This is a genomic window from Paenibacillus turicensis, assembly GCF_017873435.1.
Classification (GTDB): Bacteria; Bacillota; Bacilli; order Paenibacillales; family Paenibacillaceae; genus Fontibacillus; species Fontibacillus turicensis.
In genome coordinates, this window is the sequence record NZ_JAGGKG010000006.1 from 57,672 (window position 1) to 173,014 (window position 115,343).

At 40.1% G+C, this 115,343-nt stretch carries 94 protein-coding genes, 2 tRNA genes, 1 riboswitch and 1 other annotated feature (2 of these 98 cut by a window edge); of the genes, 18 read left to right on the forward strand and 78 right to left on the reverse strand.

Annotated elements, in window-relative coordinates; genetic code table 11:
- The 37 genes from J2Z32_RS07905 to J2Z32_RS08085 all read right to left on the reverse strand — a co-directional run.
- On the reverse strand, nt 1-586 hold the 5' portion of the coding sequence (locus J2Z32_RS07905; RefSeq protein ID WP_210088631.1) for a tyrosine-type recombinase/integrase. The gene continues 323 nt to the left of window position 1, outside the view; the window shows 586 of its 909 coding nt (coding positions 1-586); its start codon is at nt 584-586; the stop codon falls past the left edge of the window.
- 526 nt (nt 587-1,112) lie between these two features.
- Nucleotides 1,113-1,319, reverse strand: a complete 207-nt coding sequence (locus J2Z32_RS07910; protein WP_210088632.1) for a hypothetical protein — start codon at nt 1,317-1,319, stop codon at nt 1,113-1,115.
- 311 nt (nt 1,320-1,630) lie between these two features.
- The gene (locus J2Z32_RS07915; protein WP_210088633.1) at nt 1,631-2,041 is read right to left on the reverse strand and encodes a hypothetical protein; all 411 of its coding nucleotides are present in this window, start codon (nt 2,039-2,041) and stop codon (nt 1,631-1,633) included.
- Between the two features lie 725 nt (nt 2,042-2,766).
- Nucleotides 2,767-2,931 (reverse strand): hypothetical protein, encoded by a 165-nt coding sequence (locus J2Z32_RS07920; RefSeq protein ID WP_210088634.1) that lies wholly within the window; start codon nt 2,929-2,931, stop codon nt 2,767-2,769.
- A gap of 111 nt (nt 2,932-3,042) precedes the next feature.
- Complete coding sequence (locus J2Z32_RS07925; protein ID WP_210088635.1) at nt 3,043-4,455, reverse strand: HIRAN domain-containing protein; 1,413 nt, start codon at nt 4,453-4,455, stop codon at nt 3,043-3,045.
- A 60-nt stretch (nt 4,456-4,515) separates the two neighbouring features.
- Nucleotides 4,516-5,142 carry a GNAT family N-acetyltransferase gene (locus tag J2Z32_RS07930; RefSeq protein ID WP_210088636.1) on the reverse strand — a complete coding sequence of 209 codons (627 nt, stop codon included), beginning with the start codon at nt 5,140-5,142 and terminating at the stop codon, nt 4,516-4,518.
- 372 nt (nt 5,143-5,514) lie between these two features.
- Nucleotides 5,515-6,441, reverse strand: coding sequence for a hypothetical protein (locus tag J2Z32_RS07935; RefSeq protein ID WP_127505915.1), 927 nt, complete (start codon nt 6,439-6,441; stop codon nt 5,515-5,517).
- 271 nt (nt 6,442-6,712) lie between these two features.
- Nucleotides 6,713-10,894, reverse strand: coding sequence for an InlB B-repeat-containing protein (locus J2Z32_RS22640; RefSeq protein ID WP_210088637.1), 4,182 nt, complete (start codon nt 10,892-10,894; stop codon nt 6,713-6,715).
- A 244-nt stretch (nt 10,895-11,138) separates the two neighbouring features.
- Complete coding sequence (locus J2Z32_RS07945) at nt 11,139-12,485, reverse strand: stalk domain-containing protein (RefSeq protein WP_210088638.1); 1,347 nt, start codon at nt 12,483-12,485, stop codon at nt 11,139-11,141.
- Nucleotides 12,486-12,666: 181 nt separating this feature from the next.
- Nucleotides 12,667-12,939, reverse strand: a complete 273-nt coding sequence (locus tag J2Z32_RS07950) for a hypothetical protein (RefSeq protein ID WP_120463222.1) — start codon at nt 12,937-12,939, stop codon at nt 12,667-12,669.
- A gap of 4 nt (nt 12,940-12,943) precedes the next feature.
- Nucleotides 12,944-13,456, reverse strand: a complete 513-nt coding sequence (locus J2Z32_RS07955) for a gamma-glutamylcyclotransferase family protein (RefSeq protein ID WP_120463223.1) — start codon at nt 13,454-13,456, stop codon at nt 12,944-12,946.
- Between the two features lie 110 nt (nt 13,457-13,566).
- Complete coding sequence (locus tag J2Z32_RS07960) at nt 13,567-14,538, reverse strand: amidoligase family protein (protein WP_127505906.1); 972 nt, start codon at nt 14,536-14,538, stop codon at nt 13,567-13,569.
- 200 nt (nt 14,539-14,738) lie between these two features.
- Complete coding sequence (locus J2Z32_RS07965; RefSeq protein WP_210088639.1) at nt 14,739-14,915, reverse strand: hypothetical protein; 177 nt, start codon at nt 14,913-14,915, stop codon at nt 14,739-14,741.
- A 386-nt stretch (nt 14,916-15,301) separates the two neighbouring features.
- On the reverse strand, nt 15,302-20,467 hold the full coding sequence (locus J2Z32_RS07970; RefSeq protein WP_210088640.1) for a flavodoxin family protein: 5,166 nt from the start codon (nt 20,465-20,467) through the stop codon (nt 15,302-15,304).
- Between the two features lie 30 nt (nt 20,468-20,497).
- Nucleotides 20,498-20,719: a hypothetical protein gene (locus tag J2Z32_RS07975; RefSeq protein ID WP_144878149.1), complete on the reverse strand. Its 222-nt coding sequence runs from the start codon at nt 20,717-20,719 to the stop codon at nt 20,498-20,500.
- A gap of 234 nt (nt 20,720-20,953) precedes the next feature.
- Nucleotides 20,954-21,964, reverse strand: a complete 1,011-nt coding sequence (locus J2Z32_RS07980; RefSeq protein ID WP_210088641.1) for a hypothetical protein — start codon at nt 21,962-21,964, stop codon at nt 20,954-20,956.
- Nucleotides 21,965-21,966: 2 nt separating this feature from the next.
- A complete protein-coding gene (locus tag J2Z32_RS07985) occupies nt 21,967-23,631 on the reverse strand; it encodes a GLUG motif-containing protein (protein ID WP_127505898.1) in 1,665 nt (554 codons plus the stop codon).
- 20 nt (nt 23,632-23,651) lie between these two features.
- Entirely contained in the window at nt 23,652-24,242 is a 591-nt protein-coding gene (locus tag J2Z32_RS07990; protein WP_127505896.1) for a hypothetical protein, read from the reverse strand.
- Between the two features lie 78 nt (nt 24,243-24,320).
- Complete coding sequence (locus J2Z32_RS07995) at nt 24,321-24,929, reverse strand: hypothetical protein (protein ID WP_210088642.1); 609 nt, start codon at nt 24,927-24,929, stop codon at nt 24,321-24,323.
- 1,304 nt (nt 24,930-26,233) lie between these two features.
- Nucleotides 26,234-26,923: a hypothetical protein gene (locus tag J2Z32_RS08000; protein WP_127505892.1), complete on the reverse strand. Its 690-nt coding sequence runs from the start codon at nt 26,921-26,923 to the stop codon at nt 26,234-26,236.
- A 4-nt stretch (nt 26,924-26,927) separates the two neighbouring features.
- On the reverse strand, nt 26,928-27,758 hold the full coding sequence (locus tag J2Z32_RS08005; RefSeq protein WP_127505890.1) for a hypothetical protein: 831 nt from the start codon (nt 27,756-27,758) through the stop codon (nt 26,928-26,930).
- A complete protein-coding gene (locus J2Z32_RS08010) occupies nt 27,755-28,180 on the reverse strand; it encodes a hypothetical protein (protein ID WP_210088643.1) in 426 nt (141 codons plus the stop codon). Before J2Z32_RS08010 ends, J2Z32_RS08005 begins: the two co-directional genes overlap by 4 nt.
- Before the next feature lie 1,120 nt (nt 28,181-29,300).
- Nucleotides 29,301-30,029, reverse strand: coding sequence for an HNH endonuclease family protein (locus J2Z32_RS08015; RefSeq protein ID WP_210088644.1), 729 nt, complete (start codon nt 30,027-30,029; stop codon nt 29,301-29,303).
- 34 nt (nt 30,030-30,063) lie between these two features.
- Nucleotides 30,064-30,714, reverse strand: a complete 651-nt coding sequence (locus J2Z32_RS08020) for a hypothetical protein (protein WP_210088645.1) — start codon at nt 30,712-30,714, stop codon at nt 30,064-30,066.
- Nucleotides 30,715-30,751: 37 nt separating this feature from the next.
- Nucleotides 30,752-31,276 (reverse strand): recombinase family protein, encoded by a 525-nt coding sequence (locus J2Z32_RS08025; RefSeq protein WP_210088646.1) that lies wholly within the window; start codon nt 31,274-31,276, stop codon nt 30,752-30,754.
- A 15-nt stretch (nt 31,277-31,291) separates the two neighbouring features.
- On the reverse strand, nt 31,292-31,513 hold the full coding sequence (locus J2Z32_RS08030; protein ID WP_120463237.1) for a DUF5348 domain-containing protein: 222 nt from the start codon (nt 31,511-31,513) through the stop codon (nt 31,292-31,294).
- A 60-nt stretch (nt 31,514-31,573) separates the two neighbouring features.
- A complete protein-coding gene (locus J2Z32_RS08035) occupies nt 31,574-31,756 on the reverse strand; it encodes a hypothetical protein (RefSeq protein ID WP_120463238.1) in 183 nt (60 codons plus the stop codon).
- 863 nt (nt 31,757-32,619) lie between these two features.
- On the reverse strand, nt 32,620-33,516 hold the full coding sequence (locus tag J2Z32_RS08040) for a DNA adenine methylase (protein WP_120463239.1): 897 nt from the start codon (nt 33,514-33,516) through the stop codon (nt 32,620-32,622).
- Entirely contained in the window at nt 33,516-34,283 is a 768-nt protein-coding gene (locus tag J2Z32_RS08045; protein ID WP_210088647.1) for a hypothetical protein, read from the reverse strand. Before J2Z32_RS08045 ends, J2Z32_RS08040 begins: the two co-directional genes overlap by 1 nt.
- A 310-nt stretch (nt 34,284-34,593) precedes the next feature.
- Nucleotides 34,594-34,908 (reverse strand): hypothetical protein, encoded by a 315-nt coding sequence (locus J2Z32_RS08050; RefSeq protein ID WP_210088648.1) that lies wholly within the window; start codon nt 34,906-34,908, stop codon nt 34,594-34,596.
- A 126-nt stretch (nt 34,909-35,034) separates the two neighbouring features.
- Nucleotides 35,035-40,047: a hypothetical protein gene (locus tag J2Z32_RS08055; RefSeq protein WP_210088649.1), complete on the reverse strand. Its 5,013-nt coding sequence runs from the start codon at nt 40,045-40,047 to the stop codon at nt 35,035-35,037.
- 178 nt (nt 40,048-40,225) lie between these two features.
- Complete coding sequence (locus tag J2Z32_RS08060) at nt 40,226-41,815, reverse strand: stalk domain-containing protein (RefSeq protein ID WP_245251300.1); 1,590 nt, start codon at nt 41,813-41,815, stop codon at nt 40,226-40,228.
- 176 nt (nt 41,816-41,991) lie between these two features.
- The gene (locus tag J2Z32_RS08065; protein WP_210088651.1) at nt 41,992-45,486 is read right to left on the reverse strand and encodes a hypothetical protein; all 3,495 of its coding nucleotides are present in this window, start codon (nt 45,484-45,486) and stop codon (nt 41,992-41,994) included.
- Nucleotides 45,487-45,686: 200 nt separating this feature from the next.
- On the reverse strand, nt 45,687-46,127 hold the full coding sequence (locus J2Z32_RS08070) for a hypothetical protein (protein WP_210088652.1): 441 nt from the start codon (nt 46,125-46,127) through the stop codon (nt 45,687-45,689).
- 246 nt (nt 46,128-46,373) lie between these two features.
- Complete coding sequence (locus J2Z32_RS08075) at nt 46,374-46,784, reverse strand: hypothetical protein (RefSeq protein WP_120463246.1); 411 nt, start codon at nt 46,782-46,784, stop codon at nt 46,374-46,376.
- 323 nt (nt 46,785-47,107) lie between these two features.
- Nucleotides 47,108-47,899: a Maf family protein gene (locus tag J2Z32_RS08080; protein WP_210088653.1), complete on the reverse strand. Its 792-nt coding sequence runs from the start codon at nt 47,897-47,899 to the stop codon at nt 47,108-47,110.
- A gap of 154 nt (nt 47,900-48,053) precedes the next feature.
- The gene (locus J2Z32_RS08085; RefSeq protein WP_342453935.1) at nt 48,054-49,247 is read right to left on the reverse strand and encodes an SPOR domain-containing protein; all 1,194 of its coding nucleotides are present in this window, start codon (nt 49,245-49,247) and stop codon (nt 48,054-48,056) included.
- Between the two features lie 159 nt (nt 49,248-49,406).
- A riboswitch (TPP riboswitch) is annotated at nt 49,407-49,518 on the forward strand.
- A gap of 134 nt (nt 49,519-49,652) precedes the next feature.
- Here J2Z32_RS08085 and J2Z32_RS08090 point away from each other — a divergent pair.
- From J2Z32_RS08090 to J2Z32_RS08105, 4 genes are read left to right on the forward strand one after another with little or no spacing between them, the layout of a single operon-like run.
- The gene (locus J2Z32_RS08090; RefSeq protein WP_210088654.1) at nt 49,653-50,321 is read left to right on the forward strand and encodes a YkoF family thiamine/hydroxymethylpyrimidine-binding protein; all 669 of its coding nucleotides are present in this window, start codon (nt 49,653-49,655) and stop codon (nt 50,319-50,321) included.
- Nucleotide 50,322: 1 nt separating this feature from the next.
- Nucleotides 50,323-50,949 carry an ECF transporter S component gene (locus tag J2Z32_RS08095; protein WP_210088655.1) on the forward strand — a complete coding sequence of 209 codons (627 nt, stop codon included), beginning with the start codon at nt 50,323-50,325 and terminating at the stop codon, nt 50,947-50,949.
- A 4-nt stretch (nt 50,950-50,953) separates the two neighbouring features.
- A complete protein-coding gene (locus J2Z32_RS08100) occupies nt 50,954-52,717 on the forward strand; it encodes an ABC transporter ATP-binding protein (protein WP_425342988.1) in 1,764 nt (587 codons plus the stop codon).
- Nucleotides 52,714-53,604: an energy-coupling factor transporter transmembrane component T family protein gene (locus J2Z32_RS08105; RefSeq protein WP_245251301.1), complete on the forward strand. Its 891-nt coding sequence runs from the start codon at nt 52,714-52,716 to the stop codon at nt 53,602-53,604. Before J2Z32_RS08100 ends, J2Z32_RS08105 begins: the two co-directional genes overlap by 4 nt.
- A gap of 126 nt (nt 53,605-53,730) precedes the next feature.
- Here the strand turns inward: J2Z32_RS08105 and murC are convergent, their stop codons facing one another.
- The 20 genes from murC to J2Z32_RS08205 form a co-directional block, all read right to left on the reverse strand.
- A complete protein-coding gene (gene murC, locus J2Z32_RS08110) occupies nt 53,731-55,107 on the reverse strand; it encodes a UDP-N-acetylmuramate--L-alanine ligase (RefSeq protein WP_425342985.1) in 1,377 nt (458 codons plus the stop codon).
- Between the two features lie 6 nt (nt 55,108-55,113).
- Nucleotides 55,114-56,484, reverse strand: coding sequence for a bifunctional folylpolyglutamate synthase/dihydrofolate synthase (locus tag J2Z32_RS08115; RefSeq protein ID WP_245251302.1), 1,371 nt, complete (start codon nt 56,482-56,484; stop codon nt 55,114-55,116).
- A 117-nt stretch (nt 56,485-56,601) separates the two neighbouring features.
- Nucleotides 56,602-59,274 (reverse strand): valine--tRNA ligase, encoded by a 2,673-nt coding sequence (locus tag J2Z32_RS08120; RefSeq protein WP_210088658.1) that lies wholly within the window; start codon nt 59,272-59,274, stop codon nt 56,602-56,604.
- 97 nt (nt 59,275-59,371) lie between these two features.
- Nucleotides 59,372-59,657, reverse strand: a binding site (T-box leader).
- Between the two features lie 77 nt (nt 59,658-59,734).
- Nucleotides 59,735-61,009, reverse strand: a complete 1,275-nt coding sequence (locus J2Z32_RS08125) for a LysM peptidoglycan-binding domain-containing protein (RefSeq protein ID WP_210088659.1) — start codon at nt 61,007-61,009, stop codon at nt 59,735-59,737.
- Nucleotides 61,010-61,149: 140 nt separating this feature from the next.
- Complete coding sequence (locus J2Z32_RS08130) at nt 61,150-62,067, reverse strand: RluA family pseudouridine synthase (RefSeq protein WP_210088660.1); 918 nt, start codon at nt 62,065-62,067, stop codon at nt 61,150-61,152.
- Nucleotides 62,064-63,365 carry a glutamate-1-semialdehyde 2,1-aminomutase gene (gene hemL, locus J2Z32_RS08135; RefSeq protein WP_210088661.1) on the reverse strand — a complete coding sequence of 434 codons (1,302 nt, stop codon included), beginning with the start codon at nt 63,363-63,365 and terminating at the stop codon, nt 62,064-62,066. The genes J2Z32_RS08130 and hemL overlap by 4 nt, the downstream gene beginning before the upstream one ends.
- A gap of 250 nt (nt 63,366-63,615) precedes the next feature.
- Entirely contained in the window at nt 63,616-64,617 is a 1,002-nt protein-coding gene (gene hemB, locus J2Z32_RS08140; protein WP_210088662.1) for a porphobilinogen synthase, read from the reverse strand.
- A gap of 62 nt (nt 64,618-64,679) precedes the next feature.
- Nucleotides 64,680-65,471 (reverse strand): uroporphyrinogen-III synthase, encoded by a 792-nt coding sequence (locus tag J2Z32_RS08145; RefSeq protein ID WP_210088663.1) that lies wholly within the window; start codon nt 65,469-65,471, stop codon nt 64,680-64,682.
- Between the two features lie 5 nt (nt 65,472-65,476).
- Nucleotides 65,477-66,409 (reverse strand): hydroxymethylbilane synthase, encoded by a 933-nt coding sequence (gene hemC / locus J2Z32_RS08150; protein ID WP_210088664.1) that lies wholly within the window; start codon nt 66,407-66,409, stop codon nt 65,477-65,479.
- 107 nt (nt 66,410-66,516) lie between these two features.
- Nucleotides 66,517-67,869 (reverse strand): glutamyl-tRNA reductase, encoded by a 1,353-nt coding sequence (gene hemA / locus J2Z32_RS08155; protein ID WP_210088665.1) that lies wholly within the window; start codon nt 67,867-67,869, stop codon nt 66,517-66,519.
- 549 nt (nt 67,870-68,418) lie between these two features.
- Entirely contained in the window at nt 68,419-69,060 is a 642-nt protein-coding gene (yihA, locus tag J2Z32_RS08160) for a ribosome biogenesis GTP-binding protein YihA/YsxC (protein WP_210088666.1), read from the reverse strand.
- A gap of 131 nt (nt 69,061-69,191) precedes the next feature.
- On the reverse strand, nt 69,192-71,519 hold the full coding sequence (gene lon / locus J2Z32_RS08165) for an endopeptidase La (protein WP_210088667.1): 2,328 nt from the start codon (nt 71,517-71,519) through the stop codon (nt 69,192-69,194).
- A 110-nt stretch (nt 71,520-71,629) separates the two neighbouring features.
- The gene (gene lonB, locus J2Z32_RS08170) at nt 71,630-73,342 is read right to left on the reverse strand and encodes an ATP-dependent protease LonB (protein ID WP_210088668.1); all 1,713 of its coding nucleotides are present in this window, start codon (nt 73,340-73,342) and stop codon (nt 71,630-71,632) included.
- A gap of 497 nt (nt 73,343-73,839) precedes the next feature.
- The gene (locus J2Z32_RS08175; protein ID WP_210088669.1) at nt 73,840-74,763 is read right to left on the reverse strand and encodes a hypothetical protein; all 924 of its coding nucleotides are present in this window, start codon (nt 74,761-74,763) and stop codon (nt 73,840-73,842) included.
- Nucleotides 74,764-74,896: 133 nt separating this feature from the next.
- Nucleotides 74,897-75,733: a helix-turn-helix domain-containing protein gene (locus tag J2Z32_RS08180; RefSeq protein ID WP_210088670.1), complete on the reverse strand. Its 837-nt coding sequence runs from the start codon at nt 75,731-75,733 to the stop codon at nt 74,897-74,899.
- Between the two features lie 181 nt (nt 75,734-75,914).
- On the reverse strand, nt 75,915-77,039 hold the full coding sequence (ispG, locus tag J2Z32_RS08185; RefSeq protein WP_210088671.1) for a flavodoxin-dependent (E)-4-hydroxy-3-methylbut-2-enyl-diphosphate synthase: 1,125 nt from the start codon (nt 77,037-77,039) through the stop codon (nt 75,915-75,917).
- A gap of 96 nt (nt 77,040-77,135) precedes the next feature.
- The gene (gene clpX / locus J2Z32_RS08190; RefSeq protein ID WP_210088672.1) at nt 77,136-78,401 is read right to left on the reverse strand and encodes an ATP-dependent protease ATP-binding subunit ClpX; all 1,266 of its coding nucleotides are present in this window, start codon (nt 78,399-78,401) and stop codon (nt 77,136-77,138) included.
- A gap of 12 nt (nt 78,402-78,413) precedes the next feature.
- Nucleotides 78,414-79,004 (reverse strand): ATP-dependent Clp endopeptidase proteolytic subunit ClpP, encoded by a 591-nt coding sequence (gene clpP / locus J2Z32_RS08195; protein WP_210088673.1) that lies wholly within the window; start codon nt 79,002-79,004, stop codon nt 78,414-78,416.
- A gap of 203 nt (nt 79,005-79,207) precedes the next feature.
- Nucleotides 79,208-80,563, reverse strand: a complete 1,356-nt coding sequence (gene tig, locus J2Z32_RS08200; RefSeq protein WP_210088674.1) for a trigger factor — start codon at nt 80,561-80,563, stop codon at nt 79,208-79,210.
- A 187-nt stretch (nt 80,564-80,750) separates the two neighbouring features.
- Complete coding sequence (locus J2Z32_RS08205) at nt 80,751-81,575, reverse strand: hypothetical protein (protein ID WP_245251303.1); 825 nt, start codon at nt 81,573-81,575, stop codon at nt 80,751-80,753.
- A 323-nt stretch (nt 81,576-81,898) separates the two neighbouring features.
- Between J2Z32_RS08205 and J2Z32_RS08210 the strand changes: the two genes are divergently transcribed.
- The 6 genes from J2Z32_RS08210 to J2Z32_RS08235 all read left to right on the forward strand — a co-directional run bounded on the left by J2Z32_RS08210 (nt 81,899) and on the right by J2Z32_RS08235 (nt 85,711).
- Nucleotides 81,899-81,972: transfer RNA gene (locus J2Z32_RS08210), tRNA-Arg, on the forward strand.
- Between the two features lie 214 nt (nt 81,973-82,186).
- Nucleotides 82,187-82,537, forward strand: a complete 351-nt coding sequence (locus J2Z32_RS08215; RefSeq protein WP_210088676.1) for a VOC family protein — start codon at nt 82,187-82,189, stop codon at nt 82,535-82,537.
- A gap of 207 nt (nt 82,538-82,744) precedes the next feature.
- Nucleotides 82,745-83,431 (forward strand): hypothetical protein, encoded by a 687-nt coding sequence (locus tag J2Z32_RS08220; protein ID WP_210088677.1) that lies wholly within the window; start codon nt 82,745-82,747, stop codon nt 83,429-83,431.
- A gap of 163 nt (nt 83,432-83,594) precedes the next feature.
- Nucleotides 83,595-84,125 carry a PadR family transcriptional regulator gene (locus J2Z32_RS08225; RefSeq protein ID WP_280921116.1) on the forward strand — a complete coding sequence of 177 codons (531 nt, stop codon included), beginning with the start codon at nt 83,595-83,597 and terminating at the stop codon, nt 84,123-84,125.
- Nucleotides 84,126-84,221: 96 nt separating this feature from the next.
- Entirely contained in the window at nt 84,222-84,980 is a 759-nt protein-coding gene (locus tag J2Z32_RS08230; RefSeq protein ID WP_210088678.1) for an ABC transporter ATP-binding protein, read from the forward strand.
- A 14-nt stretch (nt 84,981-84,994) separates the two neighbouring features.
- Nucleotides 84,995-85,711: an ABC transporter permease gene (locus J2Z32_RS08235; RefSeq protein WP_210088679.1), complete on the forward strand. Its 717-nt coding sequence runs from the start codon at nt 84,995-84,997 to the stop codon at nt 85,709-85,711.
- Between the two features lie 9 nt (nt 85,712-85,720).
- On the opposite strand, the gene J2Z32_RS08240 is transcribed toward J2Z32_RS08235, so the two are convergent.
- The gene (locus J2Z32_RS08240) at nt 85,721-86,659 is read right to left on the reverse strand and encodes an L-lactate dehydrogenase (RefSeq protein ID WP_245251326.1); all 939 of its coding nucleotides are present in this window, start codon (nt 86,657-86,659) and stop codon (nt 85,721-85,723) included.
- 279 nt (nt 86,660-86,938) lie between these two features.
- Here J2Z32_RS08240 and J2Z32_RS08245 point away from each other — a divergent pair, with 279 nt between their 5' ends.
- Nucleotides 86,939-87,316, forward strand: a complete 378-nt coding sequence (locus J2Z32_RS08245) for a PilZ domain-containing protein (RefSeq protein ID WP_210088681.1) — start codon at nt 86,939-86,941, stop codon at nt 87,314-87,316.
- A 341-nt stretch (nt 87,317-87,657) separates the two neighbouring features.
- Nucleotides 87,658-89,376, forward strand: a complete 1,719-nt coding sequence (locus J2Z32_RS08250; RefSeq protein WP_210088682.1) for a proline--tRNA ligase — start codon at nt 87,658-87,660, stop codon at nt 89,374-89,376.
- A gap of 135 nt (nt 89,377-89,511) precedes the next feature.
- On the opposite strand, the gene J2Z32_RS08255 is transcribed toward J2Z32_RS08250, so the two are convergent.
- The gene (locus J2Z32_RS08255; RefSeq protein WP_210088683.1) at nt 89,512-90,402 is read right to left on the reverse strand and encodes a hypothetical protein; all 891 of its coding nucleotides are present in this window, start codon (nt 90,400-90,402) and stop codon (nt 89,512-89,514) included.
- Nucleotides 90,403-90,577: 175 nt separating this feature from the next.
- On the opposite strand from J2Z32_RS08255, the gene J2Z32_RS08260 reads away from it, so the two are divergent.
- Together J2Z32_RS08260 and J2Z32_RS08265 are read left to right on the forward strand one after the other, a co-directional pair.
- Nucleotides 90,578-90,886, forward strand: coding sequence for a LysM peptidoglycan-binding domain-containing protein (locus tag J2Z32_RS08260; protein ID WP_210088684.1), 309 nt, complete (start codon nt 90,578-90,580; stop codon nt 90,884-90,886).
- A gap of 199 nt (nt 90,887-91,085) precedes the next feature.
- On the forward strand, nt 91,086-92,780 hold the full coding sequence (locus J2Z32_RS08265) for a M3 family oligoendopeptidase (RefSeq protein ID WP_210088685.1): 1,695 nt from the start codon (nt 91,086-91,088) through the stop codon (nt 92,778-92,780).
- 91 nt (nt 92,781-92,871) lie between these two features.
- Here J2Z32_RS08265 and J2Z32_RS08270 read toward each other — a convergent pair whose 3' ends face one another.
- Nucleotides 92,872-93,327 (reverse strand): hypothetical protein, encoded by a 456-nt coding sequence (locus J2Z32_RS08270; protein WP_210088686.1) that lies wholly within the window; start codon nt 93,325-93,327, stop codon nt 92,872-92,874.
- A gap of 179 nt (nt 93,328-93,506) precedes the next feature.
- Here J2Z32_RS08270 and J2Z32_RS08275 point away from each other — a divergent pair, with 179 nt between their 5' ends.
- Nucleotides 93,507-94,607, forward strand: a complete 1,101-nt coding sequence (locus J2Z32_RS08275) for a hypothetical protein (protein WP_210088687.1) — start codon at nt 93,507-93,509, stop codon at nt 94,605-94,607.
- A gap of 232 nt (nt 94,608-94,839) precedes the next feature.
- On the opposite strand, the gene J2Z32_RS08280 is transcribed toward J2Z32_RS08275, so the two are convergent.
- Nucleotides 94,840-94,913, reverse strand: a tRNA-Arg gene (locus tag J2Z32_RS08280).
- A 233-nt stretch (nt 94,914-95,146) separates the two neighbouring features.
- Between J2Z32_RS08280 and asnB the strand changes: the two genes are divergently transcribed.
- Nucleotides 95,147-96,991 (forward strand): asparagine synthase (glutamine-hydrolyzing), encoded by a 1,845-nt coding sequence (gene asnB, locus J2Z32_RS08285; protein WP_210088688.1) that lies wholly within the window; start codon nt 95,147-95,149, stop codon nt 96,989-96,991.
- A gap of 113 nt (nt 96,992-97,104) precedes the next feature.
- On the opposite strand, the gene J2Z32_RS08290 is transcribed toward asnB, so the two are convergent.
- The 7 genes from J2Z32_RS08290 to J2Z32_RS08320 all read right to left on the reverse strand — a co-directional run bounded on the left by J2Z32_RS08290 (nt 97,105) and on the right by J2Z32_RS08320 (nt 102,723).
- A complete protein-coding gene (locus J2Z32_RS08290) occupies nt 97,105-97,725 on the reverse strand; it encodes a suppressor of fused domain protein (RefSeq protein ID WP_210088746.1) in 621 nt (206 codons plus the stop codon).
- An 85-nt stretch (nt 97,726-97,810) separates the two neighbouring features.
- Entirely contained in the window at nt 97,811-98,296 is a 486-nt protein-coding gene (ybaK, locus tag J2Z32_RS08295; RefSeq protein WP_210088689.1) for a Cys-tRNA(Pro) deacylase, read from the reverse strand.
- A gap of 153 nt (nt 98,297-98,449) precedes the next feature.
- Complete coding sequence (locus tag J2Z32_RS08300) at nt 98,450-99,115, reverse strand: XTP/dITP diphosphatase (protein WP_210088690.1); 666 nt, start codon at nt 99,113-99,115, stop codon at nt 98,450-98,452.
- Entirely contained in the window at nt 99,112-99,870 is a 759-nt protein-coding gene (gene rph, locus J2Z32_RS08305; RefSeq protein ID WP_210088691.1) for a ribonuclease PH, read from the reverse strand. The genes J2Z32_RS08300 and rph overlap by 4 nt, the downstream gene beginning before the upstream one ends.
- Before the next feature lie 152 nt (nt 99,871-100,022).
- A complete protein-coding gene (locus J2Z32_RS08310; protein ID WP_342453936.1) occupies nt 100,023-100,706 on the reverse strand; it encodes a M23 family metallopeptidase in 684 nt (227 codons plus the stop codon).
- 144 nt (nt 100,707-100,850) lie between these two features.
- Nucleotides 100,851-101,474, reverse strand: coding sequence for a TetR/AcrR family transcriptional regulator (locus tag J2Z32_RS08315; RefSeq protein ID WP_210088693.1), 624 nt, complete (start codon nt 101,472-101,474; stop codon nt 100,851-100,853).
- A gap of 193 nt (nt 101,475-101,667) precedes the next feature.
- A complete protein-coding gene (locus J2Z32_RS08320) occupies nt 101,668-102,723 on the reverse strand; it encodes a GerMN domain-containing protein (protein WP_210088694.1) in 1,056 nt (351 codons plus the stop codon).
- 147 nt (nt 102,724-102,870) lie between these two features.
- Between J2Z32_RS08320 and J2Z32_RS08325 the strand changes: the two genes are divergently transcribed.
- The gene (locus J2Z32_RS08325; protein ID WP_425342986.1) at nt 102,871-103,443 is read left to right on the forward strand and encodes a phosphatidylglycerophosphatase A family protein; all 573 of its coding nucleotides are present in this window, start codon (nt 102,871-102,873) and stop codon (nt 103,441-103,443) included.
- 224 nt (nt 103,444-103,667) lie between these two features.
- On the opposite strand, the gene J2Z32_RS08330 is transcribed toward J2Z32_RS08325, so the two are convergent.
- From J2Z32_RS08330 to J2Z32_RS08340, 3 genes are all read right to left on the reverse strand, one after another.
- Nucleotides 103,668-105,173 (reverse strand): hypothetical protein, encoded by a 1,506-nt coding sequence (locus J2Z32_RS08330; RefSeq protein WP_210088696.1) that lies wholly within the window; start codon nt 105,171-105,173, stop codon nt 103,668-103,670.
- Between the two features lie 250 nt (nt 105,174-105,423).
- The gene (locus J2Z32_RS08335; RefSeq protein WP_210088697.1) at nt 105,424-106,173 is read right to left on the reverse strand and encodes a class I SAM-dependent methyltransferase; all 750 of its coding nucleotides are present in this window, start codon (nt 106,171-106,173) and stop codon (nt 105,424-105,426) included.
- Nucleotides 106,174-106,402: 229 nt separating this feature from the next.
- Nucleotides 106,403-107,524 (reverse strand): peptidylprolyl isomerase, encoded by a 1,122-nt coding sequence (locus tag J2Z32_RS08340; RefSeq protein WP_210088698.1) that lies wholly within the window; start codon nt 107,522-107,524, stop codon nt 106,403-106,405.
- Nucleotides 107,525-107,797: 273 nt separating this feature from the next.
- Between J2Z32_RS08340 and J2Z32_RS08345 the strand changes: the two genes are divergently transcribed.
- Complete coding sequence (locus J2Z32_RS08345) at nt 107,798-109,162, forward strand: dipeptidase (protein ID WP_210088699.1); 1,365 nt, start codon at nt 107,798-107,800, stop codon at nt 109,160-109,162.
- Between the two features lie 89 nt (nt 109,163-109,251).
- Here the strand turns inward: J2Z32_RS08345 and J2Z32_RS08350 are convergent, their stop codons facing one another.
- The 7 genes from J2Z32_RS08350 to J2Z32_RS08380 form a co-directional block, all read right to left on the reverse strand.
- The gene (locus J2Z32_RS08350; protein ID WP_210088700.1) at nt 109,252-109,704 is read right to left on the reverse strand and encodes a PTS sugar transporter subunit IIA; all 453 of its coding nucleotides are present in this window, start codon (nt 109,702-109,704) and stop codon (nt 109,252-109,254) included.
- A gap of 20 nt (nt 109,705-109,724) precedes the next feature.
- Complete coding sequence (locus tag J2Z32_RS08355; protein ID WP_210088701.1) at nt 109,725-111,119, reverse strand: PTS fructose transporter subunit IIC; 1,395 nt, start codon at nt 111,117-111,119, stop codon at nt 109,725-109,727.
- A gap of 33 nt (nt 111,120-111,152) precedes the next feature.
- Nucleotides 111,153-112,097: a 1-phosphofructokinase gene (gene pfkB, locus J2Z32_RS08360; protein ID WP_210088702.1), complete on the reverse strand. Its 945-nt coding sequence runs from the start codon at nt 112,095-112,097 to the stop codon at nt 111,153-111,155.
- Nucleotides 112,098-112,111: 14 nt separating this feature from the next.
- Nucleotides 112,112-112,879 (reverse strand): DeoR/GlpR family DNA-binding transcription regulator, encoded by a 768-nt coding sequence (locus J2Z32_RS08365; protein WP_210088703.1) that lies wholly within the window; start codon nt 112,877-112,879, stop codon nt 112,112-112,114.
- A 580-nt stretch (nt 112,880-113,459) separates the two neighbouring features.
- Nucleotides 113,460-113,636 carry a hypothetical protein gene (locus tag J2Z32_RS22355; protein WP_245251305.1) on the reverse strand — a complete coding sequence of 59 codons (177 nt, stop codon included), beginning with the start codon at nt 113,634-113,636 and terminating at the stop codon, nt 113,460-113,462.
- A gap of 445 nt (nt 113,637-114,081) precedes the next feature.
- Nucleotides 114,082-114,780 (reverse strand): ABC transporter permease, encoded by a 699-nt coding sequence (locus J2Z32_RS08375; RefSeq protein WP_245251306.1) that lies wholly within the window; start codon nt 114,778-114,780, stop codon nt 114,082-114,084.
- 50 nt (nt 114,781-114,830) lie between these two features.
- On the reverse strand, nt 114,831-115,343 hold the 3' portion of the coding sequence (locus tag J2Z32_RS08380) for an ABC transporter ATP-binding protein (RefSeq protein WP_210088705.1). It continues 279 nt past the right edge of the window; 513 of the gene's 792 nt are visible here — the last part of the coding sequence; the start codon falls outside the window, past its right edge — the gene reads right to left on this strand; it ends in the stop codon at nt 114,831-114,833.

Here is a 115,343-nt window from a genome sequence, read left to right on the forward strand (position 1 = left end):
AAGGAACTTGCCGATATTTCCCGCCTTTACCGCTTCTTACGATGATTAAGCCAGATTGAAGAATAACATCGGTTATCAATAAGTCGGAAACCTCCTCGACTCGCAACCCGCAATTGACTAAGATTGCAACTACCGCTTTATATAGAGCCTTTCTTTTAGCACTGGTACGCTCCAACCTTTCTATGGCGTGGAATATTCGTTTTACTTCTTCCGGTCGGAGCCAGCGTGTCTCATTTTGCCGCGCAATCGGAATCAGTTTAATCGCACTGATCGGTTCTGATCTAAACCTAATACCCTCACTTTTCGCAAATAGAAATAACGATTTGAGCGCAGTCAAGTAATGGTTAATTGTTATAGGAGATAAGTGCTTTCCCGATCTTAGGTCGATCCTGGACTCAAGGAAGGACTTGAAATCTCGGATTACGGTTTGTGATACATCTTCAATTTCGATGACTTCGCCCCAAGAGAAATTCAACCATTGAATAAATCGCTTATAACACATACCATAACCTTTAACCGTATTTTTGGATTTTTCTTCTATTGATAGATGCTCCAGATAACGAACGACTAAGACATCGATTTTCACAGGCTTTCACCCCCTTGAAGCGTCTTATACGACGAGTTTAGAAAAGGTAATGTACGACGAATTAATAGGATTTGTAAGCCGAAACAGCAACCGATTTTTACGAACTCGTCACATAATGGGTATTGTATGACGAGTTGTGCAGTCCCCCTTTTTGCTCGGAATTATTCATACGGGCGACACATGAATGAAACCATTAGCGCGGCAGACGATTAAAAGAAGGAAATGTGTTCTTTTAAGACGATCCTGATAACTATTGGCACGACCTTGGGAACGAAGAGCGAATCGCTTCTTCTTATATAGAAGAAAGACATTCAGGAGCCATACCCCTGAAGGGAAATCCTTGGGATTAGGCGACCAAAAAGCAATAGCGTATCCGTTACTTCTATATAGTTAATCTAGATACCGATGCTGAATTTGGACTTACCCTCGACCATTCCAGCAACTATTTTTACGAGCTACAAAAAGAAAGGCAGTATAAAACTCGATGAACGAGTTCAATACTGCCTTTTTCCAACCCATATGATATTTAACACTGACTCTTTTCAAATTCCTCAATTAACTCAAGCAAAGTAAGTTCAAGATCTTCGATATCGGTTCGCTTACGTGTGCGAACCGCATGATTCACATCAGTATCCATCAATATATTTTTCTCGTTTATAATTCTTAGACACGTCTCCCGGTACGGTTCCCATCGAAGCCCGTAGAACAAAGCCACTCTTTGTTTCAAGTCCACAGCGATCATCCTTTGCATCGATTCATACAATAGAAATTGGTTGGTAATATAGCATGATTCTCTGATTATTACCAACATAAAAGCCGACAGCGCCCCAACCGCAATTTAAACGCCTTCCTTCTATTGTAATGTAATCAAAGCCGAACCTGAACGAAAACAAAAAGCGAGAAGCCTTACCCCTTATAGAATCAAACGCCGTGTAATCGATTTAATAGCGATACCACAACCACCCATACAAGTAAATCGATTTGTGAGCCTCCTAGAGGGAACTTACATTTTTTGGAAGTTAATTCTATAAGGCTACGTCGCGATCAGGAACTTTGAGCCGAGAATCCTTTCCAATTATTATGAAAGTGACTCAACGCACTTTGGATACCCCGAACCGTTTTTGCCCTATTGATATTTTCAATCGTCCTTTCACCTACAAAGACGCACATCTTATTATCGACTTCGGCTAGGGCACTTATTAATTGTTCCTCCGAAATGTTTAGCTGAGCTGCTGCAATTTTAAGGTTACGCTTGTTTGAAATATAGCTTTTTACGCAAAGCTGAAATTGACCAGACAAGCGACTTGTGAACTCATTAATCATAAAGAACGAAATAAATCTTAGAGCATTGAACTTTTCCGTAATAAGCGGTCTTAACATCGGATCAGTTCCACTTGAACTCATCAAATCCGAGTAACGAATATAATTACTCTCGAGTCTTGTTAAAAACTTCATTCCATCAGATCCTTTCTTCGGAATATTGTGGTTGAAGATCGAACCCTTAATAAAGTTATCAGAGGGCATCGACTACTTATATAAGCTTGATGTTGTGCCAACTGCCAAATTTGGATCAATGTCATGATTGAAAAACTATGCTTGATAAAACAGTCTAGGCAGAGTTACGGAAACTTCTTAACATTTTACTGAAACCCCTCATAGCTTTTTGAATATCCCAAACAGTCCTAGCCCTGTTGATATTCTCGATTGTGCTTTTACCGACACTCGTCATCATTTCTTGATCAACACTGGTTAGAACCTTCCTTAGAGTGTCTTCCGACAAGTTGAGATCGGATGCCGATTCAGGGATGCTGAATTTGTTCATTTGGAATATCTCCACGCACTGCTGATTATGAATTGTAGTGTTATCTAGGAAATCTCCGAATAGGAATATGATAATCTGTCGGAGGGCGTTATACTTCTCACTGAGGATTAGCTTCGTCCGTCGATCGATACCTTTTGAGTGCAATAATCGCTTGTAACGTTTATGGCTCCTTTCTACGCTCATAAGGAACTTCATGGTTATCACCCTTTCATGCTCTTGGATTTAGTGGATAGAATATACTGTCCTGTACATATAGACTTGATGATGAAATAACTGCAGAATCTTAAATCATCTCTTAGCATAAGAAAAAGCAGTACAGAACTCGGCATGCGAATTCTGTACTGCTTTTTCAACCACTTTACCTGCAGTTACTACACTCGATTAAGGTTAACTTTTCCTTGTAGCTTATATCGTAAATGTCTAACGCTTCTTCTTTCGAGCGGAATGGCTTCCAGCTTCCTGTCTCTTGCTGTTTCTTCCATCCAAGCTCGGTTCTTTGCTTCATTTCCATAACATAAGTCATGGTCTAGGTGAACGGTGTATGTTTTCAACGGAATATCGATATTTGCCAGGCTTTCATCGTCTCACCAGCCTTAAATTTATTTATTATTCTAACCCTACACAGACTTATTCTTCAAAGTTTTAATACCTCTGGAATGGTCATCTCGTCAGTATTTAATCTATTCACTTTTATATTGATAACTTTAGGCTCAATACTTACCACTTCACATTGATATTTAATTCCAAGATCCATTTTTTCTGCATATATACTAGCCCATTCCTTCGATAAAAAACCTAATTGCTCACCATCGCTGTTCAGAGCCTTTATAGCATTTTTATCAAAAGGATTGTTAGCATCTCTTTCAAAGATTACATTGTCTCCAACTAATAATTTCTTTATAAAAGGAATTCGTTCTTTTTGGGTGATACCTACTATAGGAAGAATGTCCGCTTTAATTGAGATCTTCGAGTAATCCCAGTTCGATACTTTATCTTTATACACCTGATTTAAAGAATGATAAATATCCGAATCGACATGTAAAAAGGTCCATTCTGTGTATTTGGCTTTTGCTGCAGTATACGCTTTTAGACTGTATGTATCCCAAAATCCCTTAACTTCTATTATTACCTTCTCGTTTGGAAGTACAAAGTCAGGTAGATAATTTGCTTTTTGTTCTTTATCAAGATCAACCTCATATCTTTCCTTTTCATATTTCCACTCGATACCTTTTTCGTTTAGTAGTCTCGCAATATTAGCTTCCCAAGTAGAACGTAATATCTCATCCAGATCTTTATAGAAAATTGGATCGTGAAACTCATGATGACCAAAACTTTCTAAAAATTCACGATTAATACCCCAATGAGTAGCGTATAACTTCTTGCCATTATTAAGACCGATGTAACTGGAATATCGCAACTTACTGATAGGATCAATAAGATTATAATTCACAACATCATGAATCACTTTAAGTGGAGTTAGAGAAATAAAGAAATTAAAAGCAGGTATATTCATTGTGCCTAATGGTGATTGAGTATCAATAATTTCAAGAATATTATCCCTAGTCCTGTAAAAATGCTCCTTCTTATCCCTTTGTGTGTGTTGTGCAACTTCGAAATACTTATCCCTCATTATGTGAACCATTATCTTCTTTTCAAGATAGTCTCGATCTACCTCATACAAAAACTCGTAAAAAACTAACCTAGCTTCTTTTCTTTTATTTGTGAAATTGATATCCTTCTCGTTTAGCAATTTGTCAACAACAAATTCATCCTTCTCCATAAAAACCAAATAATATTTTATCGCTAATGAACTCTTAATATTCTTATCGTAAAGACCATCAAAAGATATAATGTCCGGAAACATCTGAAATAAGTCGTATGAATGAGTGTAGACCCATATATCTGCCTCCGTCAATTTCGTTGCTCGCTCTTTCAGATTTTCATTCGAGTAAATATCCCAGTATTGATTACTGAGTTGATGACCATACCGCTGCCCTTCAATAGGTTCTTTCGAATTGTAATCGACTAGATGAAGTTTTGGATACATAACGTGGCTCCTTAAACTATTTTATTTGCATTTATCATTAATTTTAAATTAGTCAGTCTTTTAATCTTCCCTTGTAATTCCTAGTTCCGGGTTAACCCAAAGAATGGTACCTTTCTTATTCTCATGATCGAGTTGGCAGTCGAAACCATGTTTTCTGTAGAAATGTTCCGACCTGTCGATGTGATCCCAATCTACCGAGGAAATCCATCCGGTAATAACTTTGATTTGCATCTCATGGACAATCTTCATTAGCCCTTCCATCATGATCGAGCCGTAACCTCTGTTAACCCGTTCTCCTTCAATCTTTATATCCGCGATATCCATATGTTTGTTCTCAACATGTACGTGGACGTTCGAATCTGGAGCTTTTACCCCATCTTTGGAAATGACCTTCACCCTAAGATGAATGTTTACATCATCCATCCCGTCACCATACATTAAGCGGTAAATCATGACACTTTCCCCGAATCGGTTCTGGGCTACATGGATGACCTTATGTCCATCCTTTTCTAAATCAGTCGTGTGCCACCTGACTTCATACTCAATATCGCCCTTTTTCTTTAAGGGGAGCGGCTTGTACTCATTTTTCAACATTGGGAACGGATCGCTATCCCCAAATAAATCCTTTAGTATATTAGTAAGCTGCTCTGAGCTTTTTTCATCGAGCGGGTTATTTTTCTTCGTCATTCAATCACTCTTTTCTGCGTAGCTATTCATTGAATCTATAATAGTAAATATTCTCCACTTCCTGCTCGAACCCCTTCCTCATTTCGACTCGATTCTACATAAGGAAAAAGGTATGTGGCATTCAACTTTTACAACCATCCTGACTTTATAAAAACGTATTCTAAGCAGGCTAGTGGTATATTAATTTTCAATTCGGAATTTATAAACCACTCATATTCCTAATAAATTTCTGTTCGGAGGATATAAAACACTCAAGACAAGTTAAAACCCCAATCCACATCGTGACTGGGGTTAATGTAAAGTTCCTTCCTGGGTAGACCGGGTTGAGTGGGTTCTGTGGTCAGACTGGACTATTTAATAATGTAGAAATCATTATCCGTTTTTACCACCGAAGTTCGATGATACTTCTTTATATAAGGTTACCAATACTTTCTTAACGGCTTCGTAAGCTTGGAATATCATATCCTCTGCAGACTGTCCAGCGTCTGAGAAGTTACCTATTAAAACGTAAAAACATACTATTAATACGATACTGAAGAATCCCCATATTAGCAAATTTCCGACTGAACTAAAGAAACTCTTTATCCCATTGTGTAAAACTGTGAACAAAACTTTTACTGGGTCTTTGAAGAGTGTCCGAATCGTCCAGTCTACTGCGATACCAACTCGGTCGGCTGCAGTTTTCCTATTTACGTTTGCGTACTCTTGCTCCAGTTGTTCATCTGTAAGCGATAAGACTTCGTCATCAACTTTATCGATGTAAAGTGTACCTTGAGTCGAAGGGACTGAATTCAAATTAGACACACTGAGATTAAATTGTGTGGTATCTATTGCTTTACGAGTTTCAGCGAAAAGTTTTTCGCTCTTCTCAAGTATAATATCGAGTTCGGACTGATTAGGTTCTGGATCAGTCGATTCTGCATCAGTCGATTCATCAGAATGAATGGTTAGTCCGAATGAGGGTACCTTCTCAGATTCTGCCGCTGGAATGTCGAGCGAATCTTTCTGATGTTCGGTAGCTCCTTTTTCATCTGTTAGAGGTACAGCATCGACTTCGGCTGCTTCTACAACTGCTTCGACTAAATCAGTTTCCTCTACCGACGATGTGGTGTATGACATCGACTGGTTAAAATTGCGACTCGGATCGATACTTACCCCGATACCTGCATTGATCTCGCTATCGTCAGCGGAGAAAAATGAGAAGTGGAGGTCATCAAATGTATCAGATTGCGGAGTCTGCGTTTCTTCCTCAGTCTTGGTAAAGGTGCTTGCTCTGTTCTGTACAGCCTTCATTTTCATCACCCTTTCCTTCTTGTTGTTAATAAGATTTATCCCCTTACAGCTCATGAAATCGTTACTGGTTGAGAACGAGCAATAAAAATGTTGCTTAGATAAATTTGAAAGCCCGATTAACAGGCTAATTATCACTGCTGTGTGTTTAACGAACATAAGAACATCAATCGGAAGCTATTAACTCAAAAATTCTCGAAAACCTTCGCGCGGCGGGATCTATACCCCTGAATAGGAGAAAACACCTCGCGCTTAACGAGGTGTCTCTGCATTCTTAAACCTATTCGTCAGGAGAAAACACTATGAAGTTTTGACCTTCTGCCAACTCAACTTGCGTTACGCTATCACCATATTTAATGTACAAATCAATATCCCTGAAGCTATTTGGCTTTCGGAATACCACTTTGAATGCACTTGCAGCATAACCAGTAAAATCAATGACAGTTTCAGGCTTCGCCTTCACCCTAATCTTTTTAATCAGCAGATTAGCTCCGTTGTAAATCACCACATTCCTTCTTCTGGAATACGCCAGAAGAATTATGATTAGCGGGGGAGTCGCCACTATCGGAACGATAGGGAACTTCTTATCAGGCGCTACCGGTTCTGGTTGTTCAAAAGCTTCAATAACAAAGTCAACCCGTTGGGTACTCATTGACTCATTTAATTCGATTGACCGTTTTACTTCTTCTGCTACTTGCACCGATTCAACCGTAACCGAATCTGAGTCTCTGTAGTCTTTGTACGCAACCACGTTTATTCTCGAAATTTCTTTGTCGGTAAATGGATTCTTCAATATAACAGTATGCTTCCCAAGCTCGACATCCTCGAAGCGGTACTCGCCGTTTTCGTTGGTAAAAGCAATTCGTGGATCAGAATGAAGTTCGACTTTAAGCCCTTGCATAGGATTACCGTTCGCGTCCTTCACAACCCCATACACGACTCCAAGCGTCGCAGTCGGCACTACCTCTTTCACATACCTAAAGGTGACGGTTAATGATTCACCGTTCTCACCAATAAGCACCGTTTGCGTATCCGATCCGAGCAAGGAGTAGCCCATGATAATAGGGGCTTTGACCTCATTCAAACCTAAGTGCAAACTATCAGCTTCCTCTGTTTGGAGAAGTTCCTCAGTCTCATGATCTACAGCTTCAACGAGCAAAGTATCCATTTTCTTTTCAACCACTGGAGCAGGCACTGTGGTCACATGGCTTCCTTCTCGGTCTGGATTAAGATCCTGATCCTTTTCATTCAATTTTGTTTCAGGCTCCGGCTGTGACTCTACCTTTGGCAATTCCGTCTTGGGTGTCGGTTCAGGTTTCGGCTCTGGTTTTGGCTCAGGCTTCGGTTCCGGTTTCGGTTCCGGCTTCGGTTCTGGCTTCGGCTCGGGTGTTGGTTCTGGCTTCGGTTCTGGCTTCGGTTCTGGCTTCGGTTCCGGTTTCGGTTCTGGCTTCGGCTCAGGTGTTGGTTCTGGCTTCGGTTCTGGATTAGGGCTAGGTGTCGGTTCAGGATTTGGCTTCGGCTCTGGTTCTGGTGTCGGAATGACAACGTCTTTCTTATAGAAATAGGTCAGCTTTTCGAATGGCACGTCTGCTGTCAGCACGACATTTTTAACTGCATCTCCGATTAGCTTATATACCCCGATAAACGCATCAGCTCTATATGAATGATCACCTAACGGCAAATCCGACAGAATTACATCTTCTTTGAGTTTACTGTTCGTTTCCCAATCAACAAATTCAACCGTTATTCCACCTTTCGGTTCTGGGGATGGAACGACTGGCTCAAAATATGCTTGGACGTTCTTGTCCTTATCCATCTTAAATGAGTACGACTCTTTAACAACTTCCTGACCATCAACCACCCATCTAGTGAATTTATACCCTTGATCAGGAAGCATTGATACGGATATTTCAGTTCCTTCCTTAAACTGTCCTACTGCGCCTCGGACATCTTGGAACACATCTTTTGTATCTTCATTTACAACATTGACTGTACCTTCACCTACGACTTCAACGATCAGTTTGTATTCCTTTGGTGGTGATGCAATGGGGATGAAGTGCGCTATCGCGACAACATTGCGATCCATATACATGGTAATACCCTGATCGTCTGACTCTAGCCCATTCACGACCCATTTCTCGAACTTATATCCCGGCGAGGGATTAGCCATCAGGCTGACCGATTCAAACTCGGGAAAATTCGTAACACTGCCAGCTGCGAACGGAGTAACTGTTCCCATTCCAACTTGATTAACCGTTAGCGTATACCGTGTAGGCTGTGGTTGGTTTTGCTTGAAGTGAGCTATTGCTGTTTTGTCGCTGTCCATTTTCAAGCTTACCCCATAACCAAAGGCATCGAAGTAATCCTCGCCATCAATCACCCATTTTTCAAGTTCATATCCTGGTACTGTATTCCGAGCAGAGATGGAAACCCATTCTCCGTCATCGTATTCGTAAGTGCCAGTTGCAGGAAAGGTTGTACCTTGCCCTTCCATACCGACTGTTAACTTATGCTTCGCTAATGAAGCAGAAGATTGGTAATAGAAAACGATGACATTGTCCTTGCTTCCAAAGGTGTCGAAAGTGAGCGGATAAATGCCATGAGATACCCCTTCGCTATGAATATTAACCTCTGTAGTTCCTTTACCAACAATGTTGTATTCGCCCGCTGTATCGGTAGTGGTCAATATCCCTTCATCCGTAATTGAACTAGTCATATTATCTGGCAGTCCTACATTGGAGATCGATAACCCATTTCTTGAATTAACTAAGTGACGCTCTGTGCCGATTTTGGAAGTGAAAATATGATCTTTGTTTAAAACATACTTACCTGAATCACCAATGAGGGAATAACCTTCAAAATTCTTGGCATTGTACGTAATGGAAGCGTTCAAGTCCAAAGACTTGTCCGCTGTCGAATATTCCTCAAAAGATAGCAATTCATCTGTTCCTTTGACACGATGCTCGACTCTTAACGTGTCAGCACCTTTAACGAATCGATAATTGTATTGCGGAGTATTGGCTCGGTTGTCGCCCCTCGATAGACCGGATATTTCTAACCAATCGTTGTAGAACTGTTTACCTGCTGCCTGGTCGTCAATAAAAATATAATTGTAGTCGAACAGCAACTGAGGTTTTGCTACTTGGTCGAAAAGTTTGAACAGCTTCGATAAAGTGGGAATGTTACTATTGGTTAAGAAATTGTAACTGAAATCAACCTTATTTGCATTTAGTGTATCAAGCATGCTTACATTGTTTAGCCCCTCGATGTTGGAGAGCCGGTTATGACTGAAATCAAGAACACTGGTCGTTGTCGCCGCTGTCTGCGGCTCGATCAACCTTCTCAAATTACTCAAGCCATCAAGATTGGTTAAATTGTTATTGGACACATCCAAGTGACTTAACCTTTCAAGACCACTTAGCCCGTCAATGTTCTCCAACTGATTATTACTCAGATCAAGATAATTTACCCCGTTCAGGAAGCTCAGGGCATTCACTTCACGAAGCTGATTGCCGCTAAACTGAAATACTGCATTGTACGAGAACTTAGGGTCGCTAAGGATACTGTCTTTGAATAGCTGCAGACCCTCTAAGCTTGTGATTCCCTTGAAATCATCGGAGCCGAATGAGAAGTGTCCTTTGTTTTGATAGAACCTTTGCATCCGCATCTCAACGTCACGCTTATTGAGCGTATCGTTAATCGTCCCGTTCCAGACTGGTGTTGTCCATAGTCCCCAAGGCTCGCCCATCCAATGTGCGAAATAATTGGCCAACTCACTACTTTGGAACAGTTCGCTCACGACAACATCTTCACCTCGATGGAAACGAGACATTGCATCTTGTGATCCATAGTCTATTTCAGTAGTCCAAGGCTCATCAATGCTCAAAAAATTGATGTTTCGTTTACGAGCAAAGCTTTCTGCTGTCGAATTGTTATGACCGATAATTGTAGCTTGGTATGGGATCACAATGTCCCAATCAGACAAACCATTCTTGTCACCAATTATCGTATCAGGATTTTTAAATACAATACTTTTAATTCCATAGCTGTACGCAAACGCGTTAACCTCGACTCGCTCAACACTTTCAGGTATAACTACGCTCGTAATACTTTGATTACCCAGAAATGCTGCTCCAAAAATCCTTGAAACGGGTCGCCCTTCGATTGTCTCGGGGATGACCACATCTCCGCCTGGTCCGATATACTCTCGGATATAGGCATAAGGTTCATTCATCCATTCCGGATTTAACTCGTAAATGAAATGACTCGGGTCGGAAGCGTATACTGCATTCGTTACACTGGTTTCGCCGTAAACAGCATCCGTTACGCTCACTTCATTTCCGTAGTCGGTGTCGCTTGGTGGATCGTCAGCAAGAGCGCTCATTGGGAATAGCCCAATAAGCAGAGCGATCACCAAGAGAACTGAGATGAACCTTTTTCTTTCCTGTTTACTGTTTGCCACATCCTTCATCTCCTTACTTCTACTTGTTCTTTTTCTCTTGGTCTTATAAATTTGCTCATGATGACTATCCTGAAAATCAATCAAACTCTACAACATTTTGAAATTTTTCTAGCAACTAATTCCCCTTAATTATCCGTGGCTTCAATCGGCATAAAAAAAATGCAGTGTCCCCTAGCATAGGGAAACACTGCTCACAATAAGAAAAGAGCCAGATGCTTGATGCATCTGACCCCAATATCAGTAATTATTCAGATTTAATGATGGCAATATAATTTGATTGATCCCATTTTACATCTGCACCAATGGCTTCACTAGCAAATCTTAAAGGTACATAGGTTGATGAGTTATTGATAAACGGTGCTGTCGAAAGTGTAATCGCCTTGCCATTGACATACGCAGTCTTACTGCCAATTGTCAGCTTAACTGTAATACTTTCTCGAACAATAGTTACTTCTTGCTTGTCATTATTCCACTTTACTTCTGAGTTGAGCTTCTTGAAAACTCCACGAAGTGGGATGAAGGTGCTTCCGTTGACGATCTTCGCAGGAGGATTCAAACTTACCAAATCGCCATTAATTGTTACACCGACATTGTCCTTGTTAAAGTTACCCGTGATTGCAGAAGTTGAACCGCTCGGTGGAGGGTTAACATCTCCGCCTCCAGTTGGAGGGGTGGTTACACCGCCGTTAGAGCCACCAGTCGAGCCACTTGTTGCAGTTGTGAAAGACCAAGTTTTGTTGAGCGTTTTGCCCTCGTACTCTTCCTCGTAGAGAGGTTTATAATTCACAGACACTGTGTAGGTTTCCCCATTTTTTAACGGTTGCTTAGTATAGAAGAACCAGTACCCCGAATACCACTCGGAGAAGAAGGGAACATTGTTACCCTTACCGTCTTTAATAGTTGCATCAATAGTCTTAGTGTCTAGTACATGTGGCGGATAAAAGGAGATGACGTAACCCGATCTTTCGATACCAAATTTACTGAGTGGGTTAGGGTTTTCACCTGCACCTACAAATGTGGTCGGTACATCTTTTTGTCCGTTATACGGGTACATAGATACAGCAGTTGTATCCGACCCGCTAGACTTCGCAACCATAACAAACTTACTGCCCACATACCCAACCCCGATTTCTGATGTGTAAGGACTCAAGAAAGGAGCTCTGTGGTAAGCGGAACCAATCAAAGTATCAATCGAAGCCTTTGTTGTGGTGCCACTATACGAGATCACCTCAGACAACCCCTGTGCCAACTTTGTGTCCCCGCCTACTACCAATACGCGATCCTTTGGCTCCTTACCAGTATAACCCTTCTTACCCTCTACCTGATCATGCCCAGTTGTATTGTTGGAAGTGAGGTAATTCACATGGTTTTCAGATGCTTTGGTTAGGTACGGGTTCAACTTTACTTCACTGAGTCCTGCATCTTTACGAATTTTGTTGATATAGTCCAAAGCTTCCTTTGCTTCCTTGGAATAATCGAAGTCCGCAGAAGCAATTTGAACTGGTTTTTCAGACTGCGCCGCGAGTGCTCCTTGACCCCCTAAAATAATTGAGAATGCAAGTATTACTGCTGTTAACTTTTTCGTTTTCATATTGACCTCCGATCTACAGGATTCGTTAAACTTTAAAAGAAGGAACAGTGTATCTGTCCCTTATTCCCACTCCATTCCATTTAGAAGGCATCATCTTAATTATATAAAGAACCAGAATAATAGTCTGTTGTATATAAGTCACATCGATCCTACAATTTTCAAACTCTCGCTACTTACGTGATTAATACTCATGCGGAAGCATGAATGTATAATACTTCATCTTCCCCTCATCGCCGTATACTGCCCAAACTACTTCTGAAAATAACTTCTTGTTGTCGATAGTGAGTAAATGACCGTCATTCCCATTCGTAACTACCGTTTTCTTCCCAACAGTCTTAAAAGACAGAAACTCTTCTTTGCCATAAAAGTGCTTGATGATTAATGAAATAACCAGTTGCCAATCCCTACAGCCAATCTCTCGAACCCCATGAGTCATTACTATTTGTAGGCTCAAACACTTACCTCCTCCGTCTAGCTGTTCTATAACCTTCATAATAATCCGTGTCCCTATAATCGCTTTTAATAGCTGCAACAGAAAGGGGGCGAACATCAATGTTGTTCTGTTGGTAGCCTTCAAGAATAGTCTCATAGTATATCCGAGTAGGCGCCGATATTGGTCTTGATTCGGCATTCATGATATAAACCATCGCTCCTAGTTCAATTGGAAGATCACTTTCATTAAACACGTCATTTTTTACACTAATCGATTCTAACTTTATCTTAATGATCTCTTTTCTGTAGAGTCCAACTGAAACGCCTTCATAATGATCTAAAGCGATTTCATCCCTTTCGGAGATCATCCACAACACAACAGGTACAAATAGTCCGATATGTTTAGAGATGGTGGCTACGCGTTTAAACACTAGCTCATGATCTTCAATACACCCAATCCCGATGATATACGCATCAGGACAACGCATCTTCATTTGCTTAATGTGCATATTGCTCCCGTAAGCTACATAAGGCTTCATACTCGGTACCTCCAATATCAATAGTTAGTTGGTAAGTTTACCTTGGATTACGATTGGTTGTACAGTGTTCAATAACGGTCAGGATCGCCCAAGAATACCCCGAATGGGGCTTACTGCGCTTCGACATCTGACAAGCCCCGAGCGTCATCATTCGTTGGCGGCTCCCTCCATGCAGAATTACCTTCAAGGTACTTAAGTAGGTGATGACGCATGGTTTTGAACTCATCACCAATACCACCAAGTCTGAGAAGCCATACACGAAATGAATACTTCTCATTCCCGTTGTCAGGCACTGTTACCCGACTGGTTGCTTTCTTTTGGTTAAGGGCTTGAGCCGCGATGAGCAAACTCAACTGGATACTTGCTTTCACTTTGCCGGCATGCAAAGTTCCATTGAATAAACGGAACTCTACTGTCTTTAATCTGCCGCTTAATAACTGGTGCAAATTCAGTATCCGGTACCTGGAGTCGTTATATCGATCGTTTCGACGGAAGGGTAAAGCATTGAATCCGTGATACCAAACTTCTGCAAACTCCCCCATCGTCTTCGGCTTCTTTTTATTCAGCTTCTTTATAAACTCATCTGAAAGATCCAAGCAGTATCTGCGCCGATCCTGTCTGCAATCCAATGCCTTGGTCAGCAAAGATTGTTTTGCGTAGATAATATTACAAAGAGTTCTCAAGTTATTTGGAGAGAATCTCTCAGCTCCTACATGTACATGTAATCCGCAACTCTTGTTTACTAATGCGCCGCTTTCCTTCAATTCACGAATTAATCTCTGTAATAAAGGAATATCAGAATACCCCAAAACAGGGGATACAAGTTCACACTGATAATCATCCGATACGATTACTATTTCGGAGTTCTCTTGTCGAACCGCTTGAACTGATGCGTCCTTAACGACTCTCCATATCCGTCCGGATCGATCCTTTATTTCATAAGTATCATGACCCCATCCACCAATTTGTGTTGGTCTGCCTGTGTCGAAGAAGTCCGCAACAACATGAGCTGCCACTGAACGTTTTATCCCTGTGAATTCTAATTCAAAACCGAATGATAAACTTGTGTATTCAACATGCACTCCCTGAGCCTCCTAACCAACCACAATTAACTGGTTAGTTATGTAATTTTTCTCAGGTTTGAAGTTACTTTTTGACGCACTTTTCATAGGTTTTTCGAAAAAATGTTGAGCCTAATTTATCTAAAATCAAAAATAAAGATCACCTTAGTGAAAGGTGATCACTTTGTAAGCTATAGATTAGACCCATGCCCCCAATGCCCTTAAACGAACATCAACGGGAAATGCTGACGAATTTCTAAATCACATTGATTACAAACGATAAAGTTCTTTTCTCCTGTTCCAATAAATTTAATCTCAATCCGATTATCTACATCAGGCATCACTTTTTCAGGTAGAAAGCTGCCGCGGCAAACTCCGCATGATCCGTGTAGTTTCATGTAACACTCTACGCAAAGCGACCCAATATCATGAGTAAGGTGATTAAACAGTACTTCAGCTTCGCTAGAACAAAATGTACAACATTTCATAAGAATCATCCTCCAATTGTCATTGAACGCAAAAAACCGCAGACTACGCCCGTTAATAGGCTTGTCTGCGGTGCTTCCGCTTCCAAAGAATATTTTATTAGTTCCAATATACCCCATCCGCGCACAAAGGACAAGATATACCATTTCATCGAAATGAACGACTTAAATCAACTTTTACCTTCAAGAGCCAGAATAAAGAGTCACCTTAAGTCCCTTAGCTGGCTGTTTTTACTACTTCTCAAACAAAAAAAAAGTCGGAAACTCTTCTATTGAAAAATTTCCGACTGTTCCAATCTCTACTTCTCGGATTTCTTTTGCTGGCTTTGATCGGACTTTATATCTTTACCAACAGAATCACTTTTCTTAGTTTGCTTTCGCATCCCATCGTCTTTCCTATCAGTACTCCCTGCTCTTCGGGATGACAGATCATCAATATAATTCTCAAACTTACGATCTTTCTCATTAGGTAGTACGGCATTATTCGATTGCCCATCTCTGCCGTTCATCGAAGGGTTACTCTTTTCATTACCATCTGAATGGCTCAGGTTAAGCTGATCGTGGTTATACATAATTCCTTTTCCGAATCTCGATCTCAACCCTGAAGGCTTATTACCACCCGTCGGTCCACCATTAACTGCATTTTCACCTTTTGTATCAAGAGCGTGACTTAGAGCTCCATCAAATGTCCTGCTCATCGATGAATGCATATATTGTTTAAATGCAGTCATTGCACCTACTGCAAGCCCTACAGTTGCAAAAACAGTTGAAATCACATGCGACTTCAATGATGCGATGAGTAACTTCGCAATTTTCCAAAGGATAAAGACGTACAAAACGTCAACAGCCACCATTAATAACATGACTATCGAAGGATCGCTAACTCCGAGTGATGGCGTTCTTCCTCCAACATATCCCGTTAACCCTTCACCCATGAATAGTGAGATCACAAATGCAAACCCAATACTCGCTGCCAAGAAGATCAGAGACGGTATAAACAAATTCTTACTAATGGTTCTTGTCAGTCTCTCTGGAGGAACCAACACACTTGATAAGCAAATCGCAATGGTTAAGAACAAAAGCAACAGCAATACGAATAACTTCGCTACTGGCACAACGATGACAGCCATCAAATCACACAGAATCAAAAGTAATCCTGAGAATATCGACGTCTTTTCAAGAACCCGTGCGTACAGGTCTTGATCGTCCATTAACGCTTCTCCAGTAGAATTCATTAAGATCAGTCTCATGAAAGCATCGTAATTAAAGTTTTTTAGCTCAAAATTTTGCGGGTACAACGTACTACTTTCTCCGAGGAGCCTATTTTCCGAGAACTCGCGATTAAAGTTGAAGGTCGCCATCATTGCTGCTGCTGTAATAAGAACCTCATTATCGAAATCGTAATAGTTCGTCAAATACATTAGATCCTTGTACGTTGATTTCAGTGTGGACTGGATTCTCCGTTCTACATCAGTAAGCTGAGAGTAATTATACCCCTTCGCATACATATCTGCCTCAGAAAAGATCATCGGTCTTCCGGCATCATCATATGCACCTGGGTTAGCCGTATCAGCAACATATACTTTTTTGTTGGCAATTGGAACTTGTTTCCCCATTACATCGAGAGAATAAATCTGGTCAACCCAAGGTGAGTACAACTTCCAAACAGCTTTTAGGTCTTCTTTACGTTTCGCTTCTTCGTTAAATTTTGCCTTCATCGCAGGATCGGAAGGCTCTATTGCGTTTTTGAAGTTAAAGGTATCGACACTCTTCCCGTTCGTAGCCGTCCACCTGTAAACATAGTCATTACCTTGATACAAATAAGGAATCACGTAAGTAAATAACCCCTCAAGATCGAGGAAATCCCTCATTGAATTATTTACCTTCAGGTCATCATCACTTGAAGCCCTGAATACTTCTTTGGAAAGTAAGGCTGATTTGAACTCTCCATCAACTCTTGAATATCTGCTCTTCAATGCATTATAGAAGTAATAAAACGGACTTTCAGTTGATAACAGGAAGGCTTCGGAATGCTCATCTGTCGCGGCACGTAATCCTGCATTAGAGTTGATATCATTTCGGAAAATGGCTTTAGAAACATTGGAACTATTCAAAGCCCAATACCTATAGCTCTCCTCCATTTCAGAATTATCGGTGACTGATAGTGTTGCACTCGATTTTATTAACTGATTTTGTTGATCAGAATATTGAACTTTCTTATTGTCGTCCAATAAAGACTTAAATCTGTACTCAGGGAAAACGAAGGATGACTCTTTAGCGTTTAATAATTTGTTGGCAGACTCATTTCTTGATACTGCTTTTTCTGTAAGTTTGGAGTACGAATTTTTGGCTGCTGTAGCTATAGCGTTATATGGTCTATATAAGTAGGTGACCAGTGGATCATTGAAAACATACTCTTCTTGGTTAATAAAACTGCTGAATAACCACCTAAAGATGTTCAGATTTTCATTTAACGTTTGAGTTATTTTCCCTTTGTTAAACATATCATCGAAAACATCATCTTTCTTAGGCGACATCCATTTAACCCGAACTCCAACATCTGAGGAATATGCCTCCCTTGCAAACTCCATGTTTTGAGCAATAATATAGTTTTTCTCATCATCCATAAGCTTTACATAACGCATAGAAGACAGTGCTTGCTGATGCTGAGTAATTGCCCAATAATTAAACCTCCCAGAATACAGCTTATCTCCTGCAGTATTTGATAAATTTACTACACTTGAAATAAAGAACTGAGGAATTATCAGTACGAAAGCCATTACGATGAAGATTAATACCCCTTCTCTAATTGAACGCACATGTGTTATGACCATTATTATCACAATCATCGCAACAAATAAGATCAGCAACAAGTATATTGACATGTAATCGTCCAGTAACCAAGAAGTTATAGGTAACTCCGTCAGACTAGGCGTATTGATGTAACCAACAATCGAAGCATATGATTGGTTTCCGCCTGCACTTACACTTAAAATATTTCCGATCCACGAACCGGTAATGCTTCTATGGGTGGATATAATCCAGCTGTCTTGTGCAGATTTGATCAGCTTATCTCTGTACTGATTTGGACCGTCCGAGAGAAGACCATAAATCTTCTTAACGATATCGGTTTGCATTTCCTGCATGGTTTTTTCTTCGGAAGCAACAACCCCCGATCCTCCGATGATCGTAACAAGGTCTAATCCCCCACCCATCGTATTCAATATAATTGTGGGCAATAAATCATTCTCGAAACGTTTGCTATCCCATTTTTCCTCACCAGTTTTACTGTCTTTACTCTTTTCGATGCCGAGTAGTTGCACCATGTAACCCCAATAGATACCTGGGTAGTTATTGACATCATTCATGATCGCAGTCCGAGTAGTATATTTACCTAGAACGCCATCTACTTCTGTTCCAGCGTACATGTTGCTCGTTAATTGTCGGGTAAAGGTACTATTCATTCCAAATACCCGATACACCATAGAATTATAGAACAGAGTAGAAATTGCATTTTGTCCGTTTGTCCCAACAACCTTCTTACTCGATCCTTTGACAGTATCATGACCTACGATTTTTCCGCCATTTCCTGACTGAAAAAGACCAGCACCATTAAATTCAAAGTAAGAATAATCATCAAATCCGTTATATTGTTTAAAGAAAGCACTCTTTCTTATCGCAATTGAAATATACCCCAGAAAAGAATCATATTCAGTTAAACCAAAGCTAGTTGGAGATATAAGTTTTGGTTGGTACCAGTTTGATCGTATAAGATTATCCTCGACGAGTGTCGATGAGGGTAACAAATTATATACGAAATTATTACTGTCGAATTTCAACAGCTTTAGCGCGGCGTTAATTGTATCAGGATCATCGGTTCCAAAATTCCCCGAATCCAAAAAGCTCTTTAACGCTTTAAACTCAGCAGAAGTTGAATTTATAGTTTTATTGGTCGTGTTATCTTGAAGCCATTTCACTAAAAAATCTACTTGATCCTGTTCGTTCCCTGAACTCTTGCTATCATAGTAATAGTGAAGAAAGCCGTTGAAAGGTGACGAGAAGTAAGAGCCTTGATAAAACTGATATTGACCCGATACTTCTTTGGCGAACATCTTCTGCCTCATCATCAAAGCATCATCATCGGTTTTCCAATCACCTTCACCGCCGCTGGCTCCAGTTGGTACGTTGAAATAGTACATATCGTCAGCTAATTCATCCAATGAAAAAACACTGCCACCGAATAAGTATTTGGACAAAGTATCCTTCTGATCACTGTTGAGTGCTTCTTCATCTACAAAATATTTTTGTCCATTGGTGAATTTACTTGCATCAATGGTCAAAAAGATAAACGAATTGTTACTTGAAAAAGTGTTAGATACGGTTTCGTTAATATACTTCTGAACATCTTGATACGGATTTGAGGTGACCTTATCACTGTTCATGATCAAAGTGTCTGAATCGCCCAGACTTCGGAATGCTGAACCCCCTGATAGCTTTGTCATACTGGAATGCGATTGAATACCAAAGATACTAAGCATATTACTTCTGTTCATTGTGCTTCCTGCCGAAGAACCGTTCGTAAAGTAATCCTTAATGTTATAGTACGGAGTCATGAAGGGTTTTCCGTCTAAAAAGTTTTCCGTAATCTTAACTATACCGCCCATAACAAAAACGTTTGCAACCGGAAACTTACCCCCATTAGCAGTTTTAGAAAAGACTACTGGATTTAATGCTGCAGGAAGAACCAGTACATACTCTTCTATTGCGACATTATCGTAAGCCCCCCAAATGTTACCTAATCCATCGATATACATGGCGGTTAAAGCCCTAAGTCCTTTCTCCTTATCCAAAATCAACTCTGGCGAATAAGAGAACAGTACTTGAATAGCTGCTCTTGTTGCTTTATCGTTCAAGTCCATTACAACATTGTCGCCTGAACCATTCTTCGCATATATTTTTCGATTCGTGTCTACTCCTGCCAGTTTGTTATAAAAATCTTCTCCTGACATTGGAAGTGACCCATCCTGAGGAACGGACTTAAACAAACCGAAGGATGACTTTGAGGATTGGAATACCTCCATGATCGCATTGTATAACTTCGTATTGACGTCCACGATCTGCTTATAATTATCAGGCGATCCAAAAAACTTATTGCTCACAATCCTTGGAATGGTGTCCTGCTTATCCGTTGAAGCATCGACCATATCACTTAATTTGGTCTTCCCTGGGATAAAGAAATTGGAAAGAAATACCCCATACACCATCAATTCATCTCTAGAAACCCTGTCTACAGCAAGCTCCGTTCTGTCTTTCCGGAAGAAGTCAATCATCGAACGTGCCATAGCATTTGGGGAGTCTGTTGAAGGAGTACCGACTGCAGAAGCCGAATTTAGCGGTATGGATGTTATTAGAAGAAATACGGCAATAAGCGCCGCTATAAATCGATTTATACGCTTAGGTTGCAACCTTTTCACCTCCATCCTTTTCCCTGGCTCTTATTTCGATTTTGAAGCTCGCTCCTCAGCCCAGTGCTGAACTCGATCCAACCATGCAGTTATTTTCTCTAAGCGATTTAGCCACTTTTCGGCTCGGATCATCTTTTTCTGTAACTTTAAAAACTCCTTGTCACTGAGTTCATCTGAATGCATATCTGCTTCGACACCTTCACCGTGATCAATAACGAACCCATTGACCTGACCGCTCTCAATACCCCTCATTCCCGTCATCTCCTTTTCTGAAAATCGTTTTATTTATGTGCTACTTTTGTAATCCTTCTGCAAAACCAGATGTCGAAGTTGTGTTAATCTCAAACGTCATACAAAGGTATTTCTAGGTTTCATGTGTTGCGGGGTGATAAATGAACCACTCGAGGCTTCTTAACTCGACGATTTCGGGATTACTGATACTTAAGCAAAAGAAAAATCCCCTCATGAAATGAGAGGATTAATGTTTTATACAACTCCACTTCCTAAACTCAGGAGCCATGCAATAAGTCCGCCAAGCTCTCCACCGATCAGGTAGAGCAGACAGAGCGAAAGAACAATGTAAGTCAAAAACCTTCGTTTAAAGTAAAGCATGTACGCATTTTTATAACTGCCTGATGATTTTAATGAAGCTTCTGTTTCCCTAACAGCGGAAATCGCATCATCACTTATTCCAAATGGCTTCTTTCGCCCTTTATTATCTGCCTTCAAATCCATTGACTCTCTTGCTACAGGTAGTCCAATGTAAAACAAATCGGCAATCGATGTTGCAATCAGATAAATTGTAAGTAAGATCGCCCCTATGCCGAAAACTACTCTAACGTAAGGCAAGATCGGATTGATCCATATCATTGCAGTATACATATCTGCTGAAGCACTTTCCGTAACTAAAGGGATCAGCACCATTGAAACTTCGTTGTTCAAAGCAGATATTGAACCCAATAATACTTGTTGCGTTTGATCCGAGACTGACGACCCCTGAAGCACCTCAACGAATTCCCTTAGCACTCTTTTCCTTGATTTATCAATTGCATCCTGAAAATTGGTATTGTTGAATTTTACCGTTCCGCTCGTACCATCATAGACCAGAAGCCGAGAATCAGGATGATCTCCTGTGTTAGCTTCAAACTCAAGGTTGAGATGACTTCCCCCATCCCCTAATTTACTCCAAACGTCTTGCATATGCTTCTTATCTCCTGAAGGAATCTCGATAGATTTTATATCTGCATCCGCCGCGGCGAATACTCCAGAACTTAAACAAAAGAAAGCAGCGCAGAGAACCAAAAATAAGACTCTTATCTTTAATTTCACTGTATCAACCTCCTTCGGTTTGAACATGGGAACGTAATCTGTATGATCAATCATTAGTGGCTTATAGTTATTGTAAGGTTTATCTGGTAACAACTCTTGAAATGAAAATGCTTCTGCAAATGAAAAAAACTCCCCTCTGGAATTGAGGGGAGCTAACGACTTAATCAATATTAACTTGCTAGACCAACCCTAATATACATGGTGTAACCAAACACTTTGGGTTGAGTAAATGCCATACCGTGTTTGCCGTCCAATTCGAATTCCTTGGTTCCAAGCCGGTCAATCATAATAGTATCAACCACAGTATTTGGCATCTCCGTAGTTTCTGCAGGTGCCCAGATGGTTTTCCCGTCAGTATTCAAGCCAAGTGCAATTTCAGTTTCAGACTTCGAAATAGGGAGCTTACTCCATTCGGCGTATTTATCTACATTTACGACCTTAGCAGACGTTCCAGCTTTGGATTGGAACCCCAAGAAAGAAACTTCAATAGGAGAATTGCTCTGGTTTTCCATACTGAATGGAGCACTGATAAATGGATCATTTTCTGAATCGGGTTTTATTGCGAAACTAAGTGTTGTCGGTACAGTTACAATTATAGTTGTTGGTGTAATGTTACCAATAATATCGACCTCTCGACCAGATTCAGATTCTGAATTACCTTCATCCCCACCGCTTCCCATCAATGAAAATGTAGGGAAGCCGTTATTGGTGTTACTCGCAAGTAACCATTCAGCCTCTAATGCACCTCGGTTACTATTTAACAATTGTGCAAAATCATCTGATTTCATTTCAACAACCGTCTTTGCAATTGTCACAACATTGTCGCTGCCGACTCCAAGCTTTGGATTTTGAGGAATGTTACTCTCTTTTATGTCGCTGTCTGAATTCCAATAAGATGACGTGATCCTTCCATATCCATCATAATTAAAACCAGAAAAGCCGCCGATTTCACCTTCTCCCGAAAGATTTCCTGTAGCGTAAGAGTTAGAAATGAATCCGCCATTTGCTCCTACAAAACCGCCCACACGGATTCCCCCTGTTACATTTCCAGTTGCATAGGAGTTCCGAATGTCTGAATAGTTATACCCCGTCAAACCACCGATATTTTCGCTGCCTGATACACTCCCTGTTGCATATGAATTATAAATTTGCCCCCCGCTATTATTTCCAACCAATCCACCAATAAATCTGTTCCCCGTGACAGTAGCTGTTGAATATGAATCATAGAGTCTGCCATTATTATCACCGATTAAACCGCCAATTTTATCAGCACCTGACACAATCCCAGTTACGTATGCATTTCTCACCTCTCCAAGAGTACGCCCGACTAGAGCTCCTACGTTATCCTTCCCTGAGATGTTCGCATTTTCAATCCCTACGTTTTTAAGAGTAGCTAATGTACTCAAAACCCCGAATAAGCCAACATAATCAGATGAAGACTTATTGATCGTTAAGTTACTAATCTTGTGATTCTTACCGTCAAATGTCCCAGAAAACATTTTCGATTGGGTTCCGATTGGGGTAGCCTCCCAACCTGACGCATCAATATTCTGAGATAACTCCAAAAACTTATTTTCAAATGAGTTGCCCGAGTTAACTTGATTTGCAACCCATTCCAAATGACTTACTGAACTGATCGCATATGGGTCACCTTCTGATCCCGAGCCTAAAGGAACCACTGGAGCTGCCTGAGACTTCATTGGCGTAAACGAAGCAATTACCATGAAACTGAACATTGACATAACGAGAAGCTTTGCAATGGACTTCATTCTCTTCACCATCCAATTCAAATTTTCAATCAAAGTAAAATGTGGCAGGATATACACTCCCGCCACGATTCGTTAACTCCCAAATTTTAATTTTCAGTCAGTCCAACTTTTACGTAAAGTTTGTAATTCAAAGTCTGAGCCGAACCCCATGCATTACCATGTTTTGCTTCAACCAAAATGTCTTCTGTACCTTTAGGATCAAGTTTGATTGTACCTGCTACAGATGATGGGGAAACACCGTCAACTTCGGCAGGCGACCAAATAGTTGTCCCATTTGATATCCCCTTAATGCCGAGGGCGATTTGAGATGATGTTGCACTCTTGCCTAAGCCTTTCCATTCTTGGTCCGTATGCATAGAGGGATCAACTACCTTCACAGAAGTGCCTGGATCTGAAACTACGCCAAGCACCTGAAAATCAATTGGAGCATACGTGTCATTGATCACCGTTGCAGGAACGGATGTGAAAGGATCTGGAGAGTTAGGATTGATTGCAAAAGCAAGTCCTGTCGGTACGGTAACCACAATAGTTGTAACATCAGCGGTTCCCGAAACATCAATGGTCGATCCGCTTTCAGGATCAACTGTCTGGTCTGCCGCCGAAGCAACAGCTGAACTTAATAGCATCGCCATCAACATTGCACTTACTGTTAGCTTTTTAAATACTGAATTCTTCATCGATTCTGCCTCCTGTTTTATATTAGGTTCGTCTGGTCGCTTTGGACTTTCAGGATGAATCGAACCAAATAACCATTCTTACCCCTCCTTTGTTATACTTACTGCCTGAATGTCGACATCCGTTGCATTAACAATCCTATCCTCAAAAATACCGTTGTATCTAAGGATCAACTTTGTTGCACCTTCTGGTAATTCTCTGGATAGCTCAATTGTCTTAATAAATTGCTTAGGCTTTAAAATAGGTGATGTGTAAATAACCTCTCCTTCGTAAAAAACCTCTATATAGCAATCAATCGAGTTGTCCTCGTGGTTTTGAACCAACAAGTTCAAAGTCCTGCTACCTGATTTGATAGTCCCTGCTGAACTAACCTGAGTTTTAAATCTAGATGCATCCTGTATTTTCTTTAGATACTCTCTAATTTGCTCATCTGACATATTCGGAAGTTCGCCATCAAGTACTTCACCTACACCTGGTCTTGCAACTGGATCATTGCGATCCGCTGGGGCTATGGGATCAGAAGAACAACTTCGAAAAATCATCAATAAAATCGCTATGAGAATAACAACTCCAATGATTAAACTGATCCTCGTTTTCTTCTTTGATTTACTTTGATCTTGATCAGAATACTGTTCCTTATCATTGCTCACCTTGATCATCCCTTCATATCTGTATTTGGTTCCCTCCATCATCCTTTGTGTTTCAAGAGCAATCATCAATTACTATTGCAACTATTGATGAAGTGTTCTTTTAGAAGCTTCCTAAAAAGATCCCATATACAGTAAGGAGTGAGCTGCATATGGGCAAGTAAAAAGGATGATGAAGGGTTGGAAGTTGACTGTCGAACCAGTAACCAGCCCGCCAGTCAACTCCCACTTACAATAAATTTGATCAGCTATCCACTCCTAAAATTCATTCGAACTCGAGACTAGTTTCAAATTTTCCGTAAAGTATAAAAGTCGTCATACCCCCCTATTAAGCATCCCTAACAAAAGCTCAAAGAAAAATCCTCTCAGGAAACGAGAGGATTCTTCGTCAATATAAGCTCCATCTTCACTATGAATAGATTGATTTCAAGATCAAAATAAGGAATGACTGAATAGCAACCGCTATGATACATATATCCAATATTACTTTACGCATTTTCTCCTTTCTCACGAATACTTCTGCAGCGCTTGGATCTAAACTAGCATAATTGTTCTTGTTCCATCTGAAACTCCTGTAGAACAATATTGTCAAAACTACAGAAGCGATCTCAATCAAGCCAAACACAATAAAAGAAGTCTGTTTATCTGATATATTACTCATAAAACGAAGTAATATGAAAACGCCTAGACTCTGAATAGTTAAAAAAAACTGTTAGAGCGTTAAACACATCTCGAAATCCATAGCAGAAACTAATGATGCGATATCTTATTCTCCAAATCCGACTAAACTCATCATTAAGTTCTGAACCTTTTTGTACAACATTATCATTTTGCATCATCCTGATCATCCCTTCACTTTTTATATTTTCAACCCTCCATTAACCTCAGTATCTAAGACCCATATGCAGTTAAGGAGAACTGCATATGGGCAATGAAGGGAAGTGAACCTAAATATTGAACTGGGTAGGTATTCGACATTCGGGTTCCACTTACTATAAAATTGATCAGCTATCCACTCCTGAAATTCATGGACTCTCAGACTAAAATTCATTTTTATCCATGAAAGAAATGACTAAAATGAAAATAAATAAATGCGTCATACCCCGAAGGGTGAGATGCACTTGAAGATACGGCAATTAATGTGTGTTAATGAGTATACTCGGTTGCATTCCATTGAAACATACTCGCCAGAAATAAACATAATACAAGAATTGTCGCCTCATTGTGATTTGCGTGGGAAATCATCTACTCTTTAATGAACCCATATTCCTGGTACAAGGCAGAAGAACGGTTATAAAATGTACACCAAAGAATATAAAACTCCGAAATTATGCTAAGTCTGCTTACTAGAAGCTAAACCTTGACCTGTGTTGTTCGTGATAAGTATCTTTTACCTCTCTGCCGCTGAGTATAGCTCGGAAGAAATCAACCGGATCATAAAACAAAGTGGTCGTCACTTTACAGGATCTTGTTTTTGCAACTGGAGGAAGCAATAGTTTCACTTGAGCAAAAGCAAGTTCCCATTTATCCGGCTTTACAACCGCTATGAGCAGGCGATTGAAAGGATTGCCACTCTGGAGACAGTATCTTGCTATTGAGGTAATTGATCGTAGCTTGTCACCTGAAGTGCTATCAGAAGACAAGTTAACCGCATATACCCCGATGCCTCCGAGGAAATGTTCTCCTGAAAAGAATTTGAATTCGCGTGACCAATCGCATGTTCCTGGGGAACGGTAAGAAGTGTCGAAATATAAGCAGTTTACAGCCGATACCGCGTTGACTATATTGCAATCCCCATAATCGAATTGGCTGACTGCTGACTTCCTCTCCACTATTCCTGCAAAGCTCTCATCAATATATGGACGAAAGGCTGTTATTGAAACAGAATATGCAAGCCTTACCCAGTTCTCATCTCGATATGGAGATGCCGCTAACTCACTCATTTCATCAATTGTCATTTGCTCAAGATCGGTTTTGAGGAAATGAACAGAAGTATCAGCAGGTAATTTGTATAGGGGAATAGCCTTTAAGTACATGTGCTTACCCCTCCTTGGAAGCCAACTCAAGCCCTGAACCGGCATCATGGAATATGTGTTGTCTCCGTACCTCATCGAGTGCTTTCTCGACTTGATATTTATTACTTATATGTTCACCAATGTCCGTCATACTGAATTCTCCATTAAATAACTTCAATAGAGCTTCGCGTTCAATAGCTACTTTCTCGCGACTATGGTGCCCATTCTCAAAATACGACTGAAGAACTTTATCATCGCTTACGCCTTCAATCATTTTCTTAGAATTATCCGAAATGAGATAGAGAATATGAGCCAATTTCTCTTGATCACACTCCTCAATCGTGTTTTTCATTCCATGTTCTGTTAAAACATTTAAAAAACGAATCTCAGAACTGCACTCCTCTAGGGAACTGAACATTCGATACTTGGGTTCGGGCAAATACTTTGCCGCTTCCGGCAAGAAAAACCCCTTTGCTGATTCGTTTAATATCCCTGACCTGAATACTCTTAACGCCTCCGATACCTTATCTTGAAGTATCATGTCGATGGTCTCTTTACCGACAAGTGACTCCAGCTGCCGCGAAACCCGTGATACCATAACATCAATTGAATTACGAGATGTTCCGAAGTGGGTCGCTGTTTCCTGATAATCATATTTGGATCGAAGGAAGAAGGAGAATTTCTCCTTTACCCTCGGTCTTTTAATGTAATTCATCTGCTTTACAAAGTTCACGATCTCCATCAGAGCATCCAATTTACTTTGTTGAATTTGCGTTGTATCTGAGAAGGGTTCGCTCTCTGGCAGTTTATTTTTAACTGTAATAATTGCATTCTCCAGCTTCTTCGGGAAGATCACATAAACACGTCCTTTCTCTCCTTGGCATTTTGTATAAATTGATCCATTATGGCTATGAGCTCGTCTGCAGAAGAAGTAGAAACAATTGAAGCAATAGTCTGATCACCAACCAAAACTCTGAGTTTGTTATCAAAGTAAATGATCTTGGATCGTAATGAGTCAGTCGTTATGCCGTACTTCGCTGCCTGTTTTGAAGAATTTTTGCCTGTGCTTTTGTTTATCCACATCTCGTACCTTAGTTTTGACTTCTCACTTAGATTGCTAAGTTCTCCTAATAAAAGAACAATGTGATTAATAGTGTCCAATTTCATATGCTCTAACATCTTATCCGCATCATTCAATTCTTTTGACTTTAGTCTTTTCTGGATTGTTGAAACAGCTTCAGTTATCTGCCACCACAACATTTTCTTTGGCTGATCCATTCGATCAATTCCTTTCTTTATGTGATGATGTTGCCTGGCTCTCGACTAACTCGACATGAAACGACATAATCAGAACCTCTTTCGTTAATTCCATACCGACTTACTTAATTTACCCGCATATGGGGCTGACGTAAGTCCTCTGATTTTCTTTTGTAACGAAAAACCCTAGAGCCTGAGAGGAAAATCAGAGCTTAACTGAACACACAAACTGAATTTAAGTCAGTTTTGAGAAAGTGAGCTTGTAAGTACTGTAATTTTGCTTCATTTTCAACTCCTGAATTTGATCCCATCTCGTGAGCAAACGGAATTTTCTCAACTGATTATTTTTCTTGCTGTATACGGTTCAAATGAAAGCAAATAAAGTCATAGAGGGGTAGAGGGATAAAATTTGAACTGGCGAGAAATCAACAGTGTTCCGAGGGGTTGGTAGGTATAATTTCCCAGAATGATAAGGTATAACTCAGAATGATATTTTATTTCGACCTACCTAATATACCGATCAGATAGAAACAAACTAAATCCTCGATTATAAACATAATCTAGGGAACGAGTAGTCTAAACAGATATTAGAACTGGTATTTGATGTGAAAGCAAAATTAAATCCACTCATCACTTCATATCCGTTTCTCACCTATCTTTTAGACTGCTCCTATCTATTATAAAATTGTATTCGGCTGAATATATTCGCTCGACACTTTATAAGGCTTCTGTTCGTTCCTTCTGAATCCACTTCGCTTTTTATAAAATTTCTGTTCGCTGTTCTAAATCCCGTTCGCTTATTTATTCAATTTCTGTTCGGTTGGATAACCAAACTTCACTGTTTATGAAAAGTGGATTCGCTCTTCTAAACTAACTCAGTTATTTCTCAGGAACTCACTTCAAATACCCCGTTCTTAATCTAATCTTAAAAATCTAAGTTTCAATTAGGAAGCACGAAAAATCCTTCGTGGCGATGCATTAAAGTCCAGAATTTCCGATAAAGTTCGGTCAATACCCCTGAGGGCATAAAAATAGCGAGATCTCTGTATACGAGTCTCGCTAAACTATTGTGCTATTGAACAATTTCTTACCATATTTCAACTACACCACCAGTTTCTCAATAAACTTAAGACTACGCTTATTACAAATTGTGCCTATTCATATAAACCAGAATCTTTTCTTTCAAAACTCTCCTCATTATCGTTTTGTGCTCCGTATTCTCATCCAAAGTAACTATCTCTAAATTTTCTGGTCTGTTGTCATCAGGGTTAAGATTTCTGTGGTTAATATCATGAGTTCTTTCACTCACTCCATCTATTGCTAAATCTATAGCTTTTTGACCGAAAAACATTGCTGTAATTATTTGATGGCTTTTCAGGTACATCACATTTGTTCTCAACTCGTTCTTTGGGTATTTCACTGCATTACAATTTTTATCACTTGCGGGATGAGCATTTTGTCTCAACCAATCTCCAGAAGTATTTACGAAATTTCGACCATAATATACTAACTTTGCTACGCCTGTTTCATATTTGACTAAATAAATTCTCCCTCTAATGACTTCTAACCTACATTCTCTATTATTGTAATGAGCAGCTTCACCTGTACAACGATGAACTATATGGGAATACTCCTCGAAAGTTGAATGATAAACACCTTTAACAAGCTTCCTTTTGCTTTTACGCAAACTTGCTAGTGCAATTTGCTTATCAGTGTAATCATCTTTGATCTGAATATCGGTGCAATCTTCATCTCCAAACGCTTCCCATTTACGCCAGTGTTTATCTATCTCCCAATCTTCTAAACCAATGACAACATCTCCAACAATTGCTCTACCTTTAATTATTTTGGGGATAGTTAGAGATTTCATATTATCGCCCTCCTAGATTATGAGCCAATTAGCGTCAAGACAATCCAACAGCATCAGCTGCCTTTTTATTTGTAATGATATACCCCACTAAATCCCTTAAACTGTGTTCCTCTAAGTAGAAGATGACTTTTTGAATCATACTTGGGTTGGTAGACGACTTGAAGCACTCTTTATCTTGCGATACTAGAGGCAGTTTACTGAAATCGTTGAATTCTTCAATCAACCTCCCAAGATAGTCAATATCTTTTGATCTACCTGTTCTTAAAGCAACTTCTATAACTAAGTGCAACCACTTCTTCTTATGGTTATAGATCTCGATTTCAACCAAATTAAATACAGCTTTGATTACTTCGTAATCAGTGTCTAACGATTCAAGCCAGTTGTCATTATCAGAAAAGTTCTTTACCTTAAGAATCGCTTCTGAAACCCCGCCTTTACGACCGGCTTTAAATTCATCAACAGTCAGAATCGGAACCTCCTTACTGCTAATAGCCATTTTTGTATTTCTCTCAACACCATATCCAAATGCGCCTACTTTTATGGGCTGATCCAAATATCCATCAACCGTTTTAACAAAACCTTCGCTTATTCCTAAACTTTCAAAGCGACTGTAATGGGCTACAGGTTTCTTCCTAGGTACAACCCTTACTCCAGCATCTCCAATCCGCTCTTCTGTCGGATTCACACTAAAAGTTATCACCTCCAACTCTCTCCTTTCCAAATTAAAACCTAAATTCAAAAACAATAATCAAATCTCGAAATGTATTAACACTAATTTGTAACTTCTTTGCTGCTTCCAGCCTGTTATATTCCTTATTCCGATATCCCTTATATACTTCAAGGAAGTTGGGAGGGTAAGGTTGCACAGGTCTGCCTTTTCGCTTCTTCTTTTCCCGAATTTGTTCCTTTTCTTTTATGAAAGTATCTATTAACGTGAGGATCTTAAGTCCTTCATCCGAAAGGACACCTGTACTGACTGAGTTCAGAAGATGTAGTTCAGTACCTATATCACGCAAAGTCGCCATTAATGAACGTATTTCGGCTACGGTATCTGCCAGTTCACTCAACCCTCGAACAACAACCTCATCACCACTGACTAACTTTTCGAGCATTACTTCAAGCGAATTGTTCAAAGTAACACCGAATTCGTTAGCCAAATCAATAAATACTTCATCTGCCTGAGCTTGCTGCTCAAATTCTTCGATTTCCTGCTTGCGTTGACAGCGGATATAGGCAAGTCGTGCCATATTTTTACCCCTCTCTTATACATTAACCATGTACTTAGTCCCTTTTCTTAAATTGAAGCTGATGCCTTGAATGACTACATACCAATCATGGTCTAGCTCAAGCCGACATGGAACTTGATCACCACAAATGTAAAGCTCAAAGCCTTCACCGCAATGCATCCAGCATTTCTTATCATTGAGAATCACATACCACCGATCTGCATCAGCATCATATTGCATAGGAATTTTGTCTGCCATGAAGTTCGCTCCTCTCGTTCCATCTTGTTCTTTTACAAACTTCAAGTTCACTGTTGCAAATTACAAGATTAAAATCACGGCTAATATCCCAATCACTGCCGCTTCAATGATCAGTGCATATCCGGCAATGTGTCGATGAGTAATCGGCACTTCTCTGTTAATACCAATCTTCACAAGTTCCAAATTCAGAAGTACAAATGGCAGAAACAAAACAATCCCCAAAACCATCAAAGCTATAAACATCTTTATCATCCTCTCGATTATTTTTACTTAAATTTACTTTTTTAGTAAATTTAAGTTATTTAACGTGTATCAATAATAGCTTCATTTAGTGATTAATTCAAGTGTTTTTTGATCTTTTTTAGGGTTAATTTTTAGAACCAAAAAGCCCGAAAACCCTTGGTACGACTGGAAAAACGAGAACCCCTACAGAGCGACAGGGCGACAACCGAGCAGGACGCGCTGAAAGCCCCTGTAAGCGACCGAAAAGGCAAAACTAAGGGAATAGACCTGCCGAGGGAGAGGGCGGCTATAAGAGCCGATTTTGACCGCCGAGCAAAAGCCGCCGCAGAAAGGAGCAGGGCGACCGATACTGGAATAGGTTTACATTCGGAGAAAATCAGGAGTTACGGAAAAACGGGATCACAGAATATCGAACTGATGTTGCTTAACTCAAAATTTCATCGACTCCTTCAACCGAACATGGAATCCCCTCGAAATCCCTTCTTCATCGTTCTTACTGACAGCTTTCGACACGAATTGCAAGAAATTCGCGTCAAATAAGGAGCGTAGTGTGTTTTAAGGCATACCTCGAGATAGTTCGAATGGTGTTCTGCTCAAAAAAGTGTGTTTATAGAAGGGTTTGCGACAACATGCTGTCAGTTGCAGCTCTCGTAATTGCAAAAATTACGCCCATTTTGTTCCTTTAGGCATAAGAAAAACACTCTCAGCACAGATTGCCTGGTCGAGAGTGTTTTCTGATCGTTACTGGTATAAGGCTGTCGTTATGCCGTTCTCAAGGATTATTGTGACAAATCAAGATAATTCAACAGAATCAGCATATTTCGAGTTCAACAGGTTGGAGGGATGGAGGAAGTTCAATCCTTCTACTCGGCATTATGTGTCCAGTCAAGAACCCAATCTGGAATCTTGATGTTACTCCAAATATACTCGGCAATCATCTTACCTATCCCTGAACTCGGGACGTGAACCGTTCCAACGAAATACCTGTAAAACCCATTCTGCTCAAGTCGCCTATAAGCATCATTTTTATAGCCACTTACAATAATCTTGTTCTTACATTCAGGTGACGTTATGTTGTCGATCATTAATTCATGATCCTCTTTAGTAAACGGATGGACATAACCGTTTGTAGCTTTTGTTTTCTTCCGATTACCCCTCTTCCCCTCAACAGCTTCCGTAGTCAGATACGGGGGATCTAACCACACAAGAAGGTCTTCCCGATGCTTATACTTATGGAACTGTTCTTTATAATCTCCACAGTAAATCTGAACATCGCCAATGATTTCATCGAAACCTACCAACTTGTCCAGACTAGAATGAATTAGTTTGGTTCCTACGTTTGCTTTGCAGAAATCCTGCCTATTTGTTGCCCTGCTATGCATGGTAACGATATACGTCAAAGCGCCTGAGATAATTTCATCGGTTTGCTCATCCAGCCTTATTTCACAAGCAGTTGTAAAGCGCTCCTCAGTATCAACATAATCCGCCAGCTTCCAAATTGAATCGATTAGTTGATCAGTCTTGTATGGGTCTTGCAAACATTTGAAAAAGGCGACAACCCCTCGATCGATCTCATTAGCCAGTTTGAACTTAATTTGGTCACAATCAAGGTGGAGGAAAAGCCGATTACCACCCATGAAATAATCGACTGCTCCTGTCAAACCATACTCTTCAATGCAATAATGGAAAATCTCAACCATTCGATCAATGATCTGCGATTTTCCGCCAAGGGTCGGGAACGGATCTGGTCTAGTTGCCATTACGCCAGTTCCCCCTTGAATAAAGATGGGTCAATACGAATCATAAAGAATTTCACTTCAACCCCTTTTGACAAGGTGCGTTCAAATGTGAATGCCTCCGACTTCTTTTTCTTTTTGCCTGAATTCGGAATCAGAACCCCAAGAGTATGCAAAGCATCAAGAATTTGATTGTACTCATTGTCATTCCTGACACTGAACAGACTCCTAAAGTCTTCGCGCAAAAACGCAATTGTCAGAACGCCTTCTTTGTCGACAGGGTACTCTACATCAAGGATTGCTCCTTCATGTTCCTCCGAATTGAAGGTGTTGCTGATCTTTGAAGGGAACTTCTCCTGGTTTTCCTGAAAGTGCCGATAAACAAGTCGATAATGCTGCAGGGCATTCAATGACCCCAAGTCAAATGGAACATACACATCGATACAGTCCATCAATTTCTGCTTCTTTTCCATGATCATTCCGTCAGCAACATCGACAAAGTGCTTAACGTAGCTACGCTTGATGAGTGCAATTGAGCCAAGGCTTTTTATTACCAGATCCGTCTGCTTGATGTCTCGCAGGTCTTCGAGTAGATAATAGAACTTTTGACCGTCCAGCTTACAGGTGACTTCTACTACATTCTTTTCACGACCGGATGCTGACTGCCACCCATAAAATACATCTACGCCCCAAATGAAATCCGCTTCCTTGGCGGCACTCCCTTTGAACTCTTCAATCTTTTCATCAATGCTCTGAACCTCATTTGAAACCGACGAATCTTTCTCATTCATACCGCTTACCTCCAAGTGATTTATTTTGAATCACTTAGAAGCTGTTGACTCTTGAATCATGTGTTGAAGTTAAGTTATGTAAGCCCCTTGTCGTCCCAACTCCATACAAATGCTTGTAAATAATAGTTGTGCGAATCCCATTCAAAGGTTGGAGGGATGGCGGGGAATCAAAGGAACCTTATCCTGCTTGAAACGATTAGTAATAATCTTCTACAGGAACCCCATTAAAATCGAACTAAACAATCGAGCGTTTATAAAATAATCGTCCCATAAAAAGAAAGTGCCGATTTTCACGACACCTTCCACTAAGTTAAAATAGGTTTTCAGATAGCTTCTTGTACTTCTCCACGATCATATAGACTTCCTGATGTGGACTGTACATCTCGACATGGAGCCGGTCGAAGACTTCCCTGATTTCGTAAATTGCCACTTCTACTGGCATGTTCTTCTTAGAAAAGAACTCCTCGATTTCAACAAACATCTGTTCAATCAGCTCCAGTACTAGCTCCTCAAAATCCCAAGGCTTCGGATCACTGAAGAACCCCTCATCCTTTTTAACCGTGGGAACAACCGGAACCGCCCACTTGAATCTGGCATACAACGACAACTCGGATAATTTAGCCATAACATCACCTCATTTCAAGAATGGTAGGAAAATAAATGTATCTACTATAACTTGAAACGAAGGTGAATTGAACCCCAAATATAAAGAAGGTGCCAATTTCTCGACACCTCCCATTAAGGTAGAGCTTTATTGAACTGTACTGAACGTGTCCATTATCGAAGTGTTACCCACTATGAAGTCTGTCGACCGTTTACCGCCGAAGTCGCCCTTGGAGCTGTCGAACACCATGCCGACATGACCAACTTTGTAGCTCAGCTTCGTATGCCCAGTGAAGCCCTTGCTGAAGAATTGATTCTTGTCGCCAGACACCTCAAGCCCTGGAATCTCCATCGGTATTTTGTCGACATACATATGGCTCGGCAATTCGAAGGTTGTTGTATAGACACGAATGACCAAGGTAGTCGTATCTTCTGCATACCATCCAGAACCAACTTTCAAATCATTCGAACCCCTCACTGCATTACCGAGGGTTGCAACAGCTTGCTCAGTAAGCTTATCACCGTTGCCGCTCTCGAAGGAACTGAAGATGTTATCGTTACCGAGAATATGCATCCGAGTGAGAGCGTCCTTCAATTCTTGCGGAAGGCTGTCTAAGTTTCGATTGCCATCAACCCCAACCAATTTGCCGCCGCGCACTTCCAATGTGTGTTCCTTGATAGCTTTACTCGACTCTGTTGCTGTCAGCTTGGCAGATTGACCACCATGCTCCTTATTGTCGATGACCAGTTTACCATTCGCATCGAAGGTTACTTGCCACCTACCAGTAGCCTCATCCTTGGTTGCATACTCGCTCAAGTATGTTTCATTGATGGCATCCGTACTATAAGCCGAGGATGGATTCCAAGCGTTCTTAAGTGCGGAAGAACCAATGTCCAGAGCAAAGGTCTTCAACTCCAATTCGCCCGTCACTTCAAAGTTCGTGGTTATCGCTGACCCCTTATAGATGACCTGCTTACCTCCAGCGTTCAGATTCTTCGCTAGGGCTTTGGCATTTGCATCGGTCGCCGTACTTGCGCCGACTACTTCTGGTTTGACCTCAACATTAACGAATTGAGCCAGATTGTAGCTCACTGGACGAATTTCTCTTAACTTGTCGCCCGCGGCGAATGCTACACTTGTGTTTCCTGACGCATCATCATAGGCGTATAGAACCTCTGGGTTAACTTTAAAGGTTTCTTTGCCTTGATTAGCTTGCCAGAACATACCGTTAGCTGAATCGGAAGCATCGGTAATCGCTTTTGGAGCTGAGCTATCTTTCGGAATGTAACGGTTAAAGCGAATGCTCGTTTCATAGTCTGCCGTCAGATACGACGGGGTTGCCGATCCCGACCAAGTGTATGGAACAAAATAGCCGCCATACTGTGTTGAAACCCAATTGTATCTCGTCTCGCTGTACGTATAGGAGGAATAAGGGCTTTTTACCCCATATTTAAAATCATGTGACTTTGATACAACTGGCTTATTCTCAGCTGCGCCTGTACTTGCTGAAGCGACCCTTCCATCGAATAAACTGAAATTGTTCAACCATGAAGCCAACTTGATATTGGCTACCGAACTGTTGTCTCGAATGGCTAACAGATCTCCAGCTAGGTTGAACGAAGCTGCCGGGTTATAGACAGAGATGTTCTTGGTCGGTGTATCGTCAAACAGTTTGGCTCGGCTTAATGCCCAAGGTGTACTGCTCAAGTCCGGATCGACTAAGCTAAACAATGTGTTTCCAGAAGGACTAAGTTTAGGGTTCGTGAACGTGCTGATCGGTAAAGACAAATTGAACTTCGCTTTGTTGATGCCTTTATCTGAGATGTTATCCCAATACTTCGAAAGTCTCCATTGAGGAACATCGTAGTTCGAAGCGATTGGCTCAATTGAGTCCTCATTAGCTTTCACGAACAAAGTAAGCTTGGCATTTGAATAAGCATCTGAACCGTTATATTTGTTCTCCGTTACAGAACTGTTCGCAGGGTCATCTCCACCTAAATACTTATGCAGATCCATCGGAAGCGGAGTATCCCACCCAAGCTCAATTTCCCAAAGGTCTGAACCAGATGTAGGAATGGAAATTGTCCCTTCTTCTCCAGTTGCTCCTTTCGTTAGCTGACGCTTATTGATATTTTCTTTGTCCTTCATATCAATTAGTTCAAATTTAGCTCTTTCGTCTGGAAGAATGTCATATGTCTTGCCGCTATGTTCTACAGACATACCCCCTGCGATGAATACATCACTTGCTGACTTCAAATCGCTTAAATACTTCTGGCTTTCTTCTGACCATCCATTGACTGGAACCGTGAACGAATCCTTTGTTGGGTTACCGTTTTTGTCAACTACCGTTACGTTCAACTCAGCCGTGATTGCAGGCTTTTTCGCAGCTTCTCCGTCCCCATAACCCCAAGGCTGATAACCCCAACCTCCGAATCCATTGACCGAAGCGTCCGATGACATCGGAATTGCCGAACTTACTGGCTTCAACGTTCTGGCGTAAAAGTCTCGGGCATACGTTCTAAACGTATTCGGGAGGTTACCGTTCTCCTTGTAGGGAGATTGGGAACCTTGATCGGCGGAAGTCGCTCCACCTTTCGAGACAGCTTCAAATTCTCGATTTGCTGTTAACCCCTGCAGAACGGAATCGGTCGGACGAGCTTTTTGTCTTGTCCAGAGATACCAATCTGTCGCATCGTGCATCGAGATAAAGGCATAGTCACGATCATAAGCACTACGACTATCCTTGACCGAGATACCGATAACTGTTTGGGCGAAGAAGATCAGTTCATTCTTGTTGAACTTGTCACGCATCATTTGTTCGAAAGTGATGTAGTCCTCGCCTTTCAAGATTCCTTTTGACTTGATCAAGTCCAGATACCCCGAGAACATCAGACTGCCAATAACTTGGGCATCGAACTGCTCTCCTGCATCTTGGCTACCGTGACGGAGAATGTAGGCTTCGATCATCCCTTTCAAGGAATCACCAATCACCTTCACGTTACCTTCACCGGAAAGAGTACGGTTCGAATCGCTCGGAGCGATATTGTACAGCGTATCGGCAATGATTTGCTCGAAGTAGTTGATGTTGCTCGATTTGGCTATGGCTTTGTCGGCGTAATCCAAAGTACGCTTCATCAACTCGACATGGCTCTGACCTTTACGGCTGTCAGGATAGAGTGGGTTATTCCCGTAAAGAGTCGATACTCCAGTTCCTCGCTCAAAGGTGATTAAGCCTGAGCCAGCTTTACGGAATAAGTTGTCCGAAGTCTTGCTCGGAGCCATGTAGAACAACAGGTCTTCATAATTGAACTTGAACGGATCTTCGAGGTCAGCCTTCTTCGAGTCGGGATTCAGAACCCCCTTACCGTCTGATTTTACCTTGTTCGGAATGAAACCAAACTGGAGTACAGCGATCCGCTCGGAGGTTTGGAACGTACCTGCCGCTGTAGTCGAATTAGCGCCGCCCGATGCAGGTGGAGTACCTCCCACGTTTGCATCCGAAGAAGCTGCGTGAACCCCCGAAGGAGCAAAAAGCGGAGCTACCAATGCGACCGCCAGCATAATACTCAATGCCGAAATCTTAGGTGACGATTTTTTACGCTTTCTGTTGTAGAGAACAAAGCATCCTGCCGCTACACTCAATGACAGGATAAAACCAATTACTAAATAGACAATGTCATCACCTGTATGGGGTGTGCTTGCCGAACCACCAAATACGACTCCTGCGCCTAAAACGACTCTAGTGATCGGGGAGTTGGCGTCGATGGCTACTGTCTCTACTTTACCTGTATCGTTATCCTTAATCATAAACGATTCTCCCGGCGTTACCGCGAATGAGATTGGATTAGTGCCTTTGTATTGCTTGTCCGCAACCTTCTCAACGTTGATGACAGAGAAGTTGAATGATTTGCCGTCCTTACTAATTTCGAGGAGATGCTTCGGCTTAACGATGCCCCCGATGCCCCCTTTACCATCACTCAGGGTAACAAGGGCATCGGAATTGAACTTGACCTCGGCATACTTGGATGTGATCGATGCCTTGTATTTGCCGTCTGCGATGCCTTCGATCTCCGTAGTGTCCAGATTCGCAGAGAAAGTACTGGATACCCCATTCGGATCGGAAAGAGCAATATCGAATTCTGACCATGCTTTACTCAGGTCTGTATTGGCATCGGTCGTGAAGTTTACCTTCATAGTGCCGCTGGTTACCTGATTTTCAAATATGATCGGGAAAGTCAGGACGCTCTTCTGCGTGTTGGCTATAACTGTAGCAGGAAGCTCGATTTCGGCTTTGCCATTTGAACCGTCCTTGGCGACCTTACCTTCCGATGAAACGAGGAATTTCCAAGTTAGCTTGTTGCTGTCGAGCCATACCATACCACTGTCATCTGACTTGGCGGTTAAGGTTCCTTTGCCCTCCAAAAGCTTGATGTTGATTGGTAACTGCTTCAAAGGGGAACCTGATTCGGATTGGAGCTGCAGTCCAATCTTTTTCCCGTTGGTCTTAAGCGAAGCCTCGATGGGGTTAAGCTTCGTGGCGGTCAGGTATTGGAAAACCTTCTCGTCATTTACCCCTTCATAATAAACGAATGGCTCTATGCCGAATTTGAAGTGGGTGTTTACCTTCAAGCTGTATCCATTGAAATTGACCTCTTCGATGATACCGTCTGCACTTCTTAGGATTAGAGCAAACTGGTCGCCAAGCTTGTAGCCTGGGTGATTGAAAATCAGGCTATACTTGCCGTTACTGAAGTTCTGGCTGTTGCCTACAGCGCTGCTAATCAATTTGTCTTCGGCTACATTCCATAATTCCAAATTGAACTCGGGGATGTAGGTACCTTGATCAGAATCGTAATAAACTACAACGTGCAGACCATCTGTTACTGTTAGAGATGTGTTGTCGGCAGAGACTTTCGTTATAGTCTCTTCGGGTTGTGCGGTCTCATTGGGTTGAATGGACTGACTGGATAAATCATCGGTCACTTCTTCGGTCAGGGTGGCTTCATTGACTGAATTGACCGCTTCGGACTGTGTTCCTCCTTCTGTTCCAATTTCGCTCTGGACAACTTCGTTAGGCTCAACTTCACTCGCAAAGGCTGAAGCCGCGAATAACGAAAGAAGCAAGGCGAGGACTAACATGCTGGAAACTATCCTTCTCATCCTTCATTTCCTCCCTTTTGCTGTTCTTGTTTTGCTCAACTGTTTTGGATGACAGTCTTTTGCTTGTATCTATAAGTTAGATGTCCCGCCAACTCTTGAAATTGGGCTTAGGTCTTGAAAAATCTTCACAAAATTAAAAAGACGATGTCGTGGATGACATCGCCTCATACTGATCTTATTATCTGCTTATCACAGCTCCGAAAGTCGGCTGAGTATGGATTCCCCTATCTGGGTTTTCTTTCAGGAATTTTGAAATATCAGTACTAGTTCCTGCGTTAGAAAACGAGCCAGATATGATTGAATACCAATTACCGTCTATCTCAACGTACACCTGAGCATGATTTGGACTGGAGCCAATCATCGTGTTATAGCCCATCGCGTCAAATACTGCTGAAAACACCTGACTGTCAGAATCGCAATCTGTCATGCGAGGGGAACGTGCAAGGGCGTCGTAAGCGGATCTCGGAGAGCCATCTTTAGGGTCTGGTACCCCTCGTAATAAGTCATAGGCTATCGAAGCTATTGTGTCGACCTTTACGATCTCTTCTTTACTGACTCCAGCCTTTATTAAATCGCCAATTGAATTCTCTGCAGCATACAAGCCACGATTTCGGTCGGATCGATCCGATTTATCGCCTGACCATCTAGCTCCATCGAGGTATTCGTAATAGTACTTCTGATATACACCTCCAAAACCAGATTCGTCATAACCTTTTATCGCATTCTCAACAATTTTCATTACTTGATCGTACTCACTCTGGTTTCGACTAGCGTATGTGTGTTTACCGTGCTTTACAGAAATACCGTCAACTGCCTGTTGCTTACCCGAATCAGATGCTTTTGCACTTTCAATATAAGCTGTCATTGTTTTCGAGTCCCATTTAACTTCTCCCCCAAGGGCTTCGCTAACAAAGCGAAGTGGAACCATTGTCGCTCCATTAATGACTTCACCTTTAGCTGACAGTTGTACTGCTTTACCATTAACATAAGCTGTTGATTGCCCAATCGTGAGTTTAATGGTCGTGTTTCCTTTAGTTGCTGTAGCTGTTTGAGTTGGCTGATCCCATTTTACTTCCGCTTTTAACGCTTCAAATACCCCTCTCAAGGGAACAAGAGTATTTCCATTCTTTACGATTGCTGACTGCGGGAAGTTTTGCTTAACACCATCGATGTAGACTGTTACCTCGTCCTTGACTGTTGAAGCGATCTTTACCTCGTTCTTTTGACCAACTGGCGCTAAATTAACATTATTCCGGTTGGACTTCATTCCAAGCATTTCCTGCATTCGATACAATCTTTCAGGAGCATCATTCTCGCGAAGGGTAGACAATCCATCAGCTCCATGAGCCGTAAACACTTTTTCAGTTTCGGCAAGAGCAGTTTTCAGAGGGCTTCTCAACTCCCCTTTGCCCTTGAAAATATTCCCTTCAAATAACCTGTCCTCAATCAAGGTTAATTGATCCATGATCTTGGTCAATCTCTCTATCGTCCATCCCTCTTCCTTAATCGCTTTAACCGCCATGTTGAGATTGGCTATTAATGTCGCCTCATCTTCGAAATTGACTTGGACTTGTTGCGCGGCGATGGTTGGAGGGATGGAGGGAGTCGGTGCTGCAAGAGCCGAAATCCCCCCTGAAGCTATACCAGCAAGAAATGCTGCGCTTATTATCATACCTTTGATGACAAAACTGAAAGTCCGTTTAGAGCTGCCCTTAGTGTATACGGTCGATGAGTAGATCTTGGTATCCTCATTTACATAAGGTGGCATTGGTCGTTCCTCCTTTACGTTTGGTTTTTCCTTTACATGTACTATAAATTTGCTTGGAGAACTTGTCCTGAAATTCAGTGAATTTTCAATAGCATAAATTGAACAATCATCCATAAGCTCATGTACCGATTAGCTAAGTCAATTTTATTCGACAAGGTCATACTGCCAGTTCAAGGTCAGCGTCTAGTTCGCTTTGTCCCTTGGCGATATCTTGGGTCCTGAGTTTGCTGTTGCTGTTGCCATTGCCACTGACTTTGCCTTTGTTGTTGAATTGGCATTTTCCCTTGAAGGTGTTTTGGTACTTGAGTTTGTTTATGTCCTTGGCGATTTCTTAGTTCCTGATAGGCTTTATAACCTGCAAGACCTGCGAAAACGATCCCCCAAGGACCGAGTAAACTCGCTGCCAACGTTACCCCTTTAAAGGCTAGTGTCCATCCTACCGCACTTCCCATGACTCTTACCGGCTTTGAATCCCAAACACGTTCCATGTGAGAGGACGAAACCACATTTACCCCAAGACCGAATGCATTTCTCAACTTTTCCGTTAACGTGAATCCGCCGCGACCACGATTGTCATACTCCTTAGCCGTCTCCTCATCTGCAATTAACTCTCCACCGATATACAGCTCACTGAGATAACGGAAACGATCGAATAGCTTGAACCATGACTTTCTCTGACTCCAACCAATTTCGCGTCTCACACGACCCTCTGCAAGCCGGGCATTATCAATTCGAAGACAAACTAAATTTTTGAACCTAAAGATGTTTTTGAAATGGAATAGCTCTACGACATTTCCCTTCTCAACTTGAACTCTTATTGCATAAGGCATAGATTTCAATACTTCTTGTGAGAACCTCGGTCTAAATGCAACATCGTTGATGATAAGACCATTACCAGTGACTTCAAAGCTTTCAATCCTTTTCAAATCTCCAACCATTTGCTTAATCTGCTTCATAAGCATATCCGACATCATTCTGAATGCCGTCATAGATGAGATCGGATTGAGGTTCTCCCGATTCTCAACTTTGAATACTTCAAATGGATTTACCTCGGGATCAATCTGAGCATCATATGTTGCTGAAAAAGCATTTTGTTCTCTTGGTGGGATGTATGGGTCATGGACTACGGGATTAAGATTTACACGTCGAGCATTCTTCGATTGCAAGACGTTGTCTGGTTCTTCTCGTCTTTCGGGTAAAATCGTCCTACTATATGTTTTCTCGAGTGGGCGATTCTGCTCAACTACGTTGGACGTGGTTGGGCTCTTTTTAACAAAATCGGCTTCATACACATTCAATGCATCATCAAGTACGTCCGATGTGTCATTGTTATTTCCGCTCAATACACGTTCGGTGTAATATTCAAATTCCTTTTGTGAGATAACCCCTAAATTACGAAGGGTTACATACACAATGTTATTGGGCTTACCTAATGTAACTTCAAATGCATCAAAATAACCTTCAGCTAAAGCTAATCTTACGATTTTGTCCAATTCTTGCATGCCGCTAAGTGAAGAATTTAAGTCTCTGATTGCGTCCAGACGTTCATCCTTCGAAACAAACAAACTCTTAACCAAATCCGTTTTCCCTTTCGGTCCCGCGTAAAATACCCCCTGGCTCAGGATTGGACTCGGATTATCGAGGGTACCATGCTTCTTCTCATAGCCTTGAACCGCTTGATTCTGAGTGACCCCGAAATACTCATAGCGCTCGTCTGCCATCTTGCCGAAGATATTGTAGTTATAGTTGCTTCGCTCATCACTGGCGATTAGCGTCTTACTCGGATCTTGACCACCTAATAACCAGTGGAAGCCGCTTGTTCTGGTCAACCTTGCTAAAATCAATCCTTTGTAAACACTCTGCGGAATTGCAGGATCACCTTTGATGCTTGCATAAAGAGAATTCAGCTCATCGACCAAAAAGAAGATGCGCGGAAGCCTTGTGATTCCCTTGTAATTGTGATTGCCTTTATTAAACTCGATAATGTCAGAACAGCCTGTCTCCTTGAGAATAACCTGAATCGTTTGATAAACCACTCTGGCAAAAAGGATACCCCCGATATAAGCATTGACCTTAAAGGGAATATTCTCGACTACTCTTTCCCCTCGCTTGATGTCGCCCCATTTCAATTCTGCAGAGTTAAGGACTTCTCCATCAAAACCGTAAAACGGTACTCCTAAGCTGTTAAACACCTTCCTCCAAATCGGAACCCATTCTTCCTTTTGGTCGATCAAAACCACAGCGCCGTTACCTTCAACCCCCTGTAAGGCAACTGATTGCACCAATAAGCTGTCATACATTGCGGTCTTACCTGAACCGGCTCCTCCACCTACAATACCGCTCACATTGTATTTTCCTGAACAGTCAAATCGTTCGGCTTTCAAAGCTCCTGGCATGACGCCGACAACGATCTTCTCACCTAAAGACAAATCATCGAATGAAGCAAAGGCGTTCTGTTCGCCCTGACAAGCTCTAATGTAATCCCGCAAAGACCAATTTGCGTTTCGGAATGCCAGTAAGTCCTTGGATAAAACCATTTCGATACAATCGTAGGCTGCCGTAACTTTCCTCGTTGAGCCTAAGTTACAGACTCTCGGTTGTTTCATTAAGGAACTGGAGTAGACGGTTCCCGCTGAAGGATTCATGTTGCTGAATAATAACGGGATAGCGTCCAATTCGCTGGACTTTCTCGAGAAATCAAAATTGGTGACTCCTACTGGTAGCTTTATCAGAACTGTAAATGAAATATCGTCTTCTTTGATGAATACTCGGAACATCAAATCTTCGTCCAGAGTGTACGTTGCTGCGTTCCAGATATCGACTCCTTTTGGATTAACTCCTTTGGACTCCAAAAGGGATTGATTGACCATGTACACTTTATCCTTGAAGCCAAGACTACTTACTGGTGACTCAGAATAGAACAGCTTGATTAAGCCAATCAGAGTGTCATGAATACCCGTCTTCCCGGCTACTGACGTCTTATTATCTTTTGGGAAGAAACCTTTTGCCGCAAGCTCTTTGATATAGGTTTGCTTATCCTGTGTTGGCTCAGTAGCTATTTCAGAAACAACCGATGAGTTTCCTGTTCCGACAGTGTTCAAGGCTTTCAATACCCCAAGCAAATCTGAAATGACTTCAAAATCACCCTTCTCTACGGAGCGGCGCTCTACTGCAACTGATCTTACAAAGTCGGTGATCGGAAAGACTTCGTTTTCAAAATAAACCGTAGAGTCACAAACTTGTTGGGTAACTCCTTGAAACTGCTTCGTATCGATTGACTTCGCCTTTACTTTATTCTCGATTGCGTTCCAAACAACTAATGACATTGCAACTGTAAGAAGCTCCTGTAAATATGGACGATTCTTTGAATGATCTACATTGTCCACTAACTTAGCCAAAGTCGGATATAGCTCACATACCAATGCTTTGTACTTGCCATCTTCATTGCTGAAAGAAAGGATTATATCGTTGTTCAAATCTTTCTTCAAGGCTAGTGGCAGTAATGCCCTTTCCATTAGAAGGTGTCGCAATTGACTTGAATCAAGTCCAGTTAGAGTTGCAAAGTCCTGTGCCATTGCCGCTAGAGCGTTCAAGCTTATCTCGGTAGGCGCGGCGGCATCTTCATCATCCATGTCCATAAGATACTCCTCGATCCATTCTGGTTCACTCAACTGTATCCCTCCGTTCTTTTAGTTTGCATTGTTTAAAAATTGTTCTTACTTAATATGTTTTTGGTTGACTTTCAGGTGTTGAAGTATCGAGAATTTTCATGTCCCTAAAAATTCTTTTTGAAGAAATAATCACTCGCAGTATGTTAAGTGCAAAAAAAATCAAGACAGCTTGAGGATTTAAGCTGCCTTGATTGTGTATTTCAATTTTCACTTTTCTGGAGTTCACCATATTTCATTATTACTTCTTGCTTTCTTTTGTAATGATCCATACCCCATATATCCCTGCATATAAAACCAAATCGACTTTCAGATGAATACCCTATTGGCTCTAGGAATTCAAGTGCCTTTACAGTTCCGCTATTGATTGACTTACGTTTGACCATATTCATTAAAATGTCAGCGACACTAAGATCAGAAGGTTTGATCTCAGAAAGATCATCATCTCGAAAGGTAATTTGCTTTTTGCCTAAAAGTGAAACTCTCTCATTCTGATGCCTCCAGTGAAATGTATCAATTATTTCTACATAAGGGTTGAACCAAATTAATAATCCTGTTCCTTTAGGAAAGAAAGCGATACCCTCTTCCTCCATATGTGTATAAATGATTTCTCCTTGGCTCCAGTAGCCCGTAATATTTGTCACAATTCTCATTCCTCCAAATTACGTCCGGTTATCGTTTTTAATACATTAGCTTGAATGAGGTCGATTTGAAAAGAAAAACCTTAAATAAAAAAAAAGCAAAGCCCCACACTTAGTGTGAAGCCTTGCCAGTGATGTAGAAGGGAGTCACCCTACGAATTCCTCGATACATTCTGCAGATCTTTATTAACGTTACCCACTTTCGAAGGATGGTAAAAAGCCATCGAAAATACCTATAATATTAGACATTCACCCTAATCCTACTCTTGCTTCTTCAATCCGCTTATCGTAACAGTCATCGCATAATGTTGTCCAGTAATGCACTCTCCGCTGAATGCTACTCTCAATACCACATCCCTCGCATATCTTTACCGAAATCTCTTGATACTTAACTATCAGTTCATTGACTTCGGGAAGTGCATCGTGAATATAAACTCTCAACTCTCCGAATTTTTGTTTGATTTGCCCAACAGTTAGTTTGATCTTGATTCCATTATTTTTATAGACTTCTTCTATTTCAGTGAACATGTCCCAGAGGATTTGATACCAGCCGTCCCCACATTCAAAAGTATATTGTGTCCAAGGACTCATGGTGTCAGATTTGTCTGGTATCGACCAAGGGAAGCGAGTGAACAACTTTTCTTTTAGCTCGAGCTTCATTGGAAATCACCGTCCTTCTGATGTTCTCTTAAACGCGTTAGTTCAGTTTCAACATAAGGTCGCATTTCGTGGTCGACCAACCCCCACGCCATAAAATATAAGTATTGTAAAGTTGTTGTGTATTCTAGCGTACTTGTTTAAATCGTACAAGTGTATCCAAATCCGAATTTCAAATTCTCTACAAAATAAAACACAGCTTATGGATTTCTCCTTTAGCTTTTTAAATGTGCTAACATTTTGTCCTTCAGATGAAACCCAAGTATATAAGGTCGAATACCACGAAAAAGGTGCTAAAAATTTTAGCACCTTCCGTTAGAAAAACTCTATTTTTCTTGAAATGGACTAATACCAAATTTCAGGAGCATTTGGTACAACAGGTTTAAGGGTAGCCCCATTATACTGAAAAAATCACCCTCAATTTTTTCAATAAAAACAGCGCCCAACCCCTGTGCCCCGTAACTTCCTGCCTTATCGAGTGGCTCACCAGTTTTTACATAAGCTTCGATTTCCGCGTCACTCATAGGTCTAAACGTTACTTTACTGACAGTATGTCCCACAATTACCTCTGGCTGTCCGCTTGGCGACTGAGATAATACACGATACTGACCAATGTCTCCAAGGTGCATTGTGGTGTCATAGCCCCCAGCCTTATCCAGCCCTTCTTTACTGCTAGCATAAGCTTGAATTTCTGATTCAGACAAAGACTTCATCGTAACGGTTGTGACACAATGAGCGATATGCTTTTCACCAGTAGATCCATCTAGACACGTAACTCCAGTCCATACTTGGTGACTTCTGCCTTGTAGTGAAGTAAGCATATTAGCTGCCTCCTCTACATCTTGAGGTTTACCTAGGATGGTGTCATCTAGAACAACAATCGTGTCACTTCCAATAATAACAGCATCGCTGTGCATTGACTCAAGTGAAGTGTACACTGATTCCGCCTTACGTGATGACAATTCATGTACAACTTGTTCTGGTGTAAAGCTTTCTGGTACTTGTTCATCAGCATGACTAGGAACTACGGTAAAGCTTAATTCTAGACAGGACAAGAGTTGACTTCTTCTTGGAGAAGTAGAGGCAAGAATGATCGGTCTTGTATTTTTTGAGTTCAAAAGATATAACGCTCCTTAAAGACAATAGTTACACTTTCATTTTAAAAAGTTCTCGCCATATTTTTACACTTCATTATTATAAGGTTAATTGCTTATCAATACAAACACAAATAAGACAAGGGGAATCATTTCTACCCTTGTCTTATTATACCATTTACTGTGTGGACGATATCATATGTTGTTCTGCCAAAATAAATTTCATCAACTCATTTTGCACTTCCCATAGTAACGTTTTAGCTCCCTTTTTATTAAATTCGCTTATCGCCTCTACTGCACTATGAATTGACTTATCCATCACGGTGACAGCTTCAAGTTGCATACCTGCTAACTTTCCTTGAATTCCAGTAGCTGCAGTCATCCATTCCTGATGAGCGGTTTGCAATGCCTTCATCTCTGCTTCATCCAGAGCCTTAGCTTCTGCTTGCTGGAGCCGATCTGCAGATGCGGTTGATAACAGATCTACTATTGCTACACTGGACTTAATATAATTTTCTAGTGTAGCCGCTTCTCCTTGGAAAGGAACTACGGCTGCTCTAGGAAATCCAACCTCATGAATTATTAAATTAACGCCTTGTGCTTTTAATTCATTACCAAGGAGCTTTGCTTGCTCACGCTCTGAGGATACACCTGCGTATACACGCTTTTCATCGACTGTATCTCTAGCTGCCGCAATTCCCGACGCCCGCAGCTCTTCTTGGGCAAGCTGTACACCTTGTGCAGTGCTAAACACACCATATTGCAGGAAATAATAGGTTTTATCTGGTAGCTTAATTCCTACAGGTGGAATTGAGGTGGATGATTCTTTGGAGCCAGATGTTGTAGATGAAACTGAGGTTGCGGGATCAGATTGACTTGGAACTCCCCCCGTTGGGACAGGCATTGTAATATCTTGATTAAATACAGCTAACACTACTGCACCAAACAAAACACCAGTCATAACAGCACCTGCAATGGACCCACTTAGCTTCCACCAATTGGTCGTGCGTTTACTTGGCGGCGTCTCGACTGGATAAATCCCCCCTCCTAAATCGACATGATCCACAAATGGGTCCCCCCAGTTGCTGGTATCTATCGGCTGGTAGGTCACCCTCTCATTTTGAGTAGAGCTACTTTCCTCATATAATTGGTCATACACTTGATGCTGTACTTGATGAACAACTTGATCATCCACTTGTCCATGTATGTGTTCAAACTCTTGCTTTGGCTCATGATGGACTTGTTCATGCCCGAGCTCAACTCTATTTTGTAAGTTGTCCACTGGTTGAGCAGTTTGTTCTATTGATCGTATTGGTTGATCTAGTACAGGCTTTGCGGTATCAAAACGAAAGGTCATTTTTGCTTTATTCACCTTTTGCACGCTCCTTGTCCAAGCTTCTATTTAACCATATGAGTTAATATGCCTAGTTATGCTTAACAAGCAGGTTTGTTTTAATTATCTTTTAAATATATGGTAGATTTGTGTATAGGACTTATGTATAATGATAGTCATTACAAATTCCATATTTTTGTTTTGCACTAGGGGTGCCGTAGCTGGCTGAGAGATCTATGTAAACATACATAGGTTAACCCTTGTACCCGATCTGGATAATACTAGCGTGGGGAAGTGCGGCGAAGCTAATAATTTATACCTTTAGTTGATTTTTCAAATTATTAGATAGAACTGCGCTTTCTGATTCATTTAGAAAGTGCAGTTTTTTTATGCTCTTCGCCCTCCTTAACGTTTATATCCGACACTTTAAAAGGAGGATTTATTATGTCAACACAGCAAAACATAGCACAAAACAATGTAGGGTGTGGCACAGGGAGAATTGTTGGCTGCAGGTTTTCGCTTTATCCGATGAGCGATCAATTTGTTTCCATTATTTTAAATGCCATTAATGAAACCAACACTTCTAAGGTGTGGCTTGAAAGTGACAGCATTAGCACCTGTGTACGGGGGAAAATGAACCACGTATTTGATGTGGTGCAGTCTATTTATCAGCACGCAGCTAGCAGTAAACAACATGTGGTATTTAGTGCAACTTTCTCTATAGGTTGCCCTGGTGATACTGCGGGAGACAGCTACATGGATGTTGATGATACGTTATGTAATGAAGTCAGTTATGATCAGGAGGCCAAGGCCCAATTTGCCCTTTATCCATTAGGAGAAGTTAATTATATGGATACGATTTATAGTGCGATGGATATCGCCGAAAAGAGGGGTACATTTGCTGGTGGTGTTCATTATGCGAGTCAACTACAAGGTTATATTTCAAAAATTTTTGATACACTTCAGGAAGTATTTCAAGCAACCACCAAAGAAACGAATCATGTCGTCATGACCGCTACGATCGGTTGCAATAGCCCTTCGGAGCATTCAAAAAATTCAGAAAATTCTAATCATTCACAGCAAGCTACAGCCGAAAAGAAGGGTGATCTCTAACATGAAAAATTGGAAGCTACGTAACATTATCGTTTTAAGCTCATTATCTGTTGTTTTTGCTGTCATCTACTTGTTATTCCTCCAAGTCGGAAATGTTTTATTTGGTTTTATGGGACCGATGGGTTATGAAATCATTTTCGGAATTTGGTTTATTGTCTCGATTATCGCCGCGTATATTTTAAGAAGGCCAGGGGCCGCGTTGTTATCTGAAACGATTGCAGGGACGATTGAGGTGCTCATTGGCAACACAACTGGACCTATTTTAATATTATCTGCTTTTATTCAAGGGTTAGGTGCTGAGGCAGTTTTTGCTGCATTTCGGTACAAAAGCTATCGCAAGCCTGTATTACTACTTGCTGGAGCAGGCTCAGCGGTATTCAGCTTTATTTGGGGGTACTTCTACTCAGGGATGTCAGCACTCTCCACTTCACTAGTTATTAGTATGTTTGTTGTACGGATAATAAGTGGAGTTGTACTGGCAGGCTGGTTAGGTAAATGGATTGCTGATGCACTCGTTAAAACAGGAGTTTTACGTAATTTTCCGATAGCTAAGCAACAAAAGCTACAGAAGCTACAATCTCATACAAATTCACATGCTACCTCCCATACTACTATAAAGGTGGAATGAAATGATGGCACTTGCAGCTCGTAATTTATCTCTTTATTTAGACGGAAATGACTGCACTCCTTTGTTTTCATCCTTAAATATAGAGCTTCAGCCAGGAAAGCTAACCTTATTACTTGGTCCTAGTGGCAGTGGCAAAAGCTCTCTTGCTTTGTGCTTAAACGGAATTTATCCACATGCGATAGAGGGGATTGTACATGGCGAGGTGCTTCTTGGACAAAAAGACCTATCCTCAATGAATGCCAGTTCCATTGCAAAACATGTCGGTATTGTGTTTCAAGATCCAGACAGTCAGTTTTGTATGCTAAAGGTGGAAGATGAGCTTGCATTTTGTCTTGAAAATATAGGGGTACCTGCTCATCAGATTGATACACGTATTAATGAAGCACTTACACTCGTTGCTTTAGAAAAATATCGCTATGCTAACATTGAGTCCTTATCTGGCGGGATGAAGCAGCGTTTATCCATCGCTTGTGCTTTAGCGTTACAGCCCAAAGTGCTTATTTTAGATGAGCCCACTAGTAATCTTGATCCAATCAGTACAAAAGGGATTGCAGCATGTATTGATCGACTAAAGCAACAGTACAACATTGCTGTCCTGCTAATTGAGCATCAACTAGATGCTTGGATGCCTTACGTGGATCAATTAGCGGTGCTTGGTAAGGAAGGAACTTTTGAATTTCAAGGTGACGCTGTTGATTATTTTAGCAATCATGTTTCCCAAGCGGCGAAGCTTGGAATATGGATGCCTACCGCGACAACGTTACATGAGGAATTACAGCTCTACTGTGATCGTAAGTGCAAAACTGTGATTGAAGCAGAGGCACCATTAGATGCAGATGAGCTGTTCGAGAAATGGACAGCAATGCCTGCTTCCATTCGAAATCATGCATTGCAATACTTAAATCGCAATAAAAGTAAAATGCTAAAGCAGAGTAAAAAAACAAGCCACCTCCCCCCTTTGTTGGAGTTAGATGAGGTATCTTTTGCTAGGAAATCTAGAAAATCCAAAATTAATATTATCAACAACATTAGCTTCTGTATTCCTCAAGGTGAATTTATTGCGTTGGTGGGGCCTAATGGAGCTGGGAAATCTACATTGGCAAGATTAATGTCAGGTTTATTAAAGCCAACACAAGGAGAAATCAAGCTAAACACACTACCACTTCAGCATTATCCTGAATTAGAGCTAAGGCAAAGGCTTGGTCTCATTTTTCAGCACCCAGAGCATCAATTTGTAACGGAATCTGTGTATGATGAGTTAGCGTTTAGCATGAGGGAGCAAGGACTTAATGAGTCCTCCATCCATGAACGTGTTATCGGTTTGCTGGAGCAATATAGGTTATCTCAGCATCGTCATGTCAGCCCCTTTTCGTTAAGTGAAGGACAAAAACGTAGGCTAAGCGTTGCTGCGATGTTAAGTGAACAGCAAGGATTACTAATCTGTGATGAGCCTACCTATGGACAAGATCAGTTTTCTACTCAGGAAATTATGGATGCGTTAAATTTGCGTGTGAACCAAGGCATGAGTGTATTTATGATTACACATGATATGGAAATTGTAGAGCAATATTGTCATCGAGTCATTGTTCTAAACCAAGGAAAAATTGTCTTTGATGGACCTACTTCACAGTTGTGGCAGCTTCCTGATGAGCAGTTAGCCTACTATCATCTAAGCAAGCCGATATCAGTTGATTTAGCTCAGCAACTTGAAGCCATGAAAAACAGAAAAAGCTCTTATTCTAGTACAAAAGGTAGCGTATCTCTATGAACATGACCACCTCAAAACAAATAAACACCTATACGCCTACTAGCCCTTCTAGCGCTTCTGTTGCTCCTGAAGGCGCTAGAAATATTACAAAGAACTCCTATCGTAGCTTTTTAAATCAGGTTAACCCTGCGATAAAAGCACTCAGCGTCATCGTATGTATTTGTATTTTATCCTTGGCATTAGATTATGTTACTTTCCTTAGCTTCAGCTTGTTTACACTTATACTAACCTGGACGTTTGGTGTTTTTAACTGGCGAAAATGGCTTTTGCTGCTCATTCCTTTTATATTTTTAGCTTTTGGTTACTTTATGACGGCTATTCTATTTCCAAACCACGCTTCAATAGATGAGCAGCATGTTTTATTTTCTTGGGGATTTGTACAACTTCATGCCTCCACACTACAACATGCTATTGCCTTAGCCCTGAGACCTTTAGCGTATTGCATGTTATCCTTGTTATTTATTTTAACGACAGACCCAGTGACTTTTATATTTAGCTTAATGCAGCAGTGTAAGCTATCACCAAAGCTGGCCTATGGTATTTTAGCAGGTTATCGTTTTTTACCTTTGTTTAGACAGGAGTTATCTATCATTCAGCAAGCGCATCGCGTTCGTGGGGCAGGCCCAAAGCAGAACAAAATTACCAACTTTTTTTACAACATTAAACGAAGTACAATCCCTTTATTTGCGAGTGCAATTCGAAAATCTGAACGTTTAGCTGTCGCTATGATTTCGCGTGGGTTTACAGGAGATAAAAACCGAGATTACTATGTAAAGCTGCAAGTTACGTGGCGAGACTGGTTGTTTTTTGGCATAATGCTATGTGGTGTTGTAGCGGCGTATACTGTTTCGTATTCAATGGGGACGTTAAATTGGGTTGGAAAATAGCAAACCTAAAAAGGAGTATGGATTGTTCCTCTAGGTCGAGGCGTTATCCACACTCCTTTTATTTATCAGCTTTATAATTCTTTATCAGTTTTATCATTCTTTATCACGTTTATCACATGATCACAATTAATTTTCAAGCTTAGTTGCAAGGTGTTTACCCACCTTATAAATGTCGCCCGCACCCATCGTTAACACTAAATCACCTGAAGCAAGACGGCCTTGTAAATCCACTAAAACATCTTCCTTTGTAGGTAAATGTCTTGTATTCGCATTGGAATTTTGTTTAATTAACTCTACCAGTCTGGCTGAATTAATGCCTTCAATTTGTTTTTCTCCAGCAGGGGAATAAATGTCTGTAATAATTACTTCATCGGCTTCCCCAAATGCCCGACTAAAGTCATCCAACAAAAAGTAGGTTCTTGTATAGCGTTGTGGCTGGAAAACAGCAATAATTTTTTTCCCTGTTGCCTTTGCGGCAGAGATCGTAGCTAAAATCTCAGTAGGGTGATGTGCATAGTCATCAATAATCAAAATATCATTGTGATCTCCTAACACCTGAAATCTACGTTTTGCACCATGTGTAAGACATATCGCATCAACGATTTCTGCAAAAGGAATTCCTGCCTCTAAGCACACAATGACCGCTGCCATCGAGTTGTAAACGTTATGCTTACCAGGTACAGATAGATGTACTTGCCCTAACTCTTCGTTGCCATGAAACATCGTATAGGTTACTTTGCGATCGCCTAATACAAGGTCTTTGGCAATGTAATCACAGTTCTTATCAATACCGTATGTAACAATTTCACTTGTCATTTGCGGCATTAACTCAAGGATATTGTGATCATCCCCACATACAACAGCTTTACCACCTGGCTTAATTTGATTCACAAATTGAACATACGCTTGCTTTAATTTGTTGAAATCACCGTCATAGTTTTCTAAATGATCTGCTTCGATGTTAGTCACAATGCCATAAGCTGGATAGTAGTGTAGGAATGAGCCATCACTTTCGTCAGCCTCAGCGACAACATATTTTCCCTTCCCTGCTTTTGCATTTGTTCCTTTATCTACAATTTCACCACCAACGATGTAGGTTGGATCTATGCCACAATTGTCCATGACACTTGCAATCATTGATGTTGTTGTTGTTTTACCATGTGTACCTGCAACAGCTACACCTTCTCGTTCATTTAACAATTTTGCTAGCATTTCAGAACGATGTAATACAGGAATACCTAGCTTTTCTGCTTCAACGCGTTCCACATTGGTTTTAGGCAAAGCAGTAGAATAAACAACTAAGTCCGCGCCATGAACCTGCTCTGCCTTGTGCCCAATGTAGATTTTTGCGCCTTTTGTTGCTAATTTTTCAGTTAACTCTTGTGAAGCAAGATCAGAACCGGTTACATTATACCCCATTTCGAGCATAACACGGGCAATCGCACTCATACCGTATCCACCGATACCGATAAAATGAACATGTTGTTCTGTATAATTCAACAAAGAAAGTCACCAGCCTTTTTCAGAATCGGTTTGATGCAAAAGATTCGCTCTCACATCAGAAATCATATACAATGTACCTGTCACTACGCCCAAATCCTCTTGCTCTGTTTGTGCTAACAATAGAGAAAGCGCCTTTTTCCAGTCAGGTTCTACAATAATTTTCAAATCTGCCTTTGCATATTGTGCCTTAAGCTCATTCACAATCTCAAATAAGTCTTCCGCATCTAATTTTCTCCGAAAATCAGGCTCACTTAATATCAATGTATCCACTATAGGTAATATATGCTGTAAATAGGCACGATGATGCTTATTAGAAAGAATCCCCATCATCAAATTCAATTTTTTATATTGATACGTTTCAGGAATGCTATTTGCAAGTGATGCTGCACCTTCTGGATTATGAGCGCCATCTAGCACAATTCTTGGATTGGAATGAACTAATTCCATTCTTCCTGCCCACAATGTATCACGCATGCCTTTTTTAATAGCATCATCACTTAATACATAACCTAGCTGCTTACGCAAAATTTCCAGCACCGTTAATACACCTGATGCATTTGTACATTGATGCTCACCTTGTAGTCCAATTTCAATCAAAATGTCATGGGAAGGTCCACTAAAGTGCAACTGTTGGCTAAGCTCATTTATCGGCTCACGTGTATAAGTAAATTGCTCCTGCCACAAATATAATGGTGCATGCTTCGCTTTAGCCGTTTCTTTTAAAACAGCAATCGCTTCAGGTTGGGTTACACAGCTTACAACAGGAATACCTTCCTTAATAATCCCCGCCTTCTCAGCAGCAATTAATTGGATCGTATCACCTAACACATCGGTATGATCCATACCAATATTCGTAATGAGAGAAACTAATGGCGTAACAATATTTGTTACATCCATCCTTCCCCCAAGACCAGTCTCCCATACTACAACATCTGGTTTACAATAGCTAGCAAAATAAATAAGCGCAATCGCTGTACTTACTTCAAACATCGTTGGAGAACCTAACTCACTATCTGCAATCTGCCGAACAATAGGTATCATTTGCGTTGTGACAGATAATAAGGTTTCTTCGGCAATGTCCTCCAAATTATATTGAAAACGGTTTGTGAATTTTGTAATATAGGGCGACGTAAATGTGCCAACTGTATATCCACATTCCATTAAAGTTCGTGTTAAAAAAGCACAAGAGGAGCCTTTACCATTTGTTCCAGCAACATGGATAAATTTTAGTTTCTCATGTGGATTCCCAAAGGCATCCATCATCATTAAAATACGTTCAAGTCCTGGTCTAATTCCAAAAGGAATTAAGCTATTAATCCACTCTACTGCCTCTTCATAACTTGCTGGCAGTTCTTGCTCCCTATTACTCACTTCCATCATTTTCACCTTCAGTTGATATTATAGGACTACAGAGCAAAAAAATCCATAACAGATAGTCTTGCACAATGATTATCAAGTAACCAAGTGCAAGACTTTGTTATGTGTTTAATCTAATTAACCTTTTAATTCAGCTATACGCGCAATGACTTTATTACGTTTTTCGGTATAATCTGCTTTTTTATTGGTTTCCTCTTCAATTACTTTTGCAGGTGCTTTCGCAACAAAACCTTCATTCGCTAGCTTCTTCTCTACACGCTCTACCTCTTTATTGTAATGCTCCAATTCTTTTTCAAGGCGAGCAATTTCTTGAGCAATGTCAATTAAGCCTGCGAGTGGTAAAAATAGCTCTGCACCTGTAACGATTGCACTCATTGCTTTGTCTGGAGCAGAAATTTGCAGTGAAGCCTCGTAATGTGACGTATTACAGAAGCGTGCAATATAATGCTCATTACGAGCTAAAATATTGAGCATTTCCTCTGAGCTTGGTTTAACGAGCAATTCAATCTTTTTGCTCATTGGTACATTTACCTCTGCACGAATGTTACGCACTGCACGAATGATATCCATTAATAGGTTCATTTCCTGTACAGCGTCTGGTGCTTCAAGTGTAGCATCATACTTAGGCCATTCCGCCAAAGTAATTGTATCGCCATCATGCGGCAAATGCTGCCATATTTCCTCGGAAATAAACGGCATAAACGGATGAATTAAGCGCAACGTACGATCAAGTATATAAGCCAGTACAGAACCCGTTTTCGCTTTTGCTGCTGCATCCTCACCATAAAACGATAACTTCGCAAATTCGATATACCAATCACAGAGGTCATCCCATATAAAGTTGTAAAGCACACGACCAGTTTCGCCAAAGTCATAGGCATCTAACAAACGTGTAACCTCACGTGCCGTTTCGTTAAAGCGATGTAGAATCCAACGATCTGCTGTAGATAAATCTCCAGTAATATCGATTTGCTCATACGTCAAGCCCTCAAGGTTCATCAATGCAAAACGTGAAGCATTCCAAATTTTGTTGGCAAAATTACGCGCTTGCTCTACACGTTCCCAGCGGAAGCGTAGGTCTTGCCCTGGTGTACTGCCTGTTGAAATCATATAGCGCATCGCATCAGCACCATATTGTTCAATAACATCAAGCGGATCAACACCGTTGCCTAATGACTTAGACATTTTTTTACCTTCGCTATCGCGTACTAGACCATGCATAAATACATCTTTAAATGGAATTTGCTCTGTAAATTCCAATGAAGTAAAGATCATTCTTGCTACCCAGAAATAAATAATATCGTAGCCAGTTACTAAAACATCCGTAGGGAAATAACGTTTAAAGTCTTCGTTATCTACATCAGGCCAACCTAATGTCGAAAACGGCCATAATGCCGAGCTGAACCACGTATCAAGTACATCGTTATCTTGAATCAGATCGTCTCTACCTAACTTTTCACGTGCTTCCTCTTCACTATGTGCAACAACCATTTCACCTGTAGCTTCACTGTACCAAGCAGGAATACGATGACCCCACCAAAGCTGACGAGAAATACACCAGTCATGTACATTTTCAATCCAATGCAAATACGTTTTTTCAAACCGATCTGGAATAAAATTGACACCTGTGTTATCTTTTTGAGCCTTAATTGCTGTATCTGCTAACGGCTTCATTTTAACAAACCATTGTGTGGACAAATAAGGCTCAACCACCGCACCAGAACGCTCACTATGCCCAACCTGATGTAAATGGTCTTCAATTTTAATTAAAACGCCCATATCCTTCAAATCAGCTACAATTTGCTTACGGCATTCACTACGATCAAGACCGTTATACTTAGCCGCCTCATGATTCATTGTTCCACTTTCATCCATCACAATGATTTGTGGTAAATCGTGACGAAGACCAACTTCAAAGTCATTTGGATCATGTGCTGGTGTAATTTTAACTGCACCACTACCAAAATCCTTTTCTACATATTCATCCGCAATAATCGGAATTTCGCGATTAACGATCGGAAGTAGCAAGGTTTTGCCAATAAGGTGCTTATATCGTTCGTCCTCAGGATGAACAGCCACCGCTGTATCCCCAAGCATCGTTTCAGGACGTGTCGTTGCAACAGTAAGATGCCCGCTGCCATCTGTAAGTGGATATTGTAAATGATACAAATGTCCATTCACTTCTTTATATTCAACTTCAATGTCAGACAATGCGGTTCTAGCTGCTGGGTCCCAGTTAATAATTTTTTTACCACGATAAATTAAACCTTTTTCGTACAGCTTCACAAACACTTCGCGTACAGCCTTGGATAAGCCCTCATCTAATGTAAAACGTTCACGGGAGTAATCAAGAGACAGTCCCATTTTTGCCCATTGCTCTTGAATTGTCTTGTTGTATTGTTCTTTCCATTCCCATACCTGTTCAAGGAATTTCTCTCTGCCAAGATCGTAACGGGATAAACCTTGTTCACGTAGCTTTTGTTCTACTTTAGTTTGGGTTGCAATCCCTGCATGGTCAGAACCTGGTAGCCACAACGCATCGAAACCTTGCATTCTTTTTGTACGAATAATGATATCCTGTAACGTAAAGTCAAGGGCATGACCAATATGAAGCATACCTGTTACGTTAGGTGGTGGGATTACAATCGTAAATGGGGTTGCCTCTTGCTTTTGTCCTGCTTTGAAGTAATCATTTTCAAGCCAATACTTATACCATTTTTGCTCGGCTGCTTTTGGATCATATGTCGTAGGCATTTCAGCCGAAGCTTGGGAATTCAGCTTCTCTGTCATCATCGATCAACCTTTCATATTCAAATTCATAATTAAACGGCTCAAGATACATTTTTAATGGAGAGCCCCTTTTAGGCAAACAAAAAAGCCTTTCGTCTCAAAGGACGAAAGGCTTACTTTCGCGGTACCACCTTTGTTTCATAAATGATGTATTCTCATCCTAATGATCTATATCCTATTCATTAAGAAAAATATACCAAGCTCATCTATGACACTTATGCAGATAACGGCTGCTTGCCGACCTATTCTAAGCGATACATACTTCGATTCAAATAGGCAACTCCCGGGCGACTTCAATCAGCTACATCCTGTGAAATTTCTCAGCTAATCAATTCCACTCTCTGAAGGCCTCACTGCTTACTATTCCCGTTCCAAGTTATTAATCAAGTGTAGTTCATGTACAACTTATCCTACATTATATACACTTTATCATACATTGGAACCCCAAGAGAGTCAAGATTTAAGGAATATATAAAACTTGACCTTCAGCCAAATTTTGCTCTTCTAAACGATTATACAATTGAAGCTCCCTTGAACTAAGGTGATAACGCTCCGCAATTTCGTTCAAGGTTTCTTCCCTCTGAACAATGACTAACTTCATTTTACGGAAAGGGGCCTGCTCTTCAGCTTCCTGACGAATAAACAAGTTTTTCCATGAAGGGCGATTTCCAATATCCTCTTCTTCTGCAACGAGCTCCACTTCTACTTCCTCTTGCTCTACCTCATTATTCTCTACAATATGACGATGCTTTGGCAATAGGTTGCTTATGCTAAATGAAGATAATCCGTTTTGATCGTTGCTTTTTTTGCTACCAAGTGCAATTTTCATCTCTGGCTTATCTTCATGCTCTTGATGCTCAGTTGAAGATAAAGTCGCTTCCTGCCCTTCCTCTAGTTGGGATGCATCTAGAAGCTGAGCAACAGGAAGCTCCTCTTCAGGAGGACTAAAGGAATCCTCTGTCCAAGCGCTAACCGCTTCAATAGGAGCCTCTACAGCAACCTCTTGAGCTTCCTCACTTTTGTCACCAGATGACATTAAAGCATCATTCCATGTCAGCTGCTCTGACGTTTCTGCTGGCTGATAGCTAGAAATATGAGATTCTGCGACAGGGATTGGTTCAGCTACCACTTCTGCTACAGGAAAACTAGAGGCTTCCAACGATTCAAGAGGTTTAATTTCATCTGCGTTCACATCAAACGTTTGTCCTGATACGGTGCTTAACTGCTCAGGAACCCAAGCCCCCTGCTGCTCGTCCGCAGCATACGGGATCGAATTAGCTTCCTCAACGCCTGGGTATGGCTCTCTTTGTTCGGAGTGCGGTAATTCATGCTCTGCTGTAAACTCTTGATCCCGCCACTCTTCACCTGTGGAGGACACATTTGTTTCAATGCCTTGCAGTAACAAAACACCTGTTACATTTAGGCTTCTGCTATTTAGCAAATCTACATCAAAGTTTTCAATTTCCACAGCAATTTCTTCTAAGTCATTCACTCGACTAAGTGGGATTGTAATTTCAACAGGAATATAGTGCTCTAACTGCTGAGATTCTCCGCCACCTCGATACACCCCTGTCAACAATAAATGCCCCCGCAAGGATGCATATTCCTCTCCAGGTATGACTTGAACTTTAGGATAAAGCTCAATTTCTTCTAATTCATCAATTCCAATTACATCATCGCCTAAATGGATACGCTCATAAATATCAAATCGTAGTCCGTAAGATTGATCGACCAAAAGTTATACCTCCCCTCAACAATAAACAAACACGAGTAAAGCTCGAATTACCACTCGTTTAATCTATATGCACAAAATGGGACGACATGACTTTTTTATTCATGAAAAACGAGAAAATAGGATGTGTCTGAGGACACACCCTATTTTAGTAGATTTATTCCAAGCTGCTGCTGTAGCTGGACAAGTGCTTCAGGCAAAGGATCGTGGATTGTGATGCTCTCACCTGACCATGGATGCAAAAACGATAAGCTTATACCATGTAAGGCTTGATAAGCTATATAGGCTGTATCGCCACCATATAACTCATCCCCAACCAACGGATATCCTGCGGCACTAAGGTGGACCCGAATTTGATGTGTTCGTCCTGTCTCTAATTCTAGCGCTAGCTTACTATAGTTATTGCTAGCTTCAAGCAGTTGAACATGCGTAATCGCTACTTTACCATTTGGACTAACACGTTGCCGTTTAGGATGATGACGATCCTTCCCAATCGGTTGATCGATTTTAGTCAAGGTGGAATCAACCTTCCCCTCTACAAAAGCGACATAACGGCGTCCAATTTCTTTACGCGCCATCGCCTCATCTAGCTTCAACTGAGCATATTGATTTTTAGCATAAAGCACAGGTCCTGACGTAAATTCATCAAGTCGATGGATATGTTGTGGCGCAACAGGTTCATTGCGATGAATAAAAATGCTAGCGACTCTATCATCTAACGTGGGAATTTTCTTAACTCCACCATCGCTATGAATCTTAATTCCTGCTGGCTTATGGACAACGAGACAAAAATCATCCTCGTACAAAATTTCCGCTTCATCTCCACAGTCTTCATATTTTGTAGATGCAGCAGGGAACAGATGCAAGCGCAAGCGATCCCCTGCTATTTTAATCCCACCCGCATGACTGAGCAGATTCACCAGTTTAAGTGGCATTCCTTGCTGTATTAGCCATTCCTGCACTTTTATTATGCGTTCCTCCAAAGAGCCATTACCAAAAATTTTCCCTGGTGTAAGCTCTAGCCATTCTCCTCTTTTTGACCCTAAAACCTTAAAGCTCATAGCTTTTGCAGCGCACGTCGCTGTGCTTCAATCGTGAAATCAATATCTTCCTCAGTGTGCACACCCGAAATAAACATCCCTTCAAACTGCGAAGGCGCAATACTGATCCCTTCCTCTAACATAGCTACAAAATAACGTTTAAACAAATCAAGATCACTTTGCTTCGCTGTAGCAAAATTCGTCACAGGCTGATCGGTAAAAAATGGACAAACCATCGAACCAACACGATTAATTGTGCATGGCAAACCTAATTGCTTCGCATTATCTAAAAAGCCCGCTTCCATTTTTGCGCCAAGTTGTTCTAGCCGTTCATACACTTCATCAGTAAGCAAAGATAACGTTGCAAAACCTGCCGCCATCGCAAGTGGATTTCCACTTAATGTACCTGCCTGATAAATTGGGCCGCTAGGTGCAATTTGTGACATTATTTCAGCTTTACCACCATACGCTCCAACGGGTAAGCCCCCCCCAATGACTTTACCTAGACACGTCAAATCAGGTGTCACCCCAAATCTTCCTTGTGCACAATTCATATGTACGCGGAAGCCAGTCATTACTTCATCAAAAATAAGCAAGCTACCATATTGAGTTGTAATCTCGCGCAAGCCTTCAAGGAAACCTGGAAGTGGGGGCACAACGCCCATATTTCCAGCAATTGGCTCTACAATGACTGCGGCAATCTCTTCTCCGTATTGATTAAATGCAAGCTTTACCGCTTCCATGTCGTTATAAGGTATCGCAATTGTATTTTGAGCGATCGCTGGCGGAACACCAGGACTATCGGGAAGACCTAACGTTGCCACACCAGAACCTGCTTTAATAAGCAAGCTATCGCCATGACCGTGGTAGGAGCCTTCAAATTTAATAATTTTGTGACGTCCTGTATATCCTCTAGCTAAACGAATTGCGCTTAACGTTGCTTCTGTACCAGAGTTAACCATGCGAACGATTTCAACTGACGGTACACGACTTGCGACAAGCTTAGCCATTTCTGTTTCTAACAAGGTGGGTAGACCAAAGCTAGTGCCTTTTGTTGCTGTTTCATGTAACGCCTGCACTACCTCTGGATGGGCATGTCCCATAATAAGGGGACCCCATGAGCAAATGTAGTCGATATATTCATTACCATCGATATCATAAATTCTAGAGCCTTGTCCACGCTCTACATAAACTGGGGGTACTCCCACTGATTTAAAGGCACGCACAGGACTATTAACACCACCTGGCATAACTTGTCTTGCCGCCTCAAAAGCAGCCTCAGATTTTGATGAATGAACTCTTCCGATTTTGTGATCCATAGCATTCACGCTCCAATTCCAATTTTTTAATCAGATATAAAATTTGGGCTCAATCTTGAAATCAGTGGTTGACCCCTAACCCACACTAGCGAAGAGACAGAGAGATTCTGAAGGTTGTCTTTAAAATCAAATTCCATCCATAAATATACTTCAATAAAAGGAATATGATTTTAACAACAACCGCAAGAACGCTCTGGATCGTAGCTACCAGCATCCGGTCGCGGGCAAGTACTAATTTCTAAATGGAGCCCTAATTTTCCCGCAACCAACGCGCCATATCTTTTGCGAAATAAGTAATGATAATGTCTGCGCCTGCACGCTTCATGCCAAGTAGCATTTCGGTTACGATCGCTTTTTCATTAATCCAGCCCTGCAATGCCGCTGCCTTGACCATCGCATATTCGCCACTTACGTTATAAGCCACTAGCGGCAAATCAAATTGCTGGCGAAGTAATGAGATAACATCCATAAATGCTAAAGCAGGCTTAACCATTAACATATCTGCGCCTTCAGCTACATCAGATTCTGCTTCTCGCAAAGCTTCTCTGACGTTAGCAGGGTCCATTTGATACGTCTTACGATCGCCAAATTGAGGTGCTGAATCGGCCGCCTCACGGAACGGACCATAAAAAGCGGAGGCGTATTTCACGGAATAAGACATAATTGGTATATGTGTGTATCCAGCATCATCTAGTCCTGTGCGAATTGCCTGCACAAAGCCATCCATCATGTTAGAAGGCGCAATAATATCTGCACCTGCTGCGGCTTGAGATACTGCCGTTTTTACTAGTAGCTCTAGTGATTCATCATTCATCACATCACCACAAATATGTCCATCCCGTTCATATGTATGAACCATGCCACAATGTCCATGATCAGTAAACTCACATAAACAAGTATCAGCTACTACTAACAAATCAGGATAAAGCGACTTAATTTTACGTGTTGCTTGTTGAACAATACCATCGTCGGCAAATGCGGATCTCCCCACTTCATCTTTACTTTCAGGAATGCCAAACAGCAATACCGCTGAAATACCAAGCTCTACAATTTCTTTTAACTCTTCCTCTAACCGATCTATTGAAAAATGATAAATGCCTGGCATCGAGGAAATCTCATTTTTAATCCCCTCACCATGTGTAATAAAAATAGGCTGAATAAAATCATTAACAGTGAGCACAGTTTCACGCACCATGTTGCGCATTCCACTTGATTGACGCAAACGACGATGTCTTGTAATTGGAAAAATCATACTTAAATCAACCTCCTAATTTATTAAATTCTAGCTTATAGCTAAGACTGCTCCTAAATAAATTAAAATGAATAAAGACTAATTGCTTCAAGCAAGCTATCGAGTGTAGCTTCCTTAGGTATAAGTGTAACCTCGATTCCAAGGTCACGTGCAGTTTGGGCTGTAACCTCACCAATACACGCAATTGGAATACCTTCGATGGCTTGGATTGGATTCTCAATGCCCATATTGATTAATGCCTGCATAAAGTTTTTCACAGTGGATGAGCTAGTAAAGGTAATGATATCAATTTGGCGTTGTTCAAGCGCGTGGAGTAAGGCAGGGTCATGATGACGGACAGGGATCGTTTCATACATCATAATTTCGGTCACATGAAGTCCCATTTCCACTAAAACCTCGTGTAGCCAAGGTCGTGCCAGATTGCCACGTGGTAGTAAAACCTGTTGCCCTGACTGTAGCTCATTGGCAAACTTAGCTATTAGGCCCTCTGCCTGAAATACTTCCGGCAATGCTTGAGTCTCTATGCCATGCGTTCTTAATGCCGCGTCCGTAGCAGGCCCAACAGCAACAACCTTCGCCTTATTCAAATGACTAGTCTCCAGTTTCAGTGTGTTCATCCGATCAAAAAAATACTCCACACCTGTCACGCTAGTAAAAAAAATCCAATCAAATTGCTCAAGCTGCTGCAATACTTCATTTCCATAATCAATATCCGATACTTGCCTAGGAGGTATAGTTTCAATCACCGAAAAAATATAAGGGTGTCCTTGCATTTCCTTTATTTTGTGTGCAAATTGACTTGCTCCTGTTCGTGATCTTGTTACCAATACGGTTTTACCAGCTAAACCTGCCATCCATTTCACTCCCTAGCTTCAGCCAAAATTTCACCTGCACCTTCAGAAATTAATTTCCATGCAAGCTGTTCGCCAAGCTTAATTGGATCATTGCCAATCATACTTTCCTTTAGAATTTTACGGCCATCCGCATAACCAACCATACCCGTAAGTTCAATTTTTTTATCATCAAGTAGTGTCGCATAGGCACCGATTGGAATTTGACAGCCCCCATTTAATTCACTTAGAAACTTGCGCTCAGCAGATACCGTTTGTGAGGTTATATTATCGTTGTATAAAGCCAATAGCTGCCTTACCTCTACATCATCCTCACGGCACTCTATACCTAAAGCGCCTTGACCAACTGCGGGCAAGCATAGCTCTACTGGTAAATAAGAAGAAGCTTTTTGTCCCCATCCCATTCGATTGAGTCCTGCAGAAGCCAACACGATGGCATCGAAGCCCTCTGTTTCTAATTTCCGAATTCTAGAGTCAATATTGCCACGAATCGATTGAATATTTAAATCCGGCCGATAGCTCAGTAATTGACTGCTACGTCTTAGACTGCTTGTCCCTACAACGGCACCCTCTGGCAATTCATCCAAGCTTAATCCTGTAGCTGAAATTAATACATCTCTTGGATCCTCACGGCGTGGCACTGCACCTGTCGTTAACCCCTCTGGCAACATGGAAGGCATGTCCTTCATACTGTGCACAGCAAAATCAATTTCGCCATCTAACATCGCTTGTTCAATTTCCTTAACAAATAAACCTTTACCACCCACCTTAGATAAGGTTACATCTAAAATGCGATCCCCTTTGGTAATAATTTTTTTAATTTCAAAATCAAAGGCAAGTCCATGTTTCTGACATAGTGTTTTTAAGTCTGATATGACTTGATTTGTTTGTGTTAAAGCTAACTGACTTTGTCTCGTTCCAACTACAATGGTCCTGTTCATATATGTCCTCCTCAAAATCAGGTTGATTATAGCATAGAAGCCCTGATCCCATGTGTCAAAAACACGATTAGGCTCAGGGCATTTAATTTAAAGATGATATATTATTATCACATTGATATCAGCGTCAGCACAGGTTCAGCTTCGTGAGTTTCATTGATTGATTGCTCAACTGATGACTCCTCTAAGTCCCCCAATTGATCCTCAAGCGCAAAAATTTGTGAAAACAATTTAATTGCTTCAGCCCCATCTACTTCCCCAGCCATCTCCTTAATGCGATGAATCGGGTCATGCATCATTTGATTTACAATGCTTTTAGTTAAGCGACGAATCATTGCTTGCTGACGTTGATCTAGTTCAGGCAGCTTATTAAAGAGACTTTGCATCGTGCTTTCATGAATCGAAGCCGATTTTTGTCTTAATGCATGGATCATTGGTTGTACCTCTAACGTACCCACCCATTCTTGGAATTCTACAATCTCAGCTTCAATCATCGTTTCGATTTTTAAAGCTTCAAGGCGACGTATATCCATATTACTTTCTACAATACCTTCAAGATCATCAATATCATATAAAAATACGTGCTCTAGCTCGCCAATAGCAGGATCAATATCCCTTGGCACTGCAATATCAACAATAAATAAAGGACGATTCGTTCTGTCGCCCATTTTGTGCGCAACCTCTGAGGCAGTAAGGACGTATCCTTCTGACCCTGTAGAGCTAATTAAAATATCTATTTGATCAAGACCTGCAATAGCTTGCTGCATCGTACAGGCGGTCCCATTAAATTGCCTTGCTAATTCCTGTGCACGCGCATAGGTTCGATTGGCAACTAACACCTTTTTAGCTCCCCCACCGCTTAAATGTTTAACGGTCAGCTCACTCATTTTGCCAGCACCTAAAATTAACACAACCTTATCTTCAAATCCACCAAAAATCCGTTTGCCAAGCTCCACTGCTGCATAGCTGACAGAAACAGCATTTTCACCAATCGCGGTTTCAGCATGTGCACGTTTCCCTAAAGTAATTGCTTGTTTAAACAAGCGATTAAACCAAGTCCCTGTCGCCTTCTGCTCTTGTGCTAACAAAAAGGCTTTACGAACTTGACCTAATATTTGAGTTTCCCCTAACACCATAGAGTCTAGTCCACAAGTAACTGAAAATAAATGGGCGATCGCCGCTTCATCTTGGTGAACATAAATATAGGAACTAAATTCCTCTCGCGGTATACCAAACCACTGCTCTAAAAACCCTTTTATATAATGTCCACTCATATAAGGCTTATCAACAACAACATAGATTTCAGTTCGGTTGCAGGTAGCTATTATAACGCCTTCCAATACACTTTTCATGTGCTTCAACTCTTCGAGTGCTCCTGGAAGTTCACTTTCCACAAAAGAGAAACGTTCTCTTACTTCAACCGGAGCCGTCCGATAGTTCAACCCCATTACCATAACGTGCATTGCAAGTTCACCTACCTGTGTAGTTTAGAATATCATTAATTTGATGCATTCAATTAAAATCTATTGTTAAGTATATCACATAGAAAGTCGAAACTTTTGAACTTTACTTGACAGTTTGTTGAAGTTTTATGAACAAAGTCAAAATCTAACTTACGTTTGGAGCATGGAGGGCTACGTTTTGCAGGATGTTTCGATCGCTCTTAAAATTGGATTGCAGGAATTAGTTCTACGGTAGCAATCCAATTTTTAAATGCGAACGCTGGCGCTTCTCCACATTCCTGCAAAACTCCGCTGGCGCATGCTTTCTAACCGTCGTTGAGGCTTTTGAGTTATGTATAGGTGAGGGGCGTATATGAAAAAACCTTGAATTTTTGAATATTCAAGGTTTTAGTGTATGATGATTTGCCTATTTTGGTAACCATCTAACTATGAAATTTCATGAAGCTTAATAATGAAGCTAAAACTTTTAGCATTTTCAGCAACTTCGTTGACTTCAAATGCTTCTATAGCTTCTACCTCTTTAAAGGCTCTACTTCTTGCATTTTTTTCTCAGACTTCATTGGAATCTGACTCAACAGGAGGCGTAACTAAATCCTCTTCCTTATCTAGCTCCGCGACCTCGCTAATATATCCCCATAGCTCCTCACGGCCGATACCCGCTTCAGAGGAAAACATAATAAATTTATCCTCTGGGGTCATGCCCAATTCCTGTTTAATGATTTTGACATGCTTAGCATGACGGGAGCGTGGAATTTTATCTGCTTTGGTTGCCACAACCATGACAGGCATATCATAATGCTTTAGCCAATCATACATAAGGATATCGTCCTTAGATGGTGGATGACGAAGATCAACAATTAACATAATTAAACGTAACGACTCACGTTCAAGTATATATTGCTCGATCATCTTTCCCCATACTTGGCGTAGCGTTTTTGAAACCTTCGCATAACCATAACCCGGAAAATCAACAAAATATAATTGCTCATTAATACGATAGTAGTTCAAATGCTGTGTTTTACCAGGGGTAGAGCTTGTTCGAGCCAAATTTTTACGATTGATCATTCGGTTGATTAGTGAAGACTTCCCTACGTTGGAGCGCCCTGCCAGCGCAATCTCTGGCAAGGCATCATCTGGATATTGATCAGGCCCAACAGCACTAATCACAAATTCTGCATTTTTTATTTTCATTTCATAATCCTCTCTAACTACATCAGGCGCGTGTTAATGTTACTTTTCACATTTTACATTACAACGACTAAAAAAAATACAACTACTACGAAATAAGCAGGTACTGCAAGTAATCAAGCTTAATAAATAAGCTAAACAGGCTTAACCAACGCGTGCTCTAACACCTGATCCATATGTGAAACAGGTACAAATTGTACACTTTCTTTGATGCTATCAGGAATCTCACCTAGATCACGTTCATTATCTATGGGCAACAGGATCTTTTTATAGCCTGCACGATGTGCTGCAAGTGATTTTTCCTTCAAACCACCAATAGGTAATACCCGTCCACGTAATGTTATTTCCCCTGTCATCGCCACTTGACTGGACACTGGGCGTCCAGATAAAGCAGAGATTAAAGCGGTAGCAATCGTAATCCCTGCAGATGGGCCATCCTTTGGAATTGCTCCCTCAGGAATATGAATATGGATATCATTTTTTTCATGGAAATCAGGATCTATGCCTAGCTCTACTGCTTTTGAGCGCGTATAGCTAAATGCGGCTTGTGCCGATTCCTTCATGACATCGCCAAGCTTACCTGTCAATATAAGCTTACCACTGCCTGGAACGACGGTGACTTCAATATTTAATGTTTCTCCACCTACTTCAGTCCAAGCGAGACCTGTAACTAAGCCTACTTGATCCTCCTGCTCAGCCATACCGTAACGGAACTTAGCTACGCCTAAAAAGTCTTTTAAGTTATCGACGTTTACCTCAACCTGCTCTGATTCCTTGGCTACAATACTTTTTGCTGCTTTTCTACAAATCGAGGCAACCTGTTGCTCCAGATTACGGACACCAGATTCTCGTGTATATTCACGAATGACTTGAAGTAAAGCTTCCTTGTCAACATGTAGCTGCTCAGCGGTCAAGCCATGCTCACGAATTTGCTTCGGCAACAAATAACGTAATCCTATCTCTAGCTTCTCAAGCTCAGTATAACCAGGAATATACAGCATCTCCATCCGATCCAGCAATGGACGAGGGATGTTATGCACAGCATTCGCTGTCGTTACAAACATGACGTGTGATAAGTCAAATGGCACTTCTACAAAATGATCGCTAAACGTATTATTTTGCTCTGGATCAAGCACCTCTAGCAAAGCTGAAGCGGGATCGCCACGAAAATCAGAAGCCATTTTATCAATCTCATCTAATAAAAAGACGGGATTACGTGTACCTGCCGTTTTCATACCTTGGATAATACGGCCTGGCATCGCTCCAACGTAAGTACGGCGATGTCCTCTAATTTCAGCCTCGTCACGAACACCACCTAATGAAATACGCACAAATTTGCGATTCAAAGAAGTAGCGATCGAACGTGCAAGCGAAGTTTTACCCACTCCTGGTGGACCAACTAAACATAAAATTGGGCCTTTTAGCTTTTCAACTAAATGTTGAACCGCTAAATATTCAAGCACTCTCTCCTTAGGTTTATCTAGTCCATAATGATCGTCATTCAAAATTTGTTCGGCTTTTACAAGATCAAGATCGTCATCACTTGTTTCTGACCAAGGCAAAGCCAACAGCCAATCTAAGTAGTTGCGAATAATGCCGCCCTCTGCGGAGCTAGCTGGCATTTTTTCAAGGCGGTCGATTTCCTTTTCGACCTTTTCCTTTACCGATTCAGGAAGCTGCTTGGCTTCTAGCTGCTGTTTTAGCTCTTCAATTTCACCAGCTCGACCTTCCTTTTCACCAAGCTCCTTTTGAATGGCTTTCATTTGCTCCCGCAAATAATATTCCTTTTGCGTTTTTTCCATCTGTTTTTTTACACGTTGACTAATTTTACGTTCAAGCTCTAACACTTCACGTTCATTATTTAAAATATCAAGTAACTTTTCGAGACGTTTGCGCACATCAATCGTTTCTAATATTTCTTGTTTGTCCTTGATTTTTAAAGACAAATGACTCGTAATAACATCAGCAAGTCTACCTGGCTCATCAATGTCAGAGACAGCCGCAAGCGTCTCAGGTGTTATTTTTTTAGATAAATTTATATAATGTTCAAACTGCGCAAGCACTGTACGCATCAATGCGTCAATTTCTGGGTCATCACTTTCCTCTTCAGGTCTTTCCTCTGCTAAAACTTCATAAAATTCTTCATTATCCAAAAACTTCACGATTTCGGCACGTTCCATACCTTCAACTAATACACGAATCGTTCCATTTGGGAGCTTCAACATTTGACGTACCTTTACAACTGTACCAACGGAAAAAATGTCCTCCTCGGTTGGTTCTTCAATGTTCACTTCAGATTGAGAACACAGGAGAATCAGATTATCATCAACCATCGCTTTTTCCAATGCCTTGACTGATTTTTCTCTGCCTACATCCAAATGCAATACCATACTTGGATATACAAGCAGACCTCTCAATGGCAACAAAGGAAAACGACGGCCTTTCGATTTATGGGGTCCCATCGCTTTCGCACCTCCAAACGTTCTCGTTAAATATCATTCCTATTTTAGCAAATGTTACATGAAAACACCAATGAGAAGCGGTTGCCCTTTTCAAGACAACCGCCCTTTATTCAATATTTTGCTCGATGTGTTGGTTTTGCTTGCAAAAAAGAAGCAGGTGGTGGAGCAAAAGCATCCTCCACAGCTTTCAGGTCTAAGCTATTATCCCGCTGAGAACCAAATACTTGCTCGAACACCTCTGTTACTGTTTCTACAGGAATAACTTGTAAGCCCTCAAGTCCCTCGAAAAGACTTTGCCAGTTATCCTTTGGAATTAAGACTGTTGTTGCACCTGCTTGGAACGCTGCCTCAACTTTTGCGACAACCCCGCCAACAGGCTTTACCTTACCATGAATGCCTACTTCACCAGTCATTGCGATTTGATGATCTACCTTAATCCCGCGGATTGCGGAGGTCACCGCAGTGGCAATCGCGATTCCAGCAGAAGGGCCATCAATGGGTGTGCCACCAGGAAAGTTAATATGAATATCGTACCCTGAAACTTGAATACCCATTCGTTTAAGTACCGTTAATACGTTTTCGATGGAGCCTCTCGCCATACTTTTACGTCTTAACGTTCTGCCCCCTCCACCCATTTCTTCTTCATCCACAACGCCAGTAATTGTAAAGCTTCCTTTGCCTTTAGCAACTGGAACCGCCGTCGCTTCAATTTCAAGCAAGGTTCCCATATTAGGTCCATATACGGCTAGCCCATTCACTACACCGATCTCAGAATGCTCTGGGATTTTTCGGTCAGGTCTTGGAGATAATTGGCTACTTGTAGCTACCCACTCTAAATCACTAGCCAATAAATGATTTCGTGACTCAGTAAGTGCTAGCCCTACTGCAAGCTGAACCATATTTACAGCCTCACGTCCATTGGTAGCAAACTTCTTAATGACCTCTACCGCCTCTTCACAAGGTGGGAAGCCAATCCGTTTGATGGCGTCCTCTGCAATTTGGGCAACCTCCTCCTGCAATAAAGGACGGAAATAAATCTCCATACAACGGGATCGTAATGCTGGCGGAATATCCTGTGAAGAACGGGTGGTTGCGCCAACTAGCCGAAAATCCGCAGGTAAGCCATTTTGAAAAATATCGTGAATATATGCAGGGATGTTCGAATCCTCTGAGCTATAATAAGCACTTTCTAGATATACTTTACGATCCTCAAGCACCTTTAACAATTTATTCATCTGTATCGGGTGTAATTCTCCAATTTCATCAATAAACAAAATACCGCCGTGTGCTTTGGTTACAGCACCAGGCTTAGGCTGTGGAATACCGGCAACCCCCATCGCACCTGCACCTTGATAAATCGGATCATGAACAGAACCAATTAAAGGATCGGCAATCCCTCGTTCATCAAATCTAGCTACGGTTGCATCAATTTCTGTAAATTTAGCCTCACTTTTAAACGGCGAGGATGGATTTTTTTTCGCTTCCTCCATAACTACTCTAGCTGCTGCTGTCTTTCCGACACCTGGAGGACCATAAATAATAACGTGCTGAGGATTGGCACTACATAAAGCCGCCTTTAAAGCTCTAAGTCCATCCTTTTGCCCTACAATATCCTTCATCGTCGCAGGTCTAGTGCGTTCTGATAAAGGTTTTGTTAAAGAAATGGCGCGCATTTTACGAAGCTTTTCCATTTCCTTTTTCGATTCGCGATCTACCGTTTTACGTGTGCCTTTCTGATTACGAAGCTGTGTCCAAAAATATAAACCGATAATCACCGCAAAAAATAACTGCACCACAATAAGCAGTAAATTAATATTTGCCATCTTCAGTCCCTCCCACATTAGCTGATAATGGATAGTATTACCTGAACCTCGCCTCATAAAACGTAAATGGTAGAAAAATTAATGGTTAACAATGCATGAAGATGGAAGCTACGATACAGAGGGTTTCTTCGATCGTTGTTGAAATCGGATTTCAAAGACGAACATTACATTTCTCCAAAATCCCTCTGTCCCTCCGCAAGTTAGTTGATTGTCAACCATCAATTTAAATAAATAACCAAATAATCAAAAAAACTCCCCCAATTGCATTAAAATTGGTGGGAGTTTTTTAGTTATTTAATGTTCAATAGCTCAAACTTGAAATCAGTACTTGACCACCAACCTAAGTTAGCGAAGAGACAGAGAGATTCTGAAGGTTGTCTCTTAAAATCAAATTCCACCCATAAATATACTTCAATACAAGGAATATGATTTTAACAACAATCGCAAGAACTCTCTGGATCGTAGCTACCACACTCTAGTAGTGGTCAGGTACTGATTCAATTCGACTTAAAAGCCCGCAAATAAAGCAAGTTTTTCACAATAATATCACCTTGCCACCAAACTTTAGCAACAGGCCAATGTTCCTCATAACCTTGCCAATCCCATACAACAGACCAAGTGCCATCCTCATTTTGTTGCTTTAATATAAACTTTGTCTCATATTGGGCAAGCTCTTTAATGACAGGATAAAAGCTACTATTTGGTGATTTAATCAAATTGGACGGTTTGCAAACGTAGTTAGTTTCCCATTGTGCAGTATCTGCCGTTACTGCACCCACAATCTCTTGCTCAAGCTTGTCCTTTAATGCTGTAAGATCAAAATATTTGTTATTAATCCCTACTGCTGTACAATATTCAAACAAGCCAATGTAACAGCTTATCACGTGCATTTCGATTGGCTCCTGCTGGGCTAAAAAATGGGCGACTGCTTCTTGCGCAATTTTTGCTCCAAGCTGGTATAGCTCACTATCTGAATCAGCATAAGCTAAAATAAAACCTGCAAAATATGCCGTTGGATTATACCCAATCGCTTCCGCGCTTTGCTCATCCGCAGTCCACCATGGTGCATGGGGATAATCATTATTCGTAGGTATCGCGTTCGCCCAGCAATGTCCATTAAAGTCACTGCCACTCGCTAAATATTTCAAAATACCTTGAATAATAGGGTGAGAAGACTCTGTATATCCAATTTCCTTTAAAAGCTCCATGGCCGTCCATGTCTGAATGGGTGCTGACTGGGGGTTCCAGCTATCCGCTTCTAGAGCATGTCCAAATCCACCATCCTCATTTTGGTACATGGCAAGTGCATCTAGAACAGCCTGCTGGCTCCCATTCTCAAAATGAAACTGATATCTCGCAAAATCAACAGGTCTAGCATTACGATACATCCATGTTCTTGTTTCTTTATTGATCATATCCAAGGAAAGCACATCCTTTTTTATATTTTTTTCTTTCTGGTAGTTGTTGATTGATAGTAACATTGAAGCATTGTTTATGATTTTAATTATATGATCGATTGTATAAACAAGGATTGTAAAAAAGCGACATGAGCCTTTATTTTCTTTGCCAAGCATATTCCTTTGCTTCTGACACTGTCATGGTATGAAACCTTTTAAAATCGTTTAACATATGCGCTTGATCTGTATAGCCATATTTATGAACCAAATCCTGAATGTTTACATGAGGCTGGCGTAGAAGTTCACTCCACAGATTTTGGTAACGAATTAGACTTGCAAGTTTTTTAGGTGGCATGCCAATATGTATTTTAAACAACCGTTCTAGCTGACGTGGGCTTATACTTGTATACTGGGATAAATCAGCCATTTGGATATTCCCCATACTTTTTAGCATTGTATAAACTGCATTCATCACATTTATATTTACTCGATTTAAATTCAGCTCTTCTAACAAAAAGAGTTCCGCTTGCTCAGCTCGCTTCATTAAATCTGGAAACAACCACACCATACGTTCTAGCTTCGCAGTAAGTGTAGAGAAGTAGTGTTCACTATTACAAAATATATTAGAGACGTTCTTCATATCGTTTGAAGAAAATAAAGGAACTGCCCACGCATAAAAACGAATAGCAAAGGTTGAAATGATGTCTGTCGTAGCCTCAGCTTGGCTTACAAACGGTTGATCGTTAATTCCACAGAATACAGATTGAACTCCATTTTTTGAATAATTCACATTTATAATGATATCCATACAAGTATCAGGTGTAACTAAGCTTCGATCTGTAAAATTGATGTTAGTTGTCTGAGAGCCCCAAAAGCAGCGAATATAGGGCTTTAAAGCATCGCTAGGAACGATTTCCGTATATGTAGCATCAAATGAAAGAGGATTAGCCGTCAAAGGCATGTACATTTTATGTAGATCATTTTTTAGGCTCATCACATTTCTCCCCTTCCACTTTTATTGTATCTTTATCTCAATCCTTAACATACATACATTTTAGGACTCTATAAAAAAAGCCACAACTGATAAAATCAGTATGCGGCTTGTATTTTGTATTACATGTATAACTTACTGGCTTAAAACATACGGCCAAAATATGATTTATTAAATAACCTAATTATGATGGCTGATTCGCATTATGATGTTCTTTACGACCTGGAATTTCTCCAGTTGCCTCATAAACCTCAACAATATGATCGATTTCCTTCTTAAGCTCTGACAGCAATTCAGCTTCAGGCACTTTGCGGATCATTTTTCCGTAGCGGAATAATAATCCTTCGCCTCTTGCACCTGCAATCCCAATATCCGCTTCTCTTGCTTCACCAGGACCATTTACAGCACATCCAAGGACAGAAACCTTAATTGGTACTTTAAGCTTAGAAATGTATTCCTCAACCTCATTAGCTAATGAAAATAAATCGATATCTAAACGACCACAAGTTGGACAGGACACCAATGTCGCTGCATTTGTTATCAATCCAAACGTTTTGAGAAGCTCGCGAGCCACCTTTACTTCCTCGACAGGATCAGCACTTAAAGAAATCCGTAGTGTAGATCCAATGCCCATTGTTAGGAGCGCACCGATTCCTGCTGCACTTTTCACTGTTCCTGTAAACAGTGTACCTGCTTCTGTAATCCCAAGGTGCAGTGGGTAAGGGATGACTTCCGCAGCTTTAGAATAGGCAGCAATCGCCATCGGTACATCTGACGCTTTTAACGAAACGATAATATCATGGAAATCAAGATCTTCTAAAATTTTAATATGATAAAGCGCACTTTCAACCATCGCTTCAGGTGTAGGATAACCGTATTTTTCAAGTAAATGATTTTCTAACGAACCTGCATTTACACCAATACGAATTGGAATGTTACGTTCTTTACATGCCTTCACTACAGCTTCAACACGTTCACGCTTCCCGATGTTACCAGGGTTAATGCGTACCTTATCAATGCCATTTTCAATCGCCAACAATGCTAGCTTGTAATTGAAATGAATGTCCGCAACAAGTGGAATGTTAATTCTTTTTTTGATTTCTTTAATTGCAGCTGCCGCTTCTTCATTATTGACAGTTACGCGCACAAGTTGACAACCGGCTTCTTCTAACCGCAAAATTTCAGCTACAGTTGCTTCCACATCTGCAGTTTTGGTTGTACACATACTCTGAATGATCACTTCATTGCTGCCACCAATTGTTAAGTTTCCCACTTTAACTGGTCGTGTATCTTGTCTCAAAAATGTCATGTCAGATCTCCCCCTAACACCAAATCTCCACCCTTGCAAATCATACTTTCCTTTGCAAAAGTGGAGAATGGATTTAAAGTGTGCAGTTATTTTAAATTATGCACTCTCTTCTTGTTTCTTTGATTTATTTGGTTTATTTGAACCAAGTTCTGGCACTATTTTTTCTTCAACAACCTTTTGCGTAATGACGCAATCCGTAACATCCTCACGTGAAGGCACCTCATACATCACATCAAGCATAATGCCTTCAATGATCGCCCGCAAACCACGTGCACCGGTATTACGCTTAATCGCTTCTCTTGCAATCGCCTCAAGCGCTTGTGGTTCAAATTCTAGTGTCACATTATCAAGCTCTAAAAGCTTCTGATATTGTTTTACTAATGCATTTTTAGGCTCATGCAAAATACGTACCAGTGTCTCTTCATCCAATGGATCTAACGTAGAAATCACAGGTAGACGACCCACAAACTCAGGAATCAACCCAAATTTCACTAAGTCTTCAGGAAGCACCTTGGAGAGATATTCACCTGGCTTTAATTCCTTTTGGCTGTCTGTTGCTGCATTAAAGCCTATCACCTTTTTACCAACACGACGTTTAATCATTTGCTCTAGACCATCAAATGCTCCGCCACAGATAAATAAAATATTGGTCGTGTCAATTTGAATGAACTCTTGGTGCGGGTGCTTACGCCCCCCCTGAGGAGGTACGGATGCAACCGTTCCTTCTAAGATTTTCAGCAAAGCTTGCTGAACCCCTTCACCTGAAACATCACGTGTGATCGAAGGGTTTTCAGATTTACGAGCAACCTTATCAATCTCATCAATATAGATGATACCACGCTCTGCTTTTTCTACATCATAATCCGCAGCTTGGATGAGCTTTAATAAAATATTTTCAACATCCTCACCCACATAACCCGCTTCGGTTAAGGAGGTAGCATCTGCAATCGCAAACGGTACATTTAAAATCTTAGCCATCGTTTGAACTATCCATGTTTTACCAGAACCTGTAGGTCCAAGCAACAGGATGTTACTCTTTTGCAGCTCGACATCTTCAATTTTGCTTCCTGTATTGACACGTTTATAGTGATTATACACTGCAACGGATAATGCCTTCTTCGCTTGATCTTGACCAATAACATATTGATCTAGAATATCGCGAATTTCTTTTGGTTTAGGAATTTCTTTTAAATCAAGATCTTCCTCATGCCCTAATTCCTCTTCAACGATTTCTGAGCAAAGCTCAATACATTCATCACATATATAAACACCAGGACCCGCAACAAGCTTACGTACCTGATCTTGAGATTTGCCACAGAAGGAACACTTTAACTGCCCTTTTTCATCGTTAAACTTAAACATATATACACCCCTTTATGAATTGATCGGCTTCTCAATCACCTGATCGATGATTCCATAATTTTTAGCCTCTTCCGCACTCATGAAAAAGTCGCGGTCTGTATCACGTTGAATTTTTTCAAGGGGTTGACCCGTTCTTTCAACATAGATTCCATTCAAAATTTCTCTTGTTCTAATAATCCAATCCGTGTGGATTTTAATATCAGACGCTTGCCCACGTACACCACCAAGCGGCTGGTGAATCATAACTTCACTGTTAGGAAGCGCAAAGCGTTTGCCAGGTGCACCTGCTGTCAGCAAAAGCGACCCCATACTAGCAGCCATTCCAACACAAATTGTAGAGACATCAGGACCGATATATTGCATTGTATCATAAATAGCCATTCCAGCTGTAACAGAACCGCCAGGTGAATTAATATATAGGTGAATGTCCTTCTTAGGATCTTCGGCTGTTAAAAAAAGGAGTTGCGCTACCACTAGGTTAGCAACCTCATCATCAATTGGACCACTTAAGAAAATAATTCTGTCAGCAAGTAGTCTAGAATATATATCGTAGGATCGTTCTCCTCTATTTGTTTGTTCTACAACCATAGGGATTAGACTCATAGGTTCAACCTCTTTTCCTTATCAATATATGCACTTATCATTATTTTATCATGTTCACACACGCATGTCATTTTTAAAGCGACTTCAATTAAAAAATGCCATGCGGTTAATTTAGCTGGAAATATATGTAATGTGGTGGATAGAAATCAAGGCACGCAAACAATTCTACGTGCCTTAGATGTAATCCTTCTGTGAAAGCTGTCTTATTCTGCTGGAGTTTCTTCTTTTACTTCTTCTTTTTTAGCATATTTTGCTTCATATTCGTCAGCAGCAATTTCTTTGCTGTTTTCAACTAAGAATTTAATTGCTTTACGAAGTTGAACATCTTCGTTCAAGCTTCCTAATGAACCGTTAGAAGCCAAGATTTGACGAATTTCTTCTGGAGAACGTTTGTAAGCTTCAGCCATATCAGAAACTTCTTTGTCAATTTCCTCTTGTGTTGCTTCGATGCCTTCTGTTTTAGCAATTTGCTCTAACACAAGGTTGTTGCGAACGCGTTTTTGAGCATCACCCTTCATTTGATCTTGAAGATCTTCTAATGTTTGTCCAGAGAAGTTCAAGAACATATCCAAGCTCATACCTTGAGCATGAAGACGATTGTCGAAGTCGCGAACCATATTTTTGATTTCGCCTTGTACCATTGCTTCAGGAATTTCTACCTCAGCATTTTCTCCAACACGATCTACAACGATACCTTCACGAGCAGCTAATGCTTCTTTTTCTTTACGGTCAGCGATTTGTTTTTTCAAATCTTCTTTAAACTCGTCCAATGTATCGAATTCACTTACATCTTTAGCAAACTCATCGTCAAGTGCAGGAAGTTGTTTGCGTTTGATTTCGTGAAGTTTTACTTTGAAGGTTGCTTCTTTACCAGCTAAGTTTTCAGCATGATAAGTTTCAGGGAAAGTAACGACAACATCTTTAAAGTCGCCTGTAGCTAAACCTACAACTTGATCTTCAAAGCCAGGGATAAAGGAGTTGCTTCCTAGTTCAAGAGAATAACGCTCTGCTTTACCGCCTTCAAATTGTTCGCCATCTACATATCCGTCAAAGTCAATGACAACAGTATCGCCATTTACAGCAGCTTCGTCGTCAATCACAACAAGCTCTGCATGACGTTGCTGTAAGCGCTCAAGCTCACTTGTTAATTCTTCGTCAGTTACTTCGCTGTTTACAGCAGGAACTTCGATCCCTTTGTAATCGCCAAGTGTTACTTCTGGCTTAACAGTTACTTTAGCTTTGAATTTAAAAGACTCACCCTTAGCAAATTGCTCGATGTCAACATCTGGACGATCTACTGGGAAAATATCTTGTTGTTCGATTGCTTCTGAGTAAACTTCAGGTAACAAAATATCAATTGCATCTTGGTACAAGCTTTCTACACCAAAACGAGATTCAAAAATGGACCGAGGTACTTTACCTTTACGGAATCCTGGTACGTTAACCTTTTTAGCCACTTTTTGAAATGCTTTATCAAGTGCAGCAGCTACGCGATCTGCTTCTACTTCAACTTCAAGAACACCAAGGTTCTTCTCTATTTTTTCCCATGTTGCTTTCATTTTATGCTTTCCCCTCCAAATTTCACTATATACTTAATATACTGAACCCAAAATCGCGATCAAGCAGCTATCAAGGTTACAGTATAGCTGACTTCATTACACGATAAGAATAACCACTATATTATAAACAACAACCAATGTTTTTACAAGAGCAAGGCAAATTGCTTAATTTAGCCTTATCTTATTTTTAAAGACTAATTCCTAAAGCTACAAATTGTTCAATTGCTCGACAGGCCTGTTCAAAGCGTAATCGAAAATGATCTGTAATACCGTATTGAACTCTAATTTCCTCATCTTGCTTATTCCCGTCTGGCAGGTGCTTAGACACAACCGCATGTAGGGCTCCCGCCCATATATCCAATTCCGTATCGTCTTCTTTCAAAATCGTCTTATAATTTACAGTTCCATAGATACTCATGATAAATTGGTACCATAGCTCCTGGGCAAAATAAAATAACGTTGGATTATGAATTGCAGCTTGCTCCTCAACCCGCTCTAACACAGCTTGAATTGGATAAGGAAATAGATTGGTTTTCAATGGAACATCCTTGAACTGAATTTCTACGTTTTCCTTGCCACGCTTTACATAGAAACTTTCTTTATTCCCTCTTCTCGCCAATATTTGGATGACCCTAAACTGTAGTAAAGGATGTAATTCTTCATTGGAAATCCAATTTAATAGTGCATCATCAATTTGGGGTAAATCAACAAAAGCAAGCTGCTCTAATGCTAGTAAGCTACGCTCCGACATCGGTTGATTAATAACTGTATCCAGCAGTTTTTCACCATAATTAGGGTCTTCATGTAGTTTCTGTTCAATATGCTTTCTGACAAACAGTTCCTCATCCTCAGTTTCCTCTTGCATTTGATTAGACTCGGACTGGGGAAATGCACTCATCAACCATTCTAGTAAAGATTGCCATTCTTCATAGTGCTTTGGATCTTGTCCTTCACAGGAAAGCAAAAAAGACAGAAGATCCATAGCTTCGCTATAACGTTCTGTTTCTAGCATCCGTGTCAATTCAATTTGATAATAATCTAACGTTTTAGGAAACAAAACGACCTGATTTTTTTTATCCGATTGGCTGATGTGAGCACCTCCTTATCCTATGATCATCATATATAATCATGTTTTTATGCTTATGGCTCAATCTTGAAATCAGTGTTTGACAAACACTCAAATTTTTATTAATCAATTCTAGATTATAGCATAGACTTTATTCAAGGTGATAATACGTATAAATTAGTTCAAAATCAATTCTTCATTTTTCCCTTGCATATGAGTCGTCCATATGATATAGTATGTTTTGCGCGAAAAAAACGTGATTTTAATATGTCCCAGTAGCTCAGCTGGATAGAGCAACGGCCTTCTAAGCCGTCGGTCAGGGGTTCGAATCCCTTCTGGGACGTTAAAAGAGACTCTCCTTATTAGGAGAGTTTTTGCGTATTCCAGAAGGTGATGATGAACCCCCTCGTTCGTCGGAGCATAAATGCCTATCTTTTTATATAATAAATTGGGGTATAATACATTCAAAGATTATTCTATATAGTCAGACTTCCAAGCATTCAAGCATTTCAAACCTTATTAAGTCATCTCAATTGCTTACATTAGGAGGATGTTGAATGAAAGTAGGAGAAGTATGCTTATTAACGAGTGATGTTATTACATTATCAAATTTCTATAAACAGTTGTTTAATATCGACAACGGTAGCAATGATGATGTTCATCAATTTATTATATCAGAGGAAACAACATTAACTGTTTATAATGATGGAAAAGAGCGAAAAAGTAACCCCCACAAGATTTGTATCGCGTTTACAGTTGAAGATGTTGATGTTGAGTTTGAGAGATTAAAAGTATTAGGTGTCAAGATTATTGAACCTCCTACTTTAAGACCGTGGGGTGCTAAAAACATGAGTTTTTTAGATCCTGATCATAATTTAATTACTTTTAGGTCGTTTCCTAAACAGTAAGCATATGAGTATATGTTGGAATTCTACTACCATTACACTAAAACTCTCCTTCTGGGGAGTTTTTTCGGCTGTTTTGAATCAAGGAATCAATCTTTAGCACAACAATTGCTTTTAGGATATTTTTCAAGTTAACCGTAAATAATAGCTCCAATATGTTATATGTTATCGTTTCTTTTATAACAAATTTCTCTTTTAGAAAGGGCTAGTATGACTAAAAAAATTGTTACACTTTTACTCGGCTTCATCATGCTTACTAACCTTATACATACAACCACATATGCAGCTCCCTCCCCTGATCCATGGGTACAAAATAAGTCAATGTGGTGTTGGGCGTCTGCGGTAAAAATGGTGGCTTTAAATTATCATCCATTCATGCTTCCAGCAGACTACAAGCCATACAATCAGCAAAACGGCATTCGAATACAATATTCAGCCTATAATGAAACTACAAAGAAATACACGGTTGACCCCGTTCAAGAATACATTGTGCATACGTTTGCTACTAAAGAAATTCAACAAAGTGGACATGATAATGTAGGTGGAAATGGGAAAAACAAAATGACAGCTTTATCTGCGTTAACCGGTGCGGAGGTCAAATCCTTTGGGGATTGGCAGAGGAATTTATTTAAAAGCAGTTCAACTAGGCAAAAATATATCGACGACCAGTTAGCTAATAACAAGTGGGTAATCGCAGATGCGTTTTCATTATCAAGAAAAGCACATTCCTATGTCATTACAAATAAAAATCCTGACAACTCTTATACGATGTACGATCCATGGAGTGGTAAATATTTAACCAAATCCGCAAATGAGTGGTTTGAGCATGGCTTTAAAGCAGAGGCATTAAATAATGAAACTGCCATTGTTACGATGGTTATTTATTTTGAATCGTAAACAAGTACATGAGGAATAACTCCTTTGTACTTGTTTTTTCTTTTATTTGTTAATTAAAAGCTGATAAATTTAACTATTGCAAATGTATGAGCAGTTAAATATAATATCATTACAAGAACATACTCAAAGTTGAGTATTCGGAGGTGAGTATACACTGACTCGATTGCTGGTATTAGGAATTCTCGAGCATGGGCCTATGTCAGGTTACGATATTGGGCAGACATTGCTAATGACAGATGCTGAGCGCTGGAGTGGTGTTTTAATCGGTTCTATCTATCACGCTCTAAAAAAGATGGAGCAAGAAGGTCATATTAAGATTGCTAGTATCGAACAGACGGGGCATCGCCAAAAAGCAATATATGAAATTACAGACCAAGGTAGGGCATATTTAAAAAGTTTAGTTTCTGAGACGATAACAGGAAGTAACGTCGCTTATCCTTCTTCGTTATATGCTGCTTTATCGTTTTATCAGCAGTTGCCTCGGGAAGAATGTATCCAGGCTTTAGAAAATCATAAAAATACACTGAAACAAGAATTTGAAGCTATGAAGCATGGTTTAGAGGCTAAAAACAAAGCGATGAACAATAACGTCCCTCCCATGGTACATCTCATGATGGATCATATGCTTAATGTGATCTCACAGCAACAAAGCTTCGTACAAAAAGCAATTGATTTATTGGACTCGGAAAATTAACGCTTCTCCCTCTGAATGATTTAGGGGGAGAAAAAAATAAACCAATATTCAAATTTGAATATACAAAATAGAATAAAGTGAATAAGGGGTGTTTACATGAATAAGTTAATTGATTCAAATGATTTAATTCAAGTAAATAAGCTGTACAAATCTTTCAAAGGGCGCGAGGTTGTTAAAGGAATCAGCTTCACCATTAAACAAGGAGAAGTTGTTGCATTAATTGGTACTAACGGTGCTGGTAAATCCACAACCTTAGCGTTGCTGTTAGGTATCATTCAGCCCGACTCTGGCTCGATCACAACTTGGAGAGAGAATTTCCAAGCATATGTTGGGGTTCAGCTACAATCCACACCTTTTTTCGAGGGATATACAGCAGAGGAGAATTTAGCATTATTTGCAGCTATGTATCATGTTAAGTTGTCTAAAGAGGATATTCGTAACACACTAGAGCTATGTAATCTGCTAGAAGCTAGAAAAACCCCTGCAATTGCATTATCAGGTGGACAACAGAAACGCCTTGCGATTGCCGTTACCACCTTGCACAATCCAGAGTTGATTGTATTAGATGAACCTGCCGCAGGACTTGATCCCAGAGCGCGTCATGAGATTAGAGCTTTAATTAGAGATTTAGCATCAAATCAGAGTACTGTTATATTTTCCTCTCATGATATGGAGGAGGTAGCACGTATTGCAGATCGAATCATTCTCATGCACGAGGGGAAAATTGTGGCAGAAGGGGAACCTCATGTTTTAGTGGAGCAGTACAATGTGGATCATTTAGAAGCGCTATATCTTCAATTAACGGAACCAAGCTTTAATCATGACAATCAAACTGCAAAAAAACTATTAAATTAGAGGAGGCAATCTGGATGAACACAGTATTTAAGCTTACTTTAAAATCAGCACTTCGTGATCCATATTTATTATTTTGGTCTATTTTATTACCGATTGGTGCTACCGCTGGCTTATCGCTATATATTCAAACACCTGCTTACACTCAGGTAATTTTAACAGGCATGATGGCAGTCAGCATTTTATTTTATTGTTTAATGACCACCTCCTATACCGTATTAGGACATCGCCGTAGAGGGGTTTACAATTTACTTCGTGTAACTCCAATGACGTTATTTAGCTATATTTTTAGTATCTCAAGTGCTTGGACACTCATTTCAGTAGCTTGTGGACTTATGTTAGTTGCGACTGGCGTGTATTGGCTTGGAATCCAATTATCTTTCCTCTCTATCCTCATGCTTGTTCCAATGATGATAATCGGTGCAATTGGATATGTATTTTTCAGCTTTTGTATCTCAGCGATAAGTAAAACCGAGGGGAATATTAGTATAATTACAAATATTTTAACACTCCCACTTATGCTTTGTAGCAGCGCTTTTTATTCCTTAAATGGTGCCCCATTATGGATACAAAAAATAAGCCACTACAATCCATTCCAATGGTTTGTAAATGGCTTACGAAGTTCGTTATCTTTAGATTGGCAATCCTATTTTACGAGCTTGTTATTGTTGTGTCTCTGCTGTGTTGTCGCCTTAGTTCTTTCAATTATTACATTTAAATATAGAGAAAGTTAATTCCTTCAGTTAGGCAATCCCTTTCTGAATTACTTTACAGGATTGTGATAACTTCATTTTTTCTTCTTCATTGAGGTGTAGTTCAATAATTTCTTTAATGCCGCCTTCACCTATAATTGCTGGCACACCTACACACACATTGTTCCACCCATATTCTCCATCTAAAATTGCCGATACCGCAATGATACGATGCTCGTCATTTAAGATGGAACGTGTAATATAAGCAAGGGCATTCCCGATGCCAAATTGAGTGTTCCCTTTTTTCGTAAAAATCTCCCATCCTGCATCCTTCGTTTTTTGTGCAATCTCGTCTAAATTCACATGACTAAATCGATCTTTGTGCTGCTCGAGGATATGCAGGAGGGGCTTACCACCAATCGTCACATGAGACCAAGCAACAAACTGTGATTCTCCATGTTCTCCAAGTGCATAACCATGGACACTACGGGGATCAATTGAAAACAGTTCAGATAATAACGTTTTTAGGCGGGAGGTATCAATCGAAGTCCCCGTACCGATAACACGATGACGAGGGAACCCAGATATCTCTTTTACAATATACGTCACAACATCAACAGGATTAGAGGCGACTACAAATATTCCGTCAAAACCACCTGACATTATTTTTCGAACTAGATCTTCTGTGATCATTCTTGCATCCTCAAGCAAGTCCATACGTGTCTGACCTGGCTTTGGATTCGCACCGGCTGTAATAATGACAACGTCCATATCACGGCAATCCTCTAGGCGACCTGCTGAAACTTTAGTTCTAGTAGAGGTAAAATCCATACAATGAGACAAATCTAATGCTTGTGCAACGGCGCGTTCGTATGTGCGATCAATCATCATAATTTCATCACAAATCGCTTGATTAATCATGGCATAGGCACAACCTGCACCCACAATTCCCGCACCTACAATGGCAACCTTTCTCGTCGTTTTCCCCAATGCTATCTCCACCTTCCATTTTTCAATCGTGAACTTAGCCCATCCATTAAATGTATCTTTATTATAAGTATATGTTAGATATTGTGTCATCGACTTACAATTCCATATTTATTTTTATCATTTTCAATTTATAAATGCAATAAAAAATTCAAATAAGAACATTTCATGTTAGATTATATAACAATTAATTTATATACTTAAAATTATTTATGATTTTAAAGCTACCTGACGATGATAAATATAACTTGAATTTTTTACTACATCTTGGAGGTCATTCACGTGACAACAAAACGTAAAGTACCTTTTCGCTATTCTATGACACCTCCTGTGCCTTGCAAGCTTCAAATAATAGGTATCAACGGAGCATTTGTAGCTAGTAAACCCGCGGACGTACAAATGATCGATATTAATAAGGCAGGCTGTCGTATTCATTCGGTCTTAGATTTAAAAGCTAACCTTTATCAAATTTTGGTCAACATACATATTGAATTAAATCATACCTCCTACATATTTAAAGGAGAGATTAAATGGCAAAAAGCTCTAGACAATGAAGCATTAAGTTATGGAATTGAATTTTTAATTTCTGAGGAGCTGCAGGAGAAAATCCAGATTGAGTTGCGGAAATTAGCGGCTGAACGCAAAATTGTGGTGCTGTAAATATAATGAGGTATGAGATGGGACACTTAGGTATGGACATTTATTGAAATTACGTTATAATCTTACACAACTATATTAGGAAAATGTATTATAACGTTAAGCCATACATTTTGTATCCCCATGCACAGAGAAGAAGCCCTTGGCTGAAAGGCTTCACATCGGAAGCAAAAGTGTCCTACTTAGCTAGCAGTGACAGTTAATAGTCACCGGTTCGTTCCGTTATCAACTTTAAGAACAAATGAGGGTGGTACCACGACACATTCGTCCCTTGACGAATGTGTCTTTTTGTTTTTATTTTCAACCTTCACAAAATTAACAAGAAAATTTAGGAGGAATCCAAAATGAAACAACGCCATTTCGTTATGCCAACCCTAAGAGAGACGCCGACAGAAGCAGAAACAGCAAGCCACCAGCTTTTGCTTAGAGCTGGCTTCATTAGAGGGCTAGCAGCAGGGGTTTATAGTTACCTGCCACTAGCTTATCGGGTTTTAAACAACATCATTACGATCATAACTAAAGAGCTAGATAAAGTAGGTGCACAACAAACACTGATGCCTGTAATGCAACCTACAGACCTATTCCACAACTCAGGCAGATATTCTGTATATGGCTCAGAATTAATTACCTTCAAAGATCGACATGAACGTGATTTTACATTAGGTCCAACACATGAAGAAGTGATAACTACTTTAATTCAAAATGAATTTAGCTCCTATCGTCAGTTCCCTTTTACGATATATCAAATTGGTAATAAATATAGAGATGAAAAAAGACCTCGCTCAGGTCTTCTACGTGTGCGTGAATTCATCATGATGGATGCTTATTCGTTCCACACAGAATGGGAGAGCTTAAATACATTTTATGAGCAAATCCATCAGGCCTATAATAACATTTTTAATCGCTGTGGTTTAAATTTTCGTAGCGTGGAGGCAGACGCTGGGGCAATGGGTGGAGAAGGTGGCTCGCATGAATTTATGGCATTGTCTCCAGTTGGAGAGGATATCATTGCAATAAGTGAGGATGGTACATTTGCATCCAATATCGAAAAGGCAGAGGTCAGGCTTGGATCAGAGCACAAACCGCCAATACATGACCCTAATCTTAACATTGAAAAGTTCCATACCCCTTCTCTACATTCGATTACACAACTAACCGAAGCTCTAGATGAACCTGCCTCTAGCTTTATTAAAACGTTAATTTACGTTGCAGATGATAAACCAGTTGCTGTGTTAATCCGTGGGGATCGAGAGGTAAATGAGATTAAGGTACAAAATTCACTTTGCTGCACTTCATTGCTGCTAGCAGATGAAAACATCGTAAAGGAGGTTACAGGTGCACCTGTTGGCTTTGCAGGTCCAGTTGGATTAAGCATCCCACTGCTAGTTGATCAAGAAATTTTGACTATGTCCAATGCAATCACGGGTGCAAATGAATGTGATTACCATCTTCGATATGTTAAGCCAGGTATAGACTTTGTGGTTCAGCAGATTGGGGATTTTCGTAATGTTGTACAAGGCGACCTTAGCCCACATTCGGATAGTAAATTAAGGTTAGAGCGAGGAATTGAAATTGGGCACATTTTTAAATTAGGGGATAAATACAGTAAGGCTTTTGACGCAACTGTTATGGATGCAGAGGGACAGAGGAAGCATCTTATTATGGGATGTTACGGCATTGGTGTATCTCGACTAATCGCTGCCATTGTTGAACAAGCCCATGATGAGCATGGTATCATTTGGCCCGCTGCTATCGCTCCATTTCAAATTCATATCATCCCTATCTCTATTAAAGATGAAGCACAAATGAAAGTGGCTGAGCAGCTTTATGACCAGCTACAGGTGAGAGGGATTGAAACGTTATTAGACGATCGAGATGAACGTCCAGGCATTAAATTCAAGGATGCAGATTTAATTGGTATTCCTGTGCAAGTCATTGTTGGCAAAGGGATTACAAATGAAGTTGCATATGTTGAGGTCAAAGAGCGAAGTAGCCATATTAAACATAATATTTCGCTAGATCAAGCAATAGATTATGCTACAAGCTTGTTAAAAAAATCGTAGATATAGTAACAGATCAAAAACAAAGTAAATTAAGTATTCTGAGAAAGAAGGAAGTAATCCGCTCCTAGTTTATGTACTGGAACCAGTGTACTAGAATCAGTAGAATAAACTCTACGGTTGGTTACTTCCTTTTTATTACCTTTCAACTATTTTGACACCTTCAAATAAGGTTGCCATATATAAATTTTTGCCGTCATAATCGATATCTGTTACATGGGAGCCTAAGGAAACCGATACCAAGTTTGGTTTTTTCCCTCCCCAATATACAATCTTATATAAGCCACGATCTGTACACACATACAATTGATCCCCAGACGGGACAATCGCAAAAATAAAAATATCATCAAAATGAAACCGATCGCAGTTTCCCTCCAAATCAACAACTACAAGCTCACCTTTATCTGTTGTTCCAAGTACATGGTTTTTACTAGTCGCAACACTAGTCACTGCATAACCAAAATCACAATCTAGCCATCTACGTGTATAACGATTGTATAGGGATAAGCCTTTTCCAAGCGCCATCACAATATATTTTCGTAGAAATAAAAAATCGTACAAGACGGAGGAGGTACGAATAATCATCTCCCAATTCCCCTGATGTCCCTGCCCCTCTGCCCCATGTATAGATGTATGTTGGCCTACTAACATATCCTCTGGCCCATAGGCTTCCTCTGCTAAATCTAACCGCCACAACCCACAAGAAGTGGCAGCTAACATGCCGCCTTCTCGAATCCGAAATTGATGACAATCTAATACTAATCCTTTAAAAATCCATTCCCCATTTTTCCACATATATAATCCTTCATTGGTAGAAGCAAATAATTGATCACGCTCCACATGAAGACGGTTAATCAAAGTCCCTTCAGGTAACCCCTCCATCATCGGCTCCCAGTCTGAGTGAATCGTGCGTTTTACTAAACCTCTACCTAATGGGGCAGCTACAAGTGTATGATTATTTATTAATTTAATAGAGGAAAAATTCAATATTTCAGAACCAGAACCATCACGATTTCTTGAGTCTTTCATTTTATCCCCATCCTATCTCCCAATGATTAGTACTATCTTAATTGATAATAATTATCATTGTCAATTAGATTATCAAACATAAAATTTACTGTATAAAACTGTAACCTCCTTTTGCCACGTGCATACATTGTTATGTAGACACATACCTAACCATTTCTAAGGAGGAAATAATGATATGACACACACAGTTCGACCTGGTGAGTCCTTATATTCGATTGGTCAATACTATAATGTGAATTGGATGGAAATCGCTAGAGCTAATGGCATTACTGCACCTTACACCATTTATGTAGGCCAGGTTCTAACCATTCCTATGTCCACACCGATGCCAATGCCAGTGCAGCAACATGTTGTACAGCAAGGTGAAACATTAAGCAGCATTGCTGCGCAATATGGCACAACATGGCAAGCTATCGCTCAGTTAAACAACATTAAAAACCCTAATGTCATTTTCCCTGGCATGGTACTAAAGATTCCAAGCTAATTAAAATCATTGGATATAGCGGGAAATTTCGAGTTGCACTAGGCAAAGATTGAGCAGGAATAAAAGCAATTTTTAAGGAGATCAAAAGGTGTTATACCCTATGACCTCCTTTTTATATTGGTTATAATTGGACAACTCAGCACTTCACGATGTACTATTTATTTTATTAAGTTAAGAAATGATTATGGAGGGTGATCCCATGAAATTCAGTGAATATGCTTATGAACGTCCAAATGTAGAGCTACTAAAGGAAAAATTCAACGCTTTATTTGAAGAGATGAATCAGGCGGACACATTTGAAAAACAAAAAAAGGTAGCTGAAGACCTTAATGAGCTACGTATGGAATTTAATAATTCGCAAACGCTCGTGAGCATACGCCATTCCATCAATACAGAAGATGAATTTTATAAGGCTGAAAAAGATTATATGGATGAAAATGATCCCATCATTCAAGAGTATTTCTCAAAATTTTATAAGGTGATGGTGGATTCACCATTTAGAGAAGGTCTTGAGGAAGCTTGGGGCAAACAATTTTTTAACATCGCTGAGAAGATGCTTCGTACCTTTAGTCCTGAAATTATTGAGGAGTTACAGCTTGAAAATAAACTTTGTACACAATATTCCCAGCTTATTGCTTCTGCAAAAATTCCATTTGAAGGTGAAGAGCGGAATTTATCCCAGCTGACCCCTTTCCAGTTGTCTACAGATCGTGACATGCGTAAGCGGGCTTCTGAAGCCAGATTTCATTTCATGGCACAACACGAGGATGAGCTAGATCGCATTTATGATGAGCTAGTGGGGGTACGTACACGTATTGCACACAAGCTTGGTTATCCTAGCTTTGTAGAATTAGGTTATGATCGAATGCTAAGAACAGATTATAACGCGGAGATGGTTGCTAATTTCCGAAGACAGGTCGTCGAGGAAATTGTTCCTGTATGCCAAAGCTTGAAAAAACGTCAAGCGAAACGTCTGCAAATGGACACACTAAAACATTTTGATGATGACTTTAAATATACGACGGGGAATGCAACTCCAAAAGGAACACCAGAACAAATTATCGCCAATGGGGCAAAAATGTATAAAGAAATGTCACCTGAAACTGATAAGTTTTTCAGCTTTATGCAGCAAAATGAATTAATGGACTTAGTTAGTAAAAAGGGCAAGCAAGCTGGCGGCTATTGTACATATTTATTTAAGCAAAAAGTGCCATTTATTTTTTCTAATTTTAATGGAACTTATGAGGATGTAGACGTATTAACTCATGAGGTAGGTCATGCCTTTCAAGTGTATCAAACTGTCTCACTACCTGTACCTGAATATGCATTTCCAACCTCAGATGCTGCGGAAATTCATTCAATGAGTATGGAGTTTTTTGCATGGCCTTGGATGGAGTTATTTTTTGAGGAGGATGCGGATAAATACCGTTTCAGTCACTTAGCAGGCGCACTTGAATTTATTCCTTATGGTGTATTGGTTGATGAGTTTCAGCACGTCGTTTATAGCCATCCCGAAGCTACCCCAGCAGAGCGCAAGCAATATTGGCGTGAACTAGAACAAAAATATTTGCCTCATCGTGACTATGATGGACTAACTTATCTAGAGCAAGGTGGATTCTGGCAAAAGCAAAGCCATATTTATACCACACCATTTTATTACATTGATTACACCTTAGCACAATTATGCGCACTCCAATTTTGGAAAAAATCAAAGGAAAACTTTGAGCAAGCGTGGCAAGACTATTATAATTTATGTAAAGCTGGCGGTAGCTTGTCTTTCTTGAACTTGGTGGAGCTCGCAGGCCTTCAATCTCCATTTGAGGATGGTACAATTCACAACGTAATTAAGGATATTACGAACTGGTTAAATGCGATTGACGATCAAGCTTTATAATCTATATCTTTTAAAAAGACGTGGAACTTGTATAAGTTTCCACGCCTTTTTAGGTTCAATATTAAGTTAACCGATTGGAGTAAAGTGCTGTTTATTTTGCCATATTTGCAGCTACTCGTGCTTGGTCAAATTCCTTAGAAAGCTCTTCCTTTGTTTTTCCTTTGCTGACATTCAAATGATAATAAATATAATAATCCTTTACTTTATCTAAATAAGCTTCATTTTCCTTTTCCCACTTATAGTAGGATAACATGGCAATTTGCCCTACATCATTGAGCTCTAACTCATGAGGTTTTTTAGTATCTAGTGTTTCCTTCATTTCTGCTGTAAATGTCCCTGGAATCACTGGAGTAGTAGAATCCACAAATTTATTTTGGTTTATGTATACAAATACAAGTCCAGATAATAAGGCAACAGATATAAAAATATGTAGAATTGACTTCTTAAGACTTCCTTTTTTGAAATACAAATAATTAAAAAACATCATCATTCCAATTAAAAAATAAACACCAAGCACACCTGCAATAATATTAATTGTATTCTCCAACCTTTTCCATCTCCCTATTTCATTTTACTCATTTTTTATATATGAAAACAGACTAGTCTAGTATAACGATTCAAAAAAGCCATAATCTATCAGTCTAAAGTACCCTTTTGATTCCAATTAAAGACATTCATCTATTTTCAAATTAAACTATTTTATTATAGTTGTATGGAGGGAAACACATGAAGCTTCAACCATTTTACAATGAATATATAAATTTAAAGTTTTATAGAGGGATTAAGCGAGTACCTTTGACAGCATTGACGGAATTTGAGTTTGGTGAATTAGAGGACGGAGAAACTGTTTTATTTTTCAAAAAACATCCCGAACAACCCTTCGTGAACTGGACCTATGATTTACAGCCTCCTGATCCAAATTACAGCACAAATCCCCATTTGAAGCCTGTACTTGCTAATGCCTTTAATCAGCTTGACGTTTATGATGAGCAAACTTTATTTTATTTGTTATTTACGATAAACAGCACCACATCTATTAGTAATATTAATGGATATAACAAGATGAATGATTTTATGAAAAACTTTGCATTTTTACAGCTTACCCATGTGACTAAACTAACTGCTTTATCAATAGAGCAACAACAGCAATTAAGAGATTTCTTTTGGTTTTTTTATTTGTACGCACACCCTGTTAATGAGGAAACGTTGTATTCCTGCTCCTTTCAAGGGTTGGACGGCTCTCATCTTGTGCATACGAAATCAACAATTTCTTTAAAATCTTATTTTGCAGAATATCATGACTATTATAAAAATAATCTCCTTCAATACAATGAAAAGATTGGCATTTCAGAAGAAGAAATTGAGGCATGTAAAAATCTTAGTCTCGCTTTGCTTCAAGCTATTGAGGGAAATTCAGGCCCACTGTATTTACCTCATGGTGATGGATTAGAGGATATAATTGCTCTGATTAATGATGTGAATTTGATGTTAGACATGTATAACAGTAATAAGGATCAGCTTTGGTCTATCATTAAGTCATTTCTTCATAGAAATGATACTTCTCCTTATGCTCAATTTTGCTTTGATGTGTTGCTTCAGAATATCGTTTGTTACATATTTTATTTTGAGCTTGAGGCATGTGAAGAGATGGTAAAGTCGTTGCAAAATGAACCTTCATCGTGTGGGAAAATTGTAAATAAAATGTTTGGGGATACAATTTTTATGCAAAGGATCTTGTGGATACATCAGATTGATATTATGCAATATGAGCATATTATTGCTTATTTTAACGAAGAGAATCGTAGCTATTATTTAGCTCAAAGTTAAATAGGGGGATAGCATTTATGCTCCGACGAACGAGGGGGTTCATCATCCCTGCTGGAATACGACAAAGACTCTCCTGACGGAGAGTCTTTTTACGTCCCAGAAGGGATACTCGCACTCCGGTGCGAGACTCCGCTCCTTCTGCCACTGCGTTTGGCATTTTTGCTCCGACGAACGAGGGGGTTCGTCATCCCTGCTGGAATACGAAAAACTCTCCTAACGGAGAGTCTTTTTACGTCCCAGAAGGGATTCGAACCCCTGACCGACGGCTTAGAAGGCCGTTGCTCTATCCAGCTGAGCTACTGGGACATGGTTATATGTAATAAAAAAAGAACGCGTTTTTTATTATACCTTATTCCTCATTATTTTGAAAGGATTATTTTGGTATGGGCGTGGATGTGCCTATCTATGCAAACTTTTAATCACATTCTTCAAACATCCCTTTCTCTCCCCTCGCATAATCTGTTATTACGTTTAGGGCAGCGTTTTGAATAAGAGTTTGCAATAAGAGATGAGTGTGTAACAGAGAGGAGAAAACCTACATGTGTGGAATTACAGGTTTTATAGATTGGAATAATGATTTACATCAAGATATGAAAATACTTGAAAATATGACTGCTTGCTTAGCACCACGTGGGCCAGATGCTGCAGGGACATGGATTCAGCTTCCTTGTGCTTTTGGACATCGTAGATTAAGTGTGATGGACCCTGAAAATGGTGCTCAACCGATGATTATTCAGGAGGAGGATACGACCTTTGCCATCGTTTATAACGGTGAAATTTATAATGCGCCCGAACTAAAGCAGGCTTTAATTGAACGTGGACGTCATTTCAAAACAACCTGTGACACAGAAGTACTTCTCCAAGCTTATATGGAATGGGGTCCTGATTGTGTTAGTAAGCTAAATGGAATTTTTGCGTTTGGAATTTGGGATAGTGTACGGGAGCATGTATTTTTTGCTAGAGATCGGTTAGGGGTAAAGCCACTCTTTTATAGCGAAATCGAAGGTACACTTATTTTTGGCTCCGAGTTAAAATCAGTGCTACAACATCCGAAGGTAAAGCCAGTAATCAAGCGGGAAGGTTTAGCAGAAATTATGCTGCTAGGACCTGCTCGTACACCTGGACATGGTGTGTTTGAACAAATACATGAGCTAAAGCCAGGACATACGATGATTTGGAATCGAGATGGCTTGCGTATTAATTGCTATTGGCGGCTTGAAGCACTTCCTCACACCGACTCGATCCCAGAGACGGCTTCCAAAATTCGAGCGTTGCTTCAGGATACAATGGATCGGCAGCTTATTTCAGATGTACCTGTCTGTACCCTGTTATCTGGTGGGTTAGATTCTAGTGCATTAACTGCACTTGCTGTAGATTACTATAAACGTACAGGGCAAGGTCAAGTACACACCTTTTCCGTAGATTACGTTGACAATGATAAATTTTTTACAGCGCATAGCTATCAGCCTGGTGCCGATGCACCTTGGATTAAAAGAATGGTTAAAGAACTTGGTACCGCACACCATAACATTTCATTTGATACCCCTGAGCTTGTAGATGCTTTAGCACCGGCTACGTTAGCACGTGATTTACCAGGCATGGCAGATGTGGATGCATCCCTCCTCCTCTTTTGTAAGGAAATAAAAAAACATGCAACCGTAGCGATATCCGGGGAGGCAGCAGATGAGGTTTTTGGCGGGTATCCTTGGTTTCACCGTGAGGAATTACTGAATGCTGGAACTTTCCCATGGGCAGTAGCGGGTGACTTCCGAGCTAGCTTGCTTAGTCCAGACATTGCTGACTTTTTAGCACCAAAGCAATATATGAAGCAACGTTATGAAGAAGCGATAAGTGAAGTGCCAAAACTTGAAGGGGAAACTGAGGATGAAATACTCATGCGTAATATGTCGTATATTAACATTACACGCTTTATGCCCACATTACTGGATCGGAAGGATCGCATGAGTATGGCGGCAGGGCTTGAGGTTCGCGTTCCTTTTTGTGATCATCGCTTAGTACAATATGTATGGAATATTCCTTGGCATATTAAGGCAACTGGGGATCGTGAAAAAGGAATTTTACGTCTCGCTTTAGAAGGGATTTTACCAGAGGATGTATTGTATCGTAAAAAAAGTCCTTATCCAAAAACACACAATCCCGCTTATTTAGAGGCAGTAAAAGGACAGCTATTACAAGTACTTGAGGAGCCTTCCTCACCGATTTTACCTCTTATAGATGTAGCTAAGATTAAGACGTTAGCCACTTCATCTGATAGCAGCTCTCTTTTACCGTGGTTTGGACAATTAATGTCTGGCCCTCAGTTATTTGCTTATTTAACACAAGTGAATCAATGGCTAAAAACGTATCATGTTACGATAAAATAAGTACGGTTAAATTGAATTGTACTGTAAAAACTGCCTCAGCATGTAGGTGCAAGGCAGTTTTTTTCGTCCATATTTAGGAGAAAAACACACAAGTCGGCTATTAATTGTGTCATTTAAGGGCGACGGGGATCAATAATAGAATATTGAATCTCTTCCATATAGGTGTCAAAGGCTTCCACGCCTTTGGACAAAATCAGAGCCGCCTCCTGGGTAGTAATAGGTAGCGCCCATAACAATTGCACCTCCTCATCGCCTACTGCGATCTCCTCCAGTTCTTCACTTTCTCCTCTAAGCTCGTCCAATAAAAAGGCTTTTGTAGACCAGCCTATAGGAGCAAGTTGACTTTCTTCCATCACTCTTGGGATCAAGTCATCATTGACTACTTCAATGTGATGAGCGATCAGATCACTTACATAAGAAAATATGACATCTATCGATTCCCCACCAAGATCGTCAACCAAAGCCATCATCCATTCCGTACCCACGCATTGTCCATTAGCACGAAGGGCCGCTGATAAGCCAACCGTCGCAAATCTTGCCACACCATTCCCGCTACCGCCACTACGTGCAGGAAAGTAATATATTTCGATGTTTGTCCCTTTGTCAGGTTGACTGAACGAACTAAGCGTAACTCTATACTCTGGCATGGACCATTCTTTAATATAGGCTCCTAAAATGATAGTCCTTCGAATATCAAACGCCAGTATGTCCTCTTTGCTTGATGCTGTGCGCATGGTATACACGTCCTTTCATCCTTGTTCTTAACGTTGCTTCGTCCTTAATAGGAAAAACAGGATTTTTTGGATTGCCGACTCTATTCTAGTCGGATTCATCAAATGTTAAATCAGCCCATTGCCCATCAACAACGGATAATAACACTTGAGGAGCTAGCTCAATTTGCACACCAATTTTGCCCCCACTCACTATGATCGTGTCTTTAACCTCCGCCATTTGTGCGATAAAAGTAGGGTAACGCTTTTTCATACCAATTGGAGAGCACCCACCACGAATATAACCAGTTACACTGACCAGTTCCTTGACAGGCAACATTTCTATTTTTTTTGCTCCTGCTGCCTTGGCAGCCTTCTTCAAGTCAAGCTCTTGCTCAACTGGGATGACAAAGACATAATAATTTTGTCCTGCATGTGCAACTAACGTTTTATACACAATACCAGCGTCTCTGCCAATTTTGGCAGCTACGGCAACCCCATCTATTTTGCCATCCTCTGTCTCATAGGACAACATCCCATAGGGAAGCTTTTCTTTATCTAAAATTCGCATTGCATTTGTTTTTGCTACCGCCATACTCGTTTCTCCTTTGTTCCAATAAATACAGGTTAAGTCCATAATATAAAGAAGCTGCACTAGTAGCAAGGAATACTTGCTCTAATACAGCTTAGATTCGTCCTAACGCAGTAGGAGGTGAAAAGGCGGTAATAGATAACCTTGAGTGAGTTTTCACACACGCCCTAGCTTCTCCACCAGTAGCTTCAATGCTTTTCCACGATGGCTGATCGCTTGCTTTTCTTCCAAGGTTAGCTCCGCAAACGTTTTTTCATATTCAGGCACATAAAATAACGGGTCGTAACCAAACCCTCCCCCACCAGCGGCTTGAGAAGTAATCCAGCCCTCTGCAATTCCTGTCGCCTCTGTAAACTGCTTCGTATGAGGATCATAAAGTGCCAAGTGACACATAAACTGAGCAGGGCTTAACAACGGCTGCGCAGTGTCTTCCCCTTGATGGAGCTGCTCCAGCTCCTGTAGTAGCTTGGCATTATTCGCCTCGTCATCACTTGGTTCACCCGCATATCTAGCAGAATAAACCCCTGGAGCCCCCTGTAATGCATCTACACAAAGTCCAGAATCATCTGCTAAAACAGGTTTACCAAGCAAGTCACCCACTACCTGTGCCTTTTTACGTGCGTTATCTGCAAAGGTTTCTCCATCCTCCACCACATCTGGGATATCAGGATAGTCATACATGCTTTTTACCGTCTTACCTGTAAATTGAAGTGCATGTGCAAATTCCTTTACCTTACCTTGATTACGCGTAGCTACGATAATCACTTCGTCATCTTCATTGGGCTGATTTGATCTATTTGTATCTGTCACATTATTTGTCATCCAATTTTCTCCGTATGTTTATTTCCAATTTTAGCTGCGATATCGCCTAATGCTTCTTTTTGCTGTTCAATCATTTCTTTAATCCCTTTTTCTGCAACATTCAGCAATGCATCAAGCTCTTGCCGTGAAAATGGGCGTTCTTCTCCAGTGCCTTGCAGTTCCACAAATTGCCCTTGTCCTGTCATCACCACATTCATATCAACTGCTGCTTTAGAATCCTCCTCGTAGTTGAGGTCAAGTAATGTTTTGTGGCCTACTACACCTACACTGGTAGAAGCTAAAAAGTCTGTAACGGGAAATTCTTTTAAATCATGTTTTTTAACCAGCTTATCAATCGCAATCGTCATAGCTACAAACGCACCTGTAATGGAGGTGGTACGTGTGCCACCATCCGCTTGTAAAACATCACAATCGATCGTAATAGAACGCTCACCTAATTTATTTAAATCAACGACAGAGCGAAGTGCTCGACCTATTAATCGTTGGATTTCCATGGTACGTCCACTTAATTTCCCGCGTGCGGATTCACGTTGATTTCGTGTATGGGTTGCTCTAGGCAGCATAGAATATTCAGCCGTGATCCATCCCTTGCCTTGTCCTTTCATAAACATTGGGACTTTTTCCTCGACCGTAGCCGTACATAAAACCTTTGTTTCTCCTACTTCAATATAAACAGAGCCTTCTGCGTATTTATTCACATCTACGGTCAATTTCATCGGCCGCCGCTCGTTTTCCTCACGTCCGTTTATTCTCATGCTTAACCTGCCTCCCACTTACTGTTCATGCTGAAAATACAGCTTATACTTAATAGTACTCTTTATACTTTCCCCATTTTACCAAAAGCTAGCCATAAAAGCATCAATGGTTCGTTACTTGTTATAAAGAATAAATAACGTTTTAGGACTTGTTAAGGACAAAACTTTATCCTATCTTTATCTGTAGGAATACCCTTAACTACTTCTTGCCACTTATTATTTTGGAATACTTCGTATGACTCAAAGGCACAAGGCAATCCGTTAGCAGTCGCAATGTCGCTGCTATCCATAAGTTGAAAATGTAAATGGGGAGCAAATGAATTACCAGAGTGACCCACCCTACCAATAAATTCACCCTTTTTTACATGCTGACCAACTTTAACTTGAATAGATCCTTTTTGTAGATGGACTAACGCTGCATATATATCTTCAGAATTTTTTATAATAATGTAATTACCAGCAATAGTCTGCACATCGTCTGTTTTTGCATCAAAATAATGAGCATTTTTATAGGCACTAAATAGATCTGACACAATATTTGTTCGGTTTTTTTCTTCATAGCCATCTTCTGCTTCAAAAACAACTCCGTCAACAGGTGCAAATACTTCTTTTCCCCAACAATAATATTCATAAATGGGAATCCCAAAAAGAAGATACTTAGTTAGACTACCTTGATAAGAAGGTAACCCCTTTCTTCCCCAATCTACTTGTATGAAGTCATAAGCATATCTTGTTCCAAATTTGTTTGTACCATGACTCGGAATTTTTGTTCCAGGTGTATTAGGTGCCATCCATTCTCCACGTAATGGAAATTGTACAATTGTTGGCTTACGCACATCGCTCAACTCCTCAGTAGTGACTTCCCTACCTACATCCTTCAAAGAAATAAGTGATACAAGAACAAGAATAAGAATAATACTGAATGTTAAACTGACCCTTATAAACCTCCGCATTGGATCGCCCCTTATTCTAGAATCACCTCACCTATAAAACAATTTCCTTAACTCTTCAAGATTTTCATCCAAAGTTTCAATGATAGATTGATCATCCATAATAGAAGCTTTTAATTCTCTGATATTGTCTAATATTTGATTAGTAAAACCTACATTGGTCCAAAGGATAAACTGCTTACATTTTTCAATATTTAAACCTGCTCTAAACTTAGAAGTATCTATTTGGTCAAAAATTTGGAGATCACATGATGATTGCCTATTGATTGATCTTTTCTCCAACTCTTTGTTTAATTCCTCAGATTTAGTTACAATAGATAGTTTTTCAAACTCAAGAACGGAAGGATATTGCTTAATCAAAGCAATTTGAAGTAAATAGGATTGGCGTAATCTAGAAAAGATATCTTTTTCTGAAAAATCAATTTTTTGAAAGTACTCTTTTTCAAGAAGCTCAGTAAAATAGTCATAAACAAACAGGAAAAGCTCCTGCTTATTATTTACATAATGAAACATAAGAGCTTTAGAGATTCTTGCCTCTTTTGCAATTACATTTGTGGATGCATCATCAAACCCTCTTAATGTAAACTGCTTCAACGCTGCATTTAAGATGACATCACGTCTTTTAGACTCTAAATCAAATAATTTAGTACGCATATGGAATTCTCCCTTAAAAATATTTAACACCATTTACCTATTAGGTCAATGTCATTATACCCTCATTTACCTGTTAGGTAAACAAATGAATTTACTAATATTATAATCATACCTAGAATATCTCGATGTAAATGCAAAAAAATACGCCTCCTATAATACAGGAGACGTTTGATACACAAAATCACTTCAATAATCACATTGGAATTTTATTAATATTCAAAGGCTTACTCACAGCTTCACTATATTTTTGATTATCAGTCCCAATTACTTCCTTTTCGCCATTAAGCCAAATCCGTACCTTTTCCCCTTTGCTGTTATCTGATACGGTCAATACAACCGACTGCATCATTTCTGCTGGTAGCTTATCCCCTGCTTCAAACATATCATCCTTAATCGAAACGGTCACAATTCCATCCTTAGAGTTTGTAATTCCTTCGATTTGAGTACCATCGCTCATTACTCGTTGTAGCCCACCTTCACGTGCAGGTCCTTTAATTAATTCCTGCAAAGCAGCTTGTACCTGATCTCCCCCAGCAGGCACAAATCGGGTCACTGGTACAAAATAAGAATTTCCGTCCTCTGTCTGAGAGGAGAAATAGACGGTAACAGGGCTTGTACCTGATAAGGTGGTACTATTCCCAATTTCTAAATTAATGCCAACCGCGCGGCTGAGATCACGATCGAGTGGTGTACCATTTACCGGCATCTCATTTAGCTTATTTCCATCCACCCATAATTGCACAAATTTAATCTCTGGAAATTCGGTGAGTGTCCAAGTGACAGACTCCATAATTTTACGTTCGTCTTTGGCATCATATTGACTAAACGGTTTTGTAAATTCGACAATGGCTAACTTCTCTTCTGCCTTCACTGTTACTGCCTTGACCTCAGTGCCTTGTGGCAATACTCCTGTAAATCCATGAGGGATCAGACCACGATAAGGCCCATTTTGGACTAACATTCCTAAGGCACGTGTCATTTTATCTCCATCTGTACCTGCGGGTAGATGAAGAGATACAGGAGCAAGCAAGCCTTGATCATTTTTTAAAAATACGGTTGAAACCGCTTCTTCTGCTGGTGGTGCGGTTGTCGGACTATTATCACTATTTGCGAGCATTTGTGATTCAACCTCAGCAGGTGGCGGATCAATTTGCCCTGAACTGCTTTTGCCAAAATTACAACCTGTTAGTAATACGGGTACAGTGAGTACACAAGCTATCAACGTTATTTTCAGTCTCGTCCATTTCATTACGGTAGATCCTCCCTAACAACAGTTTGTCTTACTTACTAGATGTATACGAGCCTGTGATGTGAAAAATAACTAGTCCAAATATTAAAATTTGCATCTATGGCATGTCTTGGTTAATACTAGAAGTAATATACACTCGAGGTGATTATGATGGAACAAGACTTTAATCCAAAATTAAAAGCTCCTTACGCATTAAATAGCAAAAAAGTAGCAGATGCAACACGTTATTGGCTGGATAAACGAGGAATTAAACTTGAAGAAATCGCTGAGCTTGTCATGGTCCTACAGCAAAAATATTACCCAACCCTGACGATGGAAGAATGTATTCATAATGTAGAGCAGGTTTTAAATAAACGTGAAGTACAAAATGCAGTTTTAACCGGAATTCAACTAGATATTTTGGCAGAGCAGGAACTATTGATCCCTGAGCTTCAGGAAATGATCTCAAACGATGAAGGATTATATGGCGTAGACGAAATTTTGGCCTTTTCCATTGTTAATGTGTATGGCAGTATCGGCTTTACCAATTATGGTTATGTCGATAAATTAAAGCCAGGTGTGCTGGAGCGATTAAACGATAAATCACTGGGTCCTTGTCATACATTTTTAGATGACATTGTAGGTGCAATTGCTGCATCTGCAAGCAGTCGCATCGCCCACCGTAAGCAAGCGGAGCGTGAGATTGAGAGCGGCGAGGAAACGATGGATACGGATCGTTGATTTTCCTAATTAAAAGTAATATCAAGTAAAAGAAACCCGACTATCATTTCAAACTCTAATTTGGTATGCCCCCATCAAAGTAGTAGTAGATGTTTGTTTTTTCTACTGTCTATTTTGACGGGAGCACTTCAAATAGGAGTTTCGTGATTAGCTCGGGTTTTATGTTTATTTCGTAAATTCATTAGTTATGAATTACATTATTAAGTTGTAGTGATCACATTCTATTACTGATTAAAGCTTAAGTGATATGGATGTGTAATTGTAATTGTATTTGTACCTACAGGGGCATAATCATAATAATAATTGAATGAAACAATATCGATTAGCTTCCCTGTTGCTGGATCAATGAGAACAGTGACGTTATTGAAAGTCTCCCATAGTGTATTCATGGAATATGCGCCCGTTCCTGTGACATAAATTCGGTAAAAATTAGAGTCAGATAAATAGGTCAACATTAAGGCAGGTTGATTTTTAACGTTCATCGCTGGTCTAGTAGAATTATGATAAAATACCGCTTTAGGTTCATAGGGGGAATAATCCTGGAGAGCAATATAATTAGCATCGGTATCAATAGAAATGTTATATGACTGGTAACCAGCACTATTCGTATAGGTTTCATAAAGTGAATAGCTAATATCGATTGGATGACCATTTATATAGTTGATTGTCCCTTCTTTATCTGTCTCATAAATAATCCCGGCTTCTTCACTAGTGCCGATCCGTGTTACCCGATTATCGTTTGAGATCAACCCTATTTTTTTGAACAAAATAGAATAGGTGCTGGTAGAAGAATACGTTCCATTTTGAGATAAAACTGCAAAATAATACGTTCCTGGCATCATTCTATACGTATTGGCTTTTCCAGGTACAGCATAAATTGCAGCATTGCTTCCTGATTTTTGAGCATATAATAACGAATAATTATTTGAAGATGTGATGGAGGATTGAACCATCGTTGCCTCGGTTAAGGTAACTTTATAGTAGTCAATATCATTAGGATTATCGATGACACCACTGCTACTTGAATTGAGAGTAACAGGAGTAGCTGTAGCTACCGTATCATTAATTTCGTTTGCAACATCCTTAGTGCTCTCATAATAAGCAAAGGCAAAGTTTCCTGATCCCTCATAACCCCCAATAGCGAAGAAATAGATTCCTGCATTCAGCACATTATTAAAGTATTCGGGTGTACCTAAACCACTAGTAGCACTTCCTCCTATTAACTCAAGCTGATAGGTTTCTTCATTTAAGGAATATAAATATAAATCCGCATCTAATGCCTCCACCATTTGCAAAAGAATCGTCACTTTACTCTTTTCAGCAAGACTAAATGCATACCATCTTAATTCACCTGTCTGTGTAATTTGTGCTTGGGTAACCGTATCATTTGTAACAAGGTAGGCACTGTTAGGGTCAGTATTATCTGAAGTGGTGTTTAATCGTTGTGTATTCATCTTATTTTTTAATTGATAGGTTTCATCAATGTTTTTTCTAGTTAACACGTTTGCTTCTTTACTTGATACCTCTGTAGCTTGAAGCTCTTCTGAAGGAAGCTCTACAAAATTTAGGTCTGGCTGCACTGTGGATAAATCTATCACTTTCCCTGTGGCTTCTGTATTTGCTGTGGGCTCAATATTTGGTGTAGAATCCGCTTGTACTATGCCTCCATTAGAAATTGTAAGGACAAGCATAGAAAATAAAATTACAGATATTAATTTTTTCTTCAACATAACTCCCTCACCTTCATTCATTTTTATTTAAGCTTCCTGTATAACTTTCCTAATCCTCCCTTCTAATTCAGCATAACCCCCGATTATTTGGGATATAGTAATATATTTGCATATTATTCTAATATTTTCTATTCTTTTTTTTAAAATTTAATATATTTATTATAAAAAGCACAAAAAAATACCCTTAGTTTTCCTAAGGGCACTCAATTGACTAGCTAATGCTTATACGGATATTTACCATCTCTATTATTTAATTTGAACCCACCATGATCATCCGCTTTGAATGATTCGCATCATAGATCTCACCGTTATAGCCACCATAAATAGTTTCTAAGGTTAAACCTGCTTTCGATAAAAGCGATTGAAAGTCTTCACTAGTGTACAAGCGGATACGCTCAAGATAATGTCGCTCAGGCTGCGTACTATGCAAGCCCTCATAATTAATATCTGTAATTGTAATATGTTTTTTGACATAACCATGCTCAATGCTACGCTTCTCTTGGATCAGCTGTCCTTCATCCACACGCTGCGATTCTGGAACCAGATTAGCCATTGTGTATGCTGGGTTTAAAAAATCGATAATAAACTTTCCACCTGGGACAAGAAGTCTTTTTATTTCTTGAAGCACCTGTAAATGCTCCTCATCTCTCTCAAAATAACCAAAGGAGGAAAACAAATTGACAATGGCATCAAATTGCCCTGTGATTGGCAAACTCCGCATATCTGCTTTAATAAATTTTATCTGTTGCTCTGTATCATTTTTTTGTGCTTCCCGTAGCAAAACCTTAGATAAATCAACACCAGTTACCTCATAACCTGCTTCAGCTAGTGCTAACGAATGTCTGCCCATCCCACAGCACAAATCTAGTACTGTTGCTCCCTTCTCTAAGTTTAACCATGAGATCATTTTATGTACTTCCTGCTTAGCTCCTTGCATATCCCGATGTTTATATACTAATAAGTAGTCTTCACCAAAGCTTCGTTCAAACCATTCAGACATAACTATACCTCCATAAAATTAAATCCTATATCCCTATCATTCCAACTACATATCCCTACATTCCAACTAATATTTAAATTGAATTTGTCTATGTAGCATAACAGTTGCGTGGGTATCTTAAGCGGATTGAGATCACATAAAAAATTCATCTATGTATATTGTAACGCTTGTATATATAAAAACAACGGAAGAAACCTATAGCTTCTTCCGTTTGTTTATGATCAAACTATTATTTTTTGTTTGTATTTGTTGCTGCGCTTTCTGATGTATCTTTCTTTTCAGGATACAGTTTATTTTCAACCTTCATTTTAACCTTTAAATCGTCTAACCAAGCTGCTTGCTTTTCGCTAACCTTTTGTCCGATAAGGGTTCTCTTGATTTCATCCTTTTTCTCATCAAGCGTTGCTGTGTGAGCTTCCTTGCGATCAGTCAACTTAATGACAACATAACCCTGTTCTGTTTTAACTGGTGCGCTCACTTCATCTTTAGCAAGTTTAAAGGCTGCATCGGCAATTGCCTCTTCCTTTTGACCTTTAGCATAAAAGTCAGTGTCGCCACCTTTTTCTTTTGTTACTGTATCCAGTGATTTTGCCTTCGCTAACTCCGCAAAGTCTTTACCACCCTCTAGCTCTTTAATAATTGCTTTTGCTTCATCTTCTGTTTTCACTAAAATCTCGGAAGTACGAACTTGCTCTGGTGTATTAAATTGTTCTTTATATTGTTCAAATGTGTCACTAACTTCTTTGTCAGTTACCTCTGGATTAATCAGCTTCGTTACCTTCAGATTAACCATTAGGTTTTCTTTCAAGTTATCCATCGTCATGCCATATTGCTGTAAAGCTTGATCCAGATTTTCCTGTGATCCATATTGCTCTACCATTTCTTTAATTTTTTCATCAATATCAGCTTCAGTTACAGTCACTTTTTGTTGTTTAGCAGCTTGATCGACCATTTTTTGGTTAATCAAGTTGTTTAATGCCGCTTCCCCACCAGTCTTGAGCAACTCATCATATAGCATGTCCTTCGTAATTTCAACACCGTCTACAGTTGCCACTGCTTCATTGCTACTTTTAGCAAAAGGAGATTTAAATAATGCGACAACAAGCAAAACAGCCAAAACTAAGGAGATAATTGGCCATACTTTATTATTTGGTTTTGATCCTTCCCCAGATGTATTGGAATGAAGAGGTTCCGAGGCTTGTCTCTCCATAACATTTTTTACGTCTTGTGTATTCTCCTGATCAACTACTTCATGTTCAGTTACAGTTGGTTGCTCCTCTTGCACTTTACCCTCTTCGTGATTATCTAATTCATTCGTTGCTTCAAGCTCTTTTTTTTCTTTCTCATCCATAGCTTAAACAAGACTCCCTTCGATTAAATAAACTTTAATTATTATTCTAATATGACTTTACCAGATTCTCACTAATTTAACCTTAAAGCAACATAAAAAAAATAAATATTTTTTAAGCTTCCCTTAACAAAAGCACGATTTTCAAATTTGCCCAAAAAGGTGTACACTAAAGTATAACAAAATTTTTAAAGGCTCAGACTAGAAAAGCTCGCTCATAGCAACAATTTGAATGCTAACTAGCGAGTTGATGAGAATGTTTTAGGAGGATATAAAATGAAAAATTATGAAGCTTATTTTAGTGAACATCGTGAGGAGCACATCGAGCAATTAAAGGATTGGCTTAGAATTCCGAGTGTCTCCGCACTTTCAGAGCATAAGCAAGATATGCAGCAAGCGGCAGGGTGGGCGGTAGAGGCCTTAAAGACAGCAGGACTCGAAAATGTAAAGCTACATACAACCAACGGAAATCCTGTTATTTATGCAGATTATTTGCATAGCCCTAACGCACCAACCTTGTTAATTTACGGTCATTATGACGTACAGCCTGTTGATCCTTTAAATCTGTGGGATTCCCCCCCATTTGAGCCCGAAATTCGTGGAGACAAAATTTATGCGCGTGGCGCAACAGATGACAAAGGGCAAGTTTTCCTACACATCAAAGCGATTGAAGCAATATTGAAAACAGAACAAAAGCTACCTGTGAACATTAAGTTTTGTATTGAAGGGGAGGAAGAGGTGGGAAGTCCAAACTTACCTATTTTTATTGAATCTAACCTTGATCTTCTTCAATGCGATTATGTATTAGTTTCTGATACCTCACTACTTGAAAAAGGAAAACCTGCGATTTGTACAGGACTACGTGGTCTTTGCTCGATGGAAGTCAAAGTGACCACTGCAAATACAGATCTACACTCCGGTTCCTTTGGTGGTGGTGTTCCGAACGCACTTCATGCGATGGTTTCGTTGTTGTCTTCCTTCCATGATGAGCAAGGCAAAGTCACGGTAGAGGGCTTTTATGAAGGAACACCTGAAATGACGCCTGAGCTTAGAGCGGAGTTCGCTAAATTACAGCATGACGATGATAAACTGGCGCAAAGCTTAGAATTAAGCTCCTTATTTGGAGAAGAAGAATTTACCTTTGTAGAAAGAATTGGTGCTCGTCCTACCCTTGAGTTAAATGGTGTTTATGGGGGCTTCCAAGGAGAGGGTAGTAAAACCGTCATCCCTAGAGAGGCAAACGCAAAAATTACTTGCCGCTTAGTTGGAAAACAAGACCCTCAGGATATTCTTAACAAAATTGAGCGTCATGTAAATCAACATATTCAAAAAGGTGCTAAGGTAGAGTTTACACCTCTTGAACGCGCGTTTGCATTTACGATGGACCCATCCTTGCCAATTTTACAGCAAGCGGCTGATTCCTTTGAAGCGGTGTATGGCACTCGAGCTGTTTTCACTAGAGATGGTGGTTCCTTGCCAATCATTGAATCGATGTCCAGAATTTTATCTGCGCCTGCTGTATTAATGGGCTTTGGTTTACCAGATGAAAATCTACATGCACCTAACGAGCATTTTAATCTTGAAAACTTTGATAAAGGTTTGCTTACCATTACTCACTTCTTGAAGTCGCTTGAGGCATAGTAGGTTAGCTTACTAAGCAGAAAAAAAGCTGTCACTCCTCAAAGGGGAAGACAGCTTTTTTTGGCACAAAATTTTAAAGTCTTAAAATCTTAAAGTGTCTTTAAAACTTCATGCACCTGCTCTAAACTTTGTGCAGCTAGCAAGCTATTGCGGAAATCCTCATGAATAAGCTTACGGGATAAGGAAACTAAGATTTGTAAATGTTCATTTCCTACGTTTGCTTCTGGTACAGCAATCATAAATACAATGTTAACAGGTTCCCCATCTAACGATTGCCAGTCAGATGGATTTGCCAATTTAGCATATGCGATGCCTGCTTTTACTACACCTGCTGATTTACCATGCGGAATCGCTACACCAAAACCTACACCAGTAGAGCCAGACTCTTCACGTGTTAAAACAGCTTGAACGTAAGCATCCACATCTGTTACTACACCCGCGTCAGCCAATCCTTTAGCCATTGCTTTAATGATTTCAGTTTTATCACTAACCTCTAATGGAATAAATACTGCTTTATTATCTAGCAACTCATGTACATTCATTTATAGTCATCTCCTAAATATTATTTACTTGCTACTGGACGCTTGAGCAAATTAAGCACTAATGCGGTAACGATCGTACCAATGACAATCGCTAATGAATACATCAATACATTTCCGACTGCATTTGGAATTAGCATTGCAAAAATACCGCCATGTGGTGCAAGCAATGTAGCATCAAACGCCATAGATAACGCACCTGTTATTGCTGAGCCTGTAACTAGAGCTGGAATAACGCGGATTGGGTCAGCCGCACCAAATGGAATTGCGCCTTCTGTAATAAAGGATAAGCCTAATACAGCGGCAACCTTACCTGCTTCACGTTCTTCTTTGTTAAAGTTTTTAGGTCTAAGCACAGTTGCAAGCCAAATGCCAAGTGGTGGAGTCATTCCTGCTGCCATTACAGCTGCCATCGGACCATACACACTGCTTGCAAGCAAACCAACACTAAAGGTGTATGCTACCTTGTTGAAAGGTCCACCCATATCTAATGCCATCATTCCACCTAAAATTGCTCCTAATATAACAGCATTTACTGAACCGATATTTTCTAACCATGCTGCAAGACTTGTCATAATCCAGTTAAGTGGACCACCTAAAATGTAAAGCATAATTAAACCTGTTGCTAACACAGATAACAAAGGTACTACTAGAATCGGCTTCAGGCCAGCAAAGGATTTCGGTAATTTCAAATAGTCAATAAGGAATTTAGCGATGTAACCTGCTAAGAAACCAGCAAGAATCCCACCAAGGAAACCACCATTTACTGACTCGGAGATCGCTAAAGCACCACCAACAAGACCTGGTGCAAGACCGGGTTTACCTGCAATGGAGAAGGCAATAAAGCCAGCTAAAATTGGAATCATTAAGCCCATAGCAGCCTTACCAATCGTTAATAAGGTAGCACCAAACGAGCCATCCACCGGTTTTAGTCCAAAAATAAAGGAGAAAGCAATAATCAATCCACCTGCTACAACTAGAGGTAGCATATTAGAGACACCGTTCATTAAGTGCTTGTAAGCACCTTTCTTTTCTTTTGTACCTGCCATAGCAGCAATATCATCTTGCGAAGAAGCTGCTGCGGATGAAGCTGCTGCGGATGAAGCTGTCGTTGCCTCTTTTGCCAACGCTTGTTCAATTAAATCTCCCGCAATTTTAATCCCTTGCGCTACAGGAACTTTAACAACAGGTTTACCAGCAAAACGAGACTCATCAATATCTGTGTCTGCGGCGATAATTATCGCATGTGCTTCAGCAATTTCTTCAGGAGTAAGTGCATTTTCAATCCCAATTGCCCCTCTTGTTTCAACCTTTAGTGGAACATTTTTGTCCTGTGCCGCTTTTTGTAATGATTCAGCAGCCATATACGTATGTGCAATACCCGTTGGACAAGCCGTTACCGCTAATAATTTTTTCATATTATTCTCCCCCACCTTTGACAAGGTTTATTGTTAAGACAATCGTGTAATTCCAACCTGCTCTAATTTTTGTTCAACCTCTTGTACCGTAGCGACATCCGTTCCTGATTTAGAAGCAGTCACGGTTCCTGCCGCACATGCATAGCGAGCCATCTCCTCGAAGCTACGTTCATGAACTAAGCTTGAAGCAATCGCTGCAACCATCGAGTCGCCTGCACCTACTGTACTTTTAGGTTCAATTGGAAAAGGAGTAACCCGCAACGTTTCAGTCTTATTAACAAAAATCGATCCGTCTTTTCCCATAGACACAATAACTGCATCTAATTTATAGGTATCGATGAGCTCTTGACAGGCATTTACAATTTCAGAATCTGTAGGAAGCTGTCTATTTAACAAGCCTTCTAGCTCATGAATATTAGGCTTGATTACAGTGGGATGAGCTTTTAAGCCATGTAAAAATGACTCTCCCTCCGCATCCAAAATACTCAGCACACCTTGCGCATGCGCCATTTGGAGTAATTGCTCATAAATATCAACCGATAACCCTGGCGATAAGCTCCCTGCTAAGACAAGTACTGCGGCATCTTGTAGCAATTGATCAAAAAGCTCATAAAATGCCTTAAGTTCTGATGACTGAACTTCACCACCAGCCTCATTAACCTCTGTCGTTTCCTTTGTAGATTGATCTACAATTTTTAAGTTAGTGCGAGTTTCCTGATGAATGGTAACAAAGGAATTTTTAATATGAAGCGTTTCCATTTCATGTAACAGCACTGCGCCAGTATGCCCACCTACAAATCCCGTGGTAACGACCTCTTCACCAAAGCTTTGTAGCACCTTAGCCACGTTAATTCCTTTACCGCCAGCATCTACTCTTACATCAGCTACGCGATTAAGTCCACCTACAACCATCTTGTTAACATTTACTGTTTTATCCAAAGCGGGATTCAGCGTGACTGTGATGATGGTTTTCTTCATCCTTCTGCTCCTCCCTACACAATCGTGAGTTTAACATGTTGTTTTTTTATTTTTTCGGCTACGGTGACATCTAATTGTCCATCGATGATGCAATGATCAATTTCATTTAAATCTGCCACTTTAGCATAAGTAACCTTCCCAACCTTGCTATGATCACATAATAAAATGACTTCCTTAGCAATTTGCAACATTTTACGCTTGGTAGCCGCTTCAATTAAGTTAGGTGTTGTAATCCCATGCTTTAAATCTAAGCCGTTTGTAGCAATAAAGGCTTTATCTACTGTAATCATTTCCATACAACGTTCCGCCATCGGTCCAACAAATGCAAGGGTCTCCGCACGCATAATTCCACCTACCATCGATACCTCAAGGTGACGAGCATCCCTTAGCTCATTTAACACAATGATTGAATTTGTAATGACTGTGACTCTTAATTGTGCTTTACGCAATTCCTTTGCAAGCTGTAATGTCGTTGTTCCGGAATCTAAAAAAATTGAGTCACCTTCATGAATTAACTCAAATGCAGCAGCTCCAATTTTCTCTTTTTCTTGTTTAAACTGATCTTCCTTCTCAAGGACATTAGGCTCAAAATTAACACTTTCCAAGCAAACAGCCCCACCATGCGTACGCTTCAGTAATCTTGCATCCTCTAATTCCTTCAAATCACGCCTGATCGTTGATTCTGAAACATCAAACAACGTGCTAAGCTCTTGAACGGATGCGCGCCCATTTTGCTGCAAGTGCTGGACAAGCTTACTTTTTCTTTCTTCCTCAAATAACATCGCTACCACCATCCTAAACAGCTATAATGATCATTTGTGATCGTTTTATTTATTTTTAATGACTGTTTATGAGTTATTATGATCATTTATAATTATATGCGCGAATTTACAACCTGTAAATAGTTTTCTCTGCTCCCTTTGAATTATTAACGAATTTTTAATTTAGGATCTATTTAATAATCAGCACTTGACTGCAATGGGAGGCTGGTAGCTACGATCCAGAGCGTTCTTGCGATTGTTGTTAAAATCATATTTTTTTTTATTAAAGTTAATTTATGGATAGAAGATGATTTTAAGAGACAATCTTCAGAATCGCTCTGTCTCTTCGCTAGTTGGGGTTAGCTGTCAAGCACTGATTTCAAGATTGAGCTATAAATTTAATTGTAAAAAATGCATCAAAACGTCTTGATCAACCTTTAATTAAGCAAGAAATAGTAAAAAAAACCTTTTGCTTTCCCCTCCACTACGAAGGTTAAAACAAAAGGATTTGTAATTTAAGTAATGACTATTTTCGAAATTATTGTAACTATGTGTATCGAGCAATCCATCTACAGGTAAGGTGGTTTGCTCTCCATCAGATTTACTTTTGGAGTTTTTGTAAAAGAATATCTTTGTGTTCCTGTGAAAGCGCAACAAGGGAATTAATTAAATCAGCCTCTTTTCTTGCGAGGTTATATAGTGTTTCGTCAATTGTACCATTAAGCAATGCTTCATCGAGTTCTTCCGAATCCTTTTGGATTACATCTCCTGACGGCAAAATGACAAATCTAAAAATAAATCATCCATCATTTACAATGCAAACATTTTGGTCAAAGTATTTTACGTCAGCGGCTCTTTAACTTTGGCAATTTTCAGAAGTGATATGTAGCCTTTAAAATTGTCCATTTCAAGATATAACTGGGCATATTCTCTTTTCAATACACGTTTCCAATCTGAACGGTCACCATATTTTCTCTTCAAGTCTTCATCACCCATATAATCGGCTTATTACGCTCATGATGAGTTTAAATTAATGATCATAAAATTAGTAGTTGACAAACAACTCACAGTAGCGAAGGGACAGAGGGATTCTGGAGAAGCGACAGCGGTCGTATTTAAAACCGGATTCCAACAATTATGTTTACCAATATAAGGTATCTGGTTTTAATAACGATCGTAAGAACGCTCTGTCTCGTAGCTTCCATCTTCCTCATTGTCAACTACTAATCCCGCCGCCACTTCATTAACCAATAATCAAGCAGATCAATGAGAAGGAACAATACAAATCCAAGGAAGCTAAACAGCAATATCCCACCATACATACCGTTGTAATCTAATCTCAACCACGCATCCATAATGTAAAAGCCCATACCGTATTCTGTCCCATATATTTCTGTGAAAAACAATACGGAAATCGCTGTCCCCAAGGAAATGCGAATCGTACTAAAAATGACTGATAACGCACCTGGTAACGTAATATGATAAAACTTTTGAAAGCGTCCTGCACCAAGTGTACTTAATACATCATACGTATTGTCAGGGATTGCTTTGACACCGTCGCGAACGGAAATAATGATTTGAAAAATTAAAATTAACATAATCATTAATATTTTAGAGCCTTCGCCTAAGCCAAAAAAGAGCATCACTACAGGTAATAAGGCAATTTTCGGAATCGGATAAGTTAAATATACAACGGGATCTAATAAACGATTGATGATTTTAGAACGGCCCATGATAATCCCTATCGTCATCCCAAGCACAAGTGCCAACAGCATTCCCACAAAAATACGAGTTAAGCTATACAATATATGTAAGCCCATCTCAGCCTTATCATACTGCAAGATAACCTGATATACATCAATTGGACTTGGCAAAATAGGATGATCAATTATGAGGTAAAGCACATACCAGCCTACATTCATAAGCAAAAAGACAGTCATTAATGTAATAAGGTGTTTTACTTTTTTTTGTTTTACCATTTTTCCTGCATTACCTTTCTAATTGCCTTCATTTGTTCAAAAAAGAGAGGATGCTCTCGCTTACTATTATAAGGAACGGGAAACACTGGATTATCTATCATCGTTAATGCGTCGTCTTTGTTTGCAGGCATGATAACAATTTTTTGACCTAACACAATCGCCTCATCTACATCATGGGTAACAAACAAGGTTGTTGTAGGATGTGTTGCCCAATTTTGTAAAAATATATGCTGGATTTCTTCTCTCGTTATAGCATCCAATGCAGAAAAAGGCTCATCTAAAAGCATAATTTGGGGTTGAATCGCAAAGGTACGCGCTAACGCCACTCTTTGCTGTTGCCCGCCACTAATCGCTAGTGGAAATTTGTGAGCTAAATTCGCAATCCCCATCGCAGTAAGCCAAAGCTGACTTTGAGCATGCTGCTCTTCTCTTGTTAAATCTCTTCGACTAATTTTTAGGGCAGTCATAATGTTGGAGTGTACCGTTTTCCAAGGTAATAAACCATA

What these genes read in the sequence shown, in the direction of transcription:
- J2Z32_RS07915 (WP_210088633.1), bottom strand. Translation starts at nt 2,041, where the DNA reads ATGAAGTTTTTAACAAGACTCGAGAGTAATTATATTCGTTACTCGGAT.
- J2Z32_RS07920 (WP_210088634.1), bottom strand. Translation starts at nt 2,931, where the DNA reads ATGACTTATGTTATGGAAATGAAGCAAAGAACCGAGCTTGGATGGAAG.
- J2Z32_RS07925 (WP_210088635.1), bottom strand. Translation starts at nt 4,455, where the DNA reads ATGTATCCAAAACTTCATCTAGTCGATTACAATTCGAAAGAACCTATT.
- J2Z32_RS07930 (WP_210088636.1), bottom strand. Translation starts at nt 5,142, where the DNA reads ATGACGAAGAAAAATAACCCGCTCGATGAAAAAAGCTCAGAGCAGCTT.
- J2Z32_RS07935 (WP_127505915.1), bottom strand. Translation starts at nt 6,441, where the DNA reads ATGAAAATGAAGGCTGTACAGAACAGAGCAAGCACCTTTACCAAGACT.
- J2Z32_RS07945 (WP_210088638.1), bottom strand. Translation starts at nt 12,485, where the DNA reads ATGAAAACGAAAAAGTTAACAGCAGTAATACTTGCATTCTCAATTATT.
- J2Z32_RS07955 (WP_120463223.1), bottom strand. Translation starts at nt 13,456, where the DNA reads ATGAAGCCTTATGTAGCTTACGGGAGCAATATGCACATTAAGCAAATG.
- J2Z32_RS07965 (WP_210088639.1), bottom strand. Translation starts at nt 14,915, where the DNA reads ATGAAACTACACGGATCATGCGGAGTTTGCCGCGGCAGCTTTCTACCT.
- J2Z32_RS07975 (WP_144878149.1), bottom strand. Translation starts at nt 20,719, where the DNA reads ATGAGGGGTATTGAGAGCGGTCAGGTCAATGGGTTCGTTATTGATCAC.
- J2Z32_RS07990 (WP_127505896.1), bottom strand. Translation starts at nt 24,242, where the DNA reads ATGAAGAATTCAGTATTTAAAAAGCTAACAGTAAGTGCAATGTTGATG.
- J2Z32_RS07995 (WP_210088642.1), bottom strand. Translation starts at nt 24,929, where the DNA reads ATGGAGGGAACCAAATACAGATATGAAGGGATGATCAAGGTGAGCAAT.
- J2Z32_RS08000 (WP_127505892.1), bottom strand. Translation starts at nt 26,923, where the DNA reads ATGTACTTAAAGGCTATTCCCCTATACAAATTACCTGCTGATACTTCT.
- J2Z32_RS08010 (WP_210088643.1), bottom strand. Translation starts at nt 28,180, where the DNA reads ATGGATCAGCCAAAGAAAATGTTGTGGTGGCAGATAACTGAAGCTGTT.
- J2Z32_RS08015 (WP_210088644.1), bottom strand. Translation starts at nt 30,029, where the DNA reads ATGAAATCTCTAACTATCCCCAAAATAATTAAAGGTAGAGCAATTGTT.
- J2Z32_RS08025 (WP_210088646.1), bottom strand. Translation starts at nt 31,276, where the DNA reads ATGGCACGACTTGCCTATATCCGCTGTCAACGCAAGCAGGAAATCGAA.
- J2Z32_RS08030 (WP_120463237.1), bottom strand. Translation starts at nt 31,513, where the DNA reads ATGGCAGACAAAATTCCTATGCAATATGATGCTGATGCAGATCGGTGG.
- J2Z32_RS08035 (WP_120463238.1), bottom strand. Translation starts at nt 31,756, where the DNA reads ATGTTTATAGCTTTGATGGTTTTGGGGATTGTTTTGTTTCTGCCATTT.
- J2Z32_RS08040 (WP_120463239.1), bottom strand. Translation starts at nt 33,516, where the DNA reads ATGGCAACTAGACCAGATCCGTTCCCGACCCTTGGCGGAAAATCGCAG.
- J2Z32_RS08045 (WP_210088647.1), bottom strand. Translation starts at nt 34,283, where the DNA reads ATGAATGAGAAAGATTCGTCGGTTTCAAATGAGGTTCAGAGCATTGAT.
- J2Z32_RS08050 (WP_210088648.1), bottom strand. Translation starts at nt 34,908, where the DNA reads ATGGCTAAATTATCCGAGTTGTCGTTGTATGCCAGATTCAAGTGGGCG.
- J2Z32_RS08055 (WP_210088649.1), bottom strand. Translation starts at nt 40,047, where the DNA reads ATGAGAAGGATAGTTTCCAGCATGTTAGTCCTCGCCTTGCTTCTTTCG.
- J2Z32_RS08060 (WP_245251300.1), bottom strand. Translation starts at nt 41,815, where the DNA reads ATGCCACCTTATGTAAATGAGGATACCAAGATCTACTCATCGACCGTA.
- J2Z32_RS08075 (WP_120463246.1), bottom strand. Translation starts at nt 46,784, where the DNA reads ATGAAGCTCGAGCTAAAAGAAAAGTTGTTCACTCGCTTCCCTTGGTCG.
- J2Z32_RS08090 (WP_210088654.1), top strand. Translation starts at nt 49,653, where the DNA reads ATGTCAACACAGCAAAACATAGCACAAAACAATGTAGGGTGTGGCACA.
- J2Z32_RS08095 (WP_210088655.1), top strand. Translation starts at nt 50,323, where the DNA reads ATGAAAAATTGGAAGCTACGTAACATTATCGTTTTAAGCTCATTATCT.
- J2Z32_RS08100 (WP_425342988.1), top strand. Translation starts at nt 50,954, where the DNA reads ATGGCACTTGCAGCTCGTAATTTATCTCTTTATTTAGACGGAAATGAC.
- J2Z32_RS08105 (WP_245251301.1), top strand. Translation starts at nt 52,714, where the DNA reads ATGAACATGACCACCTCAAAACAAATAAACACCTATACGCCTACTAGC.
- J2Z32_RS08115 (WP_245251302.1), bottom strand. Translation starts at nt 56,484, where the DNA reads ATGGAAGTGAGTAATAGGGAGCAAGAACTGCCAGCAAGTTATGAAGAG.
- J2Z32_RS08120 (WP_210088658.1), bottom strand. Translation starts at nt 59,274, where the DNA reads ATGACAGAGAAGCTGAATTCCCAAGCTTCGGCTGAAATGCCTACGACA.
- J2Z32_RS08130 (WP_210088660.1), bottom strand. Translation starts at nt 62,067, where the DNA reads ATGAGCTTTAAGGTTTTAGGGTCAAAAAGAGGAGAATGGCTAGAGCTT.
- hemL (WP_210088661.1), bottom strand. Translation starts at nt 63,365, where the DNA reads ATGGATCACAAAATCGGAAGAGTTCATTCATCAAAATCTGAGGCTGCT.
- hemB (WP_210088662.1), bottom strand. Translation starts at nt 64,617, where the DNA reads ATGATTTTTCCAATTACAAGACATCGTCGTTTGCGTCAATCAAGTGGA.
- J2Z32_RS08145 (WP_210088663.1), bottom strand. Translation starts at nt 65,471, where the DNA reads ATGGCAGGTTTAGCTGGTAAAACCGTATTGGTAACAAGATCACGAACA.
- hemC (WP_210088664.1), bottom strand. Translation starts at nt 66,409, where the DNA reads ATGAACAGGACCATTGTAGTTGGAACGAGACAAAGTCAGTTAGCTTTA.
- hemA (WP_210088665.1), bottom strand. Translation starts at nt 67,869, where the DNA reads ATGCACGTTATGGTAATGGGGTTGAACTATCGGACGGCTCCGGTTGAA.
- yihA (WP_210088666.1), bottom strand. Translation starts at nt 69,060, where the DNA reads ATGAAAATAAAAAATGCAGAATTTGTGATTAGTGCTGTTGGGCCTGAT.
- lon (WP_210088667.1), bottom strand. Translation starts at nt 71,519, where the DNA reads ATGGGACCCCATAAATCGAAAGGCCGTCGTTTTCCTTTGTTGCCATTG.
- lonB (WP_210088668.1), bottom strand. Translation starts at nt 73,342, where the DNA reads ATGGCAAATATTAATTTACTGCTTATTGTGGTGCAGTTATTTTTTGCG.
- J2Z32_RS08180 (WP_210088670.1), bottom strand. Translation starts at nt 75,733, where the DNA reads ATGAGCCTAAAAAATGATCTACATAAAATGTACATGCCTTTGACGGCT.
- ispG (WP_210088671.1), bottom strand. Translation starts at nt 77,039, where the DNA reads ATGACATTTTTGAGACAAGATACACGACCAGTTAAAGTGGGAAACTTA.
- clpX (WP_210088672.1), bottom strand. Translation starts at nt 78,401, where the DNA reads ATGTTTAAGTTTAACGATGAAAAAGGGCAGTTAAAGTGTTCCTTCTGT.
- clpP (WP_210088673.1), bottom strand. Translation starts at nt 79,004, where the DNA reads ATGAGTCTAATCCCTATGGTTGTAGAACAAACAAATAGAGGAGAACGA.
- tig (WP_210088674.1), bottom strand. Translation starts at nt 80,563, where the DNA reads ATGAAAGCAACATGGGAAAAAATAGAGAAGAACCTTGGTGTTCTTGAA.
- J2Z32_RS08205 (WP_245251303.1), bottom strand. Translation starts at nt 81,575, where the DNA reads ATGCTAGAAACAGAACGTTATAGCGAAGCTATGGATCTTCTGTCTTTT.
- J2Z32_RS08215 (WP_210088676.1), top strand. Translation starts at nt 82,187, where the DNA reads ATGAAAGTAGGAGAAGTATGCTTATTAACGAGTGATGTTATTACATTA.
- J2Z32_RS08220 (WP_210088677.1), top strand. Translation starts at nt 82,745, where the DNA reads ATGACTAAAAAAATTGTTACACTTTTACTCGGCTTCATCATGCTTACT.
- J2Z32_RS08230 (WP_210088678.1), top strand. Translation starts at nt 84,222, where the DNA reads ATGAATAAGTTAATTGATTCAAATGATTTAATTCAAGTAAATAAGCTG.
- J2Z32_RS08235 (WP_210088679.1), top strand. Translation starts at nt 84,995, where the DNA reads ATGAACACAGTATTTAAGCTTACTTTAAAATCAGCACTTCGTGATCCA.
- J2Z32_RS08250 (WP_210088682.1), top strand. Translation starts at nt 87,658, where the DNA reads ATGAAACAACGCCATTTCGTTATGCCAACCCTAAGAGAGACGCCGACA.
- J2Z32_RS08255 (WP_210088683.1), bottom strand. Translation starts at nt 90,402, where the DNA reads ATGAAAGACTCAAGAAATCGTGATGGTTCTGGTTCTGAAATATTGAAT.
- J2Z32_RS08260 (WP_210088684.1), top strand. Translation starts at nt 90,578, where the DNA reads ATGACACACACAGTTCGACCTGGTGAGTCCTTATATTCGATTGGTCAA.
- J2Z32_RS08265 (WP_210088685.1), top strand. Translation starts at nt 91,086, where the DNA reads ATGAAATTCAGTGAATATGCTTATGAACGTCCAAATGTAGAGCTACTA.
- J2Z32_RS08275 (WP_210088687.1), top strand. Translation starts at nt 93,507, where the DNA reads ATGAAGCTTCAACCATTTTACAATGAATATATAAATTTAAAGTTTTAT.
- asnB (WP_210088688.1), top strand. Translation starts at nt 95,147, where the DNA reads ATGTGTGGAATTACAGGTTTTATAGATTGGAATAATGATTTACATCAA.
- J2Z32_RS08290 (WP_210088746.1), bottom strand. Translation starts at nt 97,725, where the DNA reads ATGCGCACAGCATCAAGCAAAGAGGACATACTGGCGTTTGATATTCGA.
- ybaK (WP_210088689.1), bottom strand. Translation starts at nt 98,296, where the DNA reads ATGGCGGTAGCAAAAACAAATGCAATGCGAATTTTAGATAAAGAAAAG.
- J2Z32_RS08300 (WP_210088690.1), bottom strand. Translation starts at nt 99,115, where the DNA reads ATGACAAATAATGTGACAGATACAAATAGATCAAATCAGCCCAATGAA.
- rph (WP_210088691.1), bottom strand. Translation starts at nt 99,870, where the DNA reads ATGAGAATAAACGGACGTGAGGAAAACGAGCGGCGGCCGATGAAATTG.
- J2Z32_RS08315 (WP_210088693.1), bottom strand. Translation starts at nt 101,474, where the DNA reads ATGCGTACTAAATTATTTGATTTAGAGTCTAAAAGACGTGATGTCATC.
- J2Z32_RS08320 (WP_210088694.1), bottom strand. Translation starts at nt 102,723, where the DNA reads ATGAAATGGACGAGACTGAAAATAACGTTGATAGCTTGTGTACTCACT.
- J2Z32_RS08325 (WP_425342986.1), top strand. Translation starts at nt 102,871, where the DNA reads ATGATGGAACAAGACTTTAATCCAAAATTAAAAGCTCCTTACGCATTA.
- J2Z32_RS08330 (WP_210088696.1), bottom strand. Translation starts at nt 105,173, where the DNA reads ATGTTGAAGAAAAAATTAATATCTGTAATTTTATTTTCTATGCTTGTC.
- J2Z32_RS08335 (WP_210088697.1), bottom strand. Translation starts at nt 106,173, where the DNA reads ATGTCTGAATGGTTTGAACGAAGCTTTGGTGAAGACTACTTATTAGTA.
- J2Z32_RS08340 (WP_210088698.1), bottom strand. Translation starts at nt 107,524, where the DNA reads ATGGATGAGAAAGAAAAAAAAGAGCTTGAAGCAACGAATGAATTAGAT.
- J2Z32_RS08345 (WP_210088699.1), top strand. Translation starts at nt 107,798, where the DNA reads ATGAAAAATTATGAAGCTTATTTTAGTGAACATCGTGAGGAGCACATC.
- J2Z32_RS08350 (WP_210088700.1), bottom strand. Translation starts at nt 109,704, where the DNA reads ATGAATGTACATGAGTTGCTAGATAATAAAGCAGTATTTATTCCATTA.
- J2Z32_RS08355 (WP_210088701.1), bottom strand. Translation starts at nt 111,119, where the DNA reads ATGAAAAAATTATTAGCGGTAACGGCTTGTCCAACGGGTATTGCACAT.
- pfkB (WP_210088702.1), bottom strand. Translation starts at nt 112,097, where the DNA reads ATGAAGAAAACCATCATCACAGTCACGCTGAATCCCGCTTTGGATAAA.
- J2Z32_RS08365 (WP_210088703.1), bottom strand. Translation starts at nt 112,879, where the DNA reads ATGTTATTTGAGGAAGAAAGAAAAAGTAAGCTTGTCCAGCACTTGCAG.
- J2Z32_RS08375 (WP_245251306.1), bottom strand. Translation starts at nt 114,780, where the DNA reads ATGAATGTAGGCTGGTATGTGCTTTACCTCATAATTGATCATCCTATT.